At 65.9% G+C, this 114,167-nt stretch carries 100 protein-coding genes and 1 pseudogene (2 of these 101 running past the window's edge); 56 read left to right on the forward strand and 45 right to left on the reverse strand.

The features are described 5' to 3' along the window. The 4 genes from FHS82_RS04290 to arfB all read left to right on the forward strand — a co-directional run. Nucleotides 1-6,929, forward strand: partial view of an autotransporter domain-containing protein gene (locus FHS82_RS04290; protein ID WP_166949179.1) — the 3' portion only. It extends 1,114 nt beyond the left edge of the window; only the last 6,929 of its 8,043 coding nucleotides appear in the window; its start codon lies beyond the left edge, outside the window; its stop codon occupies nt 6,927-6,929. Nucleotides 6,930-7,001: 72 nt separating this feature from the next. Then, nucleotides 7,002-7,514 carry a hypothetical protein gene (locus FHS82_RS04295; RefSeq protein WP_166949181.1) on the forward strand — a complete coding sequence of 171 codons (513 nt, stop codon included), beginning with the start codon at nt 7,002-7,004 and terminating at the stop codon, nt 7,512-7,514. Nucleotides 7,515-7,686: 172 nt separating this feature from the next. Further along, nucleotides 7,687-8,259, forward strand: a complete 573-nt coding sequence (locus FHS82_RS04300) for an invasion associated locus B family protein (RefSeq protein ID WP_166949183.1) — start codon at nt 7,687-7,689, stop codon at nt 8,257-8,259. A 223-nt stretch (nt 8,260-8,482) separates the two neighbouring features. After that, the gene (gene arfB, locus FHS82_RS04305; protein ID WP_166949185.1) at nt 8,483-8,905 is read left to right on the forward strand and encodes an alternative ribosome rescue aminoacyl-tRNA hydrolase ArfB; all 423 of its coding nucleotides are present in this window, start codon (nt 8,483-8,485) and stop codon (nt 8,903-8,905) included. A gap of 36 nt (nt 8,906-8,941) precedes the next feature. On the opposite strand, the gene FHS82_RS04310 is transcribed toward arfB, so the two are convergent. Both FHS82_RS04310 and epmA read right to left on the reverse strand, forming a co-directional pair. After that, entirely contained in the window at nt 8,942-10,012 is a 1,071-nt protein-coding gene (locus FHS82_RS04310; RefSeq protein ID WP_166949187.1) for a lysine-2,3-aminomutase-like protein, read from the reverse strand. Further along, a complete protein-coding gene (gene epmA / locus FHS82_RS04315; RefSeq protein WP_166949189.1) occupies nt 10,009-11,091 on the reverse strand; it encodes an EF-P lysine aminoacylase EpmA in 1,083 nt (360 codons plus the stop codon). Before epmA ends, FHS82_RS04310 begins: the two co-directional genes overlap by 4 nt. 137 nt (nt 11,092-11,228) lie before the next feature. Here epmA and efp point away from each other — a divergent pair, with 137 nt between their 5' ends. The 3 genes from efp to FHS82_RS04330 all read left to right on the forward strand — a co-directional run bounded on the left by efp (nt 11,229) and on the right by FHS82_RS04330 (nt 12,812). Then, a complete protein-coding gene (gene efp, locus FHS82_RS04320) occupies nt 11,229-11,795 on the forward strand; it encodes an elongation factor P (protein ID WP_166949191.1) in 567 nt (188 codons plus the stop codon). A 106-nt stretch (nt 11,796-11,901) separates the two neighbouring features. Continuing rightward, complete coding sequence (locus FHS82_RS04325) at nt 11,902-12,330, forward strand: organic hydroperoxide resistance protein (RefSeq protein WP_166949193.1); 429 nt, start codon at nt 11,902-11,904, stop codon at nt 12,328-12,330. Between the two features lie 161 nt (nt 12,331-12,491). Beyond that, on the forward strand, nt 12,492-12,812 hold the full coding sequence (locus FHS82_RS04330; RefSeq protein ID WP_166949195.1) for a hypothetical protein: 321 nt from the start codon (nt 12,492-12,494) through the stop codon (nt 12,810-12,812). A 14-nt stretch (nt 12,813-12,826) separates the two neighbouring features. Here FHS82_RS04330 and FHS82_RS04335 read toward each other — a convergent pair whose 3' ends face one another. The 6 genes from FHS82_RS04335 to FHS82_RS04360 form a co-directional block, all read right to left on the reverse strand. Then, nucleotides 12,827-13,594: an SURF1 family protein gene (locus tag FHS82_RS04335; protein ID WP_166950197.1), complete on the reverse strand. Its 768-nt coding sequence runs from the start codon at nt 13,592-13,594 to the stop codon at nt 12,827-12,829. 44 nt (nt 13,595-13,638) lie between these two features. Continuing rightward, a complete protein-coding gene (cyoD, locus tag FHS82_RS04340; protein WP_166949197.1) occupies nt 13,639-14,034 on the reverse strand; it encodes a cytochrome o ubiquinol oxidase subunit IV in 396 nt (131 codons plus the stop codon). After that, nucleotides 14,034-14,669, reverse strand: coding sequence for a cytochrome o ubiquinol oxidase subunit III (gene cyoC / locus FHS82_RS04345; RefSeq protein ID WP_166949199.1), 636 nt, complete (start codon nt 14,667-14,669; stop codon nt 14,034-14,036). Before cyoC ends, cyoD begins: the two co-directional genes overlap by 1 nt. After that, complete coding sequence (gene cyoB / locus FHS82_RS04350; protein ID WP_166949201.1) at nt 14,666-16,675, reverse strand: cytochrome o ubiquinol oxidase subunit I; 2,010 nt, start codon at nt 16,673-16,675, stop codon at nt 14,666-14,668. Before cyoB ends, cyoC begins: the two co-directional genes overlap by 4 nt. Before the next feature lie 6 nt (nt 16,676-16,681). After that, entirely contained in the window at nt 16,682-17,779 is a 1,098-nt protein-coding gene (gene cyoA, locus FHS82_RS04355) for a ubiquinol oxidase subunit II (protein ID WP_166949203.1), read from the reverse strand. 358 nt (nt 17,780-18,137) lie between these two features. Further along, nucleotides 18,138-19,112: a metal ABC transporter solute-binding protein, Zn/Mn family gene (locus tag FHS82_RS04360; RefSeq protein ID WP_166949205.1), complete on the reverse strand. Its 975-nt coding sequence runs from the start codon at nt 19,110-19,112 to the stop codon at nt 18,138-18,140. Between the two features lie 209 nt (nt 19,113-19,321). Here FHS82_RS04360 and FHS82_RS04365 point away from each other — a divergent pair, with 209 nt between their 5' ends. The 7 genes from FHS82_RS04365 (at nt 19,322) to FHS82_RS04395 (ending at nt 26,801) form a co-directional block, all read left to right on the forward strand. Further along, nucleotides 19,322-20,311 carry an LLM class flavin-dependent oxidoreductase gene (locus FHS82_RS04365; RefSeq protein ID WP_166949207.1) on the forward strand — a complete coding sequence of 330 codons (990 nt, stop codon included), beginning with the start codon at nt 19,322-19,324 and terminating at the stop codon, nt 20,309-20,311. A 212-nt stretch (nt 20,312-20,523) separates the two neighbouring features. Further along, a complete protein-coding gene (locus tag FHS82_RS04370) occupies nt 20,524-21,321 on the forward strand; it encodes a hypothetical protein (RefSeq protein ID WP_166949209.1) in 798 nt (265 codons plus the stop codon). Nucleotides 21,322-21,585: 264 nt separating this feature from the next. Continuing rightward, complete coding sequence (locus FHS82_RS04375; RefSeq protein WP_166949212.1) at nt 21,586-22,752, forward strand: ABC transporter ATP-binding protein; 1,167 nt, start codon at nt 21,586-21,588, stop codon at nt 22,750-22,752. A 40-nt stretch (nt 22,753-22,792) separates the two neighbouring features. Then, nucleotides 22,793-23,929 (forward strand): ABC transporter substrate-binding protein, encoded by a 1,137-nt coding sequence (locus FHS82_RS04380; RefSeq protein ID WP_166949215.1) that lies wholly within the window; start codon nt 22,793-22,795, stop codon nt 23,927-23,929. 122 nt (nt 23,930-24,051) lie between these two features. Next, entirely contained in the window at nt 24,052-24,897 is an 846-nt protein-coding gene (locus FHS82_RS04385; protein WP_166949218.1) for an ABC transporter permease, read from the forward strand. Further along, nucleotides 24,894-25,715 (forward strand): ABC transporter permease, encoded by an 822-nt coding sequence (locus tag FHS82_RS04390; RefSeq protein WP_166949220.1) that lies wholly within the window; start codon nt 24,894-24,896, stop codon nt 25,713-25,715. Before FHS82_RS04385 ends, FHS82_RS04390 begins: the two co-directional genes overlap by 4 nt. A gap of 75 nt (nt 25,716-25,790) precedes the next feature. Beyond that, complete coding sequence (locus FHS82_RS04395; protein ID WP_166949222.1) at nt 25,791-26,801, forward strand: LacI family DNA-binding transcriptional regulator; 1,011 nt, start codon at nt 25,791-25,793, stop codon at nt 26,799-26,801. A 52-nt stretch (nt 26,802-26,853) separates the two neighbouring features. On the opposite strand, the gene hemN is transcribed toward FHS82_RS04395, so the two are convergent. The 4 genes from hemN to FHS82_RS04415 all read right to left on the reverse strand — a co-directional run bounded on the left by hemN (nt 26,854) and on the right by FHS82_RS04415 (nt 31,535). Further along, nucleotides 26,854-28,206, reverse strand: a complete 1,353-nt coding sequence (gene hemN, locus FHS82_RS04400) for an oxygen-independent coproporphyrinogen III oxidase (RefSeq protein WP_166949225.1) — start codon at nt 28,204-28,206, stop codon at nt 26,854-26,856. 119 nt (nt 28,207-28,325) lie between these two features. Then, nucleotides 28,326-29,834 carry a catalase gene (locus tag FHS82_RS04405; protein ID WP_166949228.1) on the reverse strand — a complete coding sequence of 503 codons (1,509 nt, stop codon included), beginning with the start codon at nt 29,832-29,834 and terminating at the stop codon, nt 28,326-28,328. Between the two features lie 203 nt (nt 29,835-30,037). Next, nucleotides 30,038-30,715, reverse strand: a complete 678-nt coding sequence (locus FHS82_RS04410) for a FadR/GntR family transcriptional regulator (RefSeq protein WP_166949231.1) — start codon at nt 30,713-30,715, stop codon at nt 30,038-30,040. Then, the gene (locus FHS82_RS04415; protein WP_343042503.1) at nt 30,699-31,535 is read right to left on the reverse strand and encodes a sulfite exporter TauE/SafE family protein; all 837 of its coding nucleotides are present in this window, start codon (nt 31,533-31,535) and stop codon (nt 30,699-30,701) included. Before FHS82_RS04415 ends, FHS82_RS04410 begins: the two co-directional genes overlap by 17 nt. Nucleotides 31,536-31,896: 361 nt before the next feature. On the opposite strand from FHS82_RS04415, the gene trhO reads away from it, so the two are divergent. Continuing rightward, on the forward strand, nt 31,897-32,928 hold the full coding sequence (gene trhO / locus FHS82_RS04420) for an oxygen-dependent tRNA uridine(34) hydroxylase TrhO (protein WP_166949233.1): 1,032 nt from the start codon (nt 31,897-31,899) through the stop codon (nt 32,926-32,928). A 63-nt stretch (nt 32,929-32,991) separates the two neighbouring features. Here trhO and FHS82_RS04425 read toward each other — a convergent pair whose 3' ends face one another. Next, entirely contained in the window at nt 32,992-34,704 is a 1,713-nt protein-coding gene (locus tag FHS82_RS04425; protein WP_343042504.1) for an L-lactate permease, read from the reverse strand. A gap of 367 nt (nt 34,705-35,071) precedes the next feature. Between FHS82_RS04425 and FHS82_RS04430 the strand changes: the two genes are divergently transcribed. Both FHS82_RS04430 and FHS82_RS04435 read left to right on the forward strand, forming a co-directional pair. Next, entirely contained in the window at nt 35,072-35,842 is a 771-nt protein-coding gene (locus FHS82_RS04430; RefSeq protein WP_343042505.1) for a FadR/GntR family transcriptional regulator, read from the forward strand. Nucleotides 35,843-35,931: 89 nt separating this feature from the next. Then, nucleotides 35,932-37,794 (forward strand): Na/Pi cotransporter family protein, encoded by a 1,863-nt coding sequence (locus FHS82_RS04435; protein ID WP_166949235.1) that lies wholly within the window; start codon nt 35,932-35,934, stop codon nt 37,792-37,794. Between the two features lie 9 nt (nt 37,795-37,803). Here FHS82_RS04435 and FHS82_RS04440 read toward each other — a convergent pair whose 3' ends face one another. Beyond that, complete coding sequence (locus FHS82_RS04440; protein WP_428982477.1) at nt 37,804-38,232, reverse strand: MerR family transcriptional regulator; 429 nt, start codon at nt 38,230-38,232, stop codon at nt 37,804-37,806. 84 nt (nt 38,233-38,316) lie between these two features. Between FHS82_RS04440 and FHS82_RS04445 the strand changes: the two genes are divergently transcribed. Then, nucleotides 38,317-40,542 carry a heavy metal translocating P-type ATPase gene (locus FHS82_RS04445; protein ID WP_166949237.1) on the forward strand — a complete coding sequence of 742 codons (2,226 nt, stop codon included), beginning with the start codon at nt 38,317-38,319 and terminating at the stop codon, nt 40,540-40,542. 180 nt (nt 40,543-40,722) lie between these two features. Next, the gene (locus FHS82_RS04450) at nt 40,723-41,712 is read left to right on the forward strand and encodes a DMT family transporter (protein WP_166949239.1); all 990 of its coding nucleotides are present in this window, start codon (nt 40,723-40,725) and stop codon (nt 41,710-41,712) included. A gap of 39 nt (nt 41,713-41,751) precedes the next feature. Here the strand turns inward: FHS82_RS04450 and FHS82_RS04455 are convergent, their stop codons facing one another. Then, nucleotides 41,752-42,867 (reverse strand): alkene reductase, encoded by a 1,116-nt coding sequence (locus FHS82_RS04455; RefSeq protein WP_166949241.1) that lies wholly within the window; start codon nt 42,865-42,867, stop codon nt 41,752-41,754. Between the two features lie 354 nt (nt 42,868-43,221). Here FHS82_RS04455 and FHS82_RS04460 point away from each other — a divergent pair, with 354 nt between their 5' ends. Genes FHS82_RS04460 through lpdA form a run of 4 tightly spaced genes read left to right on the forward strand, consistent with a single transcriptional unit; the run spans nt 43,222 to nt 48,203 of the window. Further along, nucleotides 43,222-44,478, forward strand: coding sequence for a 3-methyl-2-oxobutanoate dehydrogenase (2-methylpropanoyl-transferring) subunit alpha (locus FHS82_RS04460; protein ID WP_166949243.1), 1,257 nt, complete (start codon nt 43,222-43,224; stop codon nt 44,476-44,478). A 2-nt stretch (nt 44,479-44,480) separates the two neighbouring features. Further along, nucleotides 44,481-45,494 carry an alpha-ketoacid dehydrogenase subunit beta gene (locus FHS82_RS04465; RefSeq protein WP_166949246.1) on the forward strand — a complete coding sequence of 338 codons (1,014 nt, stop codon included), beginning with the start codon at nt 44,481-44,483 and terminating at the stop codon, nt 45,492-45,494. A gap of 1 nt (nt 45,495) precedes the next feature. Continuing rightward, the gene (locus FHS82_RS04470; protein WP_166949248.1) at nt 45,496-46,788 is read left to right on the forward strand and encodes a dihydrolipoamide acetyltransferase family protein; all 1,293 of its coding nucleotides are present in this window, start codon (nt 45,496-45,498) and stop codon (nt 46,786-46,788) included. Nucleotides 46,789-46,790: 2 nt separating this feature from the next. After that, the gene (gene lpdA, locus FHS82_RS04475) at nt 46,791-48,203 is read left to right on the forward strand and encodes a dihydrolipoyl dehydrogenase (RefSeq protein ID WP_166949250.1); all 1,413 of its coding nucleotides are present in this window, start codon (nt 46,791-46,793) and stop codon (nt 48,201-48,203) included. 39 nt (nt 48,204-48,242) lie between these two features. On the opposite strand, the gene FHS82_RS04480 is transcribed toward lpdA, so the two are convergent. Both FHS82_RS04480 and FHS82_RS04485 read right to left on the reverse strand, forming a co-directional pair. Beyond that, the gene (locus tag FHS82_RS04480) at nt 48,243-49,358 is read right to left on the reverse strand and encodes a hypothetical protein (protein ID WP_166949251.1); all 1,116 of its coding nucleotides are present in this window, start codon (nt 49,356-49,358) and stop codon (nt 48,243-48,245) included. A 34-nt stretch (nt 49,359-49,392) separates the two neighbouring features. Continuing rightward, a complete protein-coding gene (locus FHS82_RS04485) occupies nt 49,393-49,863 on the reverse strand; it encodes a CesT family type III secretion system chaperone (protein WP_166949252.1) in 471 nt (156 codons plus the stop codon). 369 nt (nt 49,864-50,232) lie between these two features. Between FHS82_RS04485 and FHS82_RS04490 the strand changes: the two genes are divergently transcribed. Genes FHS82_RS04490 through FHS82_RS04500 form a run of 3 tightly spaced genes read left to right on the forward strand, consistent with a single transcriptional unit; the run spans nt 50,233 to nt 53,792 of the window. Continuing rightward, nucleotides 50,233-51,417, forward strand: coding sequence for a cell surface protein (locus tag FHS82_RS04490; protein ID WP_166949256.1), 1,185 nt, complete (start codon nt 50,233-50,235; stop codon nt 51,415-51,417). Continuing rightward, entirely contained in the window at nt 51,401-52,360 is a 960-nt protein-coding gene (locus tag FHS82_RS04495) for a DUF6384 family protein (protein ID WP_166949260.1), read from the forward strand. The genes FHS82_RS04490 and FHS82_RS04495 overlap by 17 nt, the downstream gene beginning before the upstream one ends. A gap of 4 nt (nt 52,361-52,364) precedes the next feature. Beyond that, the gene (locus FHS82_RS04500) at nt 52,365-53,792 is read left to right on the forward strand and encodes a coiled-coil domain-containing protein (protein ID WP_166949263.1); all 1,428 of its coding nucleotides are present in this window, start codon (nt 52,365-52,367) and stop codon (nt 53,790-53,792) included. 1 nt (nt 53,793) lies between these two features. Here the strand turns inward: FHS82_RS04500 and FHS82_RS04505 are convergent, their stop codons facing one another. Genes FHS82_RS04505 through FHS82_RS04520 form a run of 4 tightly spaced genes read right to left on the reverse strand, consistent with a single transcriptional unit; the run spans nt 53,794 to nt 58,442 of the window. Further along, a complete protein-coding gene (locus tag FHS82_RS04505; protein ID WP_166949267.1) occupies nt 53,794-54,513 on the reverse strand; it encodes an ABC transporter ATP-binding protein in 720 nt (239 codons plus the stop codon). Further along, nucleotides 54,510-55,292: an ABC transporter ATP-binding protein gene (locus tag FHS82_RS04510; RefSeq protein ID WP_166949270.1), complete on the reverse strand. Its 783-nt coding sequence runs from the start codon at nt 55,290-55,292 to the stop codon at nt 54,510-54,512. Before FHS82_RS04510 ends, FHS82_RS04505 begins: the two co-directional genes overlap by 4 nt. Next, nucleotides 55,289-57,196: an ABC transporter permease gene (locus FHS82_RS04515; RefSeq protein ID WP_343042506.1), complete on the reverse strand. Its 1,908-nt coding sequence runs from the start codon at nt 57,194-57,196 to the stop codon at nt 55,289-55,291. Before FHS82_RS04515 ends, FHS82_RS04510 begins: the two co-directional genes overlap by 4 nt. Before the next feature lie 25 nt (nt 57,197-57,221). Then, a complete protein-coding gene (locus tag FHS82_RS04520; protein ID WP_166949273.1) occupies nt 57,222-58,442 on the reverse strand; it encodes an ABC transporter substrate-binding protein in 1,221 nt (406 codons plus the stop codon). A gap of 268 nt (nt 58,443-58,710) precedes the next feature. Between FHS82_RS04520 and FHS82_RS21040 the strand changes: the two are divergent. The 3 genes and pseudogenes from FHS82_RS21040 to FHS82_RS04535 form a co-directional block, all read left to right on the forward strand. After that, nucleotides 58,711-58,803: pseudogene (locus FHS82_RS21040) on the forward strand (hypothetical protein); the annotation flags it as partial. 118 nt (nt 58,804-58,921) lie between these two features. Beyond that, nucleotides 58,922-59,695, forward strand: a complete 774-nt coding sequence (locus FHS82_RS04530) for a ferredoxin--NADP reductase (RefSeq protein WP_166949277.1) — start codon at nt 58,922-58,924, stop codon at nt 59,693-59,695. 176 nt (nt 59,696-59,871) lie between these two features. Then, the gene (locus tag FHS82_RS04535; RefSeq protein ID WP_166949280.1) at nt 59,872-63,405 is read left to right on the forward strand and encodes a vitamin B12-dependent ribonucleotide reductase; all 3,534 of its coding nucleotides are present in this window, start codon (nt 59,872-59,874) and stop codon (nt 63,403-63,405) included. Between the two features lie 12 nt (nt 63,406-63,417). Here the strand turns inward: FHS82_RS04535 and FHS82_RS04540 are convergent, their stop codons facing one another. From FHS82_RS04540 to ahpC, 3 genes are all read right to left on the reverse strand, one after another. Beyond that, on the reverse strand, nt 63,418-64,383 hold the full coding sequence (locus FHS82_RS04540) for a LysR substrate-binding domain-containing protein (RefSeq protein WP_166949283.1): 966 nt from the start codon (nt 64,381-64,383) through the stop codon (nt 63,418-63,420). 11 nt (nt 64,384-64,394) lie between these two features. Continuing rightward, nucleotides 64,395-65,972, reverse strand: a complete 1,578-nt coding sequence (gene ahpF / locus FHS82_RS04545; RefSeq protein ID WP_166949285.1) for an alkyl hydroperoxide reductase subunit F — start codon at nt 65,970-65,972, stop codon at nt 64,395-64,397. Nucleotides 65,973-66,140: 168 nt separating this feature from the next. Next, on the reverse strand, nt 66,141-66,704 hold the full coding sequence (gene ahpC, locus FHS82_RS04550; RefSeq protein WP_166949287.1) for an alkyl hydroperoxide reductase subunit C: 564 nt from the start codon (nt 66,702-66,704) through the stop codon (nt 66,141-66,143). Nucleotides 66,705-67,292: 588 nt separating this feature from the next. Between ahpC and FHS82_RS04555 the strand changes: the two genes are divergently transcribed. The 4 genes from FHS82_RS04555 (at nt 67,293) to FHS82_RS04570 (ending at nt 73,893) form a co-directional block, all read left to right on the forward strand. Next, nucleotides 67,293-68,693, forward strand: coding sequence for a YncE family protein (locus FHS82_RS04555; protein WP_166949289.1), 1,401 nt, complete (start codon nt 67,293-67,295; stop codon nt 68,691-68,693). A gap of 331 nt (nt 68,694-69,024) precedes the next feature. After that, nucleotides 69,025-70,968 carry a PrkA family serine protein kinase gene (locus FHS82_RS04560; protein WP_166949291.1) on the forward strand — a complete coding sequence of 648 codons (1,944 nt, stop codon included), beginning with the start codon at nt 69,025-69,027 and terminating at the stop codon, nt 70,966-70,968. A gap of 70 nt (nt 70,969-71,038) precedes the next feature. After that, nucleotides 71,039-72,346, forward strand: coding sequence for a DUF444 family protein (locus FHS82_RS04565; protein WP_166949293.1), 1,308 nt, complete (start codon nt 71,039-71,041; stop codon nt 72,344-72,346). Next, the gene (locus tag FHS82_RS04570) at nt 72,343-73,893 is read left to right on the forward strand and encodes a SpoVR family protein (RefSeq protein WP_166949295.1); all 1,551 of its coding nucleotides are present in this window, start codon (nt 72,343-72,345) and stop codon (nt 73,891-73,893) included. The genes FHS82_RS04565 and FHS82_RS04570 overlap by 4 nt, the downstream gene beginning before the upstream one ends. 28 nt (nt 73,894-73,921) lie before the next feature. On the opposite strand, the gene FHS82_RS04575 is transcribed toward FHS82_RS04570, so the two are convergent. After that, nucleotides 73,922-75,217 carry an Hsp70 family protein gene (locus FHS82_RS04575; protein WP_166949297.1) on the reverse strand — a complete coding sequence of 432 codons (1,296 nt, stop codon included), beginning with the start codon at nt 75,215-75,217 and terminating at the stop codon, nt 73,922-73,924. Between the two features lie 103 nt (nt 75,218-75,320). Continuing rightward, complete coding sequence (locus FHS82_RS04580; RefSeq protein ID WP_166949299.1) at nt 75,321-75,782, reverse strand: hypothetical protein; 462 nt, start codon at nt 75,780-75,782, stop codon at nt 75,321-75,323. A 205-nt stretch (nt 75,783-75,987) separates the two neighbouring features. On the opposite strand from FHS82_RS04580, the gene FHS82_RS04585 reads away from it, so the two are divergent. Then, nucleotides 75,988-77,394: a leucyl aminopeptidase family protein gene (locus FHS82_RS04585; protein ID WP_166949301.1), complete on the forward strand. Its 1,407-nt coding sequence runs from the start codon at nt 75,988-75,990 to the stop codon at nt 77,392-77,394. Then, nucleotides 77,391-78,173 (forward strand): C40 family peptidase, encoded by a 783-nt coding sequence (locus FHS82_RS04590; RefSeq protein WP_166949303.1) that lies wholly within the window; start codon nt 77,391-77,393, stop codon nt 78,171-78,173. The genes FHS82_RS04585 and FHS82_RS04590 overlap by 4 nt, the downstream gene beginning before the upstream one ends. On the opposite strand, the gene FHS82_RS04595 is transcribed toward FHS82_RS04590, so the two are convergent. The 19 genes from FHS82_RS04595 to motA form a co-directional block, all read right to left on the reverse strand. Then, nucleotides 78,167-78,904, reverse strand: coding sequence for a HesA/MoeB/ThiF family protein (locus FHS82_RS04595; RefSeq protein WP_166949305.1), 738 nt, complete (start codon nt 78,902-78,904; stop codon nt 78,167-78,169). The genes FHS82_RS04590 and FHS82_RS04595 overlap by 7 nt on opposite strands. Nucleotides 78,905-79,101: 197 nt before the next feature. Next, nucleotides 79,102-80,220: an esterase-like activity of phytase family protein gene (locus FHS82_RS04600; RefSeq protein WP_343042508.1), complete on the reverse strand. Its 1,119-nt coding sequence runs from the start codon at nt 80,218-80,220 to the stop codon at nt 79,102-79,104. A gap of 33 nt (nt 80,221-80,253) precedes the next feature. Next, nucleotides 80,254-81,198 carry an SPFH domain-containing protein gene (locus tag FHS82_RS04605; protein ID WP_166949307.1) on the reverse strand — a complete coding sequence of 315 codons (945 nt, stop codon included), beginning with the start codon at nt 81,196-81,198 and terminating at the stop codon, nt 80,254-80,256. A gap of 175 nt (nt 81,199-81,373) precedes the next feature. Beyond that, nucleotides 81,374-82,102 (reverse strand): flagellar type III secretion system pore protein FliP, encoded by a 729-nt coding sequence (gene fliP, locus FHS82_RS04610; protein ID WP_166950211.1) that lies wholly within the window; start codon nt 82,100-82,102, stop codon nt 81,374-81,376. A gap of 41 nt (nt 82,103-82,143) precedes the next feature. Further along, on the reverse strand, nt 82,144-82,662 hold the full coding sequence (locus tag FHS82_RS04615; protein WP_166949309.1) for a flagellar basal body-associated FliL family protein: 519 nt from the start codon (nt 82,660-82,662) through the stop codon (nt 82,144-82,146). 30 nt (nt 82,663-82,692) lie between these two features. Then, on the reverse strand, nt 82,693-83,412 hold the full coding sequence (gene flgH / locus FHS82_RS04620; protein WP_246225075.1) for a flagellar basal body L-ring protein FlgH: 720 nt from the start codon (nt 83,410-83,412) through the stop codon (nt 82,693-82,695). Further along, entirely contained in the window at nt 83,409-84,083 is a 675-nt protein-coding gene (locus tag FHS82_RS04625; protein ID WP_166949313.1) for a MotE family protein, read from the reverse strand. Before FHS82_RS04625 ends, flgH begins: the two co-directional genes overlap by 4 nt. Then, nucleotides 84,080-85,177, reverse strand: a complete 1,098-nt coding sequence (gene flgI / locus FHS82_RS04630) for a flagellar basal body P-ring protein FlgI (RefSeq protein ID WP_166949315.1) — start codon at nt 85,175-85,177, stop codon at nt 84,080-84,082. Before flgI ends, FHS82_RS04625 begins: the two co-directional genes overlap by 4 nt. Then, nucleotides 85,174-85,671 (reverse strand): flagellar basal body P-ring formation chaperone FlgA, encoded by a 498-nt coding sequence (flgA, locus tag FHS82_RS04635; protein ID WP_166949317.1) that lies wholly within the window; start codon nt 85,669-85,671, stop codon nt 85,174-85,176. Before flgA ends, flgI begins: the two co-directional genes overlap by 4 nt. 51 nt (nt 85,672-85,722) lie before the next feature. Next, nucleotides 85,723-86,514, reverse strand: a complete 792-nt coding sequence (gene flgG / locus FHS82_RS04640; RefSeq protein WP_166949319.1) for a flagellar basal-body rod protein FlgG — start codon at nt 86,512-86,514, stop codon at nt 85,723-85,725. 114 nt (nt 86,515-86,628) lie between these two features. After that, nucleotides 86,629-86,955 (reverse strand): flagellar hook-basal body complex protein FliE, encoded by a 327-nt coding sequence (gene fliE / locus FHS82_RS04645; protein WP_246225077.1) that lies wholly within the window; start codon nt 86,953-86,955, stop codon nt 86,629-86,631. Continuing rightward, nucleotides 86,955-87,395: a flagellar basal body rod protein FlgC gene (gene flgC, locus FHS82_RS04650; RefSeq protein ID WP_166949323.1), complete on the reverse strand. Its 441-nt coding sequence runs from the start codon at nt 87,393-87,395 to the stop codon at nt 86,955-86,957. The genes fliE and flgC overlap by 1 nt, the downstream gene beginning before the upstream one ends. Continuing rightward, nucleotides 87,392-87,784: a flagellar basal body rod protein FlgB gene (gene flgB / locus FHS82_RS04655; RefSeq protein WP_166949325.1), complete on the reverse strand. Its 393-nt coding sequence runs from the start codon at nt 87,782-87,784 to the stop codon at nt 87,392-87,394. The genes flgC and flgB overlap by 4 nt, the downstream gene beginning before the upstream one ends. Nucleotides 87,785-87,935: 151 nt before the next feature. Next, the gene (locus FHS82_RS04660; protein ID WP_166949327.1) at nt 87,936-88,418 is read right to left on the reverse strand and encodes a hypothetical protein; all 483 of its coding nucleotides are present in this window, start codon (nt 88,416-88,418) and stop codon (nt 87,936-87,938) included. Nucleotides 88,419-88,443: 25 nt separating this feature from the next. Next, a complete protein-coding gene (gene flhB / locus FHS82_RS04665; protein ID WP_166949329.1) occupies nt 88,444-89,517 on the reverse strand; it encodes a flagellar biosynthesis protein FlhB in 1,074 nt (357 codons plus the stop codon). Nucleotides 89,518-89,625: 108 nt separating this feature from the next. Next, nucleotides 89,626-90,657: a flagellar motor switch protein FliG gene (locus FHS82_RS04670; RefSeq protein WP_166949331.1), complete on the reverse strand. Its 1,032-nt coding sequence runs from the start codon at nt 90,655-90,657 to the stop codon at nt 89,626-89,628. 141 nt (nt 90,658-90,798) lie between these two features. Continuing rightward, nucleotides 90,799-91,185 carry a flagellar motor switch protein FliN gene (fliN, locus tag FHS82_RS04675; RefSeq protein ID WP_166949333.1) on the reverse strand — a complete coding sequence of 129 codons (387 nt, stop codon included), beginning with the start codon at nt 91,183-91,185 and terminating at the stop codon, nt 90,799-90,801. Between the two features lie 341 nt (nt 91,186-91,526). Beyond that, a complete protein-coding gene (locus tag FHS82_RS04680; protein ID WP_166950213.1) occupies nt 91,527-92,465 on the reverse strand; it encodes a flagellar motor switch protein FliM in 939 nt (312 codons plus the stop codon). A 2-nt stretch (nt 92,466-92,467) separates the two neighbouring features. Continuing rightward, on the reverse strand, nt 92,468-93,367 hold the full coding sequence (gene motA, locus FHS82_RS04685; protein WP_166949335.1) for a flagellar motor stator protein MotA: 900 nt from the start codon (nt 93,365-93,367) through the stop codon (nt 92,468-92,470). Between the two features lie 185 nt (nt 93,368-93,552). On the opposite strand from motA, the gene FHS82_RS04690 reads away from it, so the two are divergent. The 21 genes from FHS82_RS04690 to FHS82_RS04790 all read left to right on the forward strand — a co-directional run. Beyond that, on the forward strand, nt 93,553-95,037 hold the full coding sequence (locus FHS82_RS04690) for a DUF1217 domain-containing protein (protein WP_166949338.1): 1,485 nt from the start codon (nt 93,553-93,555) through the stop codon (nt 95,035-95,037). A gap of 7 nt (nt 95,038-95,044) precedes the next feature. Then, nucleotides 95,045-95,773 (forward strand): flagellar basal-body rod protein FlgF, encoded by a 729-nt coding sequence (gene flgF, locus FHS82_RS04695; protein ID WP_166949341.1) that lies wholly within the window; start codon nt 95,045-95,047, stop codon nt 95,771-95,773. Between the two features lie 10 nt (nt 95,774-95,783). Next, nucleotides 95,784-97,154, forward strand: coding sequence for a flagellar protein export ATPase FliI (gene fliI / locus FHS82_RS04700; protein ID WP_246225081.1), 1,371 nt, complete (start codon nt 95,784-95,786; stop codon nt 97,152-97,154). A gap of 100 nt (nt 97,155-97,254) precedes the next feature. Beyond that, the gene (locus FHS82_RS04705; RefSeq protein WP_343042509.1) at nt 97,255-98,508 is read left to right on the forward strand and encodes a flagellar hook protein FlgE; all 1,254 of its coding nucleotides are present in this window, start codon (nt 97,255-97,257) and stop codon (nt 98,506-98,508) included. 91 nt (nt 98,509-98,599) lie between these two features. Beyond that, nucleotides 98,600-100,009: a flagellar hook-associated protein FlgK gene (flgK, locus tag FHS82_RS04710; protein WP_166949343.1), complete on the forward strand. Its 1,410-nt coding sequence runs from the start codon at nt 98,600-98,602 to the stop codon at nt 100,007-100,009. Nucleotides 100,010-100,013: 4 nt separating this feature from the next. Continuing rightward, complete coding sequence (locus FHS82_RS04715) at nt 100,014-101,036, forward strand: flagellar hook-associated family protein (RefSeq protein ID WP_166949345.1); 1,023 nt, start codon at nt 100,014-100,016, stop codon at nt 101,034-101,036. 64 nt (nt 101,037-101,100) lie between these two features. Continuing rightward, entirely contained in the window at nt 101,101-101,448 is a 348-nt protein-coding gene (flaF, locus tag FHS82_RS04720; RefSeq protein ID WP_166949346.1) for a flagellar biosynthesis regulator FlaF, read from the forward strand. 5 nt (nt 101,449-101,453) lie between these two features. Then, complete coding sequence (gene flbT / locus FHS82_RS04725; RefSeq protein ID WP_166949348.1) at nt 101,454-101,849, forward strand: flagellar biosynthesis repressor FlbT; 396 nt, start codon at nt 101,454-101,456, stop codon at nt 101,847-101,849. A 27-nt stretch (nt 101,850-101,876) separates the two neighbouring features. Then, nucleotides 101,877-102,269 (forward strand): flagellar hook assembly protein FlgD, encoded by a 393-nt coding sequence (gene flgD / locus FHS82_RS04730; RefSeq protein WP_166949351.1) that lies wholly within the window; start codon nt 101,877-101,879, stop codon nt 102,267-102,269. 30 nt (nt 102,270-102,299) lie between these two features. Beyond that, nucleotides 102,300-102,569, forward strand: a complete 270-nt coding sequence (fliQ, locus tag FHS82_RS04735) for a flagellar biosynthesis protein FliQ (protein ID WP_166949353.1) — start codon at nt 102,300-102,302, stop codon at nt 102,567-102,569. 38 nt (nt 102,570-102,607) lie between these two features. Then, a complete protein-coding gene (gene flhA / locus FHS82_RS04740; RefSeq protein ID WP_166949355.1) occupies nt 102,608-104,698 on the forward strand; it encodes a flagellar biosynthesis protein FlhA in 2,091 nt (696 codons plus the stop codon). Next, a complete protein-coding gene (fliR, locus tag FHS82_RS04745; protein WP_166949357.1) occupies nt 104,698-105,453 on the forward strand; it encodes a flagellar biosynthetic protein FliR in 756 nt (251 codons plus the stop codon). Before flhA ends, fliR begins: the two co-directional genes overlap by 1 nt. A 164-nt stretch (nt 105,454-105,617) precedes the next feature. Further along, entirely contained in the window at nt 105,618-106,016 is a 399-nt protein-coding gene (locus FHS82_RS04750) for a hypothetical protein (protein ID WP_166949359.1), read from the forward strand. 83 nt (nt 106,017-106,099) lie between these two features. After that, nucleotides 106,100-106,573 (forward strand): rod-binding protein, encoded by a 474-nt coding sequence (locus tag FHS82_RS04755; RefSeq protein WP_166949361.1) that lies wholly within the window; start codon nt 106,100-106,102, stop codon nt 106,571-106,573. Beyond that, complete coding sequence (locus FHS82_RS04760) at nt 106,570-107,025, forward strand: hypothetical protein (RefSeq protein WP_166949363.1); 456 nt, start codon at nt 106,570-106,572, stop codon at nt 107,023-107,025. The genes FHS82_RS04755 and FHS82_RS04760 overlap by 4 nt, the downstream gene beginning before the upstream one ends. Further along, nucleotides 107,022-107,474, forward strand: coding sequence for a hypothetical protein (locus FHS82_RS04765; protein WP_166949365.1), 453 nt, complete (start codon nt 107,022-107,024; stop codon nt 107,472-107,474). The genes FHS82_RS04760 and FHS82_RS04765 overlap by 4 nt, the downstream gene beginning before the upstream one ends. 48 nt (nt 107,475-107,522) lie before the next feature. Further along, nucleotides 107,523-110,231, forward strand: a complete 2,709-nt coding sequence (locus FHS82_RS04770; RefSeq protein ID WP_166949367.1) for a hybrid sensor histidine kinase/response regulator — start codon at nt 107,523-107,525, stop codon at nt 110,229-110,231. Next, the gene (locus tag FHS82_RS04775) at nt 110,228-110,704 is read left to right on the forward strand and encodes a chemotaxis protein CheW (RefSeq protein WP_166949369.1); all 477 of its coding nucleotides are present in this window, start codon (nt 110,228-110,230) and stop codon (nt 110,702-110,704) included. Before FHS82_RS04770 ends, FHS82_RS04775 begins: the two co-directional genes overlap by 4 nt. Before the next feature lie 138 nt (nt 110,705-110,842). Then, complete coding sequence (gene cheB, locus FHS82_RS04780) at nt 110,843-112,069, forward strand: chemotaxis-specific protein-glutamate methyltransferase CheB (protein ID WP_246225083.1); 1,227 nt, start codon at nt 110,843-110,845, stop codon at nt 112,067-112,069. After that, the gene (locus tag FHS82_RS04785) at nt 112,066-112,935 is read left to right on the forward strand and encodes a CheR family methyltransferase (RefSeq protein ID WP_166949371.1); all 870 of its coding nucleotides are present in this window, start codon (nt 112,066-112,068) and stop codon (nt 112,933-112,935) included. The genes cheB and FHS82_RS04785 overlap by 4 nt, the downstream gene beginning before the upstream one ends. Nucleotides 112,936-113,189: 254 nt before the next feature. Continuing rightward, nucleotides 113,190-114,167: the 5' portion of an MBOAT family O-acyltransferase gene (locus FHS82_RS04790; protein WP_166949374.1), read on the forward strand. 393 nt of this gene lie beyond the right edge of the window; the window shows 978 of its 1,371 coding nt (coding positions 1-978); its start codon is at nt 113,190-113,192; the stop codon falls past the right edge of the window.

A 114,167-nucleotide genomic window follows, 5' to 3' on the forward strand; every position in this document is an offset into this window, starting at 1 on the left:
CTCAGCTGCGCATCGTTGATGGCACCTTCAACGCCAACAGCAGCTTGTCCGTCAATAATTGGGCATCGGTCAATATCAACAGTACCAACGCCCGTCTGGACGTTGCCGGGGCGCTGACCGTCACCGGTCCGGGCGGTGACTTCAAGGTTCAGCAGGGTGCGGTGAACGTCGGCGGCGGCGCGACGTTTGTCAGCCGGTCTCTCGAAGTCGGCGGCGGTGCGACAAACGCCACGTTCGACGTCGCTGAAAGGCTGACCGTCGCAGGCACGGGCAGCGGCGTTTCCGTCTGGGACAACGGTACCGTGACGGTAACGGGCGCCACGACCATCGGCGGCGCCGACGTGGAAACTCTGTTGAGGGTCGCCAACGCCACCTTCAACGCCAACGGCGGCCTGACAATCGACAACGGGGCAAGTGTCGGTTTCATCGACCCGAACGCGCGCCTTGCCGTCACCGGTCCGCTGGCCGTCAACGGCGCGAGCGGCAGCCTCAACTTTCAGCAGGGCGCGCTGGACGTCACCGGCACGGCGGCGATCGACGGCCGTAATGTCACGGTCGGCGGCACCAGCACCTTCAGCGTCAGCGAAACACTGGCCGTTGCGGGCGCGAACGCCTATCTTTCGCTGCTGGACGGCGGTGCCGCGACCGTGGCGGGCGCGACGACTGTTGGCAACGCCGGCGCAACCGCTGCGGATGCCACCCTGTTTGTCGGCACTGCCGGCAAATTTGCCGCTGAAGGCGGCCTTGCCGTCAACAAACATGCCACTCTCAGGGTTGGCACTGGCCCATCCCTCGCGGGCGCGGGCGCACTCGTTGTCGGCAAGGCCGGCGCTCCGGCAGATCTGACGATTGCTTCTGATGCCGGTTTCCACCTTGTCGCAGCCAATATTGCCGACAAGGCTGTCGCCGTGACTGGCAATCTGGTCATCGGCGGCGCCGCGGCCGATACCACGCCGATCACCCTGACGAGAGGCACGATCGACGTCACCGGCGGCGCCACGATCAGAAACCGCAGCGTCACGCTCGGCGGCCCGACGGCTGTCGACGGCGTCGTTCTGGCGGTGCGCAAGGCGGGTTCCGCGCCGGACGTGACCGATGGCACGCTGTTTATCGCCGGCGCCGGCCGCGTGAGGCTCGCCAACACCGCCAGCGCGCTGCACGTCGCCGAGGTCGCACTTGTCGATCAGGCCAGTACGCTCGTCTTCGGCGCAGCAACTGACAGGACATACCCGATCACCGGCGCCGGCGGCGTCGAGATCGCCGCCCCGGTCACGTTCGAACTCACCGGCGAAAACACCTTCGCCGGCGGCGTCACCCTGACGCAGGGCTTACTCTCCGTCACGAACCTCACGGGCATTGGCGCCCAGGGCAGCCGCTCGCTTCGGTTCAACGGCGGTGGCGTCCATTTCGCGGACAGCTTCACCAGCGACGAGGGCATCGTTTTCACCCGTGCTGGCAACGCGGCGGTTTCCATCGACGCGGCCGGCGCTGGCAAAACCTTCACTGTCACAAATCTGCTCTCCGGTCAGGGCGATGTGATCCTTGATGCGAACGGGGGCACCATCGTTCTCTCCCGCGACAACACCTACGGCGGCGTGGGCAGCAAGACGGTAATCCGGGACGGCACGCTCCAGATTTCGAAGATCGGCAATCTCGGCACCGGAGCCTCGCCGGCCGACAGCAAGCGCACGGTCCTCGTCGGCAATGGGTTGGAAGACACCGCCACGCTGGCGATCGAAGGCACCCAGCTTGTCAACGACGATCTTCTGGCCCTCACCTTTGCCGGAAGCGGCTCCGGCCTTTCCATCCTCGACGCCGCCAACACCTTCACCCTCAAGGACCAGATCGAAGCTATCGACTTCGTGAAAAAGGGCGAAGGCACGCTGGTGCTGACGAACAGCGCCAACCTCAACAAGAGCCTCACGGTTGCGGGCGGCACGGTCGCGGTTACGAAGGCAGGCCAGCTCGGTGACGGCGACGTGACGCTCGCCGGAGGTTTCCTGAAGATCGACTCCGGCGATATCAGCGTGCCCAGCGACGCGGGCGATATCGCCTCGTCCAACGACGCGCTCAATGCTGGCAAGCTCATCCGCTTCGTGGGCGCTGCTGCCGCTGACGCCACGCTCGCGAGCGGCTTCGACATCGCGGCTGCCAAGAGCTTCACGCTGGAGAACGACATCACGCAAAACGGCGGCGCCGGCACCGTGACGCTCGTCAAGAAGGGCGACGGCAGGCTGGTTCTGGCCGGCACCGGCACCGGCGCGCAGGTCGACAACATCCTGCAGGCCGGCACTCTCGCCGTGACGAAGGTCGAGCAGCTCGGCGCCACCGCCACGGTCACCTTCGCCGGCGGTGCGCTCGGCATCGGCAACGGCCTCACGGCCGCCGCTCTTGCTGACGACACGGGCTTCAATCTCGTCTGGGGTGGCGCCAACGCCGCGCTGGATGCCGGCTTCGACATCGCGGCGGAATCGACCTTCACCATCGGCAATACCGCGCTCGGCCAGTACGACACCGTCAACACCGTCACCGGCGCACTGGTCAAGAAGGGCGAAGGCACGCTCGTCCTCGCCAATGCCGGCATCGCTTACGGCGGCGGCACGGTCATCGAGGCCGGCACGCTCAGGTCGGAAGGCGATTTCAACTTCCGGGAGGGCAAATACACCGTCAACGGCGGCAAGCTGGAGGCCGACCGCGCGGATCTCACCGTCACCGCGCTCGCCGGCACCGCCCGGGTCGTCGAAAAGCTGGACGCCGACAACGGCAACAGCTCCTTCGATCCGAAGCAGTACGAACTGGACGCCGGCACCGTCCAGATAGCGTCCGGCGCCGCCGATGACGCCGCCAGCCAGCGCACGGCGAAGCTCACAGTCAAGGAAACCGGCAAAGACGGCTTCTGGGGCAGGATCCTCGGCTTCTTCACCGCAGGCGCCGACAGTGAGGCAAATCCGGAGGCTCTCGCCGGCAATCTCGTCGTCGCCGCGGCGGACAAGGAAGTGCGCCTCGTCGGCAACGCGAGCAAGGTCGGCACCGTCGACGTCACGTCCGGCACGCTGCGTGTCGACGCCGCGGATGTCCAGGTCGCGACGGACGATACGCGGACCTTCCGGGGCTCCCTCACAGCCAACAGCGTCACCGTCAATGGCACGGAGGCTCAGAGAGCCCGCCTTGCCGGTTCCGGTGACATCATCGCCCCGGCTGTCGACATCGGTCAGTTCGGCACCCTGCTCGGCGACAGGGCCGGCACGCTCAGCATCAAGGGCGACGTCACCCTCGCCAAGGGCGCGACCCTCGAACTCGGCGCCTTCCAGTCCCACGTCATCGCCGCTGTGCAACCTTACTTCAACATCGAGGGCAAGCTCACTGGCGCCACAAAGGCTGGCGCGTACACGCAGGTTGTTCTGCTCTCGGGCGAACGCGAGGCGGGCCTCTACCGCGTCGCCACCACCACCGGCGGCGTAATCGGCAACTTCAGCACCGGCATCGACAGCCAGGATATCCAGAAGTCGAACCTTGGCAAAACCCTCGACCTCGTCTCCGTCAAGGATGTCGACGCCGTCCGCGTCTGGAACGGCACCGTCGACGAAACCACCGGAGTCGGCACCTGGACGGCCGGCGGCACTGACTGGCAGGACACCACCGGCCAGAAGCGCGGCGACCTGCATCAATTCACCAATCACGTCGTCGTCGGCGTCATCGGTGCGGATGGCACGGCCGTGGCCGCGGGGGGCGCCATCAACGTGGTGGACATCCCCGGGTCCGAAACCACGGATGCCAGGTCAAACTGGTTGACGAACGGCCTCCAATTCGGTCAGGAAGGCGTGTCAACGGGGACGGAAGAATGGACGCTGACCGGCGCAAACCTCGCGCTTAACGGCGACAAGGACAAGCAGACCACAATCAACATTGCGGCCGGAAGGGCCACGATCGAGAATATCCTGACCGGCGAAGCCAGCCTGCGCAAGACCGGAACGGGGCGTCTGGACCTCACCAGCGCTAATACCTACAAGGGTGGCACCGTCATCGACGAAGGTACGCTCTTCGTCGCAACAGATAGTGTCCTCGGCGCCGCCGCCGGCTCGATCACCTTGAAAAGCAGCGGTTACCTCGGCCTTGCCGAAGGCTTCACAACCAACCGCGCCATCAGGGTGGAAAACGTCGAAAGCCGAACCGAAGACGCCGCCTGGGCCGGCATCTACGCCCTCGGCACCGCCCACCTCAACGGCGAACTGACAGGTAACGGCAAGCTGGAACTGGGTAACGGATACCAGTATATCGGCCAGACAGGCCAGTCGAACTACATCTTCGCCGGCGACAACAAGGTAAACTACGACGGCGAGATCTCGGTCGAACGGGGCGCAAGCCTGAAGGTCAACGGCGAAGGCCGGATCGGCACGCTGGTCGTCGATGGCGTCCTGCACGGCTCCTTCGGCCACACGCTGACGGTCACCAGCCTCACCCTGTCCTCGACCGCAGAAGTAAAGGTCACGCTGCCGGAAGGCGCTGACACCTCCGTGTCGGTGTTCAAAGGTGCCGATGTCACGCTTGGCGGCCAGCTCAGCGCACTCGATTTGCCCGCCGGTTACACGGTCGGTGACGGCGGCGTGGACCTTTACCTGTTCGACTACGCCAATTACGCCGGTGGCGAACTTGTCATCTCCGACGCGGTCAAGGCCAAGTACGCCGACTCGAACTTCACCTTCGGCGTGATCTCGAACGGCCGTCTGGTCCTGAACTCCAAATCCGGGCCGGGAGGCAAAGACGACGGCGGAAACAACGACGGGGGAAACAATAACGGCGGAAACAGCGACGGAGGAAACAATAACGGAGGCGGCAACGGCAGCTACGAGGAGATTGATTACGGCAAGGGCGAGCAGAACCAGAACTGGACGAGTGACAAATTTGTCAGCGGCCAGAACTGGAGCCGCGGCACGGCGGTATTTAACGGCACCGGGTCCGAGGAGAAGCCGGTTAATATCGAAGGCCTCGTCCGTATTGCCGGCCTGACCATCAACGGCCAGAACTTCCTGCTCCGGGACGCGGGTGGCCAGAATGGGCAGCTCTACCTCCAGGCTGAAGTAGGCGAAGCCAGGGTTGCGTTGAACGTCGCCGCGGATGGTCCGGCCACCATCGCCGTCCCCGTCGGCGGCGAGTCCGACTTCCTCAAGAAGGGCGTGGGCCTGCTCACGCTCTCGGCCAACAGCGACTACGCGAAGACGGGGTTCGTCGAAGAGGGCGCGCTCTATGTCACCGGCAAGTTCTCCAACGCCACCTTTGAGGTGACGGGAGGTTTGCTGCGAGTCAACGGCCAGGCGGGGAAGGTGACAGTTGGTCCGGATGGTACCCTTGAGGGCCTGTTTTCCGACACCATAGGCATCCGTGGCGTCAACATCGGAACGCTGATCGTCGACGGCGGCAGGCTGAAGCCTGGTAACTCCCCCGGCACGCTGCGCGTCGGCGCATTGATCCAGAACGGTGGCATGATCGAGTTCGAACGTGGCGACAAGATAGAGGTTCTCGCCGGGGCTGGTGGAACTCCGGATGGTCAGGCAGTGTTTGCCAAGGCGCCGAATGGCACGCAGGTGGGGCTCGCTCTGTTCGACAGCCGCGGCTACACCTTCGGCAACAACTACACCTTCGTGACGGCCGAAAACGGCGTGATGTTCGCGACACATGATGCCGTGCGGGTGTTGGAAGTCGGTAACAGCCGCTTGTTCTCGGGCTTCCGGGCCGAGGCCGCAGGTGGGGAGGGCCGCTTCTACCTCCAGCGTGATCGTGCCTTCAACACAGTGGCTCTCTCCGCCAATCAGTACGCCGTCGCCAACGCGCTCGACCGGGCGGATATCGACGGACGCAGCTCGGTGGATCCGATCTACGACGCGATTGCCTCTGCATCGAACGATCAGGTCAACGACGTGCGTGTCGCCTTCAACCAGCTCTCGGGCGAGGTGCACGCATCCGCCAAGGGCGTGCTGATCGACGAAAGTCGCCATCTGCGCGAGGCTACCCTCAACCGCACCCGTGCGGCGCTGACCGGATCGACGACAGCGGCTCCGGGACAGGTCGTCCAGACGCCGACCGGTTCCAACCTCTCGGTCTGGGGGCAGGCCTATGGTTCGTGGGGTGAGACGAAGAGCACCAGCAACACGGCCAAGCTCGACCGTTCGATCGGCGGCTTCGCCCTCGGCTTCGACGCCGGGATCGCAGATGCGTGGCGTCTGGGTGTCGCGGGTGGCTACGCCCAGTCCGACATCGAATCGAAGTCGAACCTGAGCAAGGCGGACGTCGACAACTACAACCTCGCCGTCTACGGCGGCGGGCAGTTCGGTAACCTTGGCCTGCGCTTCGGCTTCGGCCACACTTGGCACCGTCTGGATACGCGGCGCGAGCTGAACGTCCCGAGCCTTGGACTGCGCGATACGGCCAGCGCAACTTACGACGCCCGCACCCTGCAGCTCTACGGTGAGGTTGGCTACGCGCTGGACTTCAACGGGGCGGCCGTCGAGCCGTTCGTCAACCTCGCCTATGTCCGCCACAGCAGCGACAACTTTGTCGAGCGCAGTGCGCTCGCCGGCTCCAGCTTTGCGCTGCGGTCGCTTGGACATAACGAAGGAACGGGCTTCTCGACACTCGGCGTCCGCCTGTCGAAGGGCTTCGACCTGAGTGGCATCAAGGGTACGGCCTCCGGCACCATCGGCTGGCGGCATGCGTTCGGCGATGTCGATCCTCAGTCGGCATTTATCTCCGCGAACAGCAATAACCTGTTCACGGTCACGGGTGCGCCGATCGCCGAAAACGCGCTCGTCCTGGGTGTCGGTCTGGACGTCGAAATCGCAACCGGCACGACGCTGGGCGTGAGCTACAACGGCCAAGTCGGCAACCATGTCGGCGATCACGGTGTGAGGGGCAATTTCTCGGTCAAGTTCTGATCGGGGTCCCAAGCGGGAGCGAGTCGGGCGCCTTGCGCCGGGCTCGCTGCCATCAGCGGTCGGGAGCGGGGATTGCGGCAGCGCAATCCCCGCTTTCCTATTGATTTATGGTATCAAATTGATCCGAAAACGGCGCTCCGTTACGGGTTTGATGCCGCAGGCGGACAGTTCGGCGATTCCGCGAGAAGACGGACTATCGGGACAGCGGGGTTCCGGCCACGGCACACTGGCGGCAATTGTATTTTCCGCCATTCCTTGTATCGATTGTCGAATGTCGTTTTTGAAAGGACAGATCGCATGGTTCGCTCACCGATTGCCCTGGCTGTCACGTTGGCCCTGTCGTCGGCTATTTCACTGGCCACGGTGTTGACGGCACTTCCCGCTGCCGCGCAGTCGCTGGCGCGGGAAAACCAGCATATGGACGACAGCTTCCTTTATGCGCGGCCGGCACACGGCGGAGGCCGTGTGCCGAACTATGTCGCCGATTCGGCGCGTGGCCAGCCGCTCGACTATCATGACCGGCGCCGGTTCGAACGTCCGTACCTTTCCGGGGAATCGACGGGCCTGAAACTGCCGACCCGCTGATCACTGAAAGACATATATGTCGGTAAAGCCGCCGGCATACGGCCATTTTCAGGGTAGGGCAGCTTTTAATGTCGCTTTCGTCTCGTTATGTGCTACATGTGTCGCGGACATGCGGCCGGATGGTCGCAAGATGCGTCCTTGCGCAGTGAGCAAGATGAAAGAGGCTCCGGTGATGAAGAAGATGGTTGTGATGGCGCTGGCCGGTATCTCCCTGGTGGCGGTCGCCGGCGGCATGCTGGTGCTTTCCGGCATTGGCGGAGTAGGCGCCGCCCTCGCGCAGAAGGCAGCCGCGGGTGACGCGACCCCGAGCGCGCCCCAGCGCATCGAGACGACGGTTTACGACTCATGGACCGTCACCTGTCAGGATGTGGCTGACAAGAAGAACGCTTGCACGGCGGTGCTGCGCGTCGCCGACAACCAGAGCGGCAACATCGTTCTGGTCTGGGCAATCGGCAAGGATACTTCGGACAAGCTGACGGCTGTCATCCAGACGCCGACCGGTGTGCAGATCGGCGCGGGTGTCGCGCTCAAGGTCGGCAAGGCAGCGGAGCGCAAACTGGCCTATGCCGCGTGCTCGCCCCGCCAGTGCGACGCGACCACGTCCGCCGATGCCGGTTTCCTGAAGGACGTGACCGCGAGCGACGAAGCGACAGCGACGATTACCCTTATCGATGGCCGCACGGCGGAGTTCAAGTTCTCGCTCAAGGGGGCGGCGGCAGCTCTTAAGCAGGTCGCGGGGGCTTGATCCGCAGGCGTCAGACCGCCGCTCGATCGTTCCTAAAGCGGTTTGCGTTATAGTTTAAACGGGGCCTGTTGTTCAAATCGCTTTAGATCTTATGTTTTCGCCGCAACGGCGGCGGGCGGGCGGATGCCTTCCGCGGGAGGCATACTGTTTTCTCCCGCGCCGTTCTGCTATACGCTCGGTATGGAGGCAGCGCGGCTGCCGGCGCTGGCCCCGGACTCAGGACATGATCCCGATCACGCATTTCATCGCGCTCGACGAGGCGGAGATCGAGGAAACCTTTATTCAGGCGTCTGGGCCGGGCGGGCAGAACGTCAACAAGGTGGCGACGGCTGTGCAGTTGCGCTTCGATGCGCGCCGCTCTCCGAATTTGCCCGAGGACGTGCGTGCGAGGCTGATGGAACTGGCGGGGCAGCGTCTGACACGCGATGGCGTGATCGTGATTCAGGCGCGCAGCTTCCGCACACAGGAACGCAACCGGGCCGAGGCGCTGCGGCGACTCGTCGATCTCATCCGTCAGGCGGCGAAGCGTCAACCGATCCGCCGCCCGACACAGCCCACGAAGGCGTCAACGCGCCGCCGGCTCGATGACAAGGCGCGCCGCTCCGGCATCAAAGCGCTGCGCAGCGGCAAGCCGATGGCCGATTAAGGTGGGACGGGGCGATGCTCGGGGGGCGCCTGCCGTTCACTCCGGCGGATAGGTGTGCGTGTGTCCGCGAAAATCGGTGACGTGCCAAGTGTCGTCTGCCGTGTTTTTTTCGGCGGCGCACGGGTTGAGTGGCGCCTTGCCGTGACCGCCAGGAATGTCGAGCACGTAGGTCGGCTGGCAAAGGCCCGAATAATGGCCGCGCAACGCGCGCACCAACGCCTGCCCTTCGTCTATGCTGGTGCGGAAATGGCCGGTGCCGGGGGCGAGGTCGCCGTGATGAAGGTAATAGGGCTTGATGCGGTTCTCCACGAAGGCACGCATAAGGGCGCCGAGCGTGCCAGCGTCGTCGTTGACGCCGCGCAGCAGCACGGACTGGCTGAGCATTACGATGCCGGCGTCGACGAGGCGCGCGCAGGCGGCGCGGGCGTCGCAGCCGAGTTCGCGCGGATGGTTGGCGTGCAGAACCAAGTAGACCGCCTTGCCGGCCTCCCTGAGAGCCTCGACCAGCGCGGGCGAGACGCGCTCCGGCGCGACGACCGGCACGCGCGTGTGCCAGCGCAGCACCTTGACGTGGTCGATTTGCGCTAGCCGGTCCGTCACCGCCGCGAGGCGACGCGGCGAAAGGACGAGCGGGTCGCCGCCGGTGATCACGACCTCCCAGATTTCGGGATGCGCGGCGATATAGGCGATGGCGGCTTCGAATGCCTCCTCGCCGAGCGCGGTCGGCTGACCGGGGCCAACCATCTCGCGCCGGAAGCAAAAGCGGCAATAGACAGGACAGACATGCACCAGCTTCAGCAGCACGCGGTCCGGATAGCGGTGCACGATGCCCTCGACCGGCGAATGGGCGTGATCACCGATGGGGTCGTCGCGCTCCTGCGGGGTGTGGTCAAGCTCGCGCGCGTCGGGAATGAACTGGCGGGCGATGGGGTCGTCCGGATCGGTACTATCGATCAGGTCGGCGACAGCCGGGGTGATGGCGATAGCGTAGCGGGCGGCGACCCGTTCGAGAGCGGCTTGCGCGGCGGGCCCTATGAAGCCGGCGTCGGCCAGCTCCTGCGGGCGGCGCAGCGTGGTGCGGGGCTTTTCGATCACGGGGCCGGTCATGCTGTTGCCTGCGGAATGGAAAGGGGCGCCCATAGTACCTCTTCGATGTGTCGGGCGTCCGTGGCGAGCATGACGAGCCGGTCGAGGCCGAGCGCGATGCCGCTCGTCGGCGGCATGGCGGGCAGCAGGGCGAGAAGCGCCTCGTCGAGCGGGTAACGCTCGCCGTATACGCGCTGTTTCTCGTCCATCTCCAGCATGAAGCGGCGGCGCTGCTCCACCGGGTCGGTGAGTTCGCCGAAGCCGTTGGCGAGTTCGACGCCGCAGACGAACAGCTCGAAACGCTCCGAGAGGCGCGGGTCGGCCGGGCTGCGGCGCGCCAGCGCCGCTTCGTGGGCCGGGTAGGCATCAAGCACGGTGGCCCGGCCGTGGCCCAGATGCGGCTCGATGCGCTGGTTGAGCACATGGCTGAAGATATCGGACCAGGTATCGTCCGCGACGATGCGAATTCCAGCTGCGCCTGCGGCCGCCGCGAGGGCGTCGCGGTCGGGCGGGGCGAGGGGGTCGTCGGGGATGGTGGCGAGCAGGTCGATGCCGGCGTAGTGCCGGAACGCATCGGCCACCGTCAGGCGCTGCGGCTCGGCGAAGGGGTCGGCCTCAGCGGACCGGAAGCGCAGCCGCGTTGTGCCCGCTGCCTCCGCCGCTGCGCGCAGGATGGCGGCGCAGTCGGCCATCAGCGTATCGTAGGGCTCGTCGGCCCGATACCATTCAACCAGCGTGAACTCGGGGTGATGCAGGGGGCTGCGCTCGCGGTTGCGGTAGACGCGGGCAAAATTGACGATGTGTGTTTCGCCGGCTGCGACAAGCTTTTTGCAGGCGAATTCGGGCGAGGTGTGCAGGTAGAGTGGCCGGCGGGCGAGACCGCCGTCAAGGAAATGCGTGGCGAAGGCGTGCAGATGTGCTTCGTTGCCGGGCGACGTCTGCAGGGCGGGGGTCTCCACCTCGATGAAGCCGCGTTCCGCGAAGAAGGCGCGCAGCCGGGCGGTGATGCTCTGGCGCGCGAGAAGGCGGGGGCGGCGGCGGCCATGGGCCTCGTGCGTGAAAAATGCGCGGGAATCGGCGATAAAATCGGTTTCGGCCATCAGTTTTTGCACTCAGGCATCTGGCTATTGCTGTCGGGATGAGTAAGGTGGCGCGCGACAGCCGTGGGTATACGCCTTCGGTATCCGTTCCCTGGCCGGACGTTACACGAAACAGAAGACAAGCAGAGGTTTATCACGTGAAGGTTATCGCGAGTTCCGTTCGTAAAGGCAACATCCTTGAGGTCGACGGCCATCTGTGCGTCGTGCTTTCCGCCGAAAGCTTCTTTCCCGGCAAGGGCACGCCGACGACGCAGATCGATATGCGCCGTATCGCCGACGGCGTGAAGGTTTCCCAGCGCTACAAGACCACGGAGCAGGTGGAGCGCGCCTTCGTCGAGGATATCGATTTCTCGTATCTGTACCAGGATGGCGATTCTTACATCTTCATGAACCCCGAGAGCTTCGAGCAGCTCACGGTTTCCGCCGATGTGGTCGGCGATCAGGCCGTGTACCTGCAGGAGGGCATGGTCGTCAAGCTGTCCATCTTCGAGGGCAACGCCGTGGCGATCGAGCTGCCGGCGCGCGTCACCCTTGAAATCGTCGAGACGGAACCCACGGTGAAGGGGCAGACGGCGTCGTCCTCCTACAAGCCGGCGATCCTCTCGAACGGCGTGCGCGTGATGGTGCCGCCGCACATCTCCACCGGCACGCGCATCGTGGTGCAGACCGAGGACGGTTCCTACGTCGAGCGCGCCAAGGACTGACGGTTGCGGCCACGCTTTGCCCGCGGGCCGACTTCGGTCATAGTCCACCTGCGCCGCGCGAAGGTCCGCATTCCGCTGGCCCGCGGATCGGCGCGGGAGATGGGTCATGACCGGAAACGTGTTGTACACCGCCACTGCCACGGCAAAGGGCGGGCGCGAAGGACATATCCGCAGTTCGGACGGCGTGCTTGAGGCCAATCTTGTCGTGCCCAAGGGGCTTGGCGGTCCGGGTGGGGCGGGGACCAACCCTGAACAATTGTTCGCGGCCGGCTACGCGGCCTGCTTCGAGGGCGCTGTGCGCTTTGCCGCGCGGCAGGCGGGCGTCAAGCTGGGGCCCGACACACAGGTCACCGCGCATGTCGGCATCGGCCCGCGTGAGGCCGGCGGTTTCCAGATCGCCGTGAAGCTGGAGCCGCATCTCGACGGTGTGGACCCGACGCAGGCGCAGGACCTCGTCAATACGGCGCATGAGAAGATCTGTCCCTACTCCCACGCCACGCGCGGCAATGTCGAGGTGACGATCGAACTCGTCTGACCGACAGGGCGGAAACCGGGCGGCGGGTATCTGCCGCCCGCTGTTTCGCACGTGCTGAAAATGTTTTCCCACCTTGCTCCGGCCGGGCGGTGTTGTTACCTTCCCGTCCGCACGGGTGGCAAGGTAACGACAGCGCCCGACCGCACTCGGGGCTGGTGTTCATGCGTTTTCTCTTTCGTCTTGCGGGCTTCCTGCTGCTTGCCGCCGGATTCGTGTCGCTGATTGTCGACGGTGCGCGCGCCATCGCCGACGACAGCCTCGTGTTCACCAGTCTCGGGCCTGTCCTCGCCTGGCTGCTGCCGTCGTTTTTTCCGCGCATCCAGCTGCTGGCGGTGGAGAATGTCGGCGCGTATCTGTGGGATCCTGTGCTGGTGACGCTGTTCGAGGCGCCGGCCTTCGCGGCGGCGGCGGGGCTCGGCGTGTTGTTCCTGTGGATCGGCCGCCGCCCGCCGGAGCCAATCGGCTTTTCCACCCGCTACTGAACGAGTCGCGCGCGTCAAGCGTCGGGCGCGGACCGTTGCGCGCGCCTGTATTCCAGCCATATATGCCGCGCGAAACAGAGATACATGCCGGCCGCGACCGCTGCCATGGCGAACCATGTCAGCGCGTAGCTGAGGTGGCTGTTGGGGAAGGTGATCCGCGTCAGCCCGCCGCGCGGATAGCCGTCCGGATTGGCGGCGGCATCGGCATCGATGAAATAGGGTGCGACGGCGCCGAGATCGCGGGCGGCGGCGATCGCCTCCACGTCGCGCGAGTACCAGCGGTCATTGGCGGGGTCGTTGGCGCGCAGGAAGGCGCCGTGCGGCTCCGTCATGCGGATGAGGCCGGTCACCGTCAGTGGGCCTGCGGCCTGTGCCGCCGCCAGGCTTTCGGCAGCGCGTCGTTCTGTCGGCACGAATCCCCGGTTGATCAGCGTGACGGCGCCGCGATCGTCCCGCAACGGCGTCATCACCCAGTAGCCGGCGCCGAAGTCCGTGACGGCATAGACGGTGGTTTCCCTGTCGTACAGGAATTCGCCGGTGAGCTGCACGCGCCTGTACTCGTCCTTCGCGCGGGTGATTGCCGGCCATGTGTCCTGCGCGGGCGCCGGCACGGCTGCGGCATGCACGCGCGCTTCCACGCGGGCGATCAGGTCGGTCTTCCACGCCAGACGCTGCACCTGCCAGACGCCGAGCGCCAGCAGGCCGCAGACGATGGCCAGCGCCGCAAAGCCCCAGAGGAGGAGCGAGCGCAGGGGAGACGGCGGAGCGGCCGGCGACGGCACGAGTCCTTGTCTGTCGTCAGACGGGTAACCGCCCCGGGGCAGGCTCACGGCAGGCTTTGCGCCTGCTCGGGCGTCATCGGCATCATGTGGGTGTTCAGATGGTGCATCACCCACATCGACCCGGCAATGGCGATGACGATGATGATGATGGTGAAGACGAAGGCCATCAACGTCCACCCGCCTTCCGAACGCGCGTTCATGTGCAGGAAGTAGACCATCTGCACGACGATCTGCGCGACGCCGAGCGCCATGACGGCGATGGCGGTGAGGGCAGGGCTGCCGAGCGTGCCGTTGATCACCAGCCAGAAGGGGATGACGGTCAGGATGGCCGACAGGACGAAGCCCGTCACATAGCCGTTGACCGTGCCGTGTGCCTCGCCGGAATCGTGCCTGTGGTTGCCGGCATGGACCGTGCCGGCGTCATGCGGATTGGCGGCCATCACAGCACCCCTATCAGATAGACGAAGGAAAACACCACGACCCAGACGAGATCGAGGAAGTGCCAGAACATCGACAGGCACATGACACGGCGCGCGTTGGCCTCGCCGATGCCACGCTGGCTGATCTGCACCAGCAGGACGCCGAGCCAGATCACGCCGAAGGCGACGTGCAGCGCATGGGTGCCCACGAGCGTGAAGAACGAGGACAGGAAGGCGCTGACCTGCGGCGTCGCGCCGATATGGATCAGGTGATAGAACTCAAAAATCGTCAGCCCCAGGAAGGCGAGGCCGAACACGCCGGTCACCGCGAGCCAGCGCAGCGTGCCTGCCTTGTTGCCCTGCTGCATGGCGATCACGGCGAAGCCATAGGTAATCGACGAGATCAGCAGCGCCGCGGTGGACACCAGCACCTGATTGAGGTCGAAGAGATCGACCGGCGCCGGGCCGCCCGCGTAGCTGCGGCCGAGGACGGCATGCACGGCGAAGAGCGACGCGAAGATCAGGCAGTCGCTCATCAGGTAGACCCAGAAACCGAGCATCGTCCCGGTTTCGTGATGGCCGTGGTCGCCCTCGTCCTCCGTGACGAAGAAGACGGGCGCGCCCTGGATATCGGATGGGCTGATATGTTTGGTCATGATGCCACCTTCCCCGCCAGCAGTCTGGTCCGCGTCTCTTCCGTCGCGGCGACCTCGGAGGCCGGGATGTAGTAGTCCCGGCTATAGTTGAACGTGTGTGCGATGGCGGCGGCGATGAGCGTCGCGAGCGACACGGCGGCGAGCCACCAGATGTGCCAGATCAGGGCAAAGCCGAGCACGAGCGAGAGCCCGGCGAGCACCACGCCCATGCCGGTGTTCTTCGGCATGTGGACGGGGCGGAAGCCGGCAAGCGGGCGGGTATAGCCGCGGCTCTTCATGTCCCACCACGCATCGATGCCATGCACCACGAGGGTGAAGGCGAAGTTGTAGGCGGGCGGCGGCGAGGAGACCGCCCACTCAAGCGTGCGGCCGTTCCACGGATCGCCGGTGGTGTCGGCATAGGCCTTGCGGCGCAGGAAGCCGACCGCGAACTGGGCCACGAAGGCCAGCGTGCCGATGAAGATCAGGCTCACGCCGACGGCCGCGGCGACGAACAGGATATGGAGCGAGGTATCCTCGAACTGGCTGATGCGGCGCGTGACGCCCATCAGGCCGAGGATATAGACGGGCATGAACGCCACCCAGAAGCCGACGAGCCAGCACCAGAACGACACCTTGCCCCAGAACGGATCGGCCCGGAAACCGAAGGCCTTCGGGAACCAGTAGACGATGCCGGCGAACATGCCGAACACGACGCCGCCGATGATGGTGTTGTGGAAGTGAGCCACCAGGAACAGGCTGTTATGCAGCACGAAGTCGGCCGGGGGAACGGCGAGCAGGACGCCCGTCATGCCGCCGACGACGAAGGTGAGCATGAAGCCGACGGTCCACATCATCGGCACCTCGAAGCGGATGCGCCCCTTGTACATCGTGAACAGCCAGTTGAAGATCTTCGCGCCCGTCGGGATCGAGATGATCATCGTCGTGATGCCGAAGAACGTATTGACGCTCGCGCCCGACCCCATGGTGAAGAAGTGGTGCAGCCACACCAGATACGACAGGATCATGATGGCCGCCGTGGCGTAGACCATGGAGGTGTAGCCGAACAGGCGCTTGCCGCAATAGGTGGCGACCACCTCCGAATAGACGCCGAACGCCGGCAGGACGAGGATGTACACCTCCGGATGACCCCAGATCCAGATGAGGTTGACATACATCATCGGGCTGCCGCCCATGTCGTTCGTGAAGAAGTGCGTCCCCACATAGCGGTCCAGCGTGAGCAGGGCGAGCACGGCGGTGAGGATGGGGAAGGTCGCGACGATCAGGATATTCGTGCACAACGTCGTCCAGGTGAACACCGGCATGCGCATGTACTTCATGCCCGGGCAGCGCATCTTGACGATGGTGACGATCAGGTTGATGCCCGATAAGGTTGTGCCGACGCCCGCTATCTGGAGCGACCACAGGTAATAGTCCACGCCGACCCAGGGACTGGCCTCGATGCCGGAGAGCGGCGGATAGGCGAGCCAGCCCGTCTGCGCGAACTCGCCCACGAACAGCGAGGCCATGACGAGCACCGCGCCGGACGTCGTCATCCAGAAGCTGAAATTGTTCAGGAACGGGAAGGCGACGTCGCGCGCGCCGATCTGCAACGGCATGACGTAGTTCATCAGTCCCGTCACCAGCGGCATGGCGACGAAGAAGATCATGATCACGCCGTGCGCGGTGAAGATCTGGTCGTAGTGATGGGCGTTCAGATAGCCCTCGCCGCCGCCGGAGGCCATTGCCTGATGCAGGCGCAGCATGATGGCGTCCGCCAGCCCGCGCAGGAACATCACCAGCGCGAGGATGATGTACATGATGCCGATCTTCTTGTGATCGACGCTCGTGAACCACTCGTTCCAGAGATAGCCCCAGAGACGGTAGCGGGTGATCGCCGCCAGCACCGCGCCGCCGAGAACGGCGACAGCGGCGAACGTCCAGATGATGATCGGCTCGTGCAGCGGAATGGCTTCGAGGGTGAGGCGCCCGAAGACCAGTTGCTGGAGATCGCTGTCGAAATTCATGACGGGTTACTCGCTGAAAATCCGGGTGGCGGCGGGCGCGGCGCTCATGCGGCGGTTCCCCGCCGCGAGGTCGGCGACGACGGCCAGCGCCGTGGCCGGCTCGGAGCCGGGGGTGCACAGGTTGTCGGCCAGCGCCTTCTCCAGCCGTGCCAAGGCGAGCGCGGCGGGGTTGCCCATGCGCCCGAGCCCGCTGATGCGGTTCGCGTCCTTGTGCATGATGTCCATCATGCACTCCTTGCCCTCGGGCACGCACATGTTGACGATGCGGTAGAACAGGTCGCCATCGACGCTTTTGAAGTAGCGCACCGGTTCTGCCTCGCTGGGGCGGGCGATGTCGAGGTAGGCGGCGCGGGTGAGCGCGTTGCCGGAGGCCCGTGCGTTTGCGACCCAGGCGCCGAAATCGTTGTCCGACAAGCCGTGGAACTTGAAACGCATGTGCGAGAAGCCGTGGCCGGTGTAGTTGGCGGAGAAGCCGTCGAAGACGCCCTCCTTGTTGATGACCGCGTGCAGCTTCGTCTGCATGCCGGCCATGGCGTAGATCTGGCCGGCGAGCGCGGGCACGTAGAACGAGTTCATCAGGTTGGAGGAGGTGATGGTGAAGCTGATCGGCCGGTCGACGGGCGCGGCCAGCTCATTGATCGTCGCGATGCCGTATTGCGGATAGATGAACATCCATTTCCAGTCGAGCGAGACGACCTGCACGCGCAGCGGCTCCATGTCCTCCGGCACCGGGCGGTTGGCGTCGAGGCGCTCCAGCGGGCGGTAGGGATCGAGCCGGTGGGTAGCGATCCACGTCACCGTGCCGAGCACGAGGATGATGGCGATCGGCGCGCCCCAGATGGCGAATTCCAGTTTCGTCGAGTGATGGAAGTCCGGATCGTAGGTGGCGCTCCTGTTCGACTGCCGGTACTTCCACGCGAACAGCAGGGTCAACGCCATGACGGGCAGGATGATGAGCAGCATCAGGCCCGTGGAGACCAGAATGAGGTCCTTTTGCTGCGTCGCAATGTCGCCGGCCGGAGCCATGACGACCCACTGGCAACCGGATAAAAGGGGCGATATCGCAAGAAGCGATACGAGGGGAAGCGCTTTGACCCGGGGCATCCGTCTCATCCATGTTGGTGCAGGCACGGCAGACGGCGAGGACTCGCCGCCACCATGCAAATGATCGCACTGCATACAGACGCGGAAATGCCCTATCAAGGGCTCGGGGCAGGGGTGCGACAACATGCACACCCCCGTTACAAAGTTGAAATTTCTGTTGCCGATGCCGAATGCTGGGGTTGTGCACCCGAAAAGGGTGTGCGACGGCTGGCTTCATATGATTATAAAAATTCAAATCCAGCGAATAGTTACAAATGAAAGTATTCGCCGATGACAATGGGTGATGCCATCTGCAACCGACGGCAAGCCAGGCGTACCACCGGTTGCGGCATTGTGCGCCGCATCATTGTGCGCCGCATCAGCGAACGGTGAGTTTTCCGTCCATGCCCGTTTCGGGGGCCTCGCCGCCGAGGGCGCGGGCGATGATGGTGACGTTGTGGTCGATCATGCCGACATAGGTGCCCTCGTAGGTGCCGGCCTCGCCGGCGGCGTCCGAGAAAAGTTCCCCGCCGATCACAACCTTGTGGCCTTTCGCCGCCGCGCCTTCGACCAGTGCCTTGACGTTGCGGTCTGAGACGGACGATTCGATGAAGATCGCGCCGATCCCGCGGTCGACGATGAGCTGCACGAGATCCTCGACCTGCTTCAGGCCCGCCTCGCTTTCGGTGGAAATGCCCTGGATTCCGCGCACCTCATAACCGTAGGCGCGGCCGAAATAGTTGAAGGCGTCGTGGGCAGTTACCAGAATGCGCGACTGCGCCGGCACGGAGGCGAGCACCTTGGCGGCATAGTCCGCGACCCTGTCGATTTCCGCGAGGTAGGCCTGCGCGCCAGCCTCGAAATCCGCCCGGGCCTCGGGGCGCAGCCTGATCAATTCGTCGCGCGCCGCTGTGACAACGCCCTTCCACAGGTGCGGATCGAACCACACGTGCGGATCGGGCAGGGCGGCGTTCTGGTCGTTCTTCAGCAGCCTGTCCCGCGGGAGCTGTTCGCCCAGGGCGATGACGGTCTTGCGCTGCCCGAGCCGCTCCAGGAACTCCTGAAGCTGGGCTTCGAGATGCAGCCCCTGCCAGAAAACGACGTCCGCCCGTGTGGCCGCCGCGATGTCCGAGCTGGTCTGGCGATAGAGATGCGGATCGACGCCCGGTCCGAGCAGCGCATGGACGTCGACATGCTCCCCACCCACGGAGCGGACCGCATCGGCGATCATGCCCGTCGTGGCGACGACGTTCAGTTTTTTCTCCGCCGCCATCGCCGGCGCCGCCGCAAGCCCGCCCGCCAGCGCGATTCCGACCAAACCGGCCAGCAGCGACCGTCTTGTCCTCTCAAGCATCTTGCCCGTCCTTTTATTGCAAATGAATGTCATTTGCATCTTTAGCCGTTTCGCCGCGCGATTGCAAGGGCCTGCAGGGTGATCGGGTGTGCCGCGGACTTCTGTTCCGCGCGGGTGCCTTTCTTGACGCGGCAACCCGGCCTCCCCATATTCCGGGGGCGCAGCGGAAGGGGCCTCGCAGATCCGGCGGTTTTCGTGTGGGAGATGTCATGACGCCCTTGTCCATTCTCGATCTCGTTCGCGTCACGCAGACGACGGACGCGCGCGGCGCGCTGATCAACGCGCGCGATGTCGCCGTCCATGCCGAGCGTTGGGGCTACAACCGCATCTGGGTTGCCGAGCACCACAACATGGCTGGCGTCGCCAGCGCCGCGACGGCGGTCGTGATCGGCTACATCGCCGACGGCACGCAGCGCATCCGCGTCGGCGCGGGGGGCATCATGCTGCCCAACCACGCGCCTTATGTCATCGCCGAGCAGTTCGGCACGCTGGAGCGGCTGTTTCCGGGGCGCATCGATCTGGGGCTCGGGCGGGCGCCGGGCACGGACCAGCTCACGCTGCGCGCCCTGCGCCGCCCCGCCGAGGCGGCCGACCACTTTCCGCAGGATGTGCTCGAATTGCAGGCCTTCCTCGCGCCGCCGGGGCCGGACCAGCGCATCGTCGCTGTGCCGGCGGCGGGCACCGATGTGCCGCTCTGGATTCTCGGATCAAGCGTCTTCGGCGCGGCGCTGGCGGCGGAACTCGGCCTGCCCTATGCGTTCGCGTCGCATTTCGCGCCGGACTACCTTCTGCCTGCGCTTGAGCTTTACCGCAATCGCTTCAAGCCCTCGGAGCAGCTTGGGAAGCCCTATGCGATGGTGGGCGTCAACATCGTCGCCGCCGACAGCGATGCGGAAGCCCGCCGCCTCGCCACGACGCAGCAGATGTCGTTCACCGACCTCGTCAGCGGCCGGCGGGGACTGAGCCGCCCGCCGATCGACGACATCGAGACGTACTGGGCCGGCGCCCAGAAAGAGCACGCGCGGCGCATGCTCGCGCGTTCGATCGTCGGCGGGCCGGAGACGGTGCGGGCGGGAATCAGCGCGCTGCTGGCGGAGACGGGCGCCGACGAGCTGATCATCGTTTCCGATGTTTATGAGCATGCAGCGCGCCTGCGGTCGTTCGAGCTGATCGCCGCCGCGTGGTGGGGCGGCGTCTGAACGCCGCATCCGAAACGCGCGCCAGCCGGATTTCCGGTGCAAAAGCCCGATAGGGAGTTGAGGACGGATTGCTTTGCCGTTATCAACCCCGCATCGTCCGGCAAAATAGAGTTGTTGCATCAGGCGGAAGCGAACGGCGCTTCGCCGCCGCTGCATATAGCGCCGGCTTCTGCGGAAACTGCGCCATTATCGTTTACAGGAGAAGCTGCCTGATGAGACATACGTCCCGGTCCTTTACGGTGGAGGTCAAGCGGTCGCGCATGCGCGCCGACGCCTCCCCGGCCGGTCCTTCTGCGTGGAGCCGGGAGCCGCCGATGGCCCCCGCTTCCAGTTCCCTTTCCTGGGAGGAACTGCTGCAGCGGCTGCCCGCCGCGCCTGCCGGGCAGGATAGCCCCGCCGCTTCCCCGCCCGCACCGGAACGGCAGGAGACGGAGCGGACCGGCAGGCGGGTCCTTCCGTCGCTGCTGCCCGCCGAAGGGCTGTTTCCGGATAACGATCAATCCGTTGAGGAGACAGCCGGAATGTCTACTGACGAGAAAGAGCCCGAACCGCGCCGGCCGCGCAGGACGCGGACCGCGGCGGCGAACGGAGAGGCGCGGAATGCCGCTGCCGCCCCGTCGCAGGCCGACGATATGCCGATGGCGGTCAACTTGCCCGACCATGGAGCTGTCGACCTTGAAGCCGGCAGCCATGAGTCAGGCAGCCATGAGACGGACATCCATCAGGCTGTCACTTCGGAGGCGGAGGCACAGGAGTCCTCTGTCCATGAGTCCTCTGTCCATGAGCCCCCGGCCCATGAGTCTCCGGCCCATGAAGCGGCCGAGGATGAGGCTTTGTTCCATACCGCGCATGCGCCGGCCATCCGGGCGCTGGTAGAGGCGCATCTGCGCGATCATCCTGCGGGTGAAAGCGAGCCGGAGCACGCCGAGGAACAGCATCGTCCGGTTGCGAAGCGCCGCCGGCAGGATTTCTGGAAACGCCGCCTGCGCCTGCGCATGGGCCACGACTGAGCCGGGCACCAAGCGTCGGCGTCAAGCGCCGGGTGCTGGTGGGCACCACCACGCGATCTCCTTTTGGAGGACATGATTTCTCCGGAAAAGGTGGCACGCTTGCGTTGCCGCCACGACGGCCAGCCATGATGGCTCGCCATGACGGCCTGCCCCCGTCAGCATCGTCGCGCGCATCGATATCGGCGGCCTGTCATCAAGCCGTTATCCGCCCGTTCTAAACCCTCATTCATGAATGCACAGGTGTGCAAGGAACGGGTGTGAAGGATGGATGCAAGCGAGCGGCCCTTTCTCGATCTGACGGGCGTCACCGTCTCCTACGGTTCGACGCGGGTGCTCGAAGGCATCGATCTCGGCATCGGGAAGGGCGAATTCGTGGCGCTGCTTGGTGCCTCGGGCTGCGGCAAGACGACCCTGCTGCGCACAATCGCCGGTTTCATCGTGCCTGATGCGGGCACGGTGAGCGTTGGCGGCCACGACGTCACGCGCCTGCCGCCGGACCGGCGCGGCATGGCGCTGATGTTCCAGTCCTACGCGCTGTGGCCGCACATGACGGTCGCGCAGAATATCGGCTACGGCCTGAAGCTGCGCCGCCAGTCACGCGCCGATATCGCGAGGCGCGTCGGGGAGATCGCGGCGATGCTCGGCCTTCAGGGCCTTGAGGCACGCAAGCCCGCGTCCCTCTCGGGCGGCCAGCGTCAACGGGTCGCACTGGGGCGCTCGCTCGCCGTCGATCCGGAAATCCTGCTGCTCGACGAGCCGCTATCGAACCTCGACGCGCGCATCCGCCTGAGCCTGCGCCACGAAATCCGCACGCTGCAGCAGCGCATGGGCATCACCGCCGTTCACGTCACCCACGACCGCGAGGAGGCGATGGTGATGGCGGACAGCATCGTCATCCTCGACAAGGGGCGCATCGCCCAGCGGGGCACGCCGGAGGAGGTGTACAACCGCCCGGCGAGCGCCTTCGTCGCCGCCTTCATGGGGGCGGAAAACGTACTCACGCTCTCGGGCAGTGCCTCCGGCGAGGGATTTGCCATCGCGCCCGGCCCGTTCAACGCCGGCTGCCTCGTGCCTGACCTGCTGCCGACGGGCGGCGTCGAGGTGCGTTTCCGCGCGGAGGCGGGGACGCTTGGGCCTGCCGATGCGCCGCCGCCGGAGGACGGGCGCACGCTGCGTCTGGCCGGGCATGTGGTCAGCACGAGCTATCCCGGCGGCATCTGGCGCCACGCGGTGCGGCTGGGTGAGGGGGCGGCCGATGGCGCGACGGTGCTCGTCGATGCGCCGCATCCGGTCGCGCAGGGGCAGGCGGTGTCGGTGCTGCTGCCGCCCGATACGTTCTTCGTCTTTCCGGCGGCGGGCGATGCGCCTCCGCCGGCTTCCGATTCCCGATCCGGCGACAGGCGTCGGCGTCTGGAAGTGCAGCAAGCCTGAGTTCCTCTCCGTTCATTGTTTGCCCTTTTGGAGACACACCATGAAGACCCTTTTCAAGGCCGCCTTCGCCTTCGGCCTCACCATCTCGCCGGTGACGGCGGCGGAGCTGACGGTGCTCACCGCCGGCGACCAGAACATGGTTGACTATGTCAACGAATATCTCGGCCCGCTGTTCGAGAAGCAGAACCCCGGCACCACGGTGCGCGCGGTCGGCACCGGCCCCGGCGATGCGGGCTCGCAGAAGATCGTCGAGCGTTTCGACGCGCAGGCCAAGGCCAATGTCGCGAAGTGGGACGCCGACGTCGCCGTCGTGCATGAGAAGTTCGCCGGCCCGCTGGTCAAGAACGGCTATCTCGAAAACTACCGCGACCGCATCTCCACCGGCAAGCTCGTCACCCGCGCCAATGCCGACAACGCCCTCGGCACCGACGTGAAGGGTTACGTCATGCCGATGTTCAATAGCCAGACGGCGCTCGCCTACAATCCCGCGCTGCTCGCCAACCCGCCGAAGAGCTACGAGGAGCTGGCGAAGTGGGCCAAGGAGCACCCGCGCCAGTTCGGCTATAACGGCATCAAGGGCGGCGCCTCGGGCGTGAGCTTCGTCATGGGCTGGATCTACGCCTTCGGCGACACCGACGCCGACAAGCTGCAGAACGGCCCCTTCGACGAGGCCGACACGAAGAAGTGGGACAAGGCGCTGGCTAGCCTGAAGGAATTCAACGCCAACGCGCAGCTCACCCCCGGCAACGCCGGCACGCTCGACCTGCTGAGCCGCGGTGAGATCGCCATCGGCCCGGTCTGGGTCGACATGTTCTACTCCTGGCAGGCGAACGGCCAGCTCCCGCCGGACTTCAAGCTCGTGCTGCCGGCCCCCGGCATGCCTGGCCAGCCGATGCACTACGTGATCCCCTCCAAGGCGCCGAACAAGGAACTCGCCGAGAAGTTCGTCGAACTCGCCACGAGCCCCAAGGTGCAGGCCGAGGGCATTGTCGAGCGCTTCAACTGGTATCCGGGCATCGACGCGCAGCACGTGCAGGCCGAACTCGACCCCAAGGTCTGGGCAAAGCTCTTCACGAACGTCACGCCGGAAGATCTCGCCCGCTATGGCAAGCGCTTCCCCATCGCGCCCTATAACAACGCGATCCTCGAAGCCTACGAGCGCACGGTGACCAAGTAATCATCGTCGCGCGATCGCAGTGCACAGCAACGTGTAGCCGTGCACTGTAACGTATATAAGGTGTGGAGGCCGCGCAGGCGCGGCCTCCCGCTCCCCCGGACCGCCGTTCCCGGATCGCCACCATGCCCAGCCTCACGCCGCAACGCCTTCTCGGACTTTTCCTCGTGCTGCCCGCGCTTGCGATGGTGGTGCTGTTCTTCATCGTGCCGCTGAGCGCTTCCGTCATCGGCGCCTTCGAGGTCGAGGGCGGGTTCATGGGGGGGCTGGGGCTCGACAACATCATCAAGGCGTTCGATTTCTACGCGCAGGACATGCTGTTCACGCTGGTGATCGTCTCGCTGTCGACGCTGCTGATCGCCCTGTTCTCGATCGGCATCGGCGGCTACCTGACGCTTGGCGAGAACCCGCGCGCGGTCGCCATCCTGCGCTGGCTCTACCGCTGGCCGATGTTCATTCCCTTCATTGTGGTGGGGCAGGTGCTGCGCACGTTCCTCGCCAAGAACGGCCTGATGAACGGCACCTTCGTCGCCATGGGCCTCATCACGCCGATGCAGGCGACGAGCCTCCTCGACTGGCGCGGCATCGTCATCGCCTTCGTGTGGAAGCAGACGCCGTTCGTGGCGCTGCTGGTGGCGGGGGCGATGGCCTCCATCGACCGGGGCACCATCGAGGCCGCGCGCAATCTCGGAGCCTCGCGGCTGCGCATCCTGTTCGAGATCGTGGTGCCGCAGGTGGCGACGACGCTGCTCGTCGGCATGATCCTGTCCTTCGTCACCATGATGTCGGTGCTGTCCGTGCCGCTGATGATCAACGCCCAGTCGCCGACCATGCTGACGACGGACATCGCCTTCCGCATCAATGCCTATGGCGACTATGGCGTTGCCAATGCACTGGGGCTCGTGTCGCTGCTGATGGCGAGCGGCGTGGCGCTCGTCTATCTGCGCATCGCCATGCGGGAGCGGTCATGAGCACCTTCCTGTCCCGTCTCGATCCGTGGTGGCTGCCGCGCGCGCTGGTGCTCGGTGCGCTCGCCTTCGTCATCTTCGGCCCGCTCGCCAACCTGCTGCTGTGGACGGTGGCGGAGAAGTGGTATTTTCCGCACGCCCTGCCGCTTGAGTTCGGCTTCAGCTATTGGGAGCGGGTGTTCTCGCCGCGCGGCAACGCAGTGGAATCGCTCACGAACAGCATCGTCGTGGCGCTGCTCACGGTGGTGCTGTCGCTGACGCTCGCCATTCCGGCGGGCTATGCGCTGGCGCGGCTGAAGCTGCCGCTGCGCGGCCTCGTGCTGCTCGCCTTCCTCATTCCGCAGGCGTTCCCTAACCTCACCGTCTATGTCAACATCGCCCGCCTGTTCTATGTGGTCGGCCTCAACGGCACGATTCCGGGCGTGGTGCTGGTGCATACGACGCATGGCCTCGTCTATGCGGTGTGGATCGCGACTGCCGCCTTCGCCGCCGTGGATGCCGAACTGGAGGAAGCGGCGCGCTCCATCGGCGCCTCGGGGCTGCGCGCCTTCTTCGACGTGACGCTGCCGCTGGCGCTGCCCGGCCTGCTGGCGAGCGCCATCTTCGTGTTTCTGGAATCGCTGGACGAGTTCACCGGCAGCTATTTCGTCGGCGCGCCGGATGTGAACATGCTGCCGCTGCTGCTCTACACGGCGGGGGCGGGCGGCAACTACCAGATCGCCTCCATCACCGCGCTGCTGCTGCTCATCCCCTCGATCGGCTTCATGCTGGTGGTGGAGCGCTTCCTGAAGGTCGATGTGCTGGCGCGCGTCGGGCGGTAGCCTTGCCGGCTTCCTTCCCGTATACAAGCACCAGTTGCAATAGTTGCAATCCCTGAAATGCATCAAGAAGAAGCAATGAACGCGCCCCCCGGCCGGCCCAACTTCGTCACCGCTCAACATGTCGCCGAACGTGCCGGCGTCTCGCGCTCCGCCGTCTCGCGGGCCTTCACGCCCGGCGCGAGCATCGCCTCGGAAACGCGCGAGAAGGTGATGCGCGCCGCGGAGGAGCTTGGCTATCAGGTCAACGATCTCGCACGCGGCCTGCTCGCGAACCGCAGCCGGCTGGTGGGCATGGTGGTGACGGGTATGGAGGTCGGCTTCCGTGCACATCTCACTGCGGCGTTGTCGAAGGCGCTGATCGCGCGTGGCAGCATCCCGCTGCTCATCAACACCGGGCGCACGGAAGAGGAGATGGCGGCGGCGCAGAGAATCCTCTTCGGCCACCGGGCGGAGGCGATCGTGGTGCTCTCCGGCTCGCCGCCCGCGAGCTTCATCGATATCGCGCGCCGCAACGGCCAGCCGATCATCGTCATCGGCCGCTCGGAGCCCGATGCCGACCATGTGCAGATCGACAACGACGGCGCCGCGCGGGAGGCGGCGCGGCTGTTCGTGCGGCGCGGCTTCTCGCGGCTGGCGGTGGCGGGCTCGCTGTCGCGCACGCCCAACCTGCTGGAGCGCGAGCGTGCCTTCGCCGACGAGGCACGCCGGGCGGGCGCGCACGTCGCCGTCGTCCACGGCCGCGATTCAACCTATGCGGGCGGCGTCGACGCGGGGGAGGTGCTGTTCAGCGCCGAAGGGGTGCAGGCGGTGTTCTGCGTCAACGATCTGATGGCGCTTGGCCTCATCGACCACGCCCGCCGGGTGGGGCTCGCCGTGCCGGGCGACCTCGCCGTGATCGGCTTCGACGACCTGCCGGAGGCCGCGTGGGGAAACTACGAACTCACCACCTTCCGGCAGGATCCGGCCGCGATGGCGCTGGCCGCCGTGGAACTGCTGGAGCGGCGGCAGGCCGACCCCGCCTGCGCCCCCGCGCGCTCGAAACTCACGGCGCCGCTCGTGGTGCGGACGAGCTTTTCGCCTGCCTGAGCCCAGTGCCCCACCGTCGTCGTCAGGCTGCTTGTCGTCAGGCTGCTTGTCGTCAGGCTGCCTGGCCGTGGGTGCGTCCGGAACCGCCGAGATAGGCGTCGAAGCAGGCAGCGACGGCGCGGACGATGAAGCGGTGGTCCTGGCGCACACGGACGACGCCGGCGTCGATCTCCACGATGCCGTCGTCGCGCAGGGCGTCCAGCCGCGTGTTGCCGTGCATGAGGAATTCCGTATCGATATTGTGCGCGCGGCCGACGGCGGCGAGGTCCACGGCGAAGTCACACATCAGCCGTTCGATGACGGCGGCGCGCAGCCGGTCCTCGTCTGTCAGGCGATAGCCTTTCGCTGTGGCGAAGGCGCCCGCCGCGACGCGCGCCGCATAGCTGCCCGTCGGTACCTCGTTCTGCACGAAGCCCTGCGGCATCTGGCCGATGGCGGAGGCGCCGAGGCCGATCAGGGCCTCGCTCGTGTCGGTGGTGTAGCCTTGGAAGTTGCGCCGCAGCCGTCCCGCGGCCGCGGCGAGCGCCAGCGGATCGTGGGGCAGGGCGTAATGGTCGAGGCCGATGCGTGTGTAGCCGGCGGCGGTGAGCGTCTCGGCGATGGCCTCGGCCTGCGCGTCCCGCTCGTGCGCGCCGGGCAGGGCGCTTTCGTCGATCAGCCGCTGGTGCTTTTTGAACGACGGCACGTGGGCGTAGCCGAACACCGCGAGCCGGTCCGGCCGCATGGCGACGGCCTCGCGCGCGGTGTCGACGCAGGAGCGTTCGGTCTGGTGCGGCAGGCCGTAGATCAGGTCGACGTTGATGCCGGTGACGCCGGCCGCCCGCAGATCCGCCATCGCCTCCGCCGTCCGCGCGGCGCTTTGCAGGCGGTTGATGGCCCGCTGCACCTTCTCGTCGAAACTCTGCACGCCGAGGCTGGCGCGGCGCACGCCCCCCTCCCCAAGGGCGAAGGCCATGTCGCGTGTCAGGGTGCGCGGGTCGATCTCGATGGCGATGGCGGTATCGGCATGGAAGGCGAGATGCCGGCGCAGCCAGTCCATGAGGGAAAGGAAGGCATCGGGCGACATGATGGTGGGCGTGCCGCCGCCGAAATGCACATCGTCGATGACCGCGCGGTCGCCGGCGCGTGCCGCGACGAGGCGCACTTCCTCATGCAGAACCGCCAGATATTCCTCGATCGGATGGTCGCGCAGCGTGATGCTGGTGTGGCAGCCGCAATACCAGCACATCGCCCGGCAGAAGGGGATGTGCAGATAAAGCGCGGTGCGGATGCCCGGCGCAAGCGAGGCGAGCCACTCGCCATAACGCCGCGCGTCGACGGCGGGGGAGAACAGCGGCGCCGTCGGGTAGCTGGTGTATCGCGGCAGACGGGCCGCGCCATATTTCTCCAGCATCGACGTTTGCATGAAACTCTCCACCATTACACTTGACCGATCCGTTCACATAGCCGGATACAGCGGAGGTTTCCTTGAGCAAAGCCAAGGAAGCGCCGGGCGGAACGGGCCGCCCGGTGCTCAAGCCCGGCTCAGGCGCCGGCGGGCGCCGAGACGAGCGCGGGGCCGGGTTCCGGCGCCGGCTCTTGCCGCGTCAGCACGCGGGCGCGGATGCGCTCGCCAGTGGCCGGGTCGATGCTGGCCCAGTACCACAGGAAGCGTTCCTTCACCGGATCGCGCGTCAGCGCGTTGTACTGGCCGACCAGCGTGTCGACGAGGCGGTCGCGCTGCTCGGCCGTGAACACGTCGCGGACCAACGCGCCGGCCTGACCGAAATCGTCGTCGTCACGGCGCAGCGTGTAGGCGGCGCGCACGAGCGCCCCGTCCGCCTGCCAGCCAGGCCCCTCCGCAGCGCGGGCCGGATCGGCCTGCGGCCCGCCGAGCGAGTTGGGGGCATAGACGGGATGTCCGGCTTCGGCGAAGGTGTGGCGCAGATGGCCATCCTTGGCGTAGCTGTGCACGGGCGCCTTGGGGCGGTTGACGGGCAGCTCGTTGTAATTGGCGCCGATGCGGTAGCGGTGGGCGTCCGCGTAGGAGAACACGCGCGCCAGCAGCATCTTGTCGGGGCTGACATCGACGCCGGGCACGAGGTTCGAGGGTTCGAAGGCGGCCTGCTCGATCTGCGCGAAATAGTTCTCGGGATTGCGGTTGAGCACGAATTCGCCCACCGGGATCAGCGGATAGTCGGCGTGCGGCCAGATCTTCGTGAGATCGAACGGGTTGAAGCGGTAGGTCTTCGCGTCCTCATAGGGCATGATCTGCACCGAGACGCGCCAGCCGGGATAGTCGCCCCGCGCGATGGCCTCGTGGAGGTCGCGCAGGTAATAGTCGGAATCGATGCCGGCGATCTTCTCGGCCTCGTTGCCGGTGATGTTGCGCTCGCCCTGCCGGTTGTGGAAGTGGTACTTCACCCAGAAGCGCTCGCCAGCCGCGTTGATCCACTGGTAGGTATGCGAGCCGTAGCCGTTGAGATGGCGCCAGGAATAGGGCAGGCCGCGGTCACCCATGAGGTATGTGACCTGGTGCGCGCTCTCCGGCGACAGGGTCCAGAAGTCCCACTGCATGTCGGCGTCGCGCAGGTGGGTGTGCGGCAGGCGTTTCTGCGAGCGGATGAAGTCCGGAAACTTGATGCCGTCGCGGATGAAGAACACCGGCGTGTTGTTGCCGACGATGTCGTAATTGCCTTCCGTCGTGTAGAACTTCAGCGCGAAGCCGCGCACGTCGCGCCAGGTGTCGGGCGAGCCGAGTTCGCCCGCCACCGACGAGAAACGGATCAGCAGGTCGGTCTCGACGCCGGGCTGGAACAGGGCGGCGCGCGTATAGCGGGAAATGTCCTCGGTGATCTTCAGCACGCCGAAAGCGCCGCCGCCCTTGGCATGCACGACGCGCTCAGGCACCCGCTCGCGGTTGAACTGGGCAAGTTTTTCAAGGAGATAGACATCATGCAGCAGGACGGGCCCGTCCGGGCCCACGGTGCGCGAGTGCTCGTCGGAAGCAACCGGCGCGCCCGCCGTCGTGGTGGTGAACTTGTGATCAGTCATCGATACAGGCCTTTCACGTTCAGTTCGTCCGGGGGAAGGAATTTTTCGTCTGCCGTGGAAGCGTGGTGAGCCGCCATTCGGGCGACGATATCGTTTCAGATTAATTCTAGTTCCAGAATAGACAACCCGTAAATGCGGCTTTCCGCGCAGCCGGGTGCGCCGCGTTACACGGAAGGGGCAATGTCAGGACGGGGATGGAACGCTCAGGCGTCCGTCAGCCGTTCGCCGGCTGTGCGCAGGTGGGCGCGCATGGCGGTCTCCGCCGCCTGCGGATCGCGCGCCTCCAGGGCGGCGACGATGTCGTCGTGCTGGCGCAGGAGTTCCTCGCGCAGCGCGAGGGAGAAGGTTATTTCGCGGGCGCTGAGCCACGCATCTTCGGCGCGCACGCCATTGACGAGTTCGAACACCCCCCGCAGCAGTTCGTTGCGCACCGACTGCGCGATGGCCGCGTGGAAGGCGCTGTCGAAACGTTCGTACTGGCTGCCCGTCCGGGCGTCACGGGCGCGGGCGACAAGTTGCTTCAGGCGCTCGATATCGGCGGGAGTGGCGCGGGTGGCGGCAAGGCGCGCGAGCATCGGCTCGATTTCGAGGCGCGCCTCGACGATGTCCCGCGGGCTGGTGTGCGAGGCGAGCGCGCCGCGGCCCGCGCCGGGGGCGCGGGTGGGACTGAGGAACGTGCCCTGTCCCTGCCGGCGGTACACCAGCCCTTCCGCCTCCAGTTCCGCCAGCACCGCGCGCACCATGCGCCGGCCGACGCCGAAACGCGCCATCAGGGCACGCTCCGGCAACAGGCGCCCGGCGCGGATGACCTCGCCCTCGCCGGCCTCGATGGCCATGCGCAGGCTCGCCCGCACGCAGGCCGGGTCACTGGAAGAGGTCATAGAACATCCGCGCCGAGGTGATGGCCAGGAACACGGCAAAGCAGCGCTGCAGCGCCCGGCGCGGGATGGTGTGGGCGAGCCGCGCCCCCACCGGCGCCATCGCCATCGTCAGCGGCACCAGCACCAGCGCACCCACCCAGTTGAGATAACCCAGCGAGAAGGGCGGCAGGCCCGCGACGCCGATGCCCGAAGCGATATAGGTGAGCGTGCCGGGAATGGCGATGACGAAGCCGATGGCGGACGCGGTGCCCACGGCCTTGCGGATATCGTAGCCCATGGCTGTGAGGATAGGCACGCTGAGCGAGCCGCCGCCGATGCCCATCAGCGCGGAGATGAGGCCGACGAACGCGCCCGATGCCCACTTGACGAAAACATTCGGGAAATCGTCATAGAGTTTCGTGCCGGCGCCGCTGAAGGTCATCTGGAGGGCGACGAGCAACGCCACCGTGGCGAACACGATGCTGAGCACGCGCCCGTCGACACGGCCGCCTATCAGCGCGCCCGCCACGACGCCGATGGCGATGGGCAGGCTCCAGCTCTTCAGCAAGGGCACGTCGACCGCGCCCCGGGCATAATGGCTTTTCACCGACACGGCGGAGGTGGCGATGATCGTCGCCAGCGAGGTGGCGACCGCGATCTTCATGCGCAGCGTCTCGGCGATACCTACGGCGGAAAAGATGTGGTAGAGCACCGGCACGATGACGATGCCGCCGCCGACGCCCAGCAGACCGGCGATCAGCCCGCCCAGCAGCCCGGCGACCGCGATCGACACGACCCAGAAGAGATACTGGGACGTATCGCCCCCCAACAGTTCAGGCACGGCGCTTCTCCGGATTGGCGAAGGCACCGCACTTTCCCGTGACGATGCGGACAGCGTGCCTCGCAAGGAACCAATGCAGTCTTGATACGATATTGGTTCGGTAACGCAAAAGGAAAAAACCGACGGTACGTTTCACCGTGCGCGATCTGTCATCGGGCAGGCTGGAATCTGTCCTGTTTACGTTGAAAGAGGATAGCTCCTCGATTCCTTATTTTGAGCGAATTCTGATCGGAAATCGCTCTATCAAACCAATAAGCAATTGGTCTCAACCAGAAATGGCACGGAGACCACCGCCGCTTGACCGCATGCGGGCATTGCAGGAGAAGAACGGTTTGTTACCCGATTCCCCGCCGGACGAGATATGACCGCTTCCGCTTCCGCCGCCGAACCGTTCAAGGTGATGGCGCTCTACAAATTCGCCGATCTGCCCGACGCGGCCGCGATCCGGCCCGTGCTCGCGGCGTTCTGCTGCGCGCGGCGCATCAGGGGCACGCTCATTCTCGCGCCGGAGGGCATCAACGGCACCGTCGCCGGCACGCCGGACGCCATCGCCGACCTGCATCGGTATCTGCTTGCGGAAGGGCCTTTCGACACGCGGCTTGCGGGGGCGGAGATCAAGTTCTCCCACGCACGTGAAATGCCGTTCCTGCGCATGAAGGTGCGGCTCAAGCCCGAGATCGTCACCCTGCGCGCGCCGGAGGCCAACCCGGCGAGGATCGTCGGCACGTATGTCGCGCCCGATCAATGGAATGCGCTGATCGCGCGCAACGACGTCGTGGTGGTGGATACGCGCAACGATTACGAGGTCGGGCTCGGCACCTTCCGCCGCGCGCTCGATCCCGGGACGCGCACCTTCACGGAGTTCAAGGATTTCGTCGCGCGGGAACTTGATCCGGCGCGCGACCGCAAGGTCGCCATGTTCTGCACCGGCGGCATTCGCTGCGAGAAGGCCTCCGCCTATCTGCTGGCGCAGGGGTTTGAGGAGGTGTTCCACCTCAAGGGCGGTATTCTCGCCTATCTGGAACAGGTGCCGGCCGAGCGCAGCCGCTTCGACGGCGAGTGCTTCGTCTTCGACGAGCGTGTCTCCGTCGGCCATGGGCTGGTAGAAGGCGAGGCGAGCCTCTGCCGCGCCTGCCGTCATCCGCTCACTGCGATGGAGTGCGCTGATCCCGCCTTTGTCGAGGGTGTTTCCTGCCCGCATTGCGCGGGCGATGCCGCGCGTGAACGCACCCTGAAGCAGGCGCGCGTCGCGGAACGGCAAAGGCAGGTGGAACTCGCGCGGGCACGCGGCCTCGCCCATCTCGGCGACGACGCCACCCGCACGGCGCAGGAGCAGAAATGCAGAAAGCAGGCCCGCAAGGAGGCCTCCCGCCAACGTCAGTCCGGGCAGTAGCAAGATATATATAGAGAGAGAGAGGAGAGGCGGGAGCGTGATGCTCCCGCCGCCCGCATCGGCTTACTTGACGACCATGTGGGTGAACGGCGCCACATAAGCCTGCAGCATGACGAGAAGGCCGACGAGCACCGCAAGCGCGATGGAGTGGAAGAACACGTAGCGCAGGATCGGGCCCTCGCCGTCCTTCCAGCCCGTCGCGGTCGAGGCGACAACGATGGACTGCGCGTCGATCATCTTGCCCATCACGCCGCCCGACGAGTTGGCGGAGGCCATCAGTATCGGCGAGAGGCCGAGCTGCTGCGAGGTGATCTTCTGCAGGCCGCCGAACAGCACGTTCGAGGCCGTGTCCGAGCCCGTAAGCGCCACGCCGAGCCAGCCGAGCAGCGTGCCGAACAACGGGTAGAGAACGCCCGTGTGTGCGAAGGCGAGGCCGAGCGTCGCATCGAGGCCCGAATAGCGGGTGAGGTAACCGAGCCCCAGCATCAACGCGATGGTCGCCAGCGAGAAGCGCACGCGCCAGATCGTCTTGCCGTAAAGCTCGACGAGCTTCAGCGGCCCGTATCCCATCAGCAACCCGCCGATGATCGCCGCTGCCAGAATGCCCGTGCCGGTCATCGACAGGTAGTTCAGCACGTAGACGGCGGGCTCGGCATGCGCCTCGGCGACCACGGGCGGCACCTTCACCACCTCGTTGTGCAGGCCGGAGATCGGGATGCGGAAGGAGGACAGGCCGTCCAGCGCCTGCTTGACGAAGGGCGTGCCCCAGAAGAAGACGAACACGGTGAGGATGCCCCACGGCAGCCAGGCCCGCACGAGCGCGGCGCGGTCGATGGTGGCCGCGGCCGCGCCACCGTTGATGCCGATCTCCTTGCGTGCCTCTTCGGCCCGGCCGGAGGCCGCGGCGGCGGAAGCGGCCTCGGCTTCCTCACGCCCCGCGAGCGCGGTGGAGGTCCATACGCGGCGCGGCCGCCAGACCTTGAGGAAGAGCACCAGCGCCACCATGGATACGATGGCGGCGATCACGTCCACGAGCCAGGGGCCGTGGAAATTCGAGACCAGGAATTGCGGAATGGCGAAGGATACGCCGCAGACGAGAATGGCGGGCCAGATCTCGGCCATGCCCCGGAAGCCGGCGAAGGCCCAGATGAGCCAGAACGGCACCAGCACCGAGAAGAAGGGCAACTGCCGCCCGATCATCGCCGACAGGGAGATCAGGTCGAGCCCCGTCACCGCGGCGAGCGCGATGACCGGCGCGCCGAGCGCGCCGTAGGCGACCGGCGCCGTGTTGGCGATGAGCGCAAGGCCGGAAGCCGCGAGCGGCGAGAAGCCGAGGCCGATCAGGATGGCGCCGGTCACCGCCACTGGCGTGCCGAAGCCCGCCGCACCTTCGAAGAACGCGCCGAACGAGAACGCGATCAGCAGGAGCTGCAGGCGGCGGTCATCCGTGACGCTGGCGATGGAGCGCTGCAGGATGCGGAAGGAGCCGTTCTCCTCCGTCAGGCGGTGCAGGAAGATGATGTTGAGCACGATCCAGCCGATGGGGGCGAGGCCATACGCCGCGCCATAGACGGCAGCGAGGCCCGCCTTCTCCGCCGGCATGCCGAAGACCAGCACGGCGATGACGAGCGCCGCCACGAGGCCGGACAACGCCGCATAATGCGCCTTCATATGCAGGAAACCCAGCCCCACGAGCATCACGGCGACCGGGATCGCAGCGAACAGGGTGGACAGGGCCAGACTGCCTAACGGATCATAAACTTGATTCCATATCACGGTCGCTTCCTCCTGAAGCATGATCCCGAAAGGCGAGGGCTTTCCGGGAAGGACTTTTCCAAGTGCGCTGCCGCTTGTCGTTATTGTCTGCCGGCATGCGCCGGTGCGACAATATCGCGCAATACCGCGAGGGTGGTAAAATATTTTTGCCAGACATGCAATCTGGACAAAAGTATGTTCTTTCATTTGCATTATTCGATTTGTGACATCATCATTTTCCGTCGCGTCCGGCAGGGAAGAACGGGTGCGATCCGACGTCAGGCCGGTGACGGGCGGGGATTCATCGTCGTATTCTCCCGCGCCGGCCGGTGATTCCCGTTGATGCCGGTGCGTTCCGCCACAGGGCGTCGCCCGAAGAGGTTGTGTCGTGATCGAGCCCGTACAGACGCGCAAGCTGGCCGACGGCATTGCGGAGCACCTCGAACTGCTCATCCTCGAAGGGGTGCTGCGGCCTGGCGAGAGGCTGGTCTCCGAGCGGGAGCTGGCCGAACGGCTGGAGGTGTCGCGGCCGTCGCTGCGCGATGCGCTGGACATTCTGGAAAAGCGTGGGCTCGTCGTCACGACGAAGGGGGGCACCTTCGTCGCCCAGTTCCTCGCGCCGCTGATCGATCCGCTGGCGGGGCTGCTGCAGTCGAGCGACCGCGCCCTGGACGACTATTTCGAGTTCCGCCAGCTCATCGACGCGGCGGCGGCGCGCATGGCGGCGGCGCGGGCGACGGATGTCGACCGGGCCGAGATAAGCGCCTGCATCGCGCGGATGAAAAGCGCGCATGACGTGGCGGTTCCGCAGCCGGAGACGGAGGCGGCGGTGGACGCCGAGCTGCATCTGCTCGTCTACGAGGCCGCGCATAATCTCGTCGTCCTGCATGTCATGCGCACTTTCGCGGACATGCTGCGCCGGGATATCCTCTTCAACCGCGCGCGGCTCTACACCCGCGCCGGCGTGCGCGACGCCCTCCTGGCGCAGCACGAGGCCATCGCCGACGCCATCCTCGCCGGCGACTCCGGCAGGGCGGAGACGCTTGCCCGCGACCACATCCGCTTCACCCACGAATCGCTGCTGGCCGTCCGGCGCGACGAAAGGCGGCTCAACGTCGCCCTGCGGCGACTCGGGCGGCGCGACATCGTCAGTTCCTGACGCACGCCTCGTTTCCACCGCGCGGGAGGCTGGCGGCGGCGGCGGATTTCGGCTATCCGGAAACGTGTAAAAGCGGGAGCAAGGCCATCATGACCGGCACGGGAACGCTGCGTCAGTATTCCATCAATGTCGTGCTGCTGCTCGGCGCGGTGGCGCTGGCATGGAGCTTCTGGTCGAACGATCGCTGGATGCAGCTCTGCGCTGGCCTCGCGCTGTTTCTGTTCGGCATGCAGTGCCTTGAGGAGGGCCTGCGCGACCTCGCCGGGGAAAAGCTGGAGGCGACGCTCGCCCGCAGCACCGAGACGCCGCTGAGAAGCCTCATGGTCGGCTTTGTCGGCACGACCATGCTGCAGTCGAGCACGCTCGTGTCGCTGATGACGATCGCGTTCATCTCCACGGGGCTGATAGGCCTCGCGGCGGGCATCGCCATCATCTTCGGGGCCAATCTGGGCGCGACGACAGGCATCTGGCTGCTGGCGCTCGCGGGGCAGAACTTCAGCCTGAGCCCGCTCGCGCTGCCGCTCGTCGTCTTCGGCGTGCTCGCGAGCTTCCGTGGCGCGCGGGCCCGGGCGGCCGGGCGCATCCTGCTCGGCATCGCCTTCATCTTCCTCGGCATCGACCAGATCCGCGCCGGCTTCTCGACCGTCACCGACGGCCTCGATCTCACGCAATACCAGATCGGGGGCATGCTCGGCCATCTCGTCTTCGCCGGGCTCGGGCTCCTGCTCACCATGGTGCTGCAATCGACGCACGCCACGCTGATGCTGACGCTCACCGCGCTGTCGCTCGGGCAGGTGGAACTCATGCAGGCGGCGGCCATCGCCATCGGTGCCAATGTCGGCAGCAGCGTCACCACCGGGCTCGCGGGGGCGCTCGGCGGCAACCGCAGCGGGCAGCGCCTCGCGCTCGCGCACGTGTTGTTCAACGTGGTCACCGCCGTGCTGTCGTTCCTGCTGATCGGGCCGCTGGTGTGGCTGACGAAGGAGAGCGCCGCGCTGATCGGCTTTGCCGACAACGAGCTGATCATGCTCGCGATCTTCCACACCCTGTTCAATCTGCTCGGCGTGCTGGTGTTCTGGCCGGTGCGCGGCGCGCTGGCGCGGTGGCTGGAGCGCGTGCTGCCGGAGCGGGAGGAGCCGCATGTGCTCATCCCGGCGTCTGCCGAGGGCGGTGCGCCCGTCGCGCCGACGCGCGCCCGCTACCTCAACCGGCAGGCGCTACAGTCCTTCGACACGGCGGCGAGCGCCGTGGTCCACGAACTCCTGCACCTCGCGCGCCTCAGCATCGAGGTCATCTGCCACGCGCTCTACCTGCCGGTCTCGGAACTCGACCGCGCCACCCACGACAAGGCGCTGCTCGCCGCGCGGCCGGGCGACGGCTATCTCGACGCCGACACGCTGTACCAGCGCCATATCAAGGGCGTCTACAGCGACCTGCTCGCCTTCATGAGCCGCATCGACATGCCCGTCGAGGACGTCGTGCACCGGCCGTTCTGGATGGCCAGCCAGCTCGCGGCGATGCAGCTCGTCGAGACCGTCAAGGACGCCAAGCACCTGCAGAAGAACCTCGGCCACTACCTGCGCGGCCCCGACACGCCAGCGCGCGACGCCTATGTCGAACTGCGCAGCCATCTCATCTGCGTGCTGCACGACACGCGCGAGATCGCCCTCCTCGGCCCGGACGACGCGGGATGGGACGAGCGCCTCGACGAGTTCGACCGGCAGCAGCGCGCCTTCGAGACGCGCTTCCGCAGCCACATCTTCGCCGCCGTGCGCGACGACAGGATGGACGGCATGCAGCTCAGCTCCCTGCTGAACGACCTCGGCTATGTCGGGCGTATCACCCGCGGGCTGCGCACGCTGCTGCTGATCCGCGCCGGCGAAGACGCGGGAGACCTGCTGCGCGACCTGCGCGTCGGCGCGGGCGGAGAACCGCTGATCACGGCGGCGTAAGCGCCGGCATCAATGCGTGTGGTGATCCGACCGGCAAAGGCCGTGGTCGGCCAGCACCTCGATCACCCGGCAGTCGCAGACCTGGCCGTGGCCGCATTCGGCCACCATGCGGGCCAGCTCCGCGCGCAGGGCCGTGAGGCTCTCGATGCGCCGCTCCACTTCCTCCAGATGCTTGCGGGCGATGCTGTCCGCCGCGTGGCAGGAGGACTGCGGCCGCGCTGTCATGGCGAGCAGTTCGCGCACGTCGGCGAGTTCGAAGCCGAGTTCGCGCGCGTGGCGGATGAAGTTGAGCTGCCGCACGGCGGCTGCGTCATAACGGCGCTGCCCGCCCTCGCTGCGCGGTGGCGCGGAGACGAGACCGGCCTGTTCATAGTAGCGGATGGTCGCGACCTTCACCCCCGTGCGCCGCGACAGCTCGCCGATCGAGATATCCATCATGAACCTCCGGAACGAACCCTCTTGACCCTCCAGTGACTAGAGGTTGTACACCCGCGCATATGGGGCGGAAAGGATGCGAAGGCAATGACGGATACGCAGGGTGCAAGGGTGACGTTCCGGGTCGGTGGCATGGATTGCGCTGCCTGCGCCCGGAAAATCGAGACGGCGGTGGCGCGCCTGCCGGGCGTCACTGGCGTCGATGTCTCCGTGATGACGGGCACCTTGACGGTAGAGGGCGCCGATCTCCGCCGCGTCCCGGCCGAGGTGGAGGCGCTCGGCTACACGCTGGAAGGCGGCTCCCGCCATGCCGGGCACGACGGGCATGATCACCGGCACGAGGACCACCAACATGAGCACGATCATAACCATAGTCATGACCATGACCATGATCACGATGCTCATGACGGACACGCCCACAGTCACGCGGATTTCAGCGGTGATCAGTGGTGGCGGTCGCCGAAGGCGCGGCTGATCCTTTCTTGCGGCGCGGCGCTGGTCGTGGCGCACGGCATCGGCGTTGTCGTGCCGCAATCGGGGCAATGGCCGTTCCTCGTCGCGCTGCTCATCGGCCTCGTGCCGATCGCGCGCCACGCCTGGGCGGGGATACGCGCCGGCACGCCGTTCTCCATCGAAACGCTGATGACGATTTCCGCCGGCGGCGCCTTCATTATCGGCGCGGCCGAAGAGGCGGCGATGGTGGTGGTGCTGTTCCTGATCGGCGAACTGCTGGAAGGCCTGGCCACGCAGCGCGCACGCGCGGGCATCTCGGGCCTGACGAAGCTCGTGCCCGACGTGGCGCTCGTCGCGCGCGGCGGCGCCCTCGTCGAGACGTCCGCCGCCGATCTCGTGCCCGGCGACATCATCACCGTGCGGCCCGGTGACCGCATCGCCGCCGATGGTGTCATCGTGGAGGGCGAGAGCGCCATCGATGAGGCGCCGGTGACGGGCGAGAGCGTGCCGGTCACCAGGGGGCCGGGCGGGCGCGTCTTCGCGGGCACCATCAACACCGATGCCGTGCTGCGTGTCGAGGTAACGGCGCGCGCCGCCGACAACACCATTGCCCGCGTCGTCCGTCTCGTCGAGGAGGCGCAGGCGAGCAAGGCGCCGACCGAGCGCTTCATCGAGCGCTTCGCCACCCGTTACACGCCCGCCGTGCTGGTGCTGGGCGCGCTGGTCGCCGTCGTGCCGCCGCTCTTCTTCGGCGGGGAGTGGGGCGTGTGGATCTACCGTGGCCTCGCGGTGCTGCTGATCGGCTGCCCCTGCGCGCTGGTGATCTCGACGCCGGCGGCCATCGCGGCCGGACTGTCGGCGGGCGCGCGGCGCGGCCTGCTGCTCAAGGGCGGCTCCGTGCTGGAGGGGCTCGGCCGCGTCACCACGGTCGCCTTCGACAAGACCGGCACGCTGACGCAGGGGCGGCCTGTCGTCACCGATGTGGAGGGCGTCGGGCTGGCGGTTGACGAGGTGTTGGCCTATGCGGCCGCACTCGAACGCGGCTCGAACCATCCGCTGGCGCTCGCCATCCTGTCGCGGGCGGAAGGGCTGACAATCCCGCAGGCGAGCGGGGTGCGGGCGCTGGCGGGCAAGGGCGTCGCCGGCATCGTGAACGGGCTGGAGGTGGCGCTGCTGTCGCCGCGCGCGCTGGGCGACGCCGGCCTGTCGGTTCAGCATGCGGCTGTCGTCGGGGCGCTCAACGGCGGTGGCAAGACGGTGTCGGTGCTGACCGTCGACGGTGTGCCGGCCGGTTTCATCGCCCTGCGCGACGAACTGCGCCCGGATGCCCGCGCCGCCCTGGAATGGCTCGCGCGGCTCGGCGTGTCGTCGGTGATGCTCACCGGCGACAACCGCGCCACGGCGGGTGCCATCGCGGACGAACTCGGCCTCGCGCCGGCGGCCGGGCGTGTCCATGCCGAACTGCTGCCCGAGGACAAGAGCCGCATCGTGCGCGCGCTGCAGGCGAAGGGCGAGGTGGTGGCGAAGGTGGGCGACGGCATCAACGACGCGCCGGCCCTGGCCGTTGCCGATGTCGGCATCGCCATGGGCGGCGGCACCGATGTGGCGCTGGAGACGGCGGACGCCGCCGCGCTCCACGGGCGCATGGCCGACATCCCGGCCATGATCGCGCTTTCGCGCGCCACCATGGCCAACATCCGCCAGAACATCGTGCTGGCGCTCGGCCTCAAGGCCGTGTTCCTGATCACGACGATTCTCGGCGTCACCGGCCTGTGGCCCGCCATCCTCGCCGACACGGGCGCGACCGTTCTCGTCACGGCGAACGCCCTGCGCCTGCTGGGCTGGAAGGCGCGGGGCTGAGGCCCCGCGTCTGGCCTGCGCGGCTGGAAATGCTCCAAGTTATTTCCCGGTCAGGATTGCGGCCGGCGCATGGGTAAAAGCATCGTGATCGGTGGTATGGTCGCACGGACGCGGGGTACTGTTCCGCGCTTTTTCCGTGACGCGAACGCCTTCCTCACGCCCACTGCGAGTATGTCCGCCATGACCGAGCCCTTGACCCGGCCCGCGACCAAGTTCCCGCGTTCCCGTCCTGCCGCGCCCGAAGCGCCGGCCATGGCCGACCGGCGGGGGGTCGGCATCTTGCTCGTGGTCGCGGGGGCGATGACGATGTCGATGATCGATGGCTCCGCGAAATGGCTTGTCGGCGAGGGCCTGCCGCAAGGGCAGATCGTGTTCATACGCTTTCTGCTGCCCTGCGCCGTGCTGGCGCTCGTGTTCCTGCCGAGCCAGGGGCTTTCGGTCATGCGCACGCGCTCGCTGAAGCTGGAGGTGCTGCGCTCCCTTTGCATGGTCGGCACCACGGCGACCAACTTCATGGCACTGAAATACCTGCCGCTGACCATCACCGGCTCGATCATGTTCAGCTCGCCGCTGATCCTGTGCCTGCTGTCGGGCGTGGCGCTGGGCGAGCGGGTGGACTGGCAGCGCTGGCTGGCGGTGCTGACGGGCTTCGCCGCCATCCTGATCATCATCCGCCCCGATCCGGCGTCGCTTCACCCGGCGATGCTCTATTCGCTGGCGATGGCGGTGCTGATGGCCTTCTACGCCATTCTCACGCGCAAGCTCGCCGGCGTCGATTCGAGCCTGACGCAGCAGTGCTACATATCGTTCACGGGTTTCGCCTTCGCGCTGCCGTTCGCCTTTCAGGGCTGGACATGGCCGCACACGCCGGCGGGCTGGTTCGCGTGCGTGCTGATCGGCCTGGCCGGGCTGGTCGGACATACGTTCTATTCGATCGCCCACCGCTTCGCGCCGGCGACGACGCTTGCCCCCTTCACCTATGCGCAGCTCGTTTTCATGGCGCTGGGGAGCTGGCTCGTGTTCGCGCAGGCGCCCGATATCTACTTCTTCATCGGCCTGCCGATCCTGATCGGGTCCGGCATCTACATCTGGTTCCGCGAGCTGAGCCTCGCCACGCGCCGCAAGCGGGCGGCGCCGGAGCCCGTTCTGCGGCAGGAAGCGGCGGAGTAGGGCGGCAGTTCGAACCGCCGCCCCTGTCGGACAACGGCCTCAGCCGAGCGCCGGATAGTCCGTGTAGCCGTGGTCGCCGCCGCCGTAGAGCGTGGAGGGATCAAGCTCGTTCAGCGGCGCGTGCTCCCTGAAGCGGCGCACAAGATCGGGATTGGAGATGAAAGGCCGGCCGAAGGCGACGAGATCGGCGCGTCCCTCCGCGACGGCGGCCTGCGCGAGTTCGAGCGTGTAGCCGTTGTTGACGATCCACGCACCCTTGCCGCCTGCCTGCCGGTAGGCTTCCTTCAGCTTCGCGTAGTCGAAGGGCGTATCGCCCTGCCGGTAGTCGCGATTGCCGCCGGTCGCGCCTTCGATGACGTGGATGTACGCGAGGTCGAAGGCGGCGAGTTCGCGCACGTAGGCCTCGAACAGGGGCTGCGGATCGGGATCGCTGGCGTCGTTGGCCGGGGTGACGGGCGAGATGCGGATCCCGGTGCGCTTGCCGCCGATCTCCTCCACGATGGCCTTCGTCACTGCCAGCGGGAAGCGGAGACGGTTCTCGATGCTGCCGCCGTAGGCGTCGGTGCGGTGGTTGGAGCCGTCGCGCAGGAACTGGTCGAGCAGGTAGCCGTTGGCGGAGTGGATTTCGACGCCGTCGAAGCCGGCCGTGTCAACCGCGCCGCGCACGGCCTTGCGGAAATCCTCGACAATGCCTGGCAGTTCGGCGGCTTCGAGCGCGCGCGGCTCGGAGGTCTCGGTGAAGGAGCCGGTGCCGTCCGCAGCGATCAGGTAGGTCTTCGCCTTCGCGCGGATGGCGGAGGGCGCCACCGGCGCCTGCCCGCCGGGCTGCAGGGCGGTGTGCGAGATGCGCCCCACGTGCCAGAGCTGCACGAAGATATGGCCGCCGGCCTCGTGCACGGAATCCGTTACCTTGCGCCAGCCGGCGAGTTGCTCGGGCGCGTAGAGGCCGGGAACGTCGGCGTAGCCCTGCCCCTGATGGGTGATGGCGGTTGCTTCCGTGATCATCAGGCCGGCCGTGGCGCGCTGCGTGTAGTAGAGCGCTGTCGACGTGGTGGGAATGGCGTTCGGCGCGCGGTTGCGCGTGAGCGGCGCGAGCGCGATGCGATTTGCAAGCGTGAGATCGCCCAGGGTAACGGGATCGAACAGGTTCGCCATGAAGATCGTCCTCGGTGGGGCGCGGGATGCCGGGAGAGGCGTTTCCGGCGCCTGTTGCTGCACGTGCGAAGTATAGTATGGCGCCGCGTCATGCCTGCAAGCGGTTTCGGCGCAGGCTGTGCGCCGACGCACACCCTGTATGGTTTCATCTGCACCTGAATGAAAAGCAACGCCGGGCGCCGCGGCAACAATCTTCCCGCCCGTGGCGGGCAGGCGGGCGGTTTGTTGTTATTTGCAGCGGCGCATACGCGCCGTCTGGACTTGGGCCCGGGCCGGGATACTATTGCGAAAAGGCGTCCCGTTCGCGAGAGATGCCGGGGAAGAAGACAGTGGGAACCAGGAAAGGGAGCGGCCATGACGATCGGGTCGGGGTCGGCGGTGCCCGGTGACGGGCGCCTGAGTCTGCACGTGCCGGAGCCGGAGGTGCGCCCGGGCGGCGCGCCGGATTTCTCCAACGTCCGCATTCCCCACGCCGGCGCCGTGCCGCGTCCGGATATCGACGTCAACCCGGAGGACATCCGCGACCTCGCCTTCTCGATCATCCGCGTGCTGAACCGCGCGGGCGAGGCGACCGGGCCGTGGGCGGGGATGCTGACGGACGAAGAGCTGCTCGCCGGCATGCGCGACATGATGACGCTGCGCACCTTCGACGCGCGCATGCAGATCGCGCAGCGGCAGGGCAAGACTTCCTTCTACATGCAGCATCTGGGCGAGGAGGCGATCTCCTGCGCCTTCCGCAAGGTGCTGGCGCCGGGCGACATGAATTTCCCCACCTATCGGCAGGCCGGCCTGCTGATCGCGGGCGGCTACCCGCTCGTCGATATGATGAACCAGATCTACTCCAACTCCCGCGATCCGCTGAAGGGCCGCCAGTTGCCGATCATGTACGCCTCGAAGGAGCACGGCTTCTTCACCATATCCGGCAATCTGGCGACGCAGTTCCCGCAGGCAGTGGGCTGGGCAATGGCCTCCGCCATCAGGCACGACAGCAGGATCGCCGCCGGCTGGATCGGCGACGGCTCCACCGCCGAGTCCGATTTCCACGCGGCGCTCGTCTTCGCTTCCACCTACAAGCCGCCCGTGGTGCTGAACGTCGTCAACAACCAGTGGGCGATCTCGACCTTTCAGGGCATCGCGCGCGGCGGCGCCGGCACCTTCGCCGCGCGGGGGCTTGGCTTCGGCCTGCCGTCGCTGCGCGTGGACGGCAACGACTACCTCGCCGTCCACGCGGTGGCGAAATGGGCCGTGGAGCGGGCGCGGCGCAATCTGGGGCCGACGCTCGTCGAATACGTCACCTACCGCGCGGGCGCGCATTCCACCTCCGACGACCCGTCCGCCTATCGCCCCAGGGACGAGTCGGACGCCTGGCCGCTTGGCGATCCGATCATCCGGCTGAAGAACCACCTGATCGTGCGTGGCGTATGGTCGGACCAGCGCCACAGGCAGGCGGAGGCCGAAATCCTCGACACAGTGATCGCGGCACAGAAGGAGGCCGAGAGCTACGGCACGCTGCATTCCGGCGGCAAGCCCTCGGTGCGCGACATGTTCGAGGGCGTCTATGCGGAAATGCCGCCGCATCTCGTGCGCCAGCGCCAGCAGACGGGGATATGATCATGGCGCAGATGTCGATGATCGAGGCCATCCGCAGCGCCATGGACATCGCCATGGGCCGCGACGAGGACGTCGTCGTCTACGGCGAGGACGTGGGCTACTTCGGCGGTGTGTTCCGCTGCACGCAGGGCCTGCAGCAGAAATATGGCAAGACGCGCTGCTTCGACGCGCCGATCAGCGAATCCGGCATCGTCGGCACGGCGATCGGCATGGCTGCCTACGGGCTGAAGCCCTGCGTGGAAATCCAGTTCGCGGACTACATGTATCCTGCCTACGACCAGATCACGCAGGAGGCGGCGCGCATCCGCTACCGCTCCAACGGCCAGTTCACCTGCCCCATCGTCATCCGCATGCCCACGGGCGGCGGCATCTTCGGCGGGCAGACGCATAGCCAGAGCCCGGAGGCGCTGTTCACCCACGTCGCCGGGCTGAAGACGGTGGTGCCCTCCAATCCCTACGACGCCAAGGGCCTGTTGATCGCGGCCATCGAGGACCCCGATCCGGTGATCTTCCTGGAGCCCAAGCGCCTCTACAACGGCCCGTTCGACGGCCATCACGAGCGCCCCGTCGTCTCGTGGGCGAAGCACCCGGCGGGCGACGTGCCGGACGGACATTACACGGTGCCGCTCGGCAAGGCGGCGCTGGCGCGCGCCGGTTCCGCCATCACCGTTCTCGCTTATGGCACCATGGTGCATGTGGCGCTCGCCGCCGCGCAGGAAACCGGCATCGACGCCGAGGTCGTCGACCTGCGCACGCTGGTGCCGCTCGACCTCGACACCATCGTCGCCTCCGTCGCGAAGACCGGGCGCTGCGTCGTGGTGCACGAGGCGACGCTCACGTCGGGCTTCGGCGGGGAACTCGCGGCACTGGTGCAGGAGCACTGCTTCTACCATCTGGAGGCGCCGGTGGCGCGCGTCGCGGGGTGGGATACGCCCTATCCGCATGCGCAGGAGTGGGACTACTTCCCCGGCCCCGCCCGCGTGGCGCGCGCGCTGGCCGAAACGATGGAGGGCTGAGATGGGCGAGCATGTCATCAGGATGCCCGATGTCGGCGAGGGCATCGCGGAGGCCGAACTCGTCGAATGGCACGTGAAGGTCGGCGATCTGGTGCGCGAGGATCAGGTGATCGCCGCCGTGATGACCGACAAGGCCACGGTCGAGATTCCATCCGCCGTCGATGGCGAGGTGCTGTGGCTCGGCGCGGAACTCGGCACCAGGGTCGCCATCGGTGCACCGCTCATCCGCCTGAAGGTCGATGGCGATGGCAACGTGGCGGCGGGTGAGGCGGAGCCTGCGGAGCCGGCGGCGGGCGGCGAAGCACCCGCCGCCGGGACGCCGGCAGCGCCATCGCCGGTGGAAGCGCCTGCACCGCCGCCGCTGCGGAAGGCTGCTCCCGTTCCCGGCCGGGCGGCCATCGTGCCCCGTCCGGCGGGGGAGAGGCCGCTGGCCGCGCCTTCCGTGCGCCAGCGGGCGCGCGAGGCCGGCGTCGACCTGCGGCAGGTAGCCGGTTCCGGCCCCGCCGGGCGCATCACGCATGACGATCTCGACGCCTTCGTCGCCCACGGCGGGCAGACGGCGCAGGCGCGTGCCGGCGGGCTCGCCGCGCGCACGGAGGTGGAGGAGATCAGGGTCATCGGCTTGCGCCGCCGCATCGCGGAGAAGATGGCGCTGGCGAAGTCGCGCATTCCGCACATCATGTATGCGGAGGAGGTCGACGTGACCGCGCTCGAAGAGCTGCGTGCCACGCTGAACCGCGACAAGAAGCCCGATCAGCCGCGCCTCACCATCCTGCCCTTCCTGATGAGGGCGCTGGTGCGCGCGATTGCCGACCATCCCCAGATGAACGCGCGCTACGACGACGAGGCGGGCATCATCCACCGCCACGCGGGCGTGCATATCGGCATCGCCGCGCAGACGCCGGCCGGTCTCGTCGTGCCGGTGGTGCGGCACGCGGAGGCGCGCGACCTGCGGGATTGCGCCATCGAGTTGAACCGCCTGTCGGAGGCGGCGAAAGCCGGCACCGCGAGCCGCGAGGAACTGACGGGCTCGACCATCACCATATCGTCGCTCGGCGCGCTGGGCGGCCTCGTCTCGACGCCGGTGATCAACTATCCGGAGGTCGCCATCGTCGGCGTCAACAAGATCGCTGTGCGGCCGGTGTGGGACGGCACGGCCTTCGTGCCGCGCAAAATCATGAACCTGTCGTCGAGCTTCGACCACCGCATCATCGACGGCTGGGACGCGGCAAGCTTCATCCAGCGCCTGCGCGCCCTGCTGGAGACGCCCGCGCTCATCTTCGTGGAGGGCTGACCATGCCGAATCCCGCAACGGGCAAGGATATCACCTGCAGGCTGCTGGTCATCGGCGCCGGGCCCGGCGGCTACGTCACCGCCATCCGTGCCGGGCAGCTTGGCGTCGACACCGTGATCGTCGAGGGACGCAAGGTCGGCGGCACCTGCCTCACCATCGGCTGCATCCCCTCCAAGGCGCTGATCCACGCGGCGGAGGAATTCGACCGCGTGGCGCAACTCGCGGCCGGGAACAACCCGTTCGGGATCGCGGCGGAGCTGCCGACCATCGATCTCGCCCGGACGATCCAATGGAAGGACGAGATCGTCTCGCGCCTCAACAGCGGCGTTGCGGCGCTGCTCAAGAAGGCTCGCGTTAAGATCGTGACCGGCCGCGCGCGCTTCGTGGACGGCCGCACGGTCGCGGTCGAGACCGATGTCGGCACGCAAATCGTGCGCGCGGAAACCGTCGTCATCGCCACCGGCTCCGCGCCGGTGGAACTGCCGTTCCTGCCCTTCGGCGGCGATGTGATCTCGTCGACGGAAGCGCTGTCGCTCACCCGGGTGCCGGACAGGCTCGCCATCATCGGCGGCGGCTACATCGGGCTCGAACTCGGCACCGCCTTCGCCAAGCTCGGCAGCCGCGTGACGGTGGTGGAGGCGGCGGAGCGCATCCTGCCGCAATATGACGCCGAATTGACGCAGCCCGTATCCAGACGGCTGAAGAGGCTCGACGTGACCGTGCTCACCGGCACGAAGGCGCGCGGCCGTGACGGCTCCGGCAAGCTCCTCGTCGAGGGCGCGGACGGGACGACGACGAAAATCGCCGCCGACAGGATACTCGTCACCGTCGGCCGCCGGCCCGTGACCGAGGGCTGGGGCCGCGAGGAACTGGCGCTCGACATGGATGGCCGCTTCCTGCGCGTGGACGCGAAGTGCGAAACCTCCATGCGCGGCATCTATGCCATCGGCGACGTGACGGGCGAGCCGATGCTGGCGCACCGTGCCATGGCGCAGGGCGAGATGGTGGCGGAGATCGTCGCCGGCCACCGGCGCCAGTGGGACAGGCAGGCGATCCCGGCCATCTGCTTCACCGACCCCGAGATCGTGTCGGTGGGGATGTCGCCCGACGAGGCGCGCGCTGCCGGGCGGGAGAGCAAGGTCGGAGTCTTCCCTTTCACCGCGAACGGCCGCGCCCTGACGAAGCACGCCGAGGACGGCTTCGTGCGCGTGGTGGCGCGGGCGGACAACCATGTCGTGCTCGGCATCCAGGCGGTGGGACAGGGCATCTCCGAAATGGCGGCGGCGTTCGGGCTCGCGCTGGAGATGGGGGCGCGGCTGGAAGACATAGCCGGCACCATCCACGCCCATCCGACACAGGGTGAGGCGCTGCAGGAAGCCGCGCTGCGGACGCTGGGGCGCGCTATCCATATGTGAGCATGTGCCGGCTGCGCGGCGCGGCGCCGGCGCGTGGCCTCAGCCGCGGGCGACTCCTGTCCTGGTGGTGACGGGAGCATGTTTTGCCGGCCCGGCAGGGGACTGCTTCAGCCTGGCGAGCGTGGCGTTCGGATCCGATGCGGCAACGGCAAAAAAGGCCCTCAGTCCGATGAACGTTCCGTCCGGATCGCGCATTTGCTCAAGGAGAGCATGGGTTTTGTTGCGCAGATCGAGAAGCTGGGATTTGGCCTCCGCCGTCGGGGCCTTGTCGCTGAAGGCGGGGTTTGAAAGCATTTCAAGTGTATGCTCAAGGTCATTTATGGCATTTGTGGCCCAGGTATGACCTTCGATAGCTACTTTCTTGAATTTGTCCGGAGAGGTTCCGCTTTTCAGCGCTGTATTCAGTAGCAGGGCCATGCGGCTGGCGCCTTGCGCCCCCATCAACTCCGTTTTTTGCAGCTTGAGCCATGCGTCGTTCGCCGCCGCCGGATCGTTCATGATGTCCTGCAGCGCTCCTCTTACCCAATCCTGTGTATTGAGCTGACGAAGGTCGGGCCGGGAAGAGAAGCTGACGGAATCGTGCAGGGCCACGGCAAGTTTCATGGCGTGCGGGTTCCCGCCGCGCTGGGCGTGCATGAGAAACCGCGTGTTGAAGCCGATCGGGCTGTCCGCATATGACACGATGGCATCCATCAGGTACGAGGCAGTATCGGCCTGAGGGTCGGTCGTGAAGCGCAACTGCATGTCCTTGATGAACTTGTCCGATGCGGCGGCAAACGCTTTCTTCGCCGTGGCAAGCCCGTTGGCGCCGGGAAGGGGCAGCGGCGCAGCCTTTACCTTTTTCGAACGGTCGTCGCCCTCCGCGATGATTTCGCGAACCACACGGGCCGAGAGAGGTGTCGCGTTGGCGAGGTCGATCTTTCCGCTCACGTTCCTGACGAAGTCGGCACCATATTGACGTTGCAGGACAAGAGCGAACTCGGTTCTCAGCCGCTGGTTGGCTGTCTGGCCTGGATCCCGGAACCAGTTCGAAAGGCGGCTCGCGAAGGCACTGTCACCGAATTTGGTGAGCTGCGGTTTGTCGTTCGCGTCGTCAAGCCTCAGAAAACCCTTGTTCCCGCCCAGGAGCCGGAAATGAGACAGTTCAAGAGCCATGAATGATGTCCTTTTACTCGGGATTGCAATGGCGTCAGACCTGAATGTGGATGTCCGCGAAGGGCGCGCCGTGGACCGGGGCGTCATCGCTGCGGCTGACGAAATCCGGTGCGTTGATGGTGGCGGTGAGCTTTTCGACCCGGTCGACGATGGCTTCGATCGCAGCCTCGAAATCCTGCGGCGTCAGGCCGCGCAGGGGGATGCGCTCGATGAACATGATCCTGCGGGCGTGCCGATCGATGCCGATGGCGCCCGTGCCCATGATCAGCGTGGCATAGCTCATATCCTGCAGCTTTTCGAGCAAGGCGCTCCAAGGCTGGTCGGGCAGGGTGCCGATCCGCGAGTGCGCCAGAAGGATCTTGAGATGCTCCTTGTACTCTATATCGAGAACGACATCGTCGAAACCGAGGCAGCAATAGCCGTCTTCGTCGAGGGCAAGCTCGGGGATATTGATCAGCTTGCCGAATTCCTGAATAATGTGCGTATGGTTGGCAATAAAAGACATAAAACTCCTCCAATGAAAAAGTATATGGAAATTACTTCCCCGGCTTAAGGAGGGTGAATCAGGAATACGCGCAGAAGACACATTCTCCCATGGCGACAAATTTGTCAACGTTCAGAAGAAAAATATGACATTTGAAAGGATTTATTATTTTAGTAAATCTTGCATTATAATATTATTACTTTGATATTATTTCATGTTATTTTCAGATTGTTTCGTCCCGTTAGTGTAACATTGTCGGCGCTGTGCCCGGCCTGCGGCGTCATGGCGTGTATTGCGCTTGTCATTGCCGCCCGATAAGCTTCGCGAACCTGAGAGCTTCCAGGGGCATAGAGACACAAGCATCGTCCAGGCGCATCGAGGAATGATTCCATGAGCGAAGTCGCGGTCAAAACACCGTTGCAGTATCTCGACAAGGCGGTCGGCGCGCTGCGCGACCTGGGGCTGGTGAAGGATGGCGCCGCCGAGGAATCGCCCATCGTTGGCCTCCTGAACAAGATCGCCGATATCGAGCCGGACAAGATCGCCGTCATCACCCGCACGCTGCAGCAGATGAGCGTGTTCAACGAGGTGGTGCGCAACGAGGTGGCGCAGATCGTCGTCGGCCAGCGTTATGAGGACATCGCCAAGGCGTTCGATTCCATCCGCGACGATGCCAAGCGGATGGTCGACCAGCTCGACGACGGCAAGATCAACCTGTTCGAGCGCGCCACCAATGTGTGGATGAAGGTCGCGCGCGGCGACGTCTCCGACCGTTTCGACAAGATCAAGGAGACATACCTCGAAGTCTCCCGCGATACCCGCCAGAACATCGAGCGCGAGCAGGCGATCCTTGAGGCCTACCGTGACTTCCGCGGCGCGCTGAAGCAGGCCGAGGTCGCGGCGCTCGAAATCCTGAAGACGGCGGGGGGCAAGCTCGACGCCGCGCGGGCCGAACTCGGCGACGCCTCCGACAAGGTCTCCGGCTTCCCGCAGGACGGCGACGTGAGCGAGCGCGCGAAGCTCGAACTGCTCCGTGACGAGCACCTGCGCCGCGTGCAGGGCGAGGAGGGGCGTTATCAGATCGCCAAGGACCTCGCCGACAACCTGACCATCAGCTACAACACGTCCGAAGTGGTCATGGCGCGTCTTCTGCAGACCACCAACGCCAAGGAGCGCGTCTACCAGCAGGCGATCAGCTTCTTCACCACCAACGAATCCGTGCTCACCGCCCTCAAGGCGTCGTTCACCGGCCTGTTCGGGCTGCACGAGGCCACGCAGACGCTCAACGAGCTGAAGGAAGGCGTGTCCACCTCGCTGGAGGTGCTGGCGGAGATCGGCGGCAAGGTGCAGGAAGAGGCGCTCAAGGCCGGTTATGGCCCCACCGTCCGCGCGGACGCGGTGAAGAAGCTCGTCGACAGCGTGATCAACTTCCAGACCCGCTCGATCGAGATCGTCGCCGAGATGCGCAAGCTTTCGACGCAGAACAGCGAGGAAATCCGCAACGCGGTCGAGGACGGCAAGCGTCGCATCGCGCGCCTCGCCGCGGAGGGCAACGCGCTTGTCATCGAAGGCTGACACGCCGGCATCCGGAAGCGCCGGCGCGCTCGACGAGGTGATGCTGGCCATGGACGTGGTGGACACACTGCGTCACAATGAAAATGTCGCCCTGAAGGAACTGGGGCAGGAAGGCCGGGACGAGGACCTCAAGGAGCGGCTGCGCCGTATCTACGAAAGCCAGGGGCTTGAGGTCTCCGACCGCATCCTCGATGAGGGCATCAAGGCGCTCAAGGAAAGCCGCTTCACCTACGAGCCGGCGGAGGCGGGCTCGCGCCTGCTCGCCGGCATCTGGGTGAGGCGCGGTCTCTACGGCAAGATCGCGGGTGCGGTTCTCGTCGCGCTCGTGACGTGGATCGGTGTGTCCGCCTGGCGCGGTGCCAGCGAGCAGCGGGCGCGGGAGGCAGCGCGCATCGAACTTGCGGAGACATTGCCCCGGCGGCTGGAACAGGCGGCCTCGCGCGCGCTGGCCGATGCCCGCACGGCGGACGCGCGCGACCGTGCCGAAGCCCTGCACGCGGACGGTGTCGCGGCGTTGACGCAGGGCGATGCCGACGCGGCGCGCGGCGCCGCCGCCGCGCTGGAGCAACTGCGGGCGAGGCTCGCCGAGACCTACCGGCTGCGCATCGTCTCGCGCCCCGGCGAGGACACGGGCGTGTTCCGCATTCCGGACGTCAACAGCAACGCCCGCAACTATTACCTCATCGTCGAGGCGGTGACGCCTGACGGCAAGGTGCTCTCGCTGCCCGTCCGCAGCGAGGAGGACGGCAAGGTGAAGACCGTTACCCGCTGGGGCGTGCGGGTGCCGCAGCGCACCTTCGACGCCGTGCGGCGCGACAAGGGGGACGACGGCATCGTGCAGAACGATACGCTTGCCGAAAAGCCGCGCGGCGGGTTGGAACCCGTCTACCGCATGAATGTCTCGCCGGACGGGGAAAACCCCGGAACCATTACCGAGTGGTGACGCCATGATCAGTGCAGGCGATGCCTTTTCCGCCATCGAACAGGCCATGGGCCGCGTCCGGGCGGACGAGAACAGGGTCACGGGCGTCATCGACGCGGCCACCGCCGACGCCACGCGGCTGCGCGGCGAGCAGGCCTCGCTCTACGGCGATCTGGCGCGGCTGCGGCTCGACGCGCTCGGGCAGGAGTCGGTCAAGGGCGAACTCGACGCGGCGGAGCGCCGGGCGTTGTCGGCGGTCGAGGCGCACAACCGGCAAGTGGCGGCCATCCAGCAGCAGCACGGCGCGCTGAGCGACGACCTGCGGCAGTTGCAGACCGAGCGCGCCGCGCTCGCCACCGCGGTGCAGGACGCCGCGGCGCGCATCGACGCGCAGGAGGCGGCGACCGAAAAGCGCCTCGCCGACGATCTCGCCTGGCAGGCGCAGGCGGCCAGGCGAGATGGCGCGCAGGCGCGGGCGGAGGCGGCCGACGCAAAGGCGCAACAGTCGGAAGCGGACCGCGACGGCAAGTCGAAGCCTTATCTGGCCGACAGGCTCTTCGCCTATCTGTGGGCACGCGGCTTCGGCACGCCCAACTATCGCGGAAGCTGGCTGACGCGCTGGGGCGACAGTTATGTGGCGCGCGTCATCCGTTACGAGCCGGCACGGCAGAACTTCTTCATGCTCAACGAAATCCCCAGGCGGCTGCGCGATCACGCCGACCGCCTGAAAGCCGAGGCGCAGGAGGAAGAGACGCGCCTGCAGGCGCTGGAGCGCGTGGGGCTTGAGGCGGACGGCATCGCGGCGCTGGAGGCAGGGCACGAAAAGGCCGTGGCCGCGCTCGATGCTCTCGACAAGAAGCAGGCGGAACTCGAACGCGCCATCGCCGCAACCGACGAGCGTCGCACGGCGCTGGTCGAGGGCGAGGGCTCCGGCCTGCGCCGCGCGCAGGAAGAGCTGGCGGAATCACTGCGGCGCGAGGACCTGCGCGCGCTGCTCGGCGAGGCGCTGGCGACACCCACGCCGGACGACGAACGCATCGTGCAGCGCCTGCAGGAGATCGACGCCGCGCTCGCCCGCCTGACGCGCGAGGCGGAGGAGGCCCGCAAGGTCGCCGTCGAACTTGCCCGCAAGCGGCTGGAGCTGGAGCGCTCACGCAACGATTTCCGCCAGACCGGCTACGAGCGGCAGGGCGGCGGCTTCGTCAACGACAAGCTGATCGGCGACATCCTGGGCGGCATCATCGGCGGCGTGCTGTCGTCCCGCGATCTGGGCGATGCGCTGCGCAGTGGCTACAGGCAAGGCAGCCAGCCCCGCGATAACCGCTGGAATCGCCCGCCGCCCACGCGCGATGGCTGGGGCGGCGGCTTCGGTGGCGGCGGGCGTTCGTCGGGCGGCTCGTCCGGCCGGAGCAGCGGCAGCGGCGGCGGCTTTCGCACCGGCGGACGGTTCTGAGTCATACGGCCAGATAGGCGTCGCGGACGTCGGGCTGCGCTTCCAGTTCCGCGAGCGTGCCGGAAAAGCGGATGCGTCCCTTCTCGATGATGTGGACGCGGTTCGCGATCAGCCGCGCGAAATGCAGGTTCTGCTCCGAAAGCAGCACGCTCAGGCCCTGCTGCCGCATGGCCAGAATGGCGTCGGCCATCTGCTCGACGATGCGGGGGGCCAGTCCTTCGGAGGGCTCGTCGAGCAGCACCAGCGAGGGGTTGCCCATCAGGGTGCGGGCGATGGTGAGCATCTGCTGCTCGCCGCCGCTCATCCGCCCGCCCTGGCGCCGGCGCATCTCGCCGAGATTGGGGAACAGCGCGTAAAGCTGCTCCGGCCGCCACGTCGCCACGCCCGGACGCGGCGGCTGCCGGCCGACTTCGAGGTTTTCCTCCACCGTGAGTTCGGTGAAGATGCGCCGGTCCTCCGGCACGTAGCCGAGCCCCCGGCGCGCGATCGCGTATGGGGGCAGCGCCGATATGTCCTCGCCCGCGAAGACGACCGTGCCCGTGCGCCGGGGCACGAGGCCCATGATGGCGCGCAGCGTCGTGCTTTTGCCAGCGCCGTTGCGACCCAGCAACGCCACGACCTCGCCCGCGCCCACATCGAACGCCACGTCGGACAGGATGTGCGCCGGGCCGTACCAGGCATTGAGACCGGAAATCTGCAGGCTGGAAACTGGCAGCGTCATGCCGGCTTTTCCTCGCGGTGGCGGGCGTCGTAGAGGAAGCCCTCGCCGAGATAGACGGCGCGCACGCGCGGGTCGCGGCGCACTTCCTGCGGGGTGCCGAAGGCGATGCGCTCTCCCCGATCGAGCACCATCACCGCATCGGCGTGCTCGAACACCACATCCATGTCGTGTTCCGTGAACAGCACGGCGACGTTCTTCTCGCGCGCGACGGCGGCGGCGAGGCGCATCAGCGCGGCGCGCTCGCGCGCGGCCATGCCCGCCGTCGGCTCGTCCATCAGCAGCAGGCGGGGGTTGTTGGCGAGTGCGACAGCGAGTTCGAGGCGTTTGAGATCGCCATAGGCAAGTTCGCCGCAGGGCCTGTCCGCCTGGTCGGCAAGGCCGGTTAGCGCCAGCAGCCTGTCCGCCTCTCCGCGGCAGGCGGCGCCCGCGAAGCCGCGGAAGCTGAAGGCGCGGCGGCGGAAGGACAGCAGAGCGACCTGCACGTTCTCGCGCACCTTCATGGAGGCGAAGGTCGCCGTGATCTGGAACGTGCGCCCCACGCCGAGCCGCCACACGGCGGCGGGGCCGAGGCCTGTGATATCGATGCCGCCGAGGCGGACACGGCCGGCATCGGGTGTGATCTGGCCGTTCAGCATGTTGAAGCAGGTGCTCTTGCCCGCGCCGTTGGGGCCGATCATGGCGAGAATCCGGCCTGCATCGAGTTCGAAAGAAACGCCGCGCACGGCCTCGACGCCGCCGAAGGATTTGCTCAGTCCTTCAGCCTGGAGCAAGGCGCTCATGGCGCTGTCTCCCGACCGGACGAGCGGCCGCGTCCGCGCAGCAGCGCGGGCAGGTAGCGGTCGCGGGCGTCCTCCACGAAGCCGACGATGCCGCGCGGGAACAGCAGCACGATGGCCACGATCGCGCTGCCCAGCACCAGCCGGGACAGGTCCGTCCTGCTCATGAGCCAGATTGCCAGCGCCTTGTATACGACGGCTCCGGCGACGGCGCCCGACACGGTTTCCACGCCGCCCAGCAGCACCATGACGAGACCGTCGACGGAGACGGGAATGCCGAGAAAATCGGGAAAAACAGACCCCTTGAGAAAGGCCTGCAGCGCGCCTGCAAGCCCGGCGAAGGTGCCGGCGACGATGAAGGCCAGCCATTGCAGGCGTGCGCGGTCCAGCCCGATGGCCTCTGCCCGCAGGGCGCTGTCGCGCGCCGCCCGCAGCGCATAGCCGAACGGCGAGAAAACCAGCGCGCGCAGCGCGGCGACACCGGCAACCGCCACGCCGAGCGACAGCCAGTAGAAACCCCGCGCGCCGGCTGCCCAGTCCGCCGGCCAGACGCCGAGCATGCCGTTGTCGCCACCCGTCACCTCGACCCACTGGAAGGCGATCGACCACGTGATCTGCGCGAAGGCCAGCGTCAGCATGGCGAAATAGACGCCGGAGAGGCGAACGCTGAACCAGCCGAACAGCGCCGCGCCTGCAAGCGCGAGCAGCGGCCCGGCGATGAGCGCCGCCTCCATGGGCAAGCCGGCGAGCACGGTAAGGAAGGCCGCGCCATATGCGCCGAGGCCGAAGTAGGCGGCGTGGCCGAAGGAATCGAGGCCGCCCACCGTCATGATGAAATGCAGGCTCGCGGCGAACAGCACGAAAATGCAGATCTCGCTGCCCACCGTCAGCCCGTAGTCGCCGACGAGGAAGGGCAGCGCGGACGCGGCGAGGATGGCACCGGCCGCGAGCGCGCGCTCGGCGGGGGAAAAGGGCTGCCATGGCCGCACGGAGATGCCGGCCGCCTGCCGCGCCGCCGTGAAGGGCTTGCCGAGCAGGCCCCAAGGCCGCAGCACCAGCACGACCGCCATGACCAGAAACACCAGCACGAGGGAGATTTTAGGCAGCAGCAGGATGCCGAAGGCGTTGAGTTCCGACACCAGCACGGCGGCCAGAAACGCGCCGGTGACACTGCCGAGGCCGCCGATCACCACCACGACGAAGGCCTCGACGAGGATCGACAGATCCATGCCATGGGTGACGGTGGTCCGCGGAATCTGCAGCGCGCCGCCCAGTGCCGCCAGAAAAATGCCGAGCGCGAACACGCTGGTGAACAGCCATTTCTGGTTGACGCCCAGCGCCGCCACCATGTCGCGGTCCTGCGTGGCGGCGCGCACCAGCACGCCCCAGCGCGTGCGGTGGAACAGCAGCCACAGCAGCCCCAGCACGGCCGGTCCCAGCGCCATGAGCAGGAAGTCGTAGGACGGCACCCGGTGGCCGAGAATCTCCACCGCGCCCCGGAAGCCGGGCGCGCGCGGCCCCATCAGGTCGTCCGGCCCCCATGCCATCACGACGAGATCCTGCACCATCAGCGTGACGCCAAAGGTCGCGAGCAACTGGAACAGCTCCGGCACGTGGTAGATGCGCCGCAGCAGGGCCATTTCCATCAGCGCGCCCAGCGCCGCGACGATGAGCGCGGCGAGCAGGAGGGAGCCCCAGAAGCCGAACGCGCCGCCGAAACGGTCGGTCAGCGTGAAGGCGACGTAGGCGCCGAGCATGTAGAAGGCGCCATGCGCGAAATTCGTGATGCGCGTCACACCGAAGATGATCGACAGGCCGGAAGCGACGAGGAACAGCGACGCGGCGCTGGCGAGACCGCCGAGAGCCTGTATGAAAACAAAGCTCGCCTGAGCCAGGATGATGTCCACGGCCGTGGCTTTCCGGCGCGCGGCGTCAGTTGCGCGGGCGCAGTTTCGCGGCCTCTTCCTCCGGCGGCAGATAGTCCGCCCCCTTGCGGAAGGCGAAGTCGACCATCACGCCCTTGCCGTCGACGATGCCGGTTCTGCCGACATAGGCGCCGAGTGTGCTCTGGTGGTCGCCGGCGCGGTAGACGATGGGGCCGAAGGGCGTATTCACCTCCAGATTTTTCGCGGCCTCGATCAGCGCTTCCGTGCTGGTGTCCGTCGCGCGCTCCAACAGGGCTGCGACGCTCCTGACGGTGGAATAGCCGATGATCGAGCCGAGGCGCGGATAGTCGTTGTGCAGCGCGCGGTAGGCGTCGAGGAACGCCTTGTGCTCCGGCGTGTCGATGCCGTACCAGGGATAGCCCGTCACGATCCAGCCTTCGGGCGTCTCGTCCTTCAGCGGATCGAGATACTCGGGCTCGCCGGTGAGGTAGCTGACCACGGCGCGGTTCTTGAACACGCCGCGCGTGTTGCCCTCGCGCACGAACTTGACGAGATCGGCGGCGAAGGTGGCGTTGAGGATCGCGTCGGGCTTCGCCGCGTCGATCGCCTGCAGAACCGGCCCGGCGTCGATCTTGCCGAGCGGCGGCCATTGCTCGGCGACGAATTCCACGTCCGGGCGCTTCTTGGTGAGCAGTTCCCTGAACACGGCGACGAAGGACTGGCCGTATTCGTAGTTGGGCGCCACGGTCGCCCAGCGCTTCGCCGGCAGCCTGGCGGCCTCTTCCGCCAGCATCGCCGCCTGCATGTAGTTCGAGGTACGCAGGCGGAAGGTGTAGTCGTTGCCCTTCGACCAGACGAGCGCGTCGGTGAGCGGCTCGGACGCGAGGTAGAGCACCTTCTTCTGCTTCGCGAAGTCCGAGAGGGCGAGGCCGACGTTCGACAGGAAGCCGCCCGCGAGCAGCGCGACACGGTCGCGGGAGACGAGTTCGTTCGCCGCCGTCAGTGCATCGCCCGGCTTGCCCGCGTCGTCCTTCGAGATGACGACGAGCTTCTGGCCCCGGATGCCGCCGGCGTCGTTGATTTCCTTGAGGGCGAGTTCCATGCCCTTGCGATAGGGGTCGGTGAAGCCGGGCAGGGTGGAATAGCTGTTGATTTCGCCGACCCGGATCTCGCCCTGTTGCGCACGGGCGGGGGCGGCTGCCATCAGCGCGGCGGCGGCCACGATGCTGATTGCCTTCAAACCCAAAGCCTTCAAGCCAGAAGTCATGATCACTGTCCGCCCCTTCCCATCACGATGCGGATTGCCCGCTATCCCGGCCCCAACCCTCGCCCTTTGTGACCGATGTCATTGTATATCCGACTCGACTCGCCGTGTAATGGCCAAACAACGCGCAATCCCGGCGGTTCGTCGCATCCGCGCACGGATGTCGCCTCGGCAGAGCGCGTTCGCGGGTGCGCGCCCGCATGCGGCGCGGGAGAAAACATGCTGGCTATTAACCCTGCCGAGTGTATAGACTGTGACGGTGTGAACCGGAATGTCCGGCGAGGCCATCTTCGCCGGCACGGAACCGCGCGCATCTGCATGGGTTGCCATCGGCGCGCACAATGCCGAGGTGTGGCCCGCCATCACCAAAAAGGGGGAACCACCGGAGGATGCCGAGGAACGGGGAAGAGGCCGGCGGGGCCGTCCTTCTTCGCGCCGCGGGGCCGCCTGTGATTTCCCGCCGCCCATTACCGAGCGATACCATGAGCAATTTTTTCAACGAGCGTGTCCTGAGCGTCCATCACTGGACGGACACCCTGTTCACCTTCACCACCACGCGCGATCCCGGTTTCCGTTTTCGCACGGGCGAGTTCACGATGATCGGTCTCACGGTGGATGGCCGGCCGCTGCTGCGCGCCTACTCGATCGTCAGCCCGAGCTGGGAAGATACGCTCGAATTCTTTTCCATCAAGGTGCCGAACGGCCCGCTGACCTCGCGCCTCCAGCACATCCAGGAGGGCGACACGATCATCGTCGGGCGCAAGGCGACGGGAACGCTGGTGCTGGATAACCTGCTGCCCGGGCGCAAGCTCTATCTGCTCGGCACCGGCACGGGCCTCGCGCCGTTCCTCTCCATCATTCGCGATCCCGAAACCTACGAGCGTTTCGAGCAGGTCATCCTCGTCCACGGCACGCGCTGGGTGCGGGAGCTGGCCTACGCCGACCTGATCACGAAGGAGCTGCCCGAGCACGAACTGCTGGGGGAAGAGGTGCGGGAGAAGCTCTTCTATTACCCCACGGTGACGCGCGAACCCTTCCGCCACGAAGGCCGCATCACGACGCTCATCGAGAGCGGCAGGCTGTTCGCGGACCTGGAGCTGCCGCCGCTCGACAAGGAGACGGACCGCGTGATGATCTGCGGTTCACCTTCGATGATGGTCGATCTGCGCACGCTGATGGACGGGCTCGGCTTCGACGAGGGCAACAGCGGCGAGCCGGGCCACTTCGTCATCGAGAAAGCCTTCGCCGAACGCTGACGCCGCCGGGGCCTTCCGGCGCCGCAATTTCGTGTGGGAATGCCGCGGCTCGGGGCGGCCCGCACGAGAACCGGCTGGGCCATTGCTGTATTATGTGAGTCGAGATTATCGTCGGCAGCAGGCGGCCCTTCGCGCCGCCGCCGGCGCGGACGCACGGCAGGAACAGGACCATCGCCATGAAATTCCAGCGTTATTTTACGGCTCCCGGCGATTCGTCCCATGCACCTTATGACGCCATCGCCTTCCGCAAGGCGGTGAGCGAGATCCGCAACCCGGACGGCTCCGTCGTGTTCAGGCTCGCGGACATCGACGTGCCGAGCGACTGGAGCCAGGTCGCGACCGACATCATCGCCCAGAAATATTTCCGCAAGGCGGGCGTGCCGACACGGCTGAAGCGGGTGCCTGAAGAGGGCGTCCCCGCCTTCCTGTGGCGGTCTGTGCCGGACGACGAGGCGCTGGCGGCGCTGCCCGAAGCCGGGCGCTATGGCGGCGAGACCGCCGCCACCCAGGTGTTCGACCGGCTCGCCGGCTGCTGGACCTACTGGGGGTGGAAGGGCGGTTACTTCTCGTCGGAGGAAGACGCGGCCGCCTTCCACGACGAGCTGCGCTTCATGCTGGCCCGGCAGATGGTGGCGCCCAACTCGCCGCAATGGTTCAACACCGGCCTCCACTGGGCCTATGGCATCGACGGGCCGGGACAGGGCCACTATTACGTCGATTTCCGCAGCGGCGAGACGGTGCGCTCTAGCTCGGCCTACGCGCATCCCCAGCCGCATGCCTGCTTCATCCAGTCCGTCAACGACGATCTCGTCAACGAGGGCGGCATCATGGACCTGTGGGTACGTGAGGCACGGCTGTTCAAGTACGGCTCCGGCACCGGCACCAACTTCTCCAGCCTGCGGGCTGAGGGGGAGCCGCTCTCGGGCGGCGGCCGGTCGTCCGGGCTGATGAGCTTCCTCAAGATCGGCGACCGCGCGGCGGGGGCGATCAAGTCCGGCGGCACCACGCGGCGCGCCGCCAAGATGGTGATCCTCGACGCCGACCACCCCGACATCGAGGAATTCATCGACTGGAAGATCAGGGAAGAGCAAAAGGTCGCGGCGCTCGTCACGGGCTCGAAGACGGTTGCCAGGCATCTGCAGGCGCTGCTCGACGCGAGCGCGCAGGACGGCGGGCGCGTGACCGATCCGGCGAAGAATGCCGCGCTCCGGCAGGCGATCCGCGCCGCGCGCAAGGCGCTGGTGCCGGACAACTACATAAAGCGCATCCTGCAACTCGCCGACCAGGGCTTCGACGAGGTGTCGTTCGACACTTACGATACGGACTGGGATTCGGAAGCCTATCTCACCGTCTCCGGCCAGAACTCGAACAACTCCGTCTCGCTGCGAAACGAGTTTCTGGACGCCGTGACGGCGGACAATGAATGGGCGCTCATCCGGCGCATGGACGGCAAGGTGGCGAAAACCGTCCGCGCGCGCGATCTGTGGGAGCGCATCGGCTATGCGGCGTGGGCTTCCGCCGATCCGGGCCTGCACTTCCGCACCACGATGAACGACTGGCACACCTGCCCGCAATCGGGCGAGATTCGCGGCTCGAATCCGTGCTCGGAATACATGTTCCTCGACAACACGGCCTGCAACCTCGCGTCCATCAACCTGCTGCGATTCTTCGACCGCGAAAAGGATACATTCGACCACGCTGGTTACGTCCACGCCTGCCGGCTGTGGACGCTGGTGCTGGAAATCTCGGTGCTGATGGCGCAGTTCCCTTCGCGCGAGATCGCGGAACTCTCCTACCGTTTCCGCACGCTCGGCCTCGGCTATGCCAACATCGGCGGGTTGCTGATGACCATGGGGCTGCCCTATGATTCGGAGGCGGGCCGCGCGCTGTGCGGCGCGCTCACCGCCATCATGACGGGAACGGCCTACGAGACCTCGGCGGAGATCGCGGGCGAGCTGGGCGCCTTCCCCGGCTATGAGGAGAACGCAGCCGACATGCTGCGCGTGATCCGCAACCATCGGCGCGCGGCGCGGGGCGAGCGCGAGGGTTATGAGAAACTCGGCAAGCCGCCGGTGCCGCTGGACCACGCCAATATCCCCGACCCGGCGCTACAGGCGCTAGCACAGCAGGTGTGGGACCGGGCGCTGGCGCTCGGCGAGAAGCACGGCTTCCGCAATGCGCAAGTTACTTGCGTTGCACCGACGGGCACCATCGGGCTCGTCATGGACTGCGACACCACCGGCATCGAGCCCGACTTCGCGCTGGTGAAGTTCAAGAAGCTCGCGGGCGGCGGCTACTTCAAGATCATCAACCAGTCCGTGCCGCATGCACTCAAGAAGCTCGGCTACACACACGCGCAGATCGCCGATATCGAGACCTACGCCGTCGGCCACGGCACGCTTGCAACCTCGCCGACGATCAACCACGAGGACCTGAAGGCGCGCGGCTTTTCGATCGAGGCGATCGCGGCGCTCGAAAAGGCGCTGCCTTCGGCTTTCGATATCAAGTTCGCCTTCAACAAATGGACGCTGGGCGCGGACTTTCTCACCGGGACGCTGAAGGTGGGCGCCGAGCGGCTCGACGATCCCGCTTTCGAGCTGCTGCCGTTCCTCGGCTTCTCGCGCGCCGACATCGAGGCGGCGAACGTCCACGTCTGCGGAGCGATGACGCTGGAAGGCGCGCCGCATCTGCGGCACGAGCATTACGCCGTCTTCGACTGCGCCAATCCGTGCGGGCGCATCGGCAAGCGCTTCCTGTCGGTCGACAGCCACATCCTGATGATGGCGGCGGCGCAGCCGTTCATCTCCGGCGCGATCTCCAAGACGATCAACATGCCGAATGACGCCACCGTCGAGGACTGCAAGCGCGCCTACCTGCAATCGTGGAACCTCGGCCTCAAGGCCAATGCCCTCTACCGTGACGGCTCCAAGCTGTCGCAGCCGCTCAACGCGGCGCTGATCGCCGGCGAGACGGAGGAGGCGGAGGAGCTGCCCGCGGGGCCGGACGCCGCGCGCACCGCGACCGTCACCGAACGCATCGTGGAGCGGATCGTGGCGCGCAACCGCGAGAAGCTGCCGAACCGCCGCCTCGGCTATACCCAGAAGGCGACCATCGGCGGCCACAAGGTCTATCTGCGTACGGGCGAATATACAGACGGGCGGCTGGGCGAGATCTTCCTCGACATGCACAAGGAGGGCGCGGCCTTCCGGGCGATGATGAACAACTTCGCCATCTCCATCTCGCTCGGCCTGCAATACGGCGTGCCGCTGGAGGAATACGTCGAGGCGTTCACCTTTACCCGCTTCGAGCCGGCGGGCTTCGTGCAGGGTAACGAGTCGATCAAGAACGCGACCTCCATCCTCGACTACGTCTTCCGGGAACTGGCGATCTCGTATCTCGGGCGCTATGACCTCGCCCATGTGAACCCGGCCGATATCCGTCACGATGCGCTCGGCGAGGGCAGCGATCATCCCACGCTCATTCCCGCCTCGCGCGGCTTCCTGCGCGGCAACGGCAACGGCGCTCCTGCCGCCGCCGCGCCGCAGGCCGTGGAGCATTCCGGCGCCGTCGGCGCGGACGAGCGGCGCAAGGAAGCGCGGCTGAAGGGCTATGAGGGCGAGGCCTGCACGGAATGCGGCAACTTCACCCTAGTGCGCAACGGCACCTGCCTGCGCTGCGACACCTGCGGCAGCACGACCGGCTGCTCCTGAGCCCGGGCGGGGTCACGCAGGAACCGCAGCGGTGCGCGTGCGGCTTTCGATGTCGGGCGCGTGGTCTGCCGTGCTGCCTTCTGCCAGCAGCCTTTCCGCGGTTTCGCGCAGCACTGCGGCCATCTCCCGCAGCAGCCCGTCGAGGGCTGAACTCTTGCGCCAGAACAGGGCGATGCGCCGGCTCGGGGTGGAGTCGGCAAAGCGGATGAGGCGGATCTGGTCGGCGTGGGGCAGGGGGCTCTGCGCGGCAAGCTGCGGTAGCAACGTCAGGCCGGAGCCGGCCATGACCATCTGTCGCAACGTCTCCAGGCTCGTCGCGCGGAAGCTCGCCTGCTCCGCGCTGCCCGACAGGCGGCAGACCTCAAGCGCGTGCTCGCGCAGGCAGTGGCCGTCTTCCAGCAGCATCAGGTTATGCTGCGCGAGTGCGGACGTCTTCAGCGTCTTGCGCCGCGCCAGCGGATGGTGCTCCGGCACGGCGAGCAGGAAAGGCTCGTCGAACAGGATATCGCAGTGCAGTTGCGCGTTCTGCACCGGGAAGGCGAGCACGGCCGCATCGAGCTTGCCCTCATCGAGCTGCGCCAGCAGCAGATCGCTCTTTTCCTCGACCAGCAGCAGCTCGATGCGCGGGAAACGCGCGCCGAGCAGGGGAACGACGTGTGGCAGCAGATAGGGCCCCAGCGTGGGGAAAATGCCGAGACGCACCGTGCCGCAGCCACCCCCGCTGCGCCGGCGCGCGACTTCCCTGATCTGCTCGATCTCATGCAAGGCGCGGCGCGCGCGCTCGACGATGTCTGCGCCTGCCGGCGTCAGCATGACGTTGCGTGGCGCCCGCTCCACGAGCGCCACGCCCAGCTCCTCCTCCAGCTTGCGGATCTGGGTGGAGAGCGTGGGCTGGCTGACGAGGCAGACTTCCGCCGCCCGGCCGAAGTTGCGGTGGTCGGCGAGGGCGACGAGATATTGCAGTTCGCGAACGTTCATGGTGTGCCGGCTTACGCGGCCCTGTTTTCCGCGTCCGCGGGCGTGGAGCGTATCAGGTGGTCGAAGGCCGAGAGCGACGCCTTTGCCCCTTCGCCGACGGCAATCACGATCTGCTTGTACGGCACGGTCGTGCAGTCGCCGGCGGCGAAGACGCCGGGCACCGATGTCTGCCCGTGGACATCGACGATGATCTCGCCGCGCGGCGACAGGGCGACAGCGTCCTTCAGCCATTCGGTGTTGGGCAGCAGGCCGATCTGCACGAAAACGCCCTCAAGCGCCAGCGTGTGCTTGTCACTGCTGCGGCGGTCCTCATAGACGAGCCCGTTTACCTTCTGCCCGTCGCCCGTGACTTCGGTCGTGCGGGCGGAGGTGATGATGTCAACGTTCTTCAGGCTGCGCAGCTTGCGCTGCAGCACGTCGTCCGCTCGCAGGGCCTTGTCGAACTCGATCAGCGTGACGTGGCTCACCACGCCGGCAAGGTCGATCGCCGCCTCGACACCGGAGTTGCCGCCGCCGATCACCGCGACGCGCTTGCCCTTGAAGAGCGGACCGTCGCAATGCGGGCAGTAGGCGACACCCTTGTTGCGGTAGGTGTCCTCGCCCGGCACGTTCATCTGCCGCCAGCGCGCGCCCGTCGCCAGGATGACGGTCTTCGAGCGCAGTCGCGCGCCGCCGGCGAGGCCGATCTCGACAAGGTCGCCCCGCAGTGCGAGCGACTCGGCCTTCTGCAGGTTCATGATGTCGACTTCGTATTCGCGCACGTGCTGCTCCAGCGCGGCCGCGACCTTGGGGCCCTCGGTGTGGGGGATAGAGATGAAGTTCTCGATCGCCATCGTGTCGAGCACCTGCCCGCCGAAACGGTCGGCCACAATGCCGGTGCGGATGCCCTTGCGCGCCGCGTAGATGGCGGCGGCTGCCCCGGCCGGGCCCGCGCCGACCACCAGCACGTCGAAGGCCGCCTTCGCGCTGATCTTTTCCGCATCGCGCGCCGCCGCGCCGGTGTCGAGCTTCGCGACGATCTCCTCGACGCCCATGCGGCCCTGGCCGAACACCTCGCCGTTGAGATAGACGGTGGGGACGGACATGATCTGGCGCGCCTCAACCTCGGCCGGGTAGGCCGCGCCGTCGATGGCCACATGGCGGATGCGCGGGTTCAGCACGGCCATCAGGTTGAGCGCCTGCACCACCTCCGGGCAGTTCTGGCAGCTCTGCGAGAAATAGGTCTCGAAGGAATAGTCGCCGTCGAGTGTCTTGACCTGGTCGATCACCTCCTGCGCGACCTTGGGCGGATAGCCGCCCACCTGCAGTAGCGCCAGTACCAGCGAGGTGAATTCGTGGCCCATCGGCAGGCCGGCGAAGCGCAGGCTGATGTCCTGGCCGGGCGTCGTGAGGGCAAAGGAGGGCGCGCGCTCGCCGCCACCCTTGAGTTCGCTGACGCTGATCTTGTCGGAAAGCGCGCGGATCTCGCCGAGCAGTTCCTGCAACTCGCGCGATTTCGCGCCGTCATCGAGCGAAGCGATGATGTGAATGGGGCGCACGACCCGTTCCAGATAGGCCTTGAGCTGCGCTTTCAGGGTGTCATTCAGCATGGATCATCCTCCGGGGTAGAAATGGGCCGGCACGGCGCCGGGGACGGCGCGCCGCTGAGGGCGGCGGAGCACGGTGGCAAACCGCAGGCCGTGCGACATTGCGCGGGCTCCGGTTTGCCGCCAGAGCCTTCCCCCGGATTCCGGGAGAAGGCGGTGCGGCGGACGAACTCAGATCTTGCCGACGAGGTCGAGCGAGGGAGCGAGCGTCTCCTCGCCTTCCTGCCACTTGGCGGGGCAGACTTCGCCGGGATGCGAGCGCACGTACTGGGCCGCCTTGATCTTGCGCAGCAGTTCCTCGGCGTTGCGGCCGATGCCCTCCGCCGTGATCTCGACGAGCTGGATGATGCCATCGGGATCGACAAGGAAGGTGCCGCGGTCGGCAAGGCCCTGGTCCTCACGCAGCACCTCGAAGTGGCGCGAGAGCGTGGCGGTCGGGTCGCCGAGCAGCGCGTACTGGACCTTGCCGATGGTGTCGGAGGTGTCGTGCCAGGCCTTGTGGGTGAAGTGCGTGTCCGTGGAAACGCCATAGATATCGACGCCGAGTTTCTGGAACTCCGCGTAATTGTCGGCCAGGTCGCCAAGTTCCGTCGGGCAGACAAAGGTGAAGTCTGCCGGATAGAAGAAGAACACGGACCACTTTCCCTTCAGGTCTTCATCGGTGACCTCGATGAACTTGCCCTGCTGGTACGCCTGCGCCTTGAAGGGTTTGATCGCGGTATTGACGAGAGACATAACGGCTCCTTGATCGGATGGTTTCGGTAGCAACGAGGCATAAGACCGTGCAGCGTGTCCCTGCGGACAGACGCGAAACCGCTGCAGCGGTCCTGGCCTTCGCAATGCAATATAGGGAAGATGCCTCTCATGATGAAATAGATAGATTCGGCGATAACGATAGATACCGGCTATTGATGGCCGCTTCGTCCAGCCGGCGGACCTTGCCGGGGTTCGGGAGGCGGACAGTTTAATGCATCAAAATCAAGATGATGGATGCGATATGATCGCGGTGCTGTGTCGTATCGATGCCCCTTGTCCGCTCCCCGCTAGGTGCCGTGGCGGACGGGCTGCGACGGTTTGACCCACCCCGTGCGCAGGCATCGCTGCCCCGTGGAAACGCCCGGCGGACGAATCGATGTTGCGCCGCACTGCCTGTGCTGCCCCGACAGGATGGGAGGAATTGTACAGAATTATGCTGCTTTCTCTACATTACTTTATAATCGTTATAATTAAATGTTCATTTAATGTAATTGTCTTGACCTGATGCATATTATAGTGTCGCGGGCGCACAGATTTACTGCGATTCCGGAACTGAAAGGCCCTGCCATGACGCCCCGCATTTCTTATGTTAAGCACCGCTGCAAACTTCCCGTCCTTGCACTGGCGCTCGTCGTTCTCGTGCCCGCGGGCGGCTTCGCGCAGAATGCCGTCTTCGATGCGCCTGACGCCGATTTCAAGGGCCGGGTGTCGGCTGGCGGCGTCGTGACGCCCGGCTCGGCGGCGATCTTGCGCGGATCGTCGTTCAAGCCGGGGCAGACGGTCATCCTGTCGCGCGGCAACACCATCCTCAACCCGGAGGGCAAGCCGCTGACGGTGGACGACAAGGGCGGCTTCGAACTCAAGATCGACGTCCCGGCCGATGCAGTGCCCGGCCAGCATCCCATCATCGTCAACGTGGCGAATCCCACGGCCGCCGCCGTGGCGCAGCTCAAGGTCTCGCCGGTCATTCCCGCCTCGGGCGCCGACAAGTTCACGGCAGTCAGCGAGAAGGTGGTGCCCGGGCTCTATCAGGTCGCCTATAGCCCCAAAAGCAACGCGCTTTTTGTCACCTCCGCCGTCGGCCGTCCGCCGGTCAAGGAATCGAAGCTCGTCAAGCTGAACGCCGGGACGCTCGCCAAGGAGGCAGAGGTCGACGCGAAGCCCGTCGCCGGCCGCAGCGACGGGCATCTGCACGCCGTCTACGGCGTAGGTGTCGACGATGTTGAGGGCAATGTCTGGACGACGACGACGCGCGACGGCTCCGTCGCCGTGTTCAGGCAGAGCGATCTCTCGCTCGTGAAGCAGTTCGAGGCCGATGCGGTTCCCCATTCGCGTGACGTGGTGGTGGACGCGGAACAGGGCCGCGCCTACGCTTCGGCCGTTGGCGGCAACTTCGTCGTCGTCTTCGACACGAAGAAGCTGGAGAAGCTGCAGAACATCGAGATCGAGTCGAAGGTGCGCGGCGAAAAGTTCACGCCCACGGCGCTCGCGCTCGATGCCGGCAACCGCAAGCTCTACACCGTGAGCCTGAGCACTGCCGAGGCCGCCGTCATCGACACGAAGACCAATACCGTCGACAAGGTGCTCCCGCTGCCGGGCGCCAAAAGTTCCATCGGTGTGGCGGTGGATGCCGCCGGCAAGCAACTCTACGTCGTCTCGCAAGGCAGCGACAACCTGCTGATCATCGATATCGAAACGGGCAAGGTGCTGCATGACGTGAAGACGGGCGCGGGCCCGCTCAACGTCGCGTTCGACCCCGTCAGCAAGCTCGCCTACGTCGTCAACCGGGGGGCCGGCACCGTAACCGTCGTCAACCCGCAGGGCGAGATCGTCGCCAACCTGGAAGGCGGCACGTTCCCGAACCATGTCGCGGCTGACGGCAAGGGTCACGTCTTCGTTATCAACAAGGCGCGTGGGGAAGACGACCCGACAGGCGACCGCTTGACGAGGCTCACGCCCAAATCCTGACCGCCTCTCCGGAGCCCCCGGCTCCCGCCATATCGCTGAAAAACAGGACACCGCCGGCACGAGCCGGCGGTGTTTTTGTGTTCACGCCTGCCTTGTTTCGCGCCGGTCCCCGAAAAAAATCCGATTGTGCGCGTGCAAGATCATGATCACAATCAAAATGAATCGGGTCGTGAATCACGTGATTCCTTTGCGGGATGGTGTTTCTTCTTCACCGCATGCCCATATCAGGAGTGTAGCACGAGACGCGACCTGCCAGTGCAGGGGGAGGCAAAAGGGGCTGACACGGCGGGGGACATTCTCGGGGCAACATTTTCAAGGTTGAGGATCAGCGATGGCAATGAATGGCGATCTCTTCACCAACTACGCGCAGGCTTTCGAGGCGCGTCGGCAAGTCGAAATGTCTCTTGAGGATTATCTGAAGGGCTGTCGCAGCGACCCCATGTTCTACGCCAGCGCGCCCGAGCGTCTGCTCGCGGCCATCGGCGAGCCGGAGACGATAGACACCTCGCGCGACCCGCGCCTCGGGCGCATCTTCATGAACCGTACCATCCGCACATACAGGAGCTTCGCGGAATTCTACGGCATGGAGGAAACGATCGAGCGCATCGTCTCCTTCTTCCGCCACGCGGCGCAGGGGCTGGAGGAGCGCAAGCAGATTCTCTACCTGCTGGGGCCCGTGGGCGGCGGCAAGTCCTCGCTCGCGGAGCGTATCAAGGCGCTGATGGAGGTGCATCCCGTCTATGTGCTGAAGGCCGGAGACGAGGTGAGCCCGGTGTTCGAAAGCCCTCTCGGCCTCTTCGACCTGTCGCTGGCCGAACGGCTGGAGGACGACTACGGCATTCCGCGCCGGCGGCTCACCGGGCTGATGAGCCCGTGGTGCCGCAAGCGGCTGGAGGAATTCGGCGGCGACATCTCGCGCTTCCGTGTGGTGCGCATCCTGCCCTCGCGGCTGCGTCAGGAGGCCATCGCCAAGACCGAGCCCGGCGACGAGAACAACCAGGATATCTCGGCGCTCGTCGGCAAGGTGGACATCCGCCAACTGGAGACCCTGTCGCAGAACGATCCGGACGCCTACAGCTACTCCGGCGGGCTCAACCGCGCCAACCAGGGGTTGCTCGAATTCGTCGAGATGTTCAAGGCGCCCATCAAGATGCTGCACCCCCTGCTGACCGCGACGCAGGAAGGCAATTACGTGGGCACCGAGAATATCGGCGCCATCCCGTTCACCGGCGTCATCCTCGCCCACTCGAACGAATCCGAGTGGCAGAACTTCAAGAACAACAAGAACAACGAGGCGTTCATCGACCGCATCTACGTGATCAAGGTTCCCTACTGCCTGCGGGTCAGCGAGGAGCAGAAGATCTACGAGAAGCTCGTGCGTGGCTCGGAGCTGTCGGATGCCGCCTGCGCGCCGGGCACGCTGGAGTTGCTGGCGCGCTTCTCGGTGCTGTCGCGGTTGCGCGAGCATGAGAACTCCAACCTGTTCTCGAAGATGCGCGTCTACGACGGCGAGAACATCCGCGAGGTCGACCCGCGCGCCCGCAGCCTGCAGGAATACAAGGACGCGGCCGGCGTCGACGAGGGCATGGACGGTATCTCCACCCGTTTCGCCTTCAAGGCGCTGGCGGCGACCTTCAATTACGACACCATCGAGATCGCGGCCGATCCGGTGCATCTCATGTACGTGCTCGAACAGATGATCCGGCAGGAGCAGCTGCCGGCTGAGACCGAGAAGCGCTACCTTGAATTCATCAAGGGCGACCTCGCGCCCCGCTATGCCGAGTTCATCGGTCATGAAATCCAGAAAGCGTATCTCGAATCCTATCACGACTACGGCCAGAACCTGTTCGACCGTTACGTGGCCTATGCGGACGCATGGATCGAGGATCAGGATTTCAAGGATCCCGACACTGGGCAATTGCTCGACCGCGAGCTGATCAACCAGGAACTGACCAAGATCGAAAAGCCTGCGGGCATCGCCAATCCGAAGGATTTTCGCAACGAGGTGGTGAAGTTCGCGCTGCGCACCCGCGCCAGCCACGGCGGCCGCAACCCGTCGTGGACCAGCTACGAGAAAATCCGCGAGGTCATCGAGCGGCGCATGTTCTCGCAGGTGGAGGACCTGCTGCCCGTCATCAGCTTCGGCTCCAAGAAGGACGGCGACACCGAGAAGAAGCACGACGAATTCGTGCAACGGATGGTCGAAAGGGGCTATACTGAACGGCAGGTTCGACGTCTGGTGGAGTGGTATATGCGCGTCAAGCAGGCGGGTTGAACGCAGCGGCCGGCGCAGTAATCGCCGCGCCGGCCGCGCCGAAACCTTTGGTATTCGAGGTGACACTTCCGTGCACATCATTGATCGACGCCTCAACCCCGGAGGCAGGAGTTTCACCAACCGGCAACGCTTTCTGCGCCGGGCTAAAAATCTGGTGCAGCGCGCGGTGCGGGAGGACTTCAAGAACCGCTCCATCAAGGATCTCGATCAGGGCGGCGAGGTTTCCATTGTCCGCGAGGGCGTCCACGAACCCGTGCTGCGGCGTGCGGGCGGCAGTGGCAAGCGCGATGTTGTGCTGCCGGGCAACAGGGACTACGTGGAAGGCGACAGGATAAGGCGGCCGCAGGGCGGCGCTGGCGCCGGCGCGGGTTCCGAGGCCGGGCAGGGCAGCGGCGAGGATGCGTTCCGCTTCCTGCTGACGCGCGAGGAATACCTCGACCTGTTTCTCGACGATCTCGAATTGCCCAACCTCGCCAAGCGCAAGCTTGCGACCACCGAGGCGAAGGAGCTGCGTCGCGCCGGCTACTCGACAACCGGTTCGCCGTCGAGCCTTTCGGTCTCCCGCACCATGCGCCATTCGCTTTCCCGGCGCATCGCCCTGCGGCGTCCCGGGCGGGCCGCGATCCGGGAGATCGAGGAGGAGATCGCCAAGCTGGAGGCGAGCGGCGGCGATCCCGCGCGTCTCGCGGCGCTCCGGGTGGAGCATGAGCGCCTTGTGCAGCGCAGCCGGCGCATCGCCTACATCGATCCGATCGACCTGCGCTACCGGCGTTACGAGCAGACGCCGCGCCCCGTCGCACAGGCGGTGATGTTCTGCCTCATGGACGTGTCGGGCTCCATGAGCGAGCATATGAAGGATCTCGCCAAGCGCTTCTATGCCCTGCTGCACATCTTCCTGCGCCGCAGCTACCGCAACGTCGACGTCGTCTTCATCCGCCACACGGACCACGCCGAAGAGGTGGACGAGGAGACGTTCTTCCACAGCCCGGAGACAGGCGGCACCATCGTTTCCACCGCGCTGGAGGAGATGCTGTCCGTGGTGCGCGCGCGTTATAACCCCGACGACTGGAACATCTATGTCGCGCAGGCGTCGGACGGCGACAACATCGGCACGGACAATGCCCGCGTGGCGGCGCTCGTCAACGAGTCGATCCTGCCGATCTGCCAGTATTTCGCCTATCTGGAAGTGGGGCGCGGCGACACGCACCTGCCCGCCGGCGTCATGACGCGCACCACCGACCTGTGGCGCACCTACGAGGGGCAGGTGGCGCCGGGCGGGCATTTCGTCATGCGCAAGGTCTGGCACCGGCGCGAAATCTATCCCGTATTCCGCGAGCTGTTCCGTCGCGCGGGCGTTGACGGGGGAGGCAAGTCATGACGGTTACCGCGACCCATCCCTTGCTGTTTTCAGGTACCGACTGGGACTTCAACACCATCCGCCGCATCTACGACGCCGTCGAGAAAGTGTCCGGCGCGGTGCTGGGTCTCGACACCTATCCGAACCAGATCGAGGTGATCACCGCCGAGCAGATGCTCGACGCCTACGCCTCCACCGGCATGCCGTTGCTCTACAAGCACTGGTCGTTCGGCAAGCAGTTCGCCCACCACGAGATGATCTACCGCAAGGGCATGGGCGGGCTCGCCTACGAGCTGGTCATCAACTCCAACCCCTGCATCAACTACATCATGGAGGAAAACACCGCCACGATGCAGACGCTGGTCATCGCCCATGCGGCGTTCGGCCATAACCATTTCTTCAAGAACAACTATCTCTTCCGGCAATGGACGGATGCCGAGGGCATTCTGGACTATCTCGCCTTTGCCAAGGGCTATATCGCTGCCTGCGAGGAACGCCATGGCCTCGCGGCGGTGGAACGCATCCTCGACATCGCCCATTCGCTGATGAACCAGGCCGTGCACCGCTATCCGCGCCGCAGCCGGCTCGACCTGAAGGCGGAGAAGAAGCGCGAGGCCGAGCGGCACGCACACCAGGAGCAGGTCTACAACGACCTGTGGCGCACGGTACCCGGCACGCCGAAGACCTTCCGCACCGAAGCCGCGGCCGACCGGCGCCGCGCGCTCCTCAAGCTGCCGGAAGAGAACATCCTGTACTTCCTGGAAAAGACGGCGCCGCTGCTGCAGCCGTGGCAGCGCGAGGTGCTGCGGATCGTGCGCCAGATTGCGCAATACTTCTATCCGCAGTCGCAGACCAAGGTCATGAACGAAGGTTGCGCCACCTATTCTCATTACCGCATCATGACCCGCCTGCACGAGCAGGGCTCGATCAGCGACGGCGCCTTTCTGGAGTTCCTGCAGTCGCACGCCAATGTAGTCATGCAGCCGACGTTCGACTCGCCCCGCTACAGCGGCCTCAACCCCTATGCCATCGGCTTCGCCATGATGCAGGACATCGCCCGCATCTGCGAGACGCCCGACGACGAGGACCGCGAATGGTTCCCGGACATCGCGGGCCAGGGTGACGTGAGCGGGGTGCTGAAGCACGTGTGGGCGAACTATCGCGACGAGAGTTTTCTCGCCCAGTTCCTGAGCCCGCGCCTCATCAGGGAATGGCGGCTGTTCCACATCGAGGACGATGCCGGCCAGCCGGCGCTGACGGTGGGCGCCATCCACGACGAGCGTGGCTACCGCCGTATCCGGCAGGCGCTGGCGCGCCAGTACGACATCGCCTGGCAGCAGGCCGACATCCAGGTGGTGGATGTGGACCTCGACGGCGACCGGCAACTGACGCTGCAGCACGACACCGTCAACCACACCCTGCTGCATGACAAGGATGCCGAACTCGTGCTGCAGAACCTGGCGGAGCTGTGGGGCTATCGCGTGGTGCTGCGCGAGGTCGACCCCGCCACCGGCAAGCTGCTGAAGGAACACGTCGCCAAGGCGCCGCAGAAGCCAGGGCTGCTCTGATTGCGCGGCGCGGTATGCGGGGCGGCCGTCAGCCGTAGCGCCGGCGCGCCTCGATAGTCAGGCCGAGGCCGACGGCGCCGAAGCGGTCGCCGTCGATGGCTGCGGCATTGTCGAACTGCGAGAGGATTGCCGTGCGCACGCTCGGCATCTGGCTCGTGCCGCCGGTGAAGAACACGAAGTCGACGTCTCCCGACGTCAGCCCGGCCTGCGCGACACAGGCGCGTGCGGTGTTGCCGAGACGGTCGCACAGCGCCCGTGCGCTGTCTTCGAAGTCCACCCGCGTCGCTTCCACGCCGAAGCCGGGCGCGACCCACGACAGCGGCGTCTCCACCCGCTCCCGGTCCGACAGCGCGATCTTGGCTTCTTCCACCGCGATGAGCACGCTATGCCCGCGCCGCGTCTCCACGACCCGCATGAGGCGGTCGATCAGCGCGGGCTCGCGGGCGTCGAAACGCACCTCGCGCAGTTCCGCCAACCGCTTGGGATCGTAGAGCTGGTGCACGCTCGACCACGTCGACAGGTCCCAGTAGGGGGCGGACGGCACCTCGATGTCGCCGCGCTTCATCGGGCTGCGGTAGCCGAAGCCCGGCATGAACGTCCGCATGCTGAGCTGGCGGTCGAAGTCCGTGCCGCCGAGGCGCGCGCCGCCGTTGGCGAGGATGTCGCTGCCGCGCTCGTCGCGCTCGCCCGTTCCGCCCGTGAGGCGCACGACCGTGAAGTCCGACGTGCCGCCGCCGATGTCGGCCACGATGGCGATCTTCTCGCCGGACACATGCCGGCGCTCGAAATCGAGCGCCGCCGCGACGGGCTCGTACTGGAAGCTCACCTCGCGGAAGCCGATGGCCTCCGCTACCGTCCGCAACGTTTCCTCGGCGTGGCGGTCGCCCGCCTCGTCGTCGTCAACGAAATGGACCGGCCGCCCCATCACCACGGCGTCGAGCGGCGCGTCCTGCGCCACTTCGGCACGACGCTTGAGCGCTTCCAGAAAGAGGCCGATCACCTCCGAGAACCTGATGCGTCGGCGGTAGACGGCCGTGCGCTCGTCGATCAGCGCCGAGCCGAGTATCGATTTCAGCGACCGCATCAGGCGGCCGTCGATGCCCTCGATATAGGCCGCGACCGCCTCCCGCCCGATGAGGAGCTTGGCCCCGGCTTCCGCCGCGAAGAAAACCGCGCTGGGCACGGCGACATGGGCGCCCTCCAGCGCCACGAGATGCGGGCCGGAGGAGCCGTGAATGCCCAGTGTCGAATTCGAGGTGCCGAAGTCGAGCCCGCAGGCCGACCGGGGACCGAAGGGGCGATCCTGCCCCGAATTGTGCTGCATGCCCGTCCTCACCTGCCGGCAAAGACAGGCCGCATGCACCAAAACCGCGCGGATTTCAATCCCGAAAACATGTCCCGGGCGGCAGGCGTGCCCTGCGCGGCGATCAAAGCTCGCTGCTTCCCCAGAACAGGAAGGAGCCGACGTCGCCCGGGAGGTCGTTGCGGTAGTCGAGAATCTCGACGCGCATGCCGTAACCGAGCGGCTTCAGGTGCTCGCGCCAGACGTTGTAGAGCCCCAGCGGCTGCCCGCGCAGCGTCTCCGGCCATTCCGGATCGTTGGCGATGATGGCGCGACCATGGTCCATCAGCGTCTCGCTGGGGTAGCGGTAGACGAGCACCTCGTTCAGGCCCTGCTCGCTTGCCGCATGGATAAGGGTCGACGTGTGCCGAAGGACCTCGTCAACATTGATCGCGTCCGCGTGGAGAAGGGAGTCGACGATTTCCGCGCGGTGTGCGTCGCCGGTGGCATGCAGCTGGCGCAGCCGCTCCCGTTCGGCCTCGCGCTTTTCCTGCGCCTTGCGCGCGAATTCGGTGGCTGGAGGAAGAGAGAACGCTTCTGACGTCATGAAGGCGGCTCCTGATCTTGTGTGCCGGAAATATAGAACAGACGCATCCCGTAAGCATCACGGAATCAAGTATTGCTGATGACAGCGACGCAAGCGTGAATCGCGCCCGACGCACGGTTTCGGTGCAAATCTGCGCCGGTGTGTCGCATGGGTCAGAAAATGCTGTAGGCTGGGGCCTTCCGCGACATACTCGATGAAGGTCGTCATGCATCCGCTTCTCGTCACCGATCCGTCGGCCAACGCCATCACCGTCCATGCCGTCACTGCCGCGAACCGGGCGGCGGTGCTGGAGGCGCTCGATCCGCCTGCGCGGCGTTTCGCCGTCGCCCAGGGCCTCGGCAGCGAAGGGGATGCGCCGGAAGCCGGGAAGGTCTGGCTGCTGCCGGATGCGGAGGGCAACATCGGCATCGTGCTGTTCGCCGTCGAGGGCGAGAGCGCGCGCCGGCCCGACCCCTTCCTGTTCGGCAAGCTGCCGGGAGTGCTGCCCGAGGGCATCTATCGCCTGGCCGGGGTCGCGGCAGCCGCGCTGCCGGCGGCGGTGCTGGCCTGGCTGCTCGGCGCCTACCGCTTCGCCCGCTATAAGGACAGCCCCGCGCCGAAGGCCCGGCTCGTCCTGCCCGACGGCGTCGACGGCGAGGAAGTGAGCCGCCTGGCCGCCGCGGTTGCCTTCGGCCGCGATCTCATCAACACCCCGGCGAACGATCTGGGGCCGGATGCGCTGGCCGGCGCGGCCCACGCGCTCGCCACCCGCCACGGCGCGCGCTTCGCGGTGACGGCGGGCGATGACCTGCTGGCCGCGAACTTCCCGCTCATCCACGCGGTCGGCCGTGCCTCCGCCACGGCACCGCGCCTCATCGACATCACCGCCGGCGAGCCGGACTGGCCGAAGGTAACGCTCGTCGGCAAGGGTGTGACCTTCGACACCGGCGGGCTCGACATCAAGCCGTCGAGCGCCATGCTGCTGATGAAGAAGGACATGGGCGGCGCGGCCGCCGCCCTCGCCACCGCGCAACTGCTGCTCGACGCGCGGGTGAGGGTGCGCCTGCGCGTGCTTGTGCCGGCGGTGGAGAACGCCATTTCCGGCGCCTCCTTCCGCCCCGGCGACATCATCCCCAGCCGCAAGGGGCTGAGCGTCGAGATCGGCAACACGGACGCCGAGGGCAGGCTGGTGCTCGCGGATGCGCTGGCGCTGGCGGCGGAAGAGCAGCCGGAACTCATCGTCGACTACGCCACCCTCACGGGCGCGGCGCGCGTGGCGCTGGGGCCGGACCTGCCGCCCTTCTACACGGAGGACGACGCCATCGCCGACGAAATCGCCCGCACCGGGGAGGCCGTGAACGACCCCGTCTGGCGGCTGCCGTTGTGGCCACCCTACGACGGCATGCTGGCCTCGAAGGTGGCGGACATCAACCATGTATCGAGCGGCGGCTTCGCCGGCTCCATCACCGCCGCGCTCTTCCTGCGGCGCTTCACGCAGGGCGTGCCGCACGTCCACTTCGACATCTACGGCTGGACGCCCGCCGCGAAGCCGGGCCGTCCGGAGGGCGGCGAGGTGCAGGGCGCGCGCCTCGTCTATGCCTGGCTGAAGCAGCGCTATGGAACGGCGTCATGAGCGGCATCGAAGGACAACTGCGGCAGGTGACGGCCGCCATCGCCCCCCTGCGGCGCATCCCCGTCTCCGACGGCGCGCTCGATACCGAGGCGCTGATCGGCGAGCGGGTGCTGGTGTGGGAGGAGCAGGAGGGCTGGGCGCGCGTCACGCTGCTCGGCGACGGCTACGAAGGCTACATGCCGGTGGCCGCGCTCGGAGAGGTGGCCGCGCCCACGCACCGGGTGAGCGCGCTGCGCACCTTCGTCTATCCCGGCCCGTCCATCAAGCTGCCGCCGCTCGACGCGCTGCCGTTCATGGGGCAGGTGCGGGTGGGCGCCCTTGCGGACGGCTTCGCCCGCATCGAGCGGGAATACGGCGAAGGCTTCGTCTACGCCGCGCACCTGACGCCGGCGGAAACCCCGGTGGGCGGGGATTTCGTCGCCGTGGCGGAGCGCTTCCTTGAAGTGCCCTATCTGTGGGGCGGCAAGTCGGCGCTCGGCATCGATTGTTCGGCCCTCGTGCAACTGTCGCTCTCCGCATCCGGCGTCGAGGCTCCGCGCGACTCGGGACCGCAGCGGGAAGGGCTGGGCGAGGAATTGCCGGCCGGCGCGGCCTTGCGGCGCGGCGACCTCGTCTTCTGGCCGGGCCATGTCGGCATCCTGCGCGACGCGCAGACGCTGCTGCATGCAAGCGGCCATCATATGACCGTGGTCAGCGAGCCGTTCGTGCAGGCAGTGGAGCGCATCCGCGCGCAGACCGGCCACGACATCGCCGTGGCGCGCCGCATTCGCGATCAGTAGCTGATCGTTTCGAACCGCATCGTGAAGGCGTCGATGATGAGCAGCCGGCCGACCAGCGGCTCGCCGAAGCCGACGATGGCGCGCACGACCTCGATCGCCATCAGGCTGCCCACCACGCCGGGCAGCGCGCCGAGCACGCCCACCTCCTCGCAGGTGGGCACGCTGCCGGGCGGCGGCGGCTCCGGAAACAGCGTGCGGTAGGAGGGGTTCGGCTGTCCATCCGGCTTCGTCTCGAACGGCCGCAGGGTGGTGAGCGACGCATCGAACTGGCCGAGCGCGCCCATGACCAGCGGCTTGCGCTCCGCGAGGCAGGTATCGGCGACGAGATAGCGGGTTGCAAAATTGTCCGAGCCGTCGGCGACGACATCGTAACCCCGGACGATCTCCACTGCGTTCTCCGCATTGAGCCGCACCGGGTGGCGCGTGACCGCGACATGCGGGTTGAGGCGGGCGATGGCGTCGGCGGCGCTGTCTGTTTTCGGGCGGTCGATGTCCGGCGTGCCGTGGATGACCTGCCGCTGCAGGTTCGACAACGACACCGTGTCGTCATCCACGATGCCGATATGTCCGACGCCGGCGGCCGCCAGATAGGACAGCACCGGCGCGCCGAGTCCCCCCGCGCCGACGACGAGCACGCGGGCGCGCTTCAGCTTCGCCTGCCCGGGCCCGCCGACATCGCGCATGACGATGTGGCGTGCGTAACGTTCGATCTCGCTTTCGGAAAAAGCCATGCCAGTATCCATTCCGCCGCATCGTGATCATACAAAATCGGCGCGGCCCAAAAATACAGTTTAAAGCAATTTCAGCGAAAGTGGACACCGCGCTGGCGTCCGGAGCTGCACATAATAAAGAGATAAGCCATTGTTGCGTTTCAGCGAAACGCAACAATGGTCTGGTGCACATCCGTGGCGATGGATAGCGCGGGCCGCTACGGCGCGGGCGCGTCCGGATCGAAGGCGAGCATGATGAACTGCGTCACCTGCCCACGCGGGTTGAAGTTGTTGTCGGACGCCAGCACCAGCGTCTTGCGGCCATCGATTTCCGGGCCGAAGCTGATGCTCTCGATGTTATCCATGTCGAGACCGAACGTGCCTTCCTCCAGCGTGAAAAGTAGCGTCTTCGCCGCCGGGGTGTAGGCGGTGTCCCGCAGCGATGTGCGTCCCAGCACGTCGGTTGCCCCCTTCAGCGATGTCTCGAACACCCTGATGGTGTTGCCGTAGCCGACCGCGAAGCTGCGTTCCACGACGAGAAGCCGCTCGCCGTCCAGTGCGAGCACGGCCGAGACGCCGCTGTCCGCATAGGGCGGCAAGCCGGTTGCCGCGCGCGGGATCGGCTCCGTGACATAGACATACTCGGCCACGGGCTTGGCGTTGCGCGGGTCGAGGGCAAGGATCCGCGACGGGCTCCCGGCTTGCAGTGTCGCCTTGTCGCCGTCCTGCGTCAGCGCATTTTCAAGGGCGGCGAACAGCGTGGCGCCGTCGGGCGAATGAGACAGGCCCTCGAAGGAGAGGTTGTCGCGGACGCCGGTCTTCCGTTCGCCGTCGGGCAGGTAATAGGCAGGGATGTCGAACGTGCGCCGCTGGTAGCCGTCGATGCTCGCCTCATAGATGGCCGGGCGGCCCTGGCGGTCGCCCTCGCTCGCCCACACCAGCAGGCCACCGCGCGGATCGAGGCTGATGCCTTCCGGGTCGATATCTTTCGGCGCGAACAGCGCGCCGCCCTCGCCCCGCAGCGGAACGGTCTCGACGATATCGACGCCCGCGCCGCCGCGCTGGGAATACGTGAGTTTCAGCTTGTAGAATCGGGCGGGGCCATTCTCGGCCCTGTCGTCCGAAATGGCGTAGAACAGCCCGCTGCGCGGATCATAGTCCAGGTCGGAAATGCCGCCGAACGCCACGCCGCCGATGGCGAGGCCGGTGGGCAGGCGGATTTCGCCGATCAGCGACGGCTCGCGCCCGGCTGCGACGGCGCCTCCGCTCATGCCGCAGGCGAGCGCGAGCGCACAGGCGGCCCGCATCCAGCGTTTCGTCGTCCGGTATTCCGTCACGGTTCAGCTCCCAGGATTCGATTCCATGTATGGTCAGGCAGGGCGATGGGCGCCGATGTTGAGCACCGGAGAGGCGTCCTTGTCGGACACGAGAACGGTCAGGATATTGCCGATCATGCGGGCCTTCTCCTGATCGTCGAAGCTCACGCCGTGTTTTGCCAGCGTTTCCGCCGCCTCGACGGCGATGCTGACAGCGCCCTGCGCGATGATCTCGCGCGCGGCGATCACGGCCGCCGCCTGCTGCGGGCGCAGCATGGCCTGGGCGATCTCCGGCGCGTAGGCGAGATGCGTGAAACGGGCTTCGTCCACCGCGATGCCGGCGGGCGCGAGGCGCTGGGCGATCTGATGGGTGAGTTCCTCCACCAGCGCCTCACCGCCGTCCCGCAGCGCGGTGACTGCCGCCGCCGGAGCATCCGGCGCGGGCGAGGGGATGCGGACGGGCTCGCCCGACCAGGTGTCATAGGGATAGCTGCCGGCGAGATGGCGCAGGCCGGTTTCCGCCTGCGAGCCGACGAACTGGCGGTAGTTGTCGACCTGCAAGGCGGCGCGGGCGGCATCGAACACGCGCCACACCACGACCGCGCCGACCTCGATGGGGTTGCCCGAGCGGTCGTTGACCTTGAGCGGCCCCACCTCCTGCGTCTGCAGCCGTTTCGATACGATGGTGCGGGAAAACAGCGGCACGGTCCAGCGCAGGCCCGGTGTCTCGTCCGTGCCGATATAGGCGCCGAACAGTTGCACCACCGCCGCCTCGTTGGGCTGGAGCGAATAGGTGCCCGTCAGCGACCAGAAAGCCACGATCGCCACCAGGGCGAGGAGCGTGATCCTGCCGAAATCGGGGCCGCGAAACGTCGCCGGGGCGAGCAGTTCCTGCGCGCCGAGGCCCAGTGCGGCCAGCAGAACGGCAAGGCCGACGATGAGCGCGAAATAGCCGTTGAAGGCAAGGGCGGGGCGGTCCGTAACAACAGCTTTCGTCACCGGGAATTCCTTTCGGGCCGGGCTCGTGTCCATCGTCTCTTTCCGGCAGCGATCTTCCGGAAAGGCCGCGTACCATAAGCGGCCCCGGTGGGGCGCGGCAAGGGGCCGCCGCGCGCCCGGCAGGTTATGACGCGCCGGCGACGGCCGTGTGAAGCACCCGCCAGTGCGGCGCTCCTCAGAAGAACGAGCGTACGAGCCCGCCCGTCAGCAGGTTCCAGCCGTCGATCAGCACGAAGAACAGAACCTTGAAAGGCAGTGCGAGCACTGTCGGCGGCATCATCATCATGCCCATCGACATCACGAGCGTCGCCACGATCATGTCGATCACGAGGAAGGGCAGCACGATCAGGAAGCCGATTTCAAATCCGCGCCGCAACTCCGAGATCAGGAAGGCGGGGATGAGGATACGCAGCTCGACCCCGTCACCAATCGGGTCCCGCACCTCCTGCCCGGCGGGCGTGGGAAAGTTCGCGGCTGCGAGGTCGGCGAACAGGCGCAAATCCTTGTTGCGGACCTGCGAGAGCATGAACTCGCGGAACGGCCCGGTGATTTCCACATAGGCTTCCTCCTCGGTGATGCGGTTTTCCATCAGCGGCACCACGCCGCCCTGCCATGCGCGGTCGAAGGTGGGCGCCATGATATAAAACGTCATGAACAGCGCGAGCGTGGTGAGCACGATGTTGGCCGGAGTGCTTTGCAGGCCGAGGCCGGAGCGCAGGAACGACAGCGCGATGATCAGGCGGGTGAAGCTCGTCACCATGATCAGCAGGCCCGGCGCCACCGAAAGCACGGTGAGCAGCGCCGCGATCTGGATGATGCGCCCGGAAGCCGTGCCGTCACCGGCGGGAACGAGCGCCGACAGATCCGGTATCTGTGCCGACGCCGGAAGCGCGGCGGCGAGCATGGCAGCCGCAAGCAGCGGCGCCCTCAGGCGCTTGCGGAGGTTCACTGCACCACCATCGTTTCGAGGATGAACTCGCGAACCTTGCCGCCGGAGCGGATGGCGGCGCGGTCGTTCAGGTCCTCGCGCAGGTTCTGCAGCCCGGCCGGCCCCTGCAATTGCGCCAGCGTGACGGTGCGCAGGTAGGTCAGGACATCCTGCGATATCTCCGCCGACAACACGGAAAGCAGGTTGCCGTCGGTGCGGACGGCCTGGTCCACGACGAGGGACGACTCGATCTTGATGAACACCGTGTCCGGCGACATCAGGTTGGTCGTGATCGGCTTGAGCTTCACCAGCATGATATCGCCGTTGTAGTGCAGCGTGGAAGGTATCGCGCGCGCGGCCTCGGCCTCCTGCTCCTTCTTCCGGAAATTCTCCTCGATGGTGCTCGACATCAGGAAGCCGATGCCGCCGCCGAGCAGAATCGCGAGGGCAGTCAGCACCAGCGCCGCCAGAAGCACGGCGCGCACCCCGCCGGAGGAGGGCGCGGCGGGCTGGTCAACGATCGTCAGTTCGGCCATGGCTTCTTTCACTTTGACGGAATGCCGGGATCAGAAGGGAGTCAGCGCGTCGTAAAGCTGATGGCCCGTCGCCGGCTGCTGGACTTCAGTGACCCGGCCACGCCCGCCGTAGGAAACCCTGGCCTCGGCGATCTTGTCGTAGGCGATGGTGTTGTTGCGCGAGATGTCGCGCGGCCTGACGATGCCGGCGATGTTCAGCACGCGCACCTCGTAGTTTACGCGCACCTCCTGCGAGCCGCTGACCAGCAGGTTGCCGTTCGGCAGCACCTCCGTCACCACGCCAGCGATCGACAGGCTCAGCTTTTCCGAGCGATCGATCGTGCCCTCGCCCTTCGCGCGGGTGTTGGACGTCACGCTGCCGTTACCCGACAGGCTTGTGGAATGGGTCGGGGTGTTGAAACCGAGATTGACACCCAGATTGGCGCTCGACGCGCGCTTGCGCTCCGAGGTGTTGTCGAACTGGGCCTTGTCGTTGATCGAGATGATGACGGTGACGATGTCGCCGACATTGGCGGCGCGCGGGTCCTGGAACAGCGCCTGCCCTTGCTGCCCCCACAGCGAATGATAGGCATGGCCGTTCCATGTGGGGAAGTTCCCCGGCAGTGGCGCGCGGGCCACGTTGAGCCCGGTGCCGACCGACGTCATCACCGGTTCTCGGCCGAGATCGTTGATGCCGCTGCACCCGCCGAGCATGACCGTGCCGAGCAGGGCGGCGGATATCCGGGTACGGGGCGCTCGCGACATCGTCATGGTCCTGCCCCGCTCGCGGCGGCATTGCCAGCCGTATCCTTCGACATGTCCCTGGCGGCGTTTCGGGCGCTACTCTTGGCCATATTCCTGGCCTCCCGTTTCAGGACACCGGTGACGACGCCGGTGAGATGCGCGGCCCTGCCGGGCTCCATTTCATTGAGGATGGCGCTGGCGCTGCGCGTGTCGATTTTCGACAGCAAGGCGACGGCGGCATCATCCTGCATGGCGGCGATCTGGGCAGCAGCGGCGTCCGCCCGCATCCGTGCGTAGATCGCGACGATGCGCTCCTCCGTCCTGTCCAGAAATTCCTGCCGCCGCCTGAGCCATAGTTCGGTTTCCGCCCGCTTCTCCTCAAGCTTCGCCGCGCGTTCCTCGATATCGATCCGCATCGCCTCCAGCGTCTTCGCCTGCCATGCGAAACGGGCGTCCGCCGCCGCGTCGACGATTGCCGCGCAGTAGGGATTGGCTGCCGCATCGGCGCCGGACGACGCGGAAGCCGGCTGTCGCGGCGCCTCCCCGCGTTCTCCAGCCTTCGCGCCGACCGGCTGCGTCTGCGCCGTTGCGGGCGATACGCCGAAAGCGAAAGCCAGCAGGATCGTCGCCAACGATACCGCAGCCGATCCGGCCAGTGACCTGCGTGCGAGGGGAGTGGTCGCGTGCGTGTATATCATTGGACAATCAGATCCGCTTGCAAGGCACCCGCCGTCTTGATGGTCTGAAGGATGGCGATGATGCCCGTCGGCTTGAGGCCGATCTGGTTGAGGCCATGGACCAGCGACTGCAGGCTGGTGCCAGTCACGATGGCGAGATGCCCGTTCTGCTCCTCGGCGGTGATCTGGGTTCTGGGTTCAATCGCTGTCTCGCCATCGGAGAAAGGGGCCGGCTGCGCGACCCGCGGCAGTTCGGTGACCCGCACGGTGAGATTCCCGTGGGTCAGCGCCACCGTGGAAACCGTCACATCACGGCCGATCACGACCGTGCCCGTGCGCTGGTCGACGACCACCTTGGCGGGCGTGTCGGGGATGACGGTGAGGTCGCCGATCGCAGCCATGAAACGTGCGCCATTCATCTTGGCCGGGCGCTGCACCACGACGCTGCGCTGGTCCCGCACATGGGCGGACGCCGTCTTGAAGTGCTGGCGTGTGTAGCCGTTGATGGCATCCGCGATGCGCGAGGCCGTGTTGAAATCCGGGTTGCGCAGCTCCAGCACGAGCTGGGCGATATCGGCGAAACGCCCCGGCAGCTCGCGCTCGATCAGGGCGCCGTTGGGGATGCGGCCTGCCGTCGGCACGCCCTGGGTCACGTTTTCCGCCTCGCCCGCGGCCATGAAGCCGGAAACGGCGATCGGCCCCTGCGCGACGGCGTAATTGTAGCCGTCGCCGCCCATGAGCGGGGTCGCCAACAGTGTGCCGCCCTTGAGCGACTGGGCATCGCCGAGCGAGGAGACCGTCACGTCGATGCGGGTGCCGGTGCCCGCGAAGGCGGGAATGTCCGCCGTTACCATGACCGCCGCCGCGTTGCGGGTGCGCAACGTGGCGTTGCGGACGTTGATGCCCATGCGCTCCAGCATCGATTGCAGGGCCTGCTCCGTGAACGGCGAATTGCGCAGCGAGTCGCCCGTGCCCTGCAGGCCCATGACCAGCCCGTAACCGACCAACTGGTTGTCCCGCACGCCCTGCAGCGTGACGATATCCTTGATGCGGGTGCTGGCGAGCGCAAGGCCCGCGTGCAGGATGAACAGCGTGGCCAGCAGGATCTTAATCATCGCACGGGCTCCCCGGTGCGCAGGGAGCCATCCTGCTGCACGGTTCCATGGACGATCAGTCCGCTGTCGAGGTTGCGCACCTTGATAAGCTCGCCGAGTTCGCCATCCTGCAGCGGGGTGACGACAGCGATGATCGTCAGCCCGCCCTCCTCGAAAACAAGCTGGGCAGGCATGCCTTTCCGCACAAGTTTCGCGTTCTCGACGGCGTTGGCTGGAATGGCCTGCCCGGGCAGCAGCGTGCGCCGCGCGATCTTGCCGACAAGAGCCCGCGCGGACGCGACATAGCCGCCGCGCACCGGCCGCAACTGCCCGAACTCCCGCTCGTCGACCATGTCCTTCGTTATCGTGTCGCCGGGATAGACAGTCACGACGGCGACTGCGAACACGCCCTGCACGATCGGTTCCCGACCCGTCTGGGCGCCCGCCGGTTGCATGAAGGCGAGCGCCGCGATCGCGCACAGGAGGGTTCTGAAACGGGCGGAACTGCGTACCATGACAACTGCCGGCTGTATTGAAGGACCGGGCCCGGGGGCGCCGCGCCTCAATTACCGGATCCCCTTGGAAATCGTCGCCAGCATCTCGTCGCCGGCCTGTATCACCTTCGAGTTCATCTCGTACGCACGCTGCGCGCTGATCAGCTCGGTGATTTCCTTCACCGGGTCGACATTCGACGCCTCCAGATAGGTTTGCTTGATGGTGCCGAAACCGGGATTGCCGGGGAGGCCGACCACAGGCGCACCCGACGTCAGCGTTTCTCGGAACAGGTTGCCGCCCAGCGGCTCCAGACCCACATCGTTGGCAAAGGTGGCGATGTTGATCTGTCCGAGGTCCTGCGGCACCCCGTTGTTGCCGACAAGGGCGACCACCTGGCCGGCCTCGCTGATGGTGATCTGGGTCGTGTCCTGCGGGATCGCGGCCAACGGCGACTCGATGACGTAACCGTCGAGCGTCACGAGCTGGCCGTTCTCGTTCTTGTTGAACGCGCCGGCGCGCGTGTAGAGAATCTCGTCGTTGGGCCCCGTGATCTGGAACCAGCCCCGCCCGACGACCGCGACGTCGAGTTCATTGCCGGTCTGCGTCAGCGCCCCCTGCTTGTGAACGTTGCGAATGGCGGTCACCTGCGTGCCGACGCCGAGCCGCGCGCCTTCCGGAACGGTCCCGTCCGCCGTCTGGTTCGGCACGCCGGGTATCCGAAGGCTCTGATAGAGCAGATCGGAGAACTCCGCGCGCGAGCGTTTGAAGCCCGTGGTGTTGATGTTCGCGATGTTGTTCGCGATCACTTCGACATTGATCTGTTGCGCGTTAGCACCTGTCGCCGCGATGGCCAGTATGCTCATGATGGTCCCTCCTCAGCGTGATATCCGGCGGAACGGCAACCACCCGGCCGACTGCGGCGTCGCATCCGGACGGCTTGATCTCATCCAGACCCTGCCCATAGTCACTGACAGCCTCTAGATCGTCATCCGGCTGATTTCCTGATAGGCGGCGACGGCCTTGTCCCTCACGGCGAGCGTTGTCTGCAGTGACCGTTCCGCCGTCAGGACCGCCTCGACGATCGCCTGTGTCGGCATGCGCCCCTCGATGCCGGCCACTGCCGCCGCCTCGCTCTTGCGCAGCGAGGTCGCGGCGTCGGTGACCAGCGAACCGAGCACGGCGGCGAAGTCAGCGGTGGCAGAGGCGGCGGTGGCCGCCGTGCGTCCCGCCTGAGGCAACCCCGCGACACCGTCCGACGCGCCGAACGCTCTGGTTGCCGTAATGCCGTTGACTGTTGCCGCCATCATGAGTTCCTCAGCAGATCGATGGTCATCGAGGACAGGGAGCGGGAGAACTTGACGACCTGCACGTTCGCCTCGTAAGAGCGAACGGCTTCCCGCAAGTCCGCCATCTCGACGAGCACGTTCACGTTGGGCACCTTGACATAGCCTTCGGTGTCCGCCCCCGGATGCCCCGGATCGAGGCGCATGCCGAATGGCGCCTTGTCCGTGCCGATGTCGCGCGTGCCGACGATCTCGACGCCGGTCGCGCGGTCCAGCTCCTGCCGGAAGGTGATCGTCTTGCGTCTGTAAGGGTTACCGCCCGGCGTCGATGCCGTCGCATCCGCATTGGCGATGTTTTCCGATACCACGCGCATGCGGGTGGACTGTGCCTGCATGGCGGCGGAGGCCATGCGGGAAGACAGGTCGAGCCAGTCGCGGTTCTGAACAGGGACGATCGTCATCCGGGCCCCCGCGCGCTGGACAGGATAAGCGAGTGAAACTTCTTCACGACGGACGTATTCAGGCTGTATTGCCGGGAGACGGAGCCCGCCTTGAGAAGTTCCTCCTCGATACTGACGGAATTGCCGGAGTGATGGATATCCGGGTTCCGTCCCTTTTCATCGCGCACGCGCGCCGCCTGCGACCGGGCCGGATCGGACCCGATATGGCCTTCCGCCGTGGTCGCCAGCCGCAGGGCCGTTCTGCCCAGCGTCGCTGCGAACGGCTCGATGTCCTGGGTGCGATAGCCGGGCGTATTCGCGTTGGCGACGTTGCGCGCGATTGCCGTCTGGCGGGTTGTCAGCCAGTCGGTCTGCCGCGAGGCAAGGTCAAACAAGTATAGTGGCTCCATATCCAGCTCCCGATAAGCGAGACTCGCGTCCGCGACAGCCCGTGCCGGGCGCGGACCATGTCTCACCATCCGTATCCAGCCTACGCGCACAACCTTGTCCGAACCTGTCGCCCGGTGCGCGTTTTCACCCCTGCTGGCCAGGATCGCCGCTTCAATGAAACGGGTGATGTTTCGGGTCACAATCGTGCGGCAGGTCGAACCCGCCGGACAGGCGTGCGGCGCAGAACGCAGCCGACAATTGGCCGAGAGCCTCGGCAGACCGGCCATAGGGCATGCTGCCGTCCGCCAGCGCCACGCCCGCGAAGTCGTTCGCGAGGTGCAGCAGGAAGGAGACGGCCACGAGTTCGTGCGCGAAGCGCATGCCGAACGAGACAGCGGGGGCAGCATCGTGGCGTCCCGCCGGATCGCGGCGTTCTGAGACGTGTGAGCCGAACGTGTAGCGAAGCGTGCCCGGCTTGAAGAACATCTCGGACGAGGATTCGATGATGTCGTTGATGGCGCCATGATTGCGGCTGGCGACGCTCGCGACCAGGAACGACCGGTCGACATAGCATAGGTCGACGATGAACGGCCTGATGTTATGGCAAATGAGCCGTTCGGCCTCATAGGCCTTGCCGGCCGGCCGCGTGGCCACGGGTCGGAAACGTTCTGGCGGGCTATTATGCATGACGGCCGTTGCGCTGATAGAGATAATGGAACAATTGGGCCACGGCCCGATAGAATTCGGGCGGGATGGACCGGTCGATCTCGACATTATCGTACATGGACCTTGCGAGAGCCTTGTCTTCGATGAGCGGGATATCGTGTTTCTGGGCGATCTCGCGGATGGCCAGCGCGATCAGGTCCTTTCCCTTGGCGAGCACGACCGGCGCGCCGCCCTCCTCGGGCACATAGCGCAGTGCGATCGCGAAATGCGTCGGGTTGGTAACGACCAGCGACGCATTGGGCACGGCGCTCATCATGCGCCGGCGCGAACGGTCCTGCGCGATGGAGCGCATGCGTGCTTTCATCAGCGGATCGCCCTCCGACTGGCGTAACTCGTCCTTGATCTCCTGGCGCGTCATGCGCAAATCCTTGCGCCATCTGAACCGCGACCAGACCAGGTCGGCGGCGACGAGTGCCACTGTCGCCACGCAGATCGCGGACACGAGGCGCATGGCCAGACCGAGAACGATTTCCGGGATCGCGCTGGGGTCGCTGAACATGGCATTCACGACGTGGTGCTGCTCCGAGTTCAGCAAAATGGTGCAGACGATGGTGATGATCAGCAGCTTGGCGACCGATTTGGCGAATTCCACCTGCCCCTGAAGCCCGAAGATGCGCTTGAAGCCGCCGGGCAGCGACAGCCGCGACCATTTGGGCTCAAGACGCCCCGGCGCGAACCGGGGTGGATTCTGCAACACGGACGCCAATATGCCGCCCACCATCAGAATGCAGACGATCGGCAGCAGGAACCCGCCGACACCTATGGCGACGAGCTGAAGCAGCGCGACCGCATCCCGCCCGGTGGTGAGGGAAATCGATTCCGGCGCATCGATGAAAAAGGCCAGGAAGCTGTTGAGGACGGCAACGGAATTGTAGATGAACAGATAAAGGATGATGCAGATGCCCATGATCGAGAAGAAAACAGCCATCTCTCGCGATTGAGGGACGTTCCCCTGCTCGATCGCGTCTTGTATTTTCTTTTCTGTCGGCTCCTCGGTCTTGCTGTCCGGATCCGCTGCCTCTGACATCGACTTTTCCGGCCTCCCACGTGGCGGAAGCTTTCGCCGACCGCGCCGGATCGGCAAGCCTTCTGCGATTATCTCTCCGGCGTCCTGCGGCGGTGCGACCCGCGCACGTTACTGCACGTACATTTCCTGCTCGCCGTCGGAGGCGAGATCGATCTCGCCGCGTCCGGCCATGTCGAGCGCGAGGTCCGTTATAAAGCGCCGCGCCTCAAGCACCTCCCGCTGGGCGATGGGCTGGCCACCTGCCAGTTCCGTCTCGACCGCCCGGCGTGACCGCGACGGCAACGCGCCAAGAGCCACCTCGCGGTAGGCCGCATCCGTGCCGCGCAGCGCGACGATGAGCCTTTCCACCGGAATGGCGTCGAACAGCGCCGACCGAGCGGCCGGCGTCAGCTTGACGATGTCGTCGAAGGTGAACAGCAGCCCCTTCAGGATCTCGGCAGACTTGGGGCGGTCGTGCGCGAGGCTTTGCAACATCTCCTCCATGTGATCGCGGTCCATCTTGTTGATGATGTCCGCCATCTTCGCATGGGTGTCGCTTCCCATGTTGCGGGAGAAATTCGTCATGAAGTCTTCGTGCAGGGTACTCTCGATCACCCGCAGGACTTCGTCCACGATCGGCTTGCACGCCAGCATGCGCCGGGTGACGTTGTTGCGCAGTTCCTGCGAGAAGTGCGTCATCACCTTGGCTGCGCACATCGGCTTCACTCGCGAGAGGATGAGTGCGATCGTCTGCGGATGCTCCTTCAGCAGATAGGTTGAAAGAACGGTTTCGGAAACACCCGAAATGCGCTCCCAGATGGACTGGCTGGAGTTGCCGAGAACGTCGGCCATGATGTCGGCGATCTGGTCGGGCGGCAGCACGCCGCTTAGCAGCTTCTCCACCTCATAGGCCGTGCCGAAGAGATGAGCGCCGGCCTGGAACTGTGCCGCGAACTCCTCCACGAGCTGCGCCTGCTGCGCAGGCGGAACCGACCCTAGCGCCGCCGCCGCGCGGGTGATCAGCTTGATTTCCTCGGACGTGAAGTGCTTGAGCAGACGCCCGGCCGCCGGGCTGCCGAGAGTGAGCAGGAGCGCGGCGACGCGATCGACACCCCGGGAAAGAGAGACAGTCTTGCGGGTTACCGTTCCCTGAACGCTCATCTTGCTTCACTCGACTAAAGCACCAAACCGGTGACGGATGCGGTTCCCCGGGAGGTTTGATGCCTGAACAGGAAAATAGAGCGGCGGCATGCTTCAGGTTCTCGGTCGCGGCCCCGCCGTATGAATTCTTCCCGGCGCGTCTCAGACCACTGCGTCATCGGTCGATGGCCCGACGATCTCGGTGAGCTGGACGCCAAACCGCGAGTTGTCGTCCTCGACGACGACGACTTCGCCGCGGGCGATTACCCGGCCGTTGACCACGACATCCACCGGCTCACCCACCCGGTGGTCGAGTGGCACAACCGCGCCGCGCCCAAGCTTCATCAGCGCGGCGACCGGCATCGTCGCCGAGCCGAGTACAACCTGTACGAGCACGGGAATCCGCTTGATCGTATCGAAACTGTGCAGCTCCCCGCCGCCGCCCGCCTTGCGGCGCTCGTCGTCGAGGGAGGAGAACTGATGGGGCATGAAGGCGTGCGTCCCGTCATCGGTGTCCGCTGCGTTCAGATCGTCTGCTTCCTCGGACATCGTACAAAATTCCCGTATCAAGACTCGTTGCGGTGCGTCCCGTGCAGGGGAACGCAACCTGAAAAACTGGGACCTTCCGGAAAACCGGATTCCGGATCAGTCGCCCGGTGATCCCCGGACGTCGAATTGCTCCGGAAAGCAGCTGCCGCTTCCAGGGGCCACGAAAGCTCAAATGCCAGCCGGAATAGAAAACAGGACAACTGAAGCATGTCGCGGCTCTATTTCCTGTTCTGAGGCTCCAGAGTGCCAGACGTTCCGATGGAATAAGGCCATGCAATCCAAATTTATATTTTACTGTAAATTGCATTCAAATCGATGGGCCGCCTTGAATGCAAACTGCTCTAACGGGACAGGATATCGTCGATGATGTCCTTCTTGTTGTCGATGACTTCCTCGATGCGCAGGCTGTAGGAGCCGTCGGATTTTCCCAGCAAGCACCTGAAGACGGGCTCGTCCTCGCTTTCGAGCGTTACCAGCGTTCGCGGGTTGGCCTGCAGCTGGATGGTCTGGCCGATGGCCAGAGTGGCGATTTCCTCCAGAGTCATGTAGCGCTTCTCAAGCACGGCCTGAAGCGACACCTCGGCGCGCTGTACCTCCGACTCGATCTGCTTGCTCCAGCGCGGGTCGCGCACGGTCGGCTCGCTGGTGATGACGCGGGACAGGTTCTGACGCATGGGTGTGAGGGCGGATTGCGGGATGACGACGAACATCTCGCCGCCGCTGTTCAGCGCCTGGACCAGGAACTTCGCCACCACGGACTGGCTGTTGCGCCGTCCTATGACGGCAAAGTCCATGCGCGTCTCGCTCCGCTCCAGCTTGAACTGGGTATCGGTGACGAGGGCGAAGGCCGTTCTCAGCGCCTTGCTGATCTGCTCGAACATCATGGTCGCGACGCGGGTCTCAATGGTCGAGAAAGGCCGCTCGTCGTCGATGGGCGGCTCGGTGCCGTCGGCACCGAGCAGAACTTCCGTCATCGTGAAAATGAAGTCGCGGTCGAAACCGACCAGCACCTGGTTGTCCCACTGCACGGCCTGAAAGACTCCGGCGATGGCGTTGGACTCATACATTTCGAGAATATCGTTGATCCGGCCGCTTTCGATCGTGCTCAGCGAGCAATAGGCAGGCGAGGCCGCAAGATGGCGGAAGTCGTCCACCCAGATCGTCGACATGCGGTCGAAGATGACGTGCAGCATCGGCAGCCTGTCTAGAGACAGGCCGGTCGAGTCCAGCAGGCGGTCGCGCCCCTTGCTTTCGGACGAGGCGTTCCACGCGCCGTCCATTCTCACGCAGCCTCCTGCTGGGTCTGCTCCGCGTCAGCGGGCCTGCCCCCGCCCGGCGACATCAGCGCGCTCTCAACGTCGTCGATGGACGGCCGCTCGTAGGAGCTGATCGACTTGCGGCCGTGCTCCAGCGCGACCTGTGGCATAGCCCCGTTCATGAACGCCACGAGCGCCTGCTTCACGATCTGGTAGGGCTGGATCTGCTTCTCGCGAGTCGCCTTGATCTTTGCGGCGAGGGGCGAGAAGATGCCGTAGGAGGCGAAAATGCCGGTGAAGGTGCCGACGAGCGCCGCTCCCAACAGTGCACCCAGCAGGGCGGGCGCCTGATCGATCGCCCCCATCGCCTTGATGATTCCGAGCACGGCAGCCACGATGCCGAGCGCGGGCAGCCCTTCCGCCACGCTCGTCATGCTATGAAAAGGCTTCAGTGTATTGCGGCGGATCGTGGTGATCTCCTCGTCCATAAGCGCGTCGAGTTCATGCGGCTTGATGTTGCCGATGACAATGAGGCGCACATAGTCGCAGATGTAGTTGGTCAGTTCCTTGTCTGCGAGAATCGTCGGAAAACCGGCGAACACTGTCGAATTTCCGGGATCGTCGACATGCGTCTCGATCTCGTTGCGCGGTCGCGTGCGGACGAGCCGCATCAGCCCGAACAGCAGCCCGAGCAGGGCGAGATGATCCTGCCGCCGGGGCACCTTTCCCAGCAGCGCCTCGATCGTCGCGCGTCCGGTATCGATCTGCACTCTCCAAGGATGGGCGACGATGAAGGCGCCCACGGCCATCCCGAAAATGATGACAAATTCCCACGGCTGCCAGATCACGCCGACATGGCCGCCCATCGCCACGAAGCCGCCGAGCATGGAGCCTATGGCCACAAGCAAGCCTATGACAAATCCCATGGACCATACTCCTCGTCCAGCCGCTTCCGGACATGGCCGGCCGGATAGCATTATGACGGCAAGCTTGCGCGAGGCTGGACAGCCGGGCCGCGACGGCGGGCGAGCAGGACAGCTACGCGAAAGCTTGGTGCGGTAAGCCGGGATGAACGGGCGCCGGTGTCGCCGGTCCAGCAGCGGGGTCTCTCGTGGTCGGATTGCAGTCGTCGTATCTGAACTATCAGGTTGTAGTCCGGGATCTGGACAGGTCGCTGGCACGGAAGGCGGCGGAGCCCGCGCTCGCGCGCGACGTTGCCCGTTTCACGGAGGCTGCTGCCGATATCCGGTCCGTCGATGACCTGTTCGACGACGACAGGACTTACGGCTTCGCGGTCAAGGCCTACGGCATGGACGAGCTGTTGTACGCGCGGGCGCTGATACGCAGGGTCGTCAGCGAGGGAACGGGATCGGACAGCTATGCCGGGAGGCTGGCCGACAGCCGCTATCTCGATCTGGCCGGCGCATTCCAGGTGACCGACTCCGGCCGGGCGCCGCCCGTTCTTCAGGCTTCGGCTCTGACGGTGGCGCAACGCTATCGCGACAATCTCGACGGCATCGGCAAGCGTGGTTCCGGGAAAGCCGAGGAGCGGATTCTCGAATACAGAATCGAGATGGACAAGCTCAAGGATTTCGATGCATTCCTGAATAGCGATCTTGCGCTGACTTTTACTTTGCGCGCTTTCGGCCTCGACCGGCAGGCGCTTCAGCCTGGCGAGGTTCGCAAAGTCGTGACCGACGAGATGGCCGCGCGTGCTGCCGGAGGTTCCGGCGCCTACATCTCGGGTCTCGATACGGTCGGTATCGACGACGCGGATGGCCGCTACAGGTTTGGCCGGTTCATTGATGCGTTTCTGGCATCCGGCGGCGCCGAGGGGCAGGAGGCAGTGATCGCCAGTTACCGTATGGAGGCGCCGAAGTTTGGCGAACGGCTTGCCGCGGGCGTGGATGACGATATCGTCGCTTTCTACGAGGGTCTCGACAAGATCAAGGTTGCCGACGACCTGGCGGGCAACTGGCAGACGTTGTCGGTCGGTTTGCGTGCCTTCGATCTCGAACATCTGATCGGGCAGGAAAAGGCGATCGTTGCCGCGCTCAAGGGCGATGCGCGGGCGCTGTCGCTGACGAACGCGGCGGACCGCGCGAATTTCGAGGCCTTCAGCGCGGTGTTTGCTTTCGAGCGCGACGGGACGCCGACCGTCGCACCGCTGGTGCGCGACGTGGAGAAGACGGTGCAGGCCTATATCCGCCAGACGCTGGAAGTCGATATCGGCAATGAGGACACCAACGTCCGCCTCGCGCTCTACTTCCAGCGCAAGGCCGAGGGCATCAAGTCGTTTTACGACATTCTCGGCGATGAGGCGCTTGCGGAGGTTGTGCGTACGGCCTTCGGCGTTCCGCCGGAAACGGCGGCCTCCGACCTCGATGCGCAGGTGCGCATGATGGAGCGGCACATCGGCATCGCGGATTTTCAGGATCCGGAAAAGGTTGAGAAGCTGATCTCGCGCTTCCTGCTGCTGGCGGAGTCGAATACGGCTGCTGCGTCCGCGCCGGTCCTGTCGCTCTTCGGCGGCGGCTCCGGGCTCGCGGATATCAGCTATGATCTGCTTCAGGCGCGCCAGAGCCTGGGACGGTGAGGGCGAAATGCAATCGGGACTGTATGTAACCTTGTCCGGCCAAGTCGCGCTGGAACGCCACTTGACCGCCGTGGCGAACAACATCGCCAACATCAACACGTCGGGCTTCCGTGCCGAGGGCACGACGTTCGAGAGCGTGCTGTCGCGCACGGGGCCCGTGCCGGTAGCATTCGCCGGCAGCGGCAAGATGTTCCTGTCGCGGCAACCGGGTCTGCTGACGCAGACCGGCAATCCGCTCGATCTTGCCGTCAGGGGTGATGCGTGGTTCGCGGTGCAGACGCCGGCTGGCGTGCGCTACAGCCGCGACGGCCGGCTGACGATGACCGACATGGGCGATATCGTGACGGTGACCGGGCATCCCCTGCTGGACCAGGGCGGCGCGCCGCTCGCCGTCGATCCGCTGGGCGGTGACATATCGGTGGCGCCGGACGGCGCTGTTTCGCAGGGCGGCGCGGTCGTCGGCGCCGTCGGGCTGTTCCAGATCGCGCCGGGGGCCGATCTGCGCCGCGCCTCCGGCGGGGCCGTGGCTGCCGACCCGAGCGCCGTGGTCCCGGTCGAGGATTTCGTCAACACGGGTATTGCACAGGGATACATTGAAGAGTCGAACGTCAATCCCGTCATGGAGATGACGCGGCTCATCGCGGTCCAGCGCCGGTTCGAGCAGGCGGCGACCGCTTCCGGCACGATGGAAAATACACTGGACCAGACCATCCGCGATCTCGGGCCGGCGTCCTGATAGACTGCTCATGAGTCCAGTCGCTGCTCCCCTCATGACAGAGACGCCCGTTGCCGGCGGGCGCACCATCCTTGCCAGGCTGGAGCAGGTTGCCGCCGCCTGCGACCGGGACATTCCCCTCGTGCGCATCGGCGGCTCCATCCTGGAAGTCACGACGGCCTATTGCCGTGTCGCGGGGCTTTCGCGGCAGGTGCGGCTGGGGGATCGCGTCGTTTTCGAGGAAGGCGGACTTCCGGGAGAGGTTGTGCGTATCGACGAGGCGGGCGCCACGATCAAGCCCTTCGGCAACCGTGTCGAGGCGCCGATCGGCTCCGGTGTGTTCCACCACGGGGCCATGACGGTACGTCCAGACGCGAGTTGGAAAGGGCGCGTCCTCAACGCCTTCTGCGAGTCCATCGATGGCGGCGGCATGCTGGCGGTGGGCGAGCGCGAGATGCCGGTCGATACGCCGCCGCCGGCGGCGCTTTCCCGCGCCCGCGTGACGACGCCGCTGCGGACGGGCGTGCGCCTGCTCGATCTGTTCACGCCGCTGTGTTTCGGGCAGCGCATCGGCATCTTCGCCGGCTCGGGTGTCGGCAAGTCGACCCTCCTCGGCATGTTGGCGCGTGCCCGGGTGTTCGATACGGTCGTGGTGGCGCTGGTGGGCGAACGCGGGCGGGAGGTGCGCGAATTTCTGGAGGGGCCGCTGGCGGAAAACCGTGCCCGTGCGGTCGTCATCGTCTCGACAGGTGACGAAAGCCCGATGATGCGGCGGATGGCGCCGCGCACAGCGATGGCGGTGGCGGAATATTTCAGGGATCGCGGCGAGGCCGTGCTGATGGTCGTGGACTCGGTCACGCGCTATGCGCATGCCGCGCGCGACGTGGCGCTGGCGGCGGGCGAGCCGGCGGTGGCGCGCGGCTACGCGCCCAGCGTCTTCAGCGATCTGCCCCGGCTGCTGGAGCGCGCGGGGCCGGGTTTCGAGGGCGGCGGCACGATCACGGGCATCTTTGCCGTGCTCGTCGATGGCGACGACCATAACGATCCCGTCGCGGACAACATCCGCGGCACGCTCGACGGCCACATCGTTCTCGACCGCGGCATCGCGGATCAGGGCCGCTATCCAGCCGGCAACGTGCTGAGTTCGATCTCGCGCCTCGCGACCCTGTCGTGGACGCCGGAGCAGCGTAACCTGCTGCGCCGGATGCGAGCCATGATCGCGCGTTTCGAGGACACGCGCGACCTGCGTCTCGTCGGCGGCTACCAGCCGGGGCTCGACGCGGAACTCGATCAGGCGGTGGCGCTGGTGCCGCGCATCTACGAGGCGCTGCGGCAGGATTTCGACTCGCCGACGAGCGAGGACCCGTTTCAGGAACTGGCCGACGCGCTGCGCGCCGAATAGGGCCGTGGTCACCGGTTATCGACTTTTCACCGTGGTGAGCCTCGCGCAAGGCACATGGTGTTGATTGACCGTGCGCGAACGATCGGCAACGGAGCTGTCCATGAGCATCATGCAAACTGCGACGTCGGGGATGAAGGCTCAGGCGAACCGGCTGGCCACGGTCGGCGACAACATCGCCAATGCCTCGACCACCGGCTACAAGAAGGTATCGACGGAGTTTGCGCCGCTCGTGCTGCCGTCGAGTTCGAGCAGTTTCAACTCCGGCGGCGTGGAAACCACCGTCAGGCGCTCGGTCAGCCTGGAGGGCGGGTTGAACTCCACTACGTCGACGACCGATCTGGCGCTGCGCGGCAACGGCTTCTTCGTCGTCGAGGATTCCAGTGGCGCCCGGTACATGACGCGGGCGGGCTCCTTCGTGCCCAATGCCGAGGGCTATCTCGTGAACGCGGCCGGTTATTACCTGACTGGCTATCAATTGCGGGACGGCGATGCCAGTGTGGTGCTCAACAGCCTGAACGGCGGCGAGCGCATCAATGTCAACAATATCAACATGCAGGCCACGCCGACCACAGAGGGCGTTTTCGCAGCGAACCTCAACGGGCGGGGCGATGTCCCCGCTGTAGCGGCGGCAAGCCTGCCGAGTGCTAATGTGACAACTTCCACCTTTACCTCGAAGTCGTCGATGGTTGTCTACGATAACCTCGGCGGCGACGTCATGATCGATATCTACTTTACGAAGACCGGCGTTAACACGTGGGAAATGAGCATCTTCAATCAGGCCGCAGCAACGGGCGGCGGATTTCCGTATACGGGCGGGGCTCTCGTCACCACGAATCTCACATTCAGCGGCACGACCGGCGCTATTACCGCGCCGGCTTCTGCGCAAACGGCGTTCACGGTGCCTGGCGGTCAGCCGACAACTGTCGACCTCTCCGGCCTTACCCAGCTCAAGTCGGATTACACGCCGCTTGAGCCGGAGTTCAACGGCAATGCACCGAGCACGACGACGGGCGTGAGCATCAGCGCTGATGGTATCGTTTCGTTCGCGATGAAGAACGGTTCGACGATCGATGCCTACCGCATCGCCCTCGCCGACGTGCCGAGCCCCGATAATCTGACGGCGCTCTCGGGCGGTGTTTTTCAGGCGAACTACGATTCGGGTAATCCGCAAGTCGGCTTCCCGGGACAGGGCGGGCTGGGCGCCATCCGCACATCGGCTCTGGAGGCGTCGAACGTCGATCTTGCGGACGAACTGGCAACCATGATCGAGGCCCAGCGTAACTATACCGCCAATTCCAAGGTGTTTCAGACCGGGGCGGAGGTGCTCGAAGTTCTGGTGAATCTGAAACGTTGACCGGCGTGGTTGAGCGTGGCGCGGGTCGCGATGCGGATGGTTCGCCGGGTATGGCCGTGTGTCGCCGGCATGGTCTGGAGGTTGTGAGGTCATGAGTCTGGATGCAGCCCTGAATGCCGCGCAGCTGTCGCTTTCGGCCAATTCGAAGCGCATCATGGTTTCCGCGCTCAATGTAGCCGGCGCCAATGATCCCAACTATTCGCGCAAGCTGTCGCCGCTGGTCATGGAGAACGGCGGCGTTTACGCCGCCGGCCCCACACGGGCGGGCGACACTCGGCTTTACGAGCGCTATCTTGAGGCGACCTCGGCTTCCGCCCGCGACGGGGCGCTGCTCTCCGGGTACATGCGCCTGTCGGACACGGTCGGTGATACGTCAGCGGGGACGTCGCTCGTCGCGCGGCTCGGCGCGCTGACAGACGCGCTGACCGAATATGCCAACGCGCCCGGCGACGACAATCTGGCCCGTGCAGCCGTGACCGGAGCCAGGGATCTGGCGGTCGCTCTCAACGACGCGGCCTCGGTCGTCAACGAAGTGCGCAGCGGGGCGGCGGAGGAGATCAAGACTTCCGTGGGGCGGATCAATACCTTGTTACAGGAGTTCAGGCAGGTGAATGCCCGTGTCGTACACGGTTCGGTCGCTGGCTCGGACGTTACCGACGATCTCGACCGCCGTGACGCTCTTGTCGCCCAGTTGGCAGGGGAGGTTGGCGTGTCCATCGTGACGCGCGCCAACAATGACATGGTGCTCTATACGGACGGCGGCGTGACGCTGTTCGAGACGACTGCCCGGGAGGTGCGGGCGGAAGTCGGCGGGGGAACCGCCCGTGTGTTCATCGATGGCGTGCAGGTGGCTGGCGATGCACCGCAGATGCCTTCGAAGAGCGGAAAGCTGGTTGGTTTGACGGAACTGCATAACGAGGTCGTCAAGGATTATGGGGCGCAGCTCGACACGTTGGCGTTCGGGCTGATCCAGGCGTTTCGGGAAGTCGATCCGGCGGCTTCAGGGGCGGATCTTCAGGGACTTTTCGTGGGCGGGGGCGGTTCTGCCGCGCTGCCGGCTTCGGCGGGCGGACTTGCGGGCACGATCGCCATCAACGCGGCCGTCGATTCCAGGGCTTCCGGCGATCCGGGCAAACTGCGCGACGGCATCAATTACTCCTATAATACAGAAAGCGCTCCGGCTTATGCCGACCAGCTCTTTGGCCTGCTCGGTCAGCTCGGCGATACGGCCGTCGCCGGGCTCGGCGGCAAGAGGCCGCTCGATTACGCAGCCGCGACCGTCAGTTGGGTGGAGAGCGGCCGGAAAGCGGCTTACTCGGCCGCCGAGTCGAACGGGGCCGTCGTGCAACTCGTCACGACCTCGCTGTCGAATGCGCGCGGGGTGGACATCAACGAAGAAACGGCATTGCAGCTTGAGCTGGAACGGCTGTTCGCCGCCTCCGCGCAGCTGATTTCCGTCGTCGACAATATGTTCCAGAGCCTGCTGAATGCCGTGAGGTAAGGCCATGTCCGCGAATTTCGTATCCACCTATAACCTGTTGAACGGCCCGCGCCTTTACGCCCGAAACGCGCAGGCCGAAATCGCGCGTCTCGGCAAGGAGATCGTCACGGAGCGGCATGCGGATGTCGGCCTCGTTCTGGGCGCGAAGACGGGCCATGCCGCCATCCTGCATCAGGAGGCCGGCCGCATCGGCACGCTCATGATCTCGAACGGCGTCGCCGCCGGGCGGCTCGATGTCACGCAAGCGGTGATCACCGAGCTGCGCGAGACGGCGGATTCGATGCTGTCGACACTGACGGGCCTGCCGACCAACTCCCTGGGGTCCGCAACGATAGAGGGCGAAGCCGGCCGTAATCTGGCGGCGCTGATCGACAAGCTGAATTCGTCCTTCGCAGGTGCGCGGCTGTTCGGCGGCATCAAGACGGATACGGCGCCGATGAAGAACGGGGCGGACGCCGTCGCGGTAGCTTTCGACGGCTATGTCACGGGTCTGGGTGCTCCTGTCAGCGGGGTGACCGCGGCGCAGTTCGAGACATTCCTGTCGAGCGCCGCGTTCAGCGGCCTGTTTACCGCAGCAGGGTGGGAGACGAACTGGTCCGCTGCATCCGATACCAACATCAGCACCCGGATTTCGGCGACGGAAACCATCGAAACATCCGTCAATGCCAACGCCAGGGCGTTTCAGCAACTGACACAGGCCTATGCCGTGCTCGGCGCGCTTCCGTCGTCCGGCCTGAATGAAAGCGCCTTCAAGACCGCCGTCTCCCACGCCATCGCACAGCTTGGCGAGGCGGTGAACGGGCTGACGATCATGCAAGCCGACCTCGGCGGGGCTCAGACGCGCATCAAGACCGTGAACGAGCGGCTCAAGACACAGGAGACACTGGTGACGGAAAACCTGAGGTCGCTCGAAGGGGTCGATGCGACGGAGGCGAAAGTGGCATCTGACGCATTCGAGCTGCAACTGAACCTGTCATATGCCCTGACGGCGCGGCTGCAAAACCTCAGTCTTCTCAAATACCTGTAGCGTATAGCCGGATGCCGGATCTCATCGACGCATTATGGAAATTGTTTCGCACAGGATCATGAACATGTACATGCTTTCTTACGGCGAAATGATGGAGAACGATCCGTTGTCCATCCGTTCGAGCGAGCGCCAGGCGTTCGATATCGTTATCGAGCTGCTGGAGGACGGCGCCCGGCATGGCCCGGGGTCTGCGCAAAACGAATTGGCGCTCACCCGGGTAGCCGAGCTTTGGCAGTTTCTGATCGATGACCTCATCAATCCGGACAACGCCCTCCCGGAGGAGCTGCGCGGGTCGCTGATCTCGATCGGCGGATGGATTTTACAGGAATCGCAACGGATTCGTTTTGGCGACGCGGGCGATGTCTCGGGCCTCATCAGCGTCAACAGGATCGTTCGCGACGGATTAAAGTAAAAGCTATGCGTTTGAACCTCAAGGCCGGCGAGAGACTGTTCATAAACGGTGCAGTACTGCGGTTTGAGCGGCGTGTGACGATCGAACTGCTGAACGATGCGACTTTTCTCCTGGAGGCGCATGTGATGCAGTTCGAAGATGCGACAACGCCGCTGAAGCAGCTCTATTTCATCATCCAGTCGATGCTGATCGATCCCGCGTCGATGCCGGCCGCGCGTCCGTCGGTTCTCGATCTGATTGCGCCGATGCAGGAAGCCTATCGCGATGCGACCATCGTCGAGGGGCTCGGCAAGGTTGGCGCGCTTGTCGCGGATCGGCGCGCCTTCGAGGCGCTGCGCGTCCTGCGCGGCCTGTTTCGTCCCGAAGGCGGGACGGACGAAAGGATGCGCGAGGTGGCATGACCGCCGCAACCGGAAGGAGAGACGATGATGGTGTCGGTGAGTAACGTGGGGCAGGCAGCGGCGGCGAGTACGAAGCAGGCATCGAAGACGACGCTCGACTACGAGGCGTTCCTGAAGCTTTTCGTCGAGCAGTTGAAGCATCAGGACCCGACCGCGCCGATGGATGCCGCCCAGTCGCTGGCGCAGCTCGCGACATTTTCGCAGGTTGAGCAGAGCGTTGCCACCAACAAGAAGCTCGACTCGCTGCTGTCCGCACACTCCCTGTCCCAAGCCAATGGTCTGATCGGCCGTACGGCGACCTCGGCGGACGGGCAGGTATCCGGCGCAATTGTGTCGGTCAGGGTCACGGATGAGGGCGCTCTCGCGACGCTCGGGAGCGGGGAGACGCTGCTCTTGGGCGGCGGAGTGTCGATCTCGTGATAACGGCCGGAAACGCAGGGGTGAGCGGGCATGAATGAGGCCGATGCGCTCGATCTCGTTCAATCCGCAATCTGGACGGTCATCATCGGCGCCGGTCCGGCCGTCGCGGCCGCGATGGTCGTCGGCATCATCATCGCGCTGTTCCAGGCGTTGACGCAGATACAGGAAATGACGCTGACCTTCATCCCCAAGATTCTCGTCATCCTCGCTGTCACCGCGCTCACCGGGTCGTTCACCGGCGGCAGGATATTCACGTTTGCCGAACAGGTGTACGGCCGCATCGTGACGGGGTTCGAGTGAACGCCGATGATTGCAGCCTCTTGCCGGAATGATCCCGAATGGCCGATCTGTTTGTAGGCAGCTTGAACGCGACGCAAGGGAACAAGGGCCGCGACGTCAGCTTCGCGATCGGCATCGTCGCGATCCTGCTCATCCTGTTCCTGCCGATCCCGCCGTTCCTGATCGACATCGGCCTTGCGTTGTCCATCGCACTTTCGGTGCTCATCCTGATGGTGGCGCTGTGGATACAAAAGCCGTTGGAGTTCTCGGCCTTTCCGACGGTGCTGCTGATCGCGACGATCCTGCGGCTGTCGCTCGGCATCGCCACGACCCGTCTCATCCTGGCCGATGGCGACAAGGGCGTCACGGCGGCGGGTTACATCATCCACGGCTTTTCGCAATTCGTGATGAGCGGCGATTTTGTCATCGGGCTTGTCGTGTTCGCCATCCTGATCACGGTGAACTTCCTCGTCATCACCAAGGGTGCGACGCGCATCGCGGAAGTGGGCGCGCGCTTCACCCTCGACGCCATTCCCGGCAAGCAGATGGCGATCGACGCGGACCTGTCGGCAGGCATGATCGACGACAAGGAGGCCCAGCGCCGCCGGCGGGAACTGGAGGAGGAGAGCGCGTTCTTCGGCTCCATGGACGGCGCGTCCAAGTTCGTCCGTGGCGAGGCTGTCGCGAGCCTGATCATCACGGCGGTGAACATCTTCGGCGGGATCGTCATCGGCATCACGCGCCACGGGATGCCGCTGTCGCAGGCCGCCGACGTCTATACCAAGCTGACGGTGGGCGACGGTCTCGTTTCGCAGATTCCGGCGCTTGTCGTCTCGCTCGCAGCCGGTCTGCTGGTCTCGAAGGGTGGCACGCAGGGATCGGCCGAACAGGCGGTGCTCGGGCAACTGAGCGCCTATCCCAAGGCGCTGTTCGTCTCGGCGGGCCTTATGGCGCTGATGGCGCTCACGCCGGGCCTGCCGATGCTGCCGTTCCTCGCGCTCGCGGGCATGCTCGCCTCCGTGGGCTATATCATCCCCCGCCGGCGGGCGGAATTGCAGGCGCAGGAGGAGATCGAACTCCAGAACAAACGCGCCCTGGAGCGGGTGGATACGCGCGAGGCGATCCGCGAGACGCTGAAGACGGCCGAGATCGAGCTGTGCATGGGGCGGCAACTGTCGGTGCGGCTCAAGGCCAACCAGGGCGAACTTATGCACCGTGTCTCGAAGATGCGCCGCAAGTTCGCGCAGCAATACGGTTTCATCGTCCCCGAAATCAAGCTGACGGACAGTCTCGCCACGCCGCCGAAAAGCTATCAGATCAGGATCCACGGCACCATCGTGACGTCGCACGAACTGCGGCTCAACGACTTCCTGGTCATCGTCGGTGACGGTGCCAAGCCCGATATCGCGGGAGACGAGGTGCGCGAGCCCGCCTTCGGCATGAAGGCCGTGTGGGTCAACGAGATCTATGCCAACGACGCCAGGCGCCTCGGCCTTTCGCCGGTGGACAGTCTCTCCGTCCTGCTGACGCATCTCGGCGAGGTCATCCGGAACAACCTGCCGCTGCTGCTGTCCTACAAGGACATGCGGATACTTTTCAACCAGCTTGACCCTGAATACAAGCGCCTGATCGACGACATCTGCCCGGCCCAGATATCCTATTCGGGCTTGCAGGCCGTTCTCAAGCTGTTGCTGGCCGAGCGTGTATCTATCCGCAATATCAACCTCATTCTGGAGGCGATCGCCGAGATCGTCCCGCACGTGCGCAAGACCGAGCAGATCGTCGAGCACGTACGCCTGCGGATCGCGCAACAAATCTGCGGCGACCTTTCCGACGAGGGCGTGCTACGGGTGCTGCGGCTCGGCAACCGCTGGGATCTCGTCTTTCATCAGAGCATCAAGCGCGATGCCCGTGGCGACGTGCTGGAGATCGATATCGACCCCGCGCGTGTCGAGGAGTTCGGAGCCGAGGCAGCGAAGGCCATTCGCAAGCATCTGGGAACCGGCAAGGCGTTCGTGCTCGTTGCGGCTCCCGACGCGCGCCCCTATGTCCGCATGATCGTCGAGCGGATGTTTCCGGCCCTTGCGGTGCTGTCTCACGTGGAGATCGCGCGCGGAACAGAGATCGAGAGTCTCGGGGCGATATCGTGATGCCGTCGGTCGCCTCGGACGTTGTTGTCGGCGCGCTGCTGCTGATGTGTCGCATCGGCGGCTGCTTCATGCTGATGCCGGGCCTGTCGCATGCGGGCATTCCTGCCCGTATCAGGCTCTACGCGGCGTTTGCCGTGGCGCTGACGCTGTTTCCGCTACTGTACGACAAGGTGAATGCCGCGTTCCAGGGCAAGCCGTTCGCGTTTCTGATCCTGCTCGTCGTTTCGGAGGTTCTGTCGGGCATCTGGATCGGGTTTCTGGGCAGGCTGATGTTTCTCGCCTTCGAGACATTGAGTGTACTGATCGCGATGTCGCTCAGTCTCAGCAATCCATCCGGCGTCTCGTTCGACCAGATGGAACCTCTGCCGCCGGTGGGAACTATACTGGGGCTCTCCGCCGCGATGCTCGTTTTCGCCGCCGATCTGCACTGGGAGGTGCTGCGCGCGGTCGCTGCTTCGTACGATAATATGCCGCCGGGCCTGCTATTCCAGTCACGGCTGTCGCTGGTCGGCGTTGTGGATCAGTTCGGGAATTCGTTTCTTCTGGCGCTGCGCATCAGCGCACCGATAGTCGTGTATGCGGTGATCGTCAATTTCGCAATTGGTATCGTCAACAAATTCACTCCCCAGATTCAGGTCTATTTCATATCGATGCCTTTCGTTATCGCCGGTGGCATGTTCCTTCTCTATATTCTTGTTAATGAAATGCTATCCGAATTCATTAAGGGAGTTTCACGCTGGCTGGTGTACGGCTAGAGAGCGTAATGAACTTGGATAAGGACAGTAACGGTTGAGGAGAAGCCAGGATCTGTGATGGAATAAGACGATGCGCTCTGAGTTTTATATTTTACCAAAACTTGCACTAAAGGCCATGGGGTGAATTGAGTGCGAACTGCTTTAAAACGCGGCACAGGTGACGGATGAAGGACCGGTTACACAAAATCGAACGTGTCGTCGTAGTGCAGCAGCAACTGAAACGCCTGTCGGAGTGGAAACTCGCCCTGCTGCGCCGGGACGAGGCGGCCCTCGGGAAAGCGCAGGAGCAACTCGTCAGCCGGCTTAACGACGGGGCCGCGCACCACGGCCTGTTCGTCGGCTCGATGGCGCGCCGCCTGACTCAGCTCTCCCGCGAGGCGCAGGTGGTGCACGCCGAAAGCGAGGCGCTGCAGGGACGGCTGCGCGAGGAGGCGCTGCGCCTCAAGCGCACCGAGCGGCTGGCGCAGAACATGGCGCGCGCGTCGGATGCCGAGGACGAAAAGATCGGGCTGGAGCGCATCGTGGAAGCGGGCGCGGCCCGAAAAGACGACAGCCTCGCGTAAGGTCCGGCGGTTAGGGTGTCATACGACAGGCCCCGGAACGGCATTTAGCCGCCGGGCGGAAGGTATTGCTGGAGTGGGAGGTCATGGCTGTCAGTATCCCTGCCGATATCGTCATGGACGTCGCCCGGGCGGCCGATCCGGCGCGCTTCCGGGTCGCCGTCGATAAGCTGGGTGGCGCTGACTATGCGCAGGTTGCCGGCGAGGTGGCGCTTGCCTTCAGCGCCGGCGAGGAGGAGTCAGCTGTGACGACTGCACGGCGGGACGGTTTCGGCCTGCCTCTCGACGTAGAGAGGGCGCGGCTGGGCGGGCGCGACGGACTGCCCGGCGTCAATCGTTTGCGCGCGGGCGATATCTATCAGCAGTTCGAGGCGGTGACGCTGCAGACATTCGTCGAGGCGCTTCTGCCGCGAGAGTCCACGGCATGGTTCGGCAAGGGTTTCGCGGGCGACATGTGGAAGTCGCTGCTGGCGCGGCAGATGGCGGAAGAACTTGCCCGCTCCGGCGGCATCGGCATCGCGCGCGCCGTCAGGCGTGCGCATCCGGATGGCGCGGCATGAGCGGTGGGGCCGATCGCATGGTGGCGGACGACGGGCGCCGGGATGAAGCGGGGCCGTTCGATGGCGACGACCCGCCGTCGGCTGCGCATGTTGCGTTGAAGCAGGCACTCCGCCGCCTTGATGCAGCGCTCGATGCTGAGAGCGCCTTTCTGCGGCAGGGTCTTGCTGGGAATTTCGACGAGATTACCCGACAGAAGGGTCAGTGCCTGCTCGATCTGGCGCGTCTTGCGCGCGTCGTGGACGTGCAGGCGCTCGCAACAGGTGAAGAAGGCGATGCGTTGCGGCGTAATGTCCGGCACATCCGGGCACGGCTGGCCGACAGCGAGGCAACGCTGGCCCGCTATCTCGACGCCGCCCGCGAGGTCGGCGCGATCGTGAGCGAGGGCATGCGCATGGCTGAGTCCGACGGCACCTATGCCGAGGCGGGGCCGTTCGGACGATATGGACGATGACGCGTCTCGTGCTGATCGGCCTCTGGGTCTGCGTCGTGACGCTCGTCTCCGCATATGGCGTCGCAAGCTGGTCGTCGAGCCAGGCGAAGAAAAAGGAGGAGGCGCCCTATCTCGAAGGGCTGGAGTTCCGCAAGCTGAGGCTGATCAACGTGCCGATCGTCGCCGACAATGCGGTCAAGGGCTATGTCGTGGCCCAGTTTGTCTACACCGCAGACGCGCGCACCTTGCGGGAGATATCGATTCCGCCCGAGCCACTGATCATCGATCGCGCCTTCAGGCTGATCTACGACGACACGGACCGCAAGTTCGACGGTGTCAACAAGAAGGATCTCAACAAACTGACGGGCGCAATCAAGGTGGAGGTCAACAAGATGTTCGGCGCGGATATCGTTTCAGACATCCTGATAGAAGAATTTAACTACATCGATAGAAAAGAAATTCTGGACTGAAGGGGCAAAAGAATACCTGCCTGGAACAGCGTTACCGGAGAGGCTGTTATGGATGACCTTTTGCGCGAGTTTCTGACCGAGGCGACCGAAAGCCTCGACCTCATCGACGCCGAGCTTGTGAAGTTCGAGCGTGAGCCCAATAACGCGGACATCCTCGGCAACATCTTCAGGCTCGTTCACACGATCAAGGGCACCTGCGGCTTCCTGGGGCTGCCGCGGCTGGGCTCGCTGGCGCACGCGGCCGAAACGCTGATGGGGCGCTTCCGCGAAGGGGCGCAGGTGAGACCCGAGGCCGTCGATCTGGTGATGCGCTCGATCGATCGCATCAAGGCAATCGTCGCCGATCTTGAAGTCAACGATGGCAGCGAACCGGCGGGCAGCGACGCGGACCTGATCGGCGCGCTCGATGCGATGGCCGAGAAGGCCGGGGCGTCCGGAGCTTCTTCCCCTGCGATTCCGGAAGAGGACGGGGAGGCCGCCGCCGGTGACGGAAACCCTGACGAACTCGAACGCCTGTTTCGTGAGACGCCGGTCGAGGTTCCGTCCGCCGGCGCGTCTTCCGCCGCGGGGGAGGCAGGCCGTCCCGGCGCGCCGGTGGCGGTGCGGCCGGCTGGCGGCGCGCCCGAGCCGCCGCTGGCTTCCCGCGAGGCCCCGGCGGTCCATGGCGACGACGGTGGCACGCATGCGCGCGGCGGCAGCGCGGCGCAGTCGATCCGGGTCAATGTCGAGACCCTCGAACAGCTCATGACCATGGTGTCGGAGCTGGTGCTGACACGCAACCAGCTCCTGGAGCTGGTTCGCCGGCAGGAGGAATCGGAGTTCAAGGTGCCCCTGCAGCGACTGTCCCAGGTGACGGCGGAGCTGCAGGAAGCGGTGATGAAGACGCGGATGCAGCCTATCGGCAACGCCTGGCAGAAGCTGCCACGCATCGTGCGCGACCTGTCGCGCGATCTCGGCAAGCCGATCGATCTGCAGATGCTCGGCGCCGACACCGAACTCGACCGGCAGGTGCTTGAAATGATCAAGGACCCGCTGACTCACATGATCCGCAATTCCGCCGATCACGGCCTCGAAAGCCCCGGGGAGCGCGCGAAGGCGGGCAAGCGCGAGGCCGGCACCATCCGGCTGGCGGCCTATCACGAGGGCGGCCATATCATCATCGAGGTCGGCGACGACGGCAGGGGCCTCAACACGGATCGCATCCGCGAGAAGGCGGTGGCGAAGGGGCTCGCGTCGGCGATCGATGTGGAGAAGATGTCGGACGCGCAGATCCACGCCTTCATCTTTCATCCCGGCTTCTCGACGGCTGAGGTCGTCACGAACGTCTCGGGCCGCGGCGTGGGCATGGATGTGGTGCGCACGAACATCGAGCTGATCGGCGGTTCGGTGAACGTCCTTTCCCGCCGGGGGCAGGGGTCGACGTTCCTGATCAAGATTCCGCTGACGCTGGCGATCGTCTCGGCACTGATCGTCGAGGCGGCATCGGAGCGCTTCGCCATTCCGCAACTGTCTGTCGTCGAGCTGGTGCGCGTGCAGAAGGGCAGCGAGCACCGGATCGAGCGGTTCAAGGAGGCGCCGGTGCTGCGCCTTCGGGAAAAACTCCTGCCGATCATTTACCTCGACCAGATGCTCGGCATCGCCGGCGATACCCGCCGGACTGGCGCGGTTGAAGACAGTTTCGTGGTGGTGATGCAGGTCGGCAGCCGTTCGTTCGGCATCGGCGTGGACAACGTCCTGCACACCGAGGAAATCGTGGTCAAGCCCGTGTCCTCGATCCTGCGTCACGTCTCGATGTTCTCGGGAACGACCATTCTGGGCGACGGCAGCGTCATCCTGATCGTCGACCCCAACAGCATGGCGCAGGTGATGACGACCGGCCTCGCCTCCGGCGTCAGCGCGGCGCACAAGGACGAGGCGCCGGCGCTCACTGGCGCGCATGCGGCCGAAACGCTGTCGCTGATCCTGTTCAGGGCGGGCTCGGACGAGCCGAAGGCGGTACCCCTGTCGCTCGTGACGCGCCTTGAGGTTTGCGACGCGAGCCGGATCGAGCGCCTCACCGGGCAGGATCTCGTGCAGTATCGCGGATCGCTGATGCCGCTCGTCTATCTCGATCAGGCATCGCGCGACAGGGCGCAGGGCGAGCGGGCGATGCTGGTGTTTACCGACAGGGGCCGGGCGATCGGCCTCGTCGTCGACGAGATCATTGATATTGTCGACGACGAGAACTTCACCATCGAGTTCAATTCCGAAATTCCCGGCATCATGGGCACGGCCGTGGTCAAGGGCCGGGCGACGGAGATTCTGGATATCGGCCATTTCCTGCCTCCGACCTTCCGCGCCGTCGCCGGCCCCCGGAACGTCAGGCCGGCGGAGAGGCCACGTGTCCTGCTGGTCGACGACAGCGCGTTCTTCCGCAACATGCTGTCGCCTGTGCTGAGGGCGGCGGGTTATGACGTGACGGTCTGCGACGGCGTGCGCGAGGCCTATTCGCATCTCGACGCTGACCCGCCATACGATGTCATCGTGAGCGACATCGATATGCCGGAGATCGATGGCTTCACCTTTGTCGAGCAGTTGCGGGCCGGCGCGCGGACGCGGGACTTGCCGGTCATCGCCCTGTCGGGGCTCAACACGCCGGAGGCCATCGAGCGCGGCCGGCGCGTGGGCTTCACCGACTACATCGCCAAGTTCGACAAGGAGGGGCTGCTGGCGGCCCTGGAAGAATTCACCGCGGACGGAATCGGAGCGAATCCATGAGCATGCCGCTTGCCACGGTTCGTGAGGAGAGTCACTGCCAGTTCGTCACGGTGCGCATCGCGAGCCAGCTTTTCGGCCTGCCGATCTGGGCCGTGCATGATGTGTTCGTGCCGCAGCGCATCACGCCGGTGCCGCTCGCACCGGCCGAGGTGGACGGAGTGCTGAACCTGCGCGGGCGGATCGTCACGGCCATCAATATGCGCCGGCGCCTCGGCCTGCCGCTGCGCGACGACGGCGATCCGGTCGTCGCGGTTGGCATCGACTTTCAGGGCGAGGTGTATGGCTTGCTCGTCGACGAGGTGGGCGAGGTGCTCACGCTCGACAGGAGCCGGCTGACCGCCAAACCGCCCAATCTCGACCAGCGATGGAGCGCGGTGACGGACGGCGTTTTCGCGCTGGAGGCGGAACTGCTCGCCATCCTCGATGTCGAGAGTATCCTCGCCAGCATCCGTGAGGATCATGTTTCGTCCTGAGGTCCCGACCGCCTGTCCGGGGCACGGCTGGCGCGATAGCTCGACCGCCTGGGTTTTCGCGACGATGCATGCTTTTCCGCCGGGGACAGTGGCGTGCGGTAACGAGGCGCCGTTCATTGAAATGCCTGCTGCAGAAGGATGCCTGGCTTGTCCGTGACACGCGATTTACAGACGGGCGCCGGGTCCGACGACATACGGGTCATGATCGTGGACGATTCCGCGGTCATCCGGGGCCTGACCGCGCGCTGGATCGCGGAGGCGGCGGGCGTGGCCGTCGTCGCGACCCACGCGAACGGCAGGAAGGCCGTCGAGGACGTGGCGATCTCGAAGCCCGACGTCGTCATTCTCGATATCGAGATGCCGGAGATGGACGGGCTGACGGCGCTGCCGCTGCTGCTGGAGCGGCATCCCGGGGTCGTCGTGATCGTCTCGTCGACGCTGTCGCGGCGCGGGGCGGAAATCAGCCTGCGCGCGCTGTCGCTGGGGGCGGCGGAGTGCATCGCCAAGCCGGACGGCAGCGGCCGCATCGCGAGCGCCGCCGAATACCGCCGCGAACTCTTCGATATGGTGACGCACCTCGGTGCGCGGGCACGGGCAAGGCGCGCGCGGGAAGGGGCGGTGGCCGCCGGCACAAGGGAGCAGGCCGCGCCGGCGCGGTTGCCGCCGGAAGCGCGCGGGCACCTGCCGGAACAGGCGACGGGCGGACGGGCGGGGAGCGGGCCGCCCGTCAGGCGACAGGCCGCCGAAGGCGCAAGGGCGCTGCGGCCTTACTCCAGCGTGCCGCCGCGCGTGCTCGCGCTGGGCAGTTCCACGGGCGGACCGCAAGCGCTGGTGCAGGTGCTGGCTTCCTGCAGGGAGGTGCTGGCGCGGGTGCCCGTGCTCGTGGTGCAGCACATGCCGCCCACTTTCACCGCGCTGCTCGCCGAACAGCTCGGCCGCGCCGCCGGACTGCCGGCGGCGGAGGCGAAGGAGGGAGAGGCGGTCGTCGCCGGCCGCATCTATGTCGCCCCCGGTGGCCTGCACATGCTGGTGGCGTGCAAGGAGGACGCGATTGTGGCGCGCCTGAGCGACACGCCGCCGGAACATTTCTGCAAGCCGGCGGTCGATCCACTCTTCCGCTCCGTGGCGCAGGTCTTCGGCCCGGCGGCACTTGGCGTGGTGCTCACGGGCATGGGCAGCGACGGCGGATTGGGGGCGGCGGCGATCGCGGCCAGTGGCGGCAGCGTCGTCATTCAGGACGAGGAAACCAGTGTCGTCTGGGGCATGCCAGGCGCTGTCGCTGCGGCCGGGGCTTGCGCGGGTATTTTTCCGCTGCCGCAGATCGGCGGGCAGCTGCGCGAACTGCTGCGGGGAAGCGCGCGATGAAGGCCGAGGACTATGACTTCATCGCGCGGCTGGTCAAGGAACAGTCGGGCCTCGCGCTGCCGGGCGACAAGCACTATCTTGTCGAGAGCAGGCTCCTGCCCGTGGCGCGCGAGGCGGGCGTAGACGACCTGAGCGGGCTTGTCCGGCAAATGCGCCGCATCGACACCGGGCCGGCGCTACGCGAGGCGGTCGTGGAGGCGATGACGACCAACGAGTCGTTCTTCTTCCGCGACAAACTGCCGTTCGAGTATTTCTCCGGTGTCGTGATGCCGTATCTTCTGGAGGCGCGGGCGGCGAAACGCCACATCCGCATCTGGTGCGCGGCGGCGTCGACGGGGCAGGAGCCTTATTCGCTTGCCATCTGCCTGCAGGAAATGGGCGCGCGCGTGTCCGGCTGGCGGATCGAGATACTCGGGACGGACATCTCCCTGCAGGCGCTGGCGCGCGCGCAGGCGGGCTGTTACACGCCGTTTGAGGTTCAGCGCGGCCTGCCGCCGCACCTTCTGGCGAAGTATTTCGTCCAGAAACCGGAACGCAACGGCGACACGTGGGAGATCGTTCCCGCCATCCGCTCGATGGTGACCTTCCAGAAGTTCAATCTGCTCGACCGTTTCACGGCATTGGGCACGTTCGACATCGTCTTCTGCCGCAACGTGCTGATCTATTTCGATTCGCGGACGAAGGCGGATGTGCTGGAACGCATCGCCCGGGTGATGCCGCCCGATGGCTTCATGATGCTCGGCGCCGCTGAAACCGTCGTCGGGCTGACGGACATGTTTCAGCCGATTCCCGCCCGCCGGGGCCTGTATAGCCCTGCGGGGAACAGGTCCGCACCCGGCCTTTCCAGCTACGTGGGCAACGCATGAGGATGCGCCGCGGCCACTTCCCGGGATCGCGCGCTGGCGGCGCGTGCGGGCAATCCCGGTCCTGCGGCCGACCGGCGCGCGCCGGACGCGGAAATCCGGCCCGTGCCGGAAGCGGGGGCACGGGTTTATTCGCCGACGCATATCCACTAGATTGACCGCTGCCCGGCGCGAATCGGCCGCCGGCGGCAACGCTTCCGCCAACGCACCCGCCAGGCGGAGCAGTTCCCGTTTCGCCCCGGAGCCCGACGCGCCGCATGCTGTTCAATTCGTTTGCCTTTCTGCTTGCCTTCCTCCCCTGCGCGCTGGTTCTCCACTGGATGGCGGAACGGTTCGCGCCGCAATGGCGCCTGCCGTTGCTCGTGGTTCTGTCACTGGCGTTCTATGCTTATTGGGACTGGCGGTTCCTGCCGCTGCTGATGGCGTCGATTCTGATCAACTGGACCGTCGCGCGGCTGTTCGGGCATCGGCCGCGGCACGAGCTGATCTACGGCGCGATCGCCGTCAACCTGCTGGTGCTCGGCCTGTTCAAGTATGCCGATTTCGCGATCGGGCTCGCGGGCGAGGTCGCAGGCGAGACGTTCACGCCGCTGCGGCTCGCGCTGCCGCTCGGCATCTCGTTCTTCACCTTCCATCACATCATGTACCTCACGGATCTCAAGGCCGGTCGCGCGCCGCAATTCGGGTTGACCCGCTATGCGCTCTACATCGCCTTTTTTCCGCAGGTTCTGGCCGGTCCGCTCGTGCGCTGGACCGAGATCATGCACCAGTTCGACGAGCGGCCCTATCTGCGTCCCGACGCGGCCGAGCGCTTCGCGCGGGGGCTGATGCTGCTGACTGTGGGGCTTGCAAAGAAGGTGTTCATCGGCGATCCGCTGTCGCTCTACGTCAACCCGGCTTACGAGGCGGCGGCGAACGGCGCCGTCAGCGTGCAGGCCGCCTGGCAGGCCGCGCTCGCCTTTCCGTTCCAGATCTATTTCGACTTTTCCGGCTACACCGACATGGCGCTCGGCATCGCGCTGCTGTTCGGCATCGTGCTGCCGCAGAACTTCGAGAGCCCCTATCGCGCCACCTCCCTGCAGGACTTCTGGCGGCGCTGGCATATGACGTTGTCGCGCTTCCTGCGCGATTATCTCTATATCGGCATGGGCGGCAATCGATACGGGCTGGCGCTGCAGCTATTCGCGCTGTTCATGACGATGACGCTCGGCGGCCTGTGGCACGGCGCCGGGCTC

Source organism: Pseudochelatococcus lubricantis (assembly GCF_011762225.1).
GTDB lineage: Bacteria > Pseudomonadota > Alphaproteobacteria > Rhizobiales > Beijerinckiaceae > Pseudochelatococcus > Pseudochelatococcus lubricantis.

What these genes read in the sequence shown, in the direction of transcription:
- FHS82_RS04580 (WP_166949299.1), bottom strand. Translation starts at nt 75,782, where the DNA reads ATGACGTCAGAAGCGTTCTCTCTTCCTCCAGCCACCGAATTCGCGCGC.
- flhB (WP_166949329.1), bottom strand. Translation starts at nt 89,517, where the DNA reads ATGTCAGAGGCAGCGGATCCGGACAGCAAGACCGAGGAGCCGACAGAA.
- flhA (WP_166949355.1), top strand. Translation starts at nt 102,608, where the DNA reads ATGGCCGATCTGTTTGTAGGCAGCTTGAACGCGACGCAAGGGAACAAG.
- flgF (WP_166949341.1), top strand. Translation starts at nt 95,045, where the DNA reads ATGCAATCGGGACTGTATGTAACCTTGTCCGGCCAAGTCGCGCTGGAA.
- cyoC (WP_166949199.1), bottom strand. Translation starts at nt 14,669, where the DNA reads ATGACCAAACATATCAGCCCATCCGATATCCAGGGCGCGCCCGTCTTC.
- FHS82_RS04480 (WP_166949251.1), bottom strand. Translation starts at nt 49,358, where the DNA reads ATGGCTCTTGAACTGTCTCATTTCCGGCTCCTGGGCGGGAACAAGGGT.
- fliE (WP_246225077.1), bottom strand. Translation starts at nt 86,955, where the DNA reads ATGGCGGCAACAGTCAACGGCATTACGGCAACCAGAGCGTTCGGCGCG.
- FHS82_RS04485 (WP_166949252.1), bottom strand. Translation starts at nt 49,863, where the DNA reads ATGTCTTTTATTGCCAACCATACGCACATTATTCAGGAATTCGGCAAG.
- hemN (WP_166949225.1), bottom strand. Translation starts at nt 28,206, where the DNA reads ATGCAAACGTCGATGCTGGAGAAATATGGCGCGGCCCGTCTGCCGCGA.
- FHS82_RS04615 (WP_166949309.1), bottom strand. Translation starts at nt 82,662, where the DNA reads ATGGCCGAACTGACGATCGTTGACCAGCCCGCCGCGCCCTCCTCCGGC.
- FHS82_RS04440 (WP_428982477.1), bottom strand. Translation starts at nt 38,232, where the DNA reads ATGATGGATATCTCGATCGGCGAGCTGTCGCGGCGCACGGGGGTGAAG.
- FHS82_RS04380 (WP_166949215.1), top strand. Translation starts at nt 22,793, where the DNA reads ATGAAGACCCTTTTCAAGGCCGCCTTCGCCTTCGGCCTCACCATCTCG.
- flgA (WP_166949317.1), bottom strand. Translation starts at nt 85,671, where the DNA reads ATGGTACGCAGTTCCGCCCGTTTCAGAACCCTCCTGTGCGCGATCGCG.
- FHS82_RS04435 (WP_166949235.1), top strand. Translation starts at nt 35,932, where the DNA reads ATGACCGGCACGGGAACGCTGCGTCAGTATTCCATCAATGTCGTGCTG.
- fliP (WP_166950211.1), bottom strand. Translation starts at nt 82,102, where the DNA reads ATGCTCGCCGCCGCGCTTCCGGCGTCGGCACAGATACCGGATCTGTCG.
- flgK (WP_166949343.1), top strand. Translation starts at nt 98,600, where the DNA reads ATGAGTCTGGATGCAGCCCTGAATGCCGCGCAGCTGTCGCTTTCGGCC.
- FHS82_RS04330 (WP_166949195.1), top strand. Translation starts at nt 12,492, where the DNA reads ATGCGTTTTCTCTTTCGTCTTGCGGGCTTCCTGCTGCTTGCCGCCGGA.
- FHS82_RS04775 (WP_166949369.1), top strand. Translation starts at nt 110,228, where the DNA reads ATGAGCATGCCGCTTGCCACGGTTCGTGAGGAGAGTCACTGCCAGTTC.
- FHS82_RS04510 (WP_166949270.1), bottom strand. Translation starts at nt 55,292, where the DNA reads ATGAGCGCCTTGCTCCAGGCTGAAGGACTGAGCAAATCCTTCGGCGGC.
- FHS82_RS04385 (WP_166949218.1), top strand. Translation starts at nt 24,052, where the DNA reads ATGCCCAGCCTCACGCCGCAACGCCTTCTCGGACTTTTCCTCGTGCTG.
- FHS82_RS04760 (WP_166949363.1), top strand. Translation starts at nt 106,570, where the DNA reads ATGAGCGGTGGGGCCGATCGCATGGTGGCGGACGACGGGCGCCGGGAT.
- cheB (WP_246225083.1), top strand. Translation starts at nt 110,843, where the DNA reads ATGCCTGGCTTGTCCGTGACACGCGATTTACAGACGGGCGCCGGGTCC.
- FHS82_RS04500 (WP_166949263.1), top strand. Translation starts at nt 52,365, where the DNA reads ATGATCAGTGCAGGCGATGCCTTTTCCGCCATCGAACAGGCCATGGGC.
- arfB (WP_166949185.1), top strand. Translation starts at nt 8,483, where the DNA reads ATGATCCCGATCACGCATTTCATCGCGCTCGACGAGGCGGAGATCGAG.
- FHS82_RS04535 (WP_166949280.1), top strand. Translation starts at nt 59,872, where the DNA reads ATGAAATTCCAGCGTTATTTTACGGCTCCCGGCGATTCGTCCCATGCA.
- FHS82_RS04680 (WP_166950213.1), bottom strand. Translation starts at nt 92,465, where the DNA reads ATGGACGGCGCGTGGAACGCCTCGTCCGAAAGCAAGGGGCGCGACCGC.
- FHS82_RS04360 (WP_166949205.1), bottom strand. Translation starts at nt 19,112, where the DNA reads ATGCTTGAGAGGACAAGACGGTCGCTGCTGGCCGGTTTGGTCGGAATC.
- fliR (WP_166949357.1), top strand. Translation starts at nt 104,698, where the DNA reads ATGCCGTCGGTCGCCTCGGACGTTGTTGTCGGCGCGCTGCTGCTGATG.
- FHS82_RS04585 (WP_166949301.1), top strand. Translation starts at nt 75,988, where the DNA reads ATGCATCCGCTTCTCGTCACCGATCCGTCGGCCAACGCCATCACCGTC.
- FHS82_RS04405 (WP_166949228.1), bottom strand. Translation starts at nt 29,834, where the DNA reads ATGACTGATCACAAGTTCACCACCACGACGGCGGGCGCGCCGGTTGCT.
- FHS82_RS04445 (WP_166949237.1), top strand. Translation starts at nt 38,317, where the DNA reads ATGACGGATACGCAGGGTGCAAGGGTGACGTTCCGGGTCGGTGGCATG.
- FHS82_RS04455 (WP_166949241.1), bottom strand. Translation starts at nt 42,867, where the DNA reads ATGGCGAACCTGTTCGATCCCGTTACCCTGGGCGATCTCACGCTTGCA.
- FHS82_RS04300 (WP_166949183.1), top strand. Translation starts at nt 7,687, where the DNA reads ATGAAGAAGATGGTTGTGATGGCGCTGGCCGGTATCTCCCTGGTGGCG.
- FHS82_RS04785 (WP_166949371.1), top strand. Translation starts at nt 112,066, where the DNA reads ATGAAGGCCGAGGACTATGACTTCATCGCGCGGCTGGTCAAGGAACAG.
- cyoB (WP_166949201.1), bottom strand. Translation starts at nt 16,675, where the DNA reads ATGAATTTCGACAGCGATCTCCAGCAACTGGTCTTCGGGCGCCTCACC.
- epmA (WP_166949189.1), bottom strand. Translation starts at nt 11,091, where the DNA reads ATGGCCGAAACCGATTTTATCGCCGATTCCCGCGCATTTTTCACGCAC.
- FHS82_RS04770 (WP_166949367.1), top strand. Translation starts at nt 107,523, where the DNA reads ATGGATGACCTTTTGCGCGAGTTTCTGACCGAGGCGACCGAAAGCCTC.
- flbT (WP_166949348.1), top strand. Translation starts at nt 101,454, where the DNA reads ATGCGTTTGAACCTCAAGGCCGGCGAGAGACTGTTCATAAACGGTGCA.
- FHS82_RS04450 (WP_166949239.1), top strand. Translation starts at nt 40,723, where the DNA reads ATGACCGAGCCCTTGACCCGGCCCGCGACCAAGTTCCCGCGTTCCCGT.
- FHS82_RS04575 (WP_166949297.1), bottom strand. Translation starts at nt 75,217, where the DNA reads ATGCAGCACAATTCGGGGCAGGATCGCCCCTTCGGTCCCCGGTCGGCC.
- fliQ (WP_166949353.1), top strand. Translation starts at nt 102,300, where the DNA reads ATGAATGAGGCCGATGCGCTCGATCTCGTTCAATCCGCAATCTGGACG.
- cyoD (WP_166949197.1), bottom strand. Translation starts at nt 14,034, where the DNA reads ATGGCCGCCAATCCGCATGACGCCGGCACGGTCCATGCCGGCAACCAC.
- cyoA (WP_166949203.1), bottom strand. Translation starts at nt 17,779, where the DNA reads ATGCCCCGGGTCAAAGCGCTTCCCCTCGTATCGCTTCTTGCGATATCG.
- FHS82_RS04465 (WP_166949246.1), top strand. Translation starts at nt 44,481, where the DNA reads ATGGCGCAGATGTCGATGATCGAGGCCATCCGCAGCGCCATGGACATC.
- FHS82_RS04410 (WP_166949231.1), bottom strand. Translation starts at nt 30,715, where the DNA reads ATGACCTCTTCCAGTGACCCGGCCTGCGTGCGGGCGAGCCTGCGCATG.
- motA (WP_166949335.1), bottom strand. Translation starts at nt 93,367, where the DNA reads ATGGGATTTGTCATAGGCTTGCTTGTGGCCATAGGCTCCATGCTCGGC.
- FHS82_RS04765 (WP_166949365.1), top strand. Translation starts at nt 107,022, where the DNA reads ATGACGCGTCTCGTGCTGATCGGCCTCTGGGTCTGCGTCGTGACGCTC.
- trhO (WP_166949233.1), top strand. Translation starts at nt 31,897, where the DNA reads ATGACCGCTTCCGCTTCCGCCGCCGAACCGTTCAAGGTGATGGCGCTC.
- FHS82_RS04555 (WP_166949289.1), top strand. Translation starts at nt 67,293, where the DNA reads ATGACGCCCCGCATTTCTTATGTTAAGCACCGCTGCAAACTTCCCGTC.
- lpdA (WP_166949250.1), top strand. Translation starts at nt 46,791, where the DNA reads ATGCCGAATCCCGCAACGGGCAAGGATATCACCTGCAGGCTGCTGGTC.
- FHS82_RS04540 (WP_166949283.1), bottom strand. Translation starts at nt 64,383, where the DNA reads ATGAACGTTCGCGAACTGCAATATCTCGTCGCCCTCGCCGACCACCGC.
- flgC (WP_166949323.1), bottom strand. Translation starts at nt 87,395, where the DNA reads ATGACGATCGTCCCTGTTCAGAACCGCGACTGGCTCGACCTGTCTTCC.
- FHS82_RS04560 (WP_166949291.1), top strand. Translation starts at nt 69,025, where the DNA reads ATGGCAATGAATGGCGATCTCTTCACCAACTACGCGCAGGCTTTCGAG.
- FHS82_RS04625 (WP_166949313.1), bottom strand. Translation starts at nt 84,083, where the DNA reads ATGATATACACGCACGCGACCACTCCCCTCGCACGCAGGTCACTGGCC.
- FHS82_RS04325 (WP_166949193.1), top strand. Translation starts at nt 11,902, where the DNA reads ATGACCGGAAACGTGTTGTACACCGCCACTGCCACGGCAAAGGGCGGG.
- fliI (WP_246225081.1), top strand. Translation starts at nt 95,784, where the DNA reads ATGAGTCCAGTCGCTGCTCCCCTCATGACAGAGACGCCCGTTGCCGGC.
- FHS82_RS04595 (WP_166949305.1), bottom strand. Translation starts at nt 78,904, where the DNA reads ATGGCTTTTTCCGAAAGCGAGATCGAACGTTACGCACGCCACATCGTC.
- FHS82_RS04590 (WP_166949303.1), top strand. Translation starts at nt 77,391, where the DNA reads ATGAGCGGCATCGAAGGACAACTGCGGCAGGTGACGGCCGCCATCGCC.
- FHS82_RS04395 (WP_166949222.1), top strand. Translation starts at nt 25,791, where the DNA reads ATGAACGCGCCCCCCGGCCGGCCCAACTTCGTCACCGCTCAACATGTC.
- FHS82_RS04715 (WP_166949345.1), top strand. Translation starts at nt 100,014, where the DNA reads ATGTCCGCGAATTTCGTATCCACCTATAACCTGTTGAACGGCCCGCGC.
- FHS82_RS04310 (WP_166949187.1), bottom strand. Translation starts at nt 10,012, where the DNA reads ATGACCGGCCCCGTGATCGAAAAGCCCCGCACCACGCTGCGCCGCCCG.
- FHS82_RS04375 (WP_166949212.1), top strand. Translation starts at nt 21,586, where the DNA reads ATGGATGCAAGCGAGCGGCCCTTTCTCGATCTGACGGGCGTCACCGTC.
- FHS82_RS04670 (WP_166949331.1), bottom strand. Translation starts at nt 90,657, where the DNA reads ATGAGCGTTCAGGGAACGGTAACCCGCAAGACTGTCTCTCTTTCCCGG.
- FHS82_RS04520 (WP_166949273.1), bottom strand. Translation starts at nt 58,442, where the DNA reads ATGACTTCTGGCTTGAAGGCTTTGGGTTTGAAGGCAATCAGCATCGTG.
- ahpF (WP_166949285.1), bottom strand. Translation starts at nt 65,972, where the DNA reads ATGCTGAATGACACCCTGAAAGCGCAGCTCAAGGCCTATCTGGAACGG.
- fliN (WP_166949333.1), bottom strand. Translation starts at nt 91,185, where the DNA reads ATGTCCGAGGAAGCAGACGATCTGAACGCAGCGGACACCGATGACGGG.
- ahpC (WP_166949287.1), bottom strand. Translation starts at nt 66,704, where the DNA reads ATGTCTCTCGTCAATACCGCGATCAAACCCTTCAAGGCGCAGGCGTAC.
- FHS82_RS04530 (WP_166949277.1), top strand. Translation starts at nt 58,922, where the DNA reads ATGAGCAATTTTTTCAACGAGCGTGTCCTGAGCGTCCATCACTGGACG.
- flgH (WP_246225075.1), bottom strand. Translation starts at nt 83,412, where the DNA reads ATGACGATGTCGCGAGCGCCCCGTACCCGGATATCCGCCGCCCTGCTC.
- FHS82_RS04490 (WP_166949256.1), top strand. Translation starts at nt 50,233, where the DNA reads ATGAGCGAAGTCGCGGTCAAAACACCGTTGCAGTATCTCGACAAGGCG.
- FHS82_RS04365 (WP_166949207.1), top strand. Translation starts at nt 19,322, where the DNA reads ATGACGCCCTTGTCCATTCTCGATCTCGTTCGCGTCACGCAGACGACG.
- FHS82_RS04750 (WP_166949359.1), top strand. Translation starts at nt 105,618, where the DNA reads ATGAAGGACCGGTTACACAAAATCGAACGTGTCGTCGTAGTGCAGCAG.
- flgI (WP_166949315.1), bottom strand. Translation starts at nt 85,177, where the DNA reads ATGATTAAGATCCTGCTGGCCACGCTGTTCATCCTGCACGCGGGCCTT.
- flgB (WP_166949325.1), bottom strand. Translation starts at nt 87,784, where the DNA reads ATGGAGCCACTATACTTGTTTGACCTTGCCTCGCGGCAGACCGACTGG.
- FHS82_RS04370 (WP_166949209.1), top strand. Translation starts at nt 20,524, where the DNA reads ATGAGACATACGTCCCGGTCCTTTACGGTGGAGGTCAAGCGGTCGCGC.
- FHS82_RS04460 (WP_166949243.1), top strand. Translation starts at nt 43,222, where the DNA reads ATGACGATCGGGTCGGGGTCGGCGGTGCCCGGTGACGGGCGCCTGAGT.
- FHS82_RS04705 (WP_343042509.1), top strand. Translation starts at nt 97,255, where the DNA reads ATGAGCATCATGCAAACTGCGACGTCGGGGATGAAGGCTCAGGCGAAC.
- FHS82_RS04505 (WP_166949267.1), bottom strand. Translation starts at nt 54,513, where the DNA reads ATGACGCTGCCAGTTTCCAGCCTGCAGATTTCCGGTCTCAATGCCTGG.
- FHS82_RS04755 (WP_166949361.1), top strand. Translation starts at nt 106,100, where the DNA reads ATGGCTGTCAGTATCCCTGCCGATATCGTCATGGACGTCGCCCGGGCG.
- flgD (WP_166949351.1), top strand. Translation starts at nt 101,877, where the DNA reads ATGGTGTCGGTGAGTAACGTGGGGCAGGCAGCGGCGGCGAGTACGAAG.
- FHS82_RS04470 (WP_166949248.1), top strand. Translation starts at nt 45,496, where the DNA reads ATGGGCGAGCATGTCATCAGGATGCCCGATGTCGGCGAGGGCATCGCG.
- FHS82_RS04570 (WP_166949295.1), top strand. Translation starts at nt 72,343, where the DNA reads ATGACGGTTACCGCGACCCATCCCTTGCTGTTTTCAGGTACCGACTGG.
- flgG (WP_166949319.1), bottom strand. Translation starts at nt 86,514, where the DNA reads ATGAGCATACTGGCCATCGCGGCGACAGGTGCTAACGCGCAACAGATC.
- flaF (WP_166949346.1), top strand. Translation starts at nt 101,101, where the DNA reads ATGTACATGCTTTCTTACGGCGAAATGATGGAGAACGATCCGTTGTCC.
- FHS82_RS04390 (WP_166949220.1), top strand. Translation starts at nt 24,894, where the DNA reads ATGAGCACCTTCCTGTCCCGTCTCGATCCGTGGTGGCTGCCGCGCGCG.